The organism is Lactococcus protaetiae (assembly GCF_006965445.1).
GTDB classification, from domain to species: domain Bacteria; phylum Bacillota; class Bacilli; order Lactobacillales; family Streptococcaceae; genus Lactococcus; species Lactococcus protaetiae.
The window spans coordinates 2132402-2247744 of the sequence record NZ_CP041356.1; the positions used below are offsets into that span (position 1 = coordinate 2132402).

Annotated in this window: 118 protein-coding genes and 10 pseudogenes (2 of these 128 running past the window's edge); 13 read left to right on the top strand and 115 right to left on the bottom strand. The window is 37.6% G+C overall.

Features of this window, described 5'->3' with window-relative positions:
• The 39 genes from FLP15_RS10170 to FLP15_RS10345 all read right to left on the bottom strand — a co-directional run.
• Positions 1-148: the 5' end (the start) of a hypothetical protein gene (locus FLP15_RS10170; protein WP_142767022.1), read on the bottom strand. It extends 188 nt beyond the left edge of the window; only the first 148 of its 336 coding nucleotides appear in the window; the start codon lies at positions 146-148; its stop codon lies beyond the left edge, outside the window.
• On the bottom strand, positions 149-385 hold the full coding sequence (locus FLP15_RS10175; protein WP_142767023.1) for a hypothetical protein: 237 nt from the start codon (positions 383-385) through the stop codon (positions 149-151).
• Entirely contained in the window at positions 378-716 is a 339-nt protein-coding gene (locus FLP15_RS10180; RefSeq protein ID WP_142767498.1) for a hypothetical protein, read from the bottom strand. Before FLP15_RS10180 ends, FLP15_RS10175 begins: the two co-directional genes overlap by 8 nt.
• A gap of 7 nt (positions 717-723) precedes the next feature.
• Entirely contained in the window at positions 724-1548 is an 825-nt protein-coding gene (locus FLP15_RS10185) for a pyocin knob domain-containing protein (RefSeq protein ID WP_142767024.1), read from the bottom strand.
• Between the two features lie 3 nt (positions 1549-1551).
• Positions 1552-2004: a phage Gp19/Gp15/Gp42 family protein gene (locus FLP15_RS10190; protein ID WP_142767025.1), complete on the bottom strand. Its 453-nt coding sequence runs from the start codon at positions 2002-2004 to the stop codon at positions 1552-1554.
• 1 nt (position 2005) lies between these two features.
• Positions 2006-2305 carry a hypothetical protein gene (locus tag FLP15_RS10195; protein ID WP_142767026.1) on the bottom strand — a complete coding sequence of 100 codons (300 nt, stop codon included), beginning with the start codon at positions 2303-2305 and terminating at the stop codon, positions 2006-2008.
• 11 nt (positions 2306-2316) lie between these two features.
• Complete coding sequence (locus FLP15_RS10200; RefSeq protein WP_142767027.1) at positions 2317-3213, bottom strand: phage major capsid protein; 897 nt, start codon at positions 3211-3213, stop codon at positions 2317-2319.
• Positions 3214-3216: 3 nt separating this feature from the next.
• Positions 3217-3681 (bottom strand): capsid assembly scaffolding protein Gp46 family protein, encoded by a 465-nt coding sequence (locus FLP15_RS10205; RefSeq protein WP_142767028.1) that lies wholly within the window; start codon positions 3679-3681, stop codon positions 3217-3219.
• A gap of 72 nt (positions 3682-3753) precedes the next feature.
• Positions 3754-5163 (bottom strand): DEAD/DEAH box helicase family protein, encoded by a 1410-nt coding sequence (locus FLP15_RS10210; RefSeq protein ID WP_142767029.1) that lies wholly within the window; start codon positions 5161-5163, stop codon positions 3754-3756.
• Between the two features lie 50 nt (positions 5164-5213).
• Positions 5214-5720: a helix-turn-helix domain-containing protein gene (locus FLP15_RS13755; RefSeq protein ID WP_142767030.1), complete on the bottom strand. Its 507-nt coding sequence runs from the start codon at positions 5718-5720 to the stop codon at positions 5214-5216.
• Complete coding sequence (locus tag FLP15_RS10220; protein WP_142767031.1) at positions 5717-6481, bottom strand: hypothetical protein; 765 nt, start codon at positions 6479-6481, stop codon at positions 5717-5719. Before FLP15_RS10220 ends, FLP15_RS13755 begins: the two co-directional genes overlap by 4 nt.
• A 2-nt stretch (positions 6482-6483) precedes the next feature.
• A complete protein-coding gene (locus tag FLP15_RS10225; RefSeq protein WP_142767032.1) occupies positions 6484-7908 on the bottom strand; it encodes a phage portal protein in 1425 nt (474 codons plus the stop codon).
• A 146-nt stretch (positions 7909-8054) separates the two neighbouring features.
• On the bottom strand, positions 8055-8390 hold the full coding sequence (locus tag FLP15_RS10230) for an HNH endonuclease (protein WP_190288387.1): 336 nt from the start codon (positions 8388-8390) through the stop codon (positions 8055-8057).
• 119 nt (positions 8391-8509) lie between these two features.
• Positions 8510-8935 carry a transcriptional regulator gene (locus FLP15_RS10235; RefSeq protein WP_142767034.1) on the bottom strand — a complete coding sequence of 142 codons (426 nt, stop codon included), beginning with the start codon at positions 8933-8935 and terminating at the stop codon, positions 8510-8512.
• An 84-nt stretch (positions 8936-9019) separates the two neighbouring features.
• Positions 9020-9145, bottom strand: coding sequence for a hypothetical protein (locus tag FLP15_RS13635; RefSeq protein WP_280954070.1), 126 nt, complete (start codon positions 9143-9145; stop codon positions 9020-9022).
• Entirely contained in the window at positions 9135-9326 is a 192-nt protein-coding gene (locus FLP15_RS10240) for a hypothetical protein (RefSeq protein WP_142767035.1), read from the bottom strand. Before FLP15_RS10240 ends, FLP15_RS13635 begins: the two co-directional genes overlap by 11 nt.
• Positions 9313-9501 carry a hypothetical protein gene (locus FLP15_RS10245; RefSeq protein ID WP_142767036.1) on the bottom strand — a complete coding sequence of 63 codons (189 nt, stop codon included), beginning with the start codon at positions 9499-9501 and terminating at the stop codon, positions 9313-9315. Before FLP15_RS10245 ends, FLP15_RS10240 begins: the two co-directional genes overlap by 14 nt.
• Positions 9498-9680, bottom strand: coding sequence for a hypothetical protein (locus FLP15_RS10250; protein ID WP_142767037.1), 183 nt, complete (start codon positions 9678-9680; stop codon positions 9498-9500). Before FLP15_RS10250 ends, FLP15_RS10245 begins: the two co-directional genes overlap by 4 nt.
• Positions 9681-9702: 22 nt before the next feature.
• A complete protein-coding gene (locus FLP15_RS10255; protein ID WP_142767038.1) occupies positions 9703-10011 on the bottom strand; it encodes a hypothetical protein in 309 nt (102 codons plus the stop codon).
• A gap of 187 nt (positions 10012-10198) precedes the next feature.
• A complete protein-coding gene (locus FLP15_RS10260; protein WP_190288291.1) occupies positions 10199-10366 on the bottom strand; it encodes a hypothetical protein in 168 nt (55 codons plus the stop codon).
• Between the two features lie 139 nt (positions 10367-10505).
• Positions 10506-10841 carry a hypothetical protein gene (locus tag FLP15_RS12790; protein WP_190288292.1) on the bottom strand — a complete coding sequence of 112 codons (336 nt, stop codon included), beginning with the start codon at positions 10839-10841 and terminating at the stop codon, positions 10506-10508.
• Complete coding sequence (locus FLP15_RS10270; RefSeq protein WP_142767040.1) at positions 10834-11109, bottom strand: hypothetical protein; 276 nt, start codon at positions 11107-11109, stop codon at positions 10834-10836. Before FLP15_RS10270 ends, FLP15_RS12790 begins: the two co-directional genes overlap by 8 nt.
• Before the next feature lie 42 nt (positions 11110-11151).
• The gene (locus FLP15_RS10275) at positions 11152-11688 is read right to left on the bottom strand and encodes a hypothetical protein (protein ID WP_142767041.1); all 537 of its coding nucleotides are present in this window, start codon (positions 11686-11688) and stop codon (positions 11152-11154) included.
• Between the two features lie 5 nt (positions 11689-11693).
• On the bottom strand, positions 11694-12506 hold the full coding sequence (locus tag FLP15_RS10280) for a tyrosine-type recombinase/integrase (protein WP_142767042.1): 813 nt from the start codon (positions 12504-12506) through the stop codon (positions 11694-11696).
• A gap of 7 nt (positions 12507-12513) precedes the next feature.
• Entirely contained in the window at positions 12514-13158 is a 645-nt protein-coding gene (locus FLP15_RS10285; RefSeq protein WP_142767043.1) for an N-6 DNA methylase, read from the bottom strand.
• On the bottom strand, positions 13155-13550 hold the full coding sequence (locus tag FLP15_RS10290; RefSeq protein WP_142767044.1) for a hypothetical protein: 396 nt from the start codon (positions 13548-13550) through the stop codon (positions 13155-13157). The genes FLP15_RS10285 and FLP15_RS10290 overlap by 4 nt, the downstream gene beginning before the upstream one ends.
• Positions 13543-13821 carry a hypothetical protein gene (locus tag FLP15_RS10295; RefSeq protein ID WP_142767045.1) on the bottom strand — a complete coding sequence of 93 codons (279 nt, stop codon included), beginning with the start codon at positions 13819-13821 and terminating at the stop codon, positions 13543-13545. The genes FLP15_RS10290 and FLP15_RS10295 overlap by 8 nt, the downstream gene beginning before the upstream one ends.
• Positions 13796-14317, bottom strand: a complete 522-nt coding sequence (locus FLP15_RS10300) for a hypothetical protein (RefSeq protein WP_142767046.1) — start codon at positions 14315-14317, stop codon at positions 13796-13798. Before FLP15_RS10300 ends, FLP15_RS10295 begins: the two co-directional genes overlap by 26 nt.
• A gap of 95 nt (positions 14318-14412) precedes the next feature.
• Positions 14413-14511, bottom strand: coding sequence for a DUF3850 domain-containing protein (locus tag FLP15_RS13255; RefSeq protein ID WP_223804626.1), 99 nt, complete (start codon positions 14509-14511; stop codon positions 14413-14415).
• On the bottom strand, positions 14508-15014 hold the full coding sequence (locus tag FLP15_RS10310) for a DUF1642 domain-containing protein (protein WP_142767047.1): 507 nt from the start codon (positions 15012-15014) through the stop codon (positions 14508-14510). Before FLP15_RS10310 ends, FLP15_RS13255 begins: the two co-directional genes overlap by 4 nt.
• Before the next feature lie 14 nt (positions 15015-15028).
• Positions 15029-15265, bottom strand: coding sequence for a hypothetical protein (locus tag FLP15_RS10315; RefSeq protein ID WP_142767048.1), 237 nt, complete (start codon positions 15263-15265; stop codon positions 15029-15031).
• A gap of 75 nt (positions 15266-15340) precedes the next feature.
• Entirely contained in the window at positions 15341-15505 is a 165-nt protein-coding gene (locus tag FLP15_RS12795) for a hypothetical protein (RefSeq protein WP_190288293.1), read from the bottom strand.
• Positions 15502-16212, bottom strand: a complete 711-nt coding sequence (locus FLP15_RS10320) for an ATP-binding protein (RefSeq protein ID WP_223804768.1) — start codon at positions 16210-16212, stop codon at positions 15502-15504. Before FLP15_RS10320 ends, FLP15_RS12795 begins: the two co-directional genes overlap by 4 nt.
• Before the next feature lie 189 nt (positions 16213-16401).
• On the bottom strand, positions 16402-17124 hold the full coding sequence (locus FLP15_RS10325) for a DnaD domain protein (protein ID WP_142767049.1): 723 nt from the start codon (positions 17122-17124) through the stop codon (positions 16402-16404).
• 14 nt (positions 17125-17138) lie between these two features.
• The gene (locus FLP15_RS10330) at positions 17139-17960 is read right to left on the bottom strand and encodes a tyrosine-type recombinase/integrase (RefSeq protein WP_142767050.1); all 822 of its coding nucleotides are present in this window, start codon (positions 17958-17960) and stop codon (positions 17139-17141) included.
• A 29-nt stretch (positions 17961-17989) separates the two neighbouring features.
• Positions 17990-18253 carry a helix-turn-helix domain-containing protein gene (locus tag FLP15_RS10335; RefSeq protein WP_142767051.1) on the bottom strand — a complete coding sequence of 88 codons (264 nt, stop codon included), beginning with the start codon at positions 18251-18253 and terminating at the stop codon, positions 17990-17992.
• A 76-nt stretch (positions 18254-18329) separates the two neighbouring features.
• A complete protein-coding gene (locus FLP15_RS12800; RefSeq protein WP_190288294.1) occupies positions 18330-18473 on the bottom strand; it encodes a hypothetical protein in 144 nt (47 codons plus the stop codon).
• A 148-nt stretch (positions 18474-18621) separates the two neighbouring features.
• Positions 18622-18864 (bottom strand): hypothetical protein, encoded by a 243-nt coding sequence (locus FLP15_RS10340; protein ID WP_142767052.1) that lies wholly within the window; start codon positions 18862-18864, stop codon positions 18622-18624.
• A 13-nt stretch (positions 18865-18877) separates the two neighbouring features.
• Positions 18878-19177: a hypothetical protein gene (locus tag FLP15_RS10345; RefSeq protein ID WP_223804627.1), complete on the bottom strand. Its 300-nt coding sequence runs from the start codon at positions 19175-19177 to the stop codon at positions 18878-18880.
• 207 nt (positions 19178-19384) lie between these two features.
• Between FLP15_RS10345 and FLP15_RS10350 the strand changes: the two genes are divergently transcribed.
• The 5 genes from FLP15_RS10350 to FLP15_RS10370 all read left to right on the top strand — a co-directional run bounded on the left by FLP15_RS10350 (position 19385) and on the right by FLP15_RS10370 (position 22927).
• Positions 19385-19726: a helix-turn-helix domain-containing protein gene (locus FLP15_RS10350; RefSeq protein WP_142767054.1), complete on the top strand. Its 342-nt coding sequence runs from the start codon at positions 19385-19387 to the stop codon at positions 19724-19726.
• A gap of 3 nt (positions 19727-19729) precedes the next feature.
• Positions 19730-20179, top strand: coding sequence for a hypothetical protein (locus tag FLP15_RS10355; protein WP_142767055.1), 450 nt, complete (start codon positions 19730-19732; stop codon positions 20177-20179).
• Between the two features lie 12 nt (positions 20180-20191).
• Positions 20192-20395, top strand: coding sequence for a hypothetical protein (locus FLP15_RS10360; RefSeq protein WP_142767056.1), 204 nt, complete (start codon positions 20192-20194; stop codon positions 20393-20395).
• 18 nt (positions 20396-20413) lie between these two features.
• Positions 20414-21661, top strand: a complete 1248-nt coding sequence (locus FLP15_RS10365; RefSeq protein ID WP_142767057.1) for an SNIPE associated domain-containing protein — start codon at positions 20414-20416, stop codon at positions 21659-21661.
• Between the two features lie 120 nt (positions 21662-21781).
• On the top strand, positions 21782-22927 hold the full coding sequence (locus FLP15_RS10370) for a tyrosine-type recombinase/integrase (protein ID WP_142767058.1): 1146 nt from the start codon (positions 21782-21784) through the stop codon (positions 22925-22927).
• 80 nt (positions 22928-23007) lie between these two features.
• Here FLP15_RS10370 and gyrB read toward each other — a convergent pair.
• From gyrB to FLP15_RS10455, 17 genes and pseudogenes are all read right to left on the bottom strand, one after another.
• Positions 23008-24962: pseudogene (gyrB, locus tag FLP15_RS10375) on the bottom strand (DNA topoisomerase (ATP-hydrolyzing) subunit B).
• 326 nt (positions 24963-25288) lie between these two features.
• A complete protein-coding gene (locus tag FLP15_RS10380) occupies positions 25289-26020 on the bottom strand; it encodes a YwaF family protein (RefSeq protein WP_142767059.1) in 732 nt (243 codons plus the stop codon).
• 94 nt (positions 26021-26114) lie between these two features.
• A complete protein-coding gene (locus tag FLP15_RS10385; RefSeq protein WP_142767060.1) occupies positions 26115-26717 on the bottom strand; it encodes an HAD family hydrolase in 603 nt (200 codons plus the stop codon).
• A gap of 129 nt (positions 26718-26846) precedes the next feature.
• Positions 26847-27746: a DMT family transporter gene (locus FLP15_RS10390; RefSeq protein ID WP_142767061.1), complete on the bottom strand. Its 900-nt coding sequence runs from the start codon at positions 27744-27746 to the stop codon at positions 26847-26849.
• Positions 27747-28188: 442 nt separating this feature from the next.
• Entirely contained in the window at positions 28189-29679 is a 1491-nt protein-coding gene (gene abc-f / locus FLP15_RS10395) for a ribosomal protection-like ABC-F family protein (RefSeq protein ID WP_142767062.1), read from the bottom strand.
• Positions 29680-30077: 398 nt separating this feature from the next.
• Positions 30078-31148, bottom strand: a complete 1071-nt coding sequence (locus FLP15_RS10400) for a 2,3-butanediol dehydrogenase (protein ID WP_142767063.1) — start codon at positions 31146-31148, stop codon at positions 30078-30080.
• Between the two features lie 271 nt (positions 31149-31419).
• On the bottom strand, positions 31420-31758 hold the full coding sequence (locus tag FLP15_RS10405) for a flavodoxin family protein (RefSeq protein WP_223804628.1): 339 nt from the start codon (positions 31756-31758) through the stop codon (positions 31420-31422).
• A 60-nt stretch (positions 31759-31818) separates the two neighbouring features.
• Entirely contained in the window at positions 31819-33057 is a 1239-nt protein-coding gene (locus FLP15_RS10410) for an FtsW/RodA/SpoVE family cell cycle protein (RefSeq protein WP_142767064.1), read from the bottom strand.
• 547 nt (positions 33058-33604) lie between these two features.
• Positions 33605-34209, bottom strand: a pseudogene (locus FLP15_RS10415) (TVP38/TMEM64 family protein).
• A 19-nt stretch (positions 34210-34228) separates the two neighbouring features.
• Complete coding sequence (locus FLP15_RS10420; protein WP_142767065.1) at positions 34229-34669, bottom strand: S1 RNA-binding domain-containing protein; 441 nt, start codon at positions 34667-34669, stop codon at positions 34229-34231.
• Between the two features lies 1 nt (position 34670).
• Positions 34671-35269: pseudogene (locus FLP15_RS10425) on the bottom strand (peptidylprolyl isomerase); the annotation flags it as partial.
• 193 nt (positions 35270-35462) lie between these two features.
• Positions 35463-36268 (bottom strand): annotated as a pseudogene (locus FLP15_RS10430) (Cof-type HAD-IIB family hydrolase).
• 100 nt (positions 36269-36368) lie between these two features.
• A complete protein-coding gene (locus FLP15_RS10435; RefSeq protein WP_142767066.1) occupies positions 36369-36998 on the bottom strand; it encodes a LuxR C-terminal-related transcriptional regulator in 630 nt (209 codons plus the stop codon).
• Between the two features lie 531 nt (positions 36999-37529).
• Positions 37530-38524: pseudogene (locus tag FLP15_RS10440) on the bottom strand (sensor histidine kinase).
• Entirely contained in the window at positions 38521-39159 is a 639-nt protein-coding gene (gene liaF, locus FLP15_RS10445) for a cell wall-active antibiotics response protein LiaF (RefSeq protein ID WP_142767067.1), read from the bottom strand. Before liaF ends, FLP15_RS10440 begins: the two are co-directional and overlap by 4 nt.
• A gap of 228 nt (positions 39160-39387) precedes the next feature.
• Positions 39388-39720, bottom strand: coding sequence for a metal-sulfur cluster assembly factor (locus FLP15_RS10450; protein ID WP_142767068.1), 333 nt, complete (start codon positions 39718-39720; stop codon positions 39388-39390).
• A 472-nt stretch (positions 39721-40192) separates the two neighbouring features.
• The gene (locus tag FLP15_RS10455; RefSeq protein WP_142767069.1) at positions 40193-42598 is read right to left on the bottom strand and encodes a YhgE/Pip domain-containing protein; all 2406 of its coding nucleotides are present in this window, start codon (positions 42596-42598) and stop codon (positions 40193-40195) included.
• A gap of 211 nt (positions 42599-42809) precedes the next feature.
• Between FLP15_RS10455 and FLP15_RS10460 the strand changes: the two genes are divergently transcribed.
• Positions 42810-43346 (top strand): TetR/AcrR family transcriptional regulator, encoded by a 537-nt coding sequence (locus FLP15_RS10460; protein ID WP_120771936.1) that lies wholly within the window; start codon positions 42810-42812, stop codon positions 43344-43346.
• Between the two features lie 119 nt (positions 43347-43465).
• On the opposite strand, the gene FLP15_RS10465 is transcribed toward FLP15_RS10460, so the two are convergent.
• Complete coding sequence (locus tag FLP15_RS10465) at positions 43466-44473, bottom strand: alpha/beta hydrolase (RefSeq protein WP_142767070.1); 1008 nt, start codon at positions 44471-44473, stop codon at positions 43466-43468.
• Positions 44474-44576: 103 nt separating this feature from the next.
• Positions 44577-45056 carry a hypothetical protein gene (locus FLP15_RS10470; RefSeq protein ID WP_142767071.1) on the bottom strand — a complete coding sequence of 160 codons (480 nt, stop codon included), beginning with the start codon at positions 45054-45056 and terminating at the stop codon, positions 44577-44579.
• 209 nt (positions 45057-45265) lie between these two features.
• Between FLP15_RS10470 and FLP15_RS12805 the strand changes: the two genes are divergently transcribed.
• Both FLP15_RS12805 and FLP15_RS10475 read left to right on the top strand, forming a co-directional pair.
• The gene (locus tag FLP15_RS12805) at positions 45266-45421 is read left to right on the top strand and encodes a hypothetical protein (protein ID WP_190288295.1); all 156 of its coding nucleotides are present in this window, start codon (positions 45266-45268) and stop codon (positions 45419-45421) included.
• Between the two features lie 145 nt (positions 45422-45566).
• Positions 45567-46121 carry a TMEM175 family protein gene (locus tag FLP15_RS10475; protein ID WP_190288296.1) on the top strand — a complete coding sequence of 185 codons (555 nt, stop codon included), beginning with the start codon at positions 45567-45569 and terminating at the stop codon, positions 46119-46121.
• A gap of 77 nt (positions 46122-46198) precedes the next feature.
• Here the strand turns inward: FLP15_RS10475 and rplS are convergent, their stop codons facing one another.
• The 31 genes and pseudogenes from rplS to FLP15_RS13305 all read right to left on the bottom strand — a co-directional run bounded on the left by rplS (position 46199) and on the right by FLP15_RS13305 (position 80540).
• Positions 46199-46543 (bottom strand): 50S ribosomal protein L19, encoded by a 345-nt coding sequence (rplS, locus tag FLP15_RS10480; protein WP_120771938.1) that lies wholly within the window; start codon positions 46541-46543, stop codon positions 46199-46201.
• A 213-nt stretch (positions 46544-46756) separates the two neighbouring features.
• Positions 46757-47431 carry a GTP pyrophosphokinase gene (locus FLP15_RS10485; RefSeq protein WP_142767072.1) on the bottom strand — a complete coding sequence of 225 codons (675 nt, stop codon included), beginning with the start codon at positions 47429-47431 and terminating at the stop codon, positions 46757-46759.
• Positions 47432-47483: 52 nt separating this feature from the next.
• On the bottom strand, positions 47484-47873 hold the full coding sequence (locus tag FLP15_RS10490; RefSeq protein WP_142767073.1) for an ArsC/Spx/MgsR family protein: 390 nt from the start codon (positions 47871-47873) through the stop codon (positions 47484-47486).
• A gap of 447 nt (positions 47874-48320) precedes the next feature.
• Positions 48321-48983 carry an ABC transporter ATP-binding protein gene (locus FLP15_RS10495; protein WP_142767074.1) on the bottom strand — a complete coding sequence of 221 codons (663 nt, stop codon included), beginning with the start codon at positions 48981-48983 and terminating at the stop codon, positions 48321-48323.
• 433 nt (positions 48984-49416) lie between these two features.
• Positions 49417-50910, bottom strand: coding sequence for an ABC transporter permease (locus FLP15_RS10500; RefSeq protein WP_142767075.1), 1494 nt, complete (start codon positions 50908-50910; stop codon positions 49417-49419).
• A 167-nt stretch (positions 50911-51077) separates the two neighbouring features.
• The gene (locus FLP15_RS10505) at positions 51078-51395 is read right to left on the bottom strand and encodes a hypothetical protein (protein WP_142767076.1); all 318 of its coding nucleotides are present in this window, start codon (positions 51393-51395) and stop codon (positions 51078-51080) included.
• Positions 51396-51676: 281 nt separating this feature from the next.
• Complete coding sequence (gene mraY / locus FLP15_RS10510; RefSeq protein WP_142767077.1) at positions 51677-52669, bottom strand: phospho-N-acetylmuramoyl-pentapeptide-transferase; 993 nt, start codon at positions 52667-52669, stop codon at positions 51677-51679.
• A gap of 222 nt (positions 52670-52891) precedes the next feature.
• Positions 52892-55179: pseudogene (locus FLP15_RS13760) on the bottom strand (penicillin-binding transpeptidase domain-containing protein).
• Positions 55176-55556, bottom strand: a complete 381-nt coding sequence (gene ftsL2 / locus FLP15_RS10520) for a cell division protein FtsL (RefSeq protein WP_120771946.1) — start codon at positions 55554-55556, stop codon at positions 55176-55178. The pseudogene FLP15_RS13760 and the gene ftsL2 overlap by 4 nt, the downstream one beginning before the upstream one ends.
• Before the next feature lie 660 nt (positions 55557-56216).
• Positions 56217-57158 (bottom strand): 16S rRNA (cytosine(1402)-N(4))-methyltransferase RsmH, encoded by a 942-nt coding sequence (gene rsmH / locus FLP15_RS10525; protein WP_142767078.1) that lies wholly within the window; start codon positions 57156-57158, stop codon positions 56217-56219.
• 252 nt (positions 57159-57410) lie between these two features.
• Positions 57411-57563 carry a hypothetical protein gene (locus tag FLP15_RS12810; RefSeq protein ID WP_190288297.1) on the bottom strand — a complete coding sequence of 51 codons (153 nt, stop codon included), beginning with the start codon at positions 57561-57563 and terminating at the stop codon, positions 57411-57413.
• A 44-nt stretch (positions 57564-57607) separates the two neighbouring features.
• Complete coding sequence (locus FLP15_RS10530; protein WP_142767079.1) at positions 57608-58351, bottom strand: DUF805 domain-containing protein; 744 nt, start codon at positions 58349-58351, stop codon at positions 57608-57610.
• A 320-nt stretch (positions 58352-58671) separates the two neighbouring features.
• A complete protein-coding gene (locus FLP15_RS10535; protein ID WP_142767080.1) occupies positions 58672-59193 on the bottom strand; it encodes a DUF805 domain-containing protein in 522 nt (173 codons plus the stop codon).
• Between the two features lie 110 nt (positions 59194-59303).
• Positions 59304-60970: pseudogene (recN, locus tag FLP15_RS10540) on the bottom strand (DNA repair protein RecN).
• 280 nt (positions 60971-61250) lie between these two features.
• Positions 61251-61694 (bottom strand): arginine repressor, encoded by a 444-nt coding sequence (locus FLP15_RS10545; protein ID WP_142767081.1) that lies wholly within the window; start codon positions 61692-61694, stop codon positions 61251-61253.
• Positions 61691-62497 carry a TlyA family RNA methyltransferase gene (locus FLP15_RS10550; protein WP_142767082.1) on the bottom strand — a complete coding sequence of 269 codons (807 nt, stop codon included), beginning with the start codon at positions 62495-62497 and terminating at the stop codon, positions 61691-61693. The genes FLP15_RS10545 and FLP15_RS10550 overlap by 4 nt, the downstream gene beginning before the upstream one ends.
• Before the next feature lie 74 nt (positions 62498-62571).
• Positions 62572-63429 (bottom strand): polyprenyl synthetase family protein, encoded by an 858-nt coding sequence (locus FLP15_RS10555; RefSeq protein WP_142767083.1) that lies wholly within the window; start codon positions 63427-63429, stop codon positions 62572-62574.
• An 89-nt stretch (positions 63430-63518) separates the two neighbouring features.
• A complete protein-coding gene (locus FLP15_RS10560; RefSeq protein ID WP_142767084.1) occupies positions 63519-64751 on the bottom strand; it encodes an MFS transporter in 1233 nt (410 codons plus the stop codon).
• Between the two features lie 678 nt (positions 64752-65429).
• Entirely contained in the window at positions 65430-66281 is an 852-nt protein-coding gene (locus FLP15_RS10565) for an Rgg family transcriptional regulator (protein WP_142767085.1), read from the bottom strand.
• Between the two features lie 647 nt (positions 66282-66928).
• Positions 66929-67978 (bottom strand): glycerate kinase family protein, encoded by a 1050-nt coding sequence (locus FLP15_RS10570; protein ID WP_142767086.1) that lies wholly within the window; start codon positions 67976-67978, stop codon positions 66929-66931.
• A 264-nt stretch (positions 67979-68242) separates the two neighbouring features.
• The gene (locus tag FLP15_RS13270; RefSeq protein WP_223804631.1) at positions 68243-69739 is read right to left on the bottom strand and encodes a glycoside hydrolase family 38 C-terminal domain-containing protein; all 1497 of its coding nucleotides are present in this window, start codon (positions 69737-69739) and stop codon (positions 68243-68245) included.
• Positions 69736-70827 (bottom strand): glycoside hydrolase family 38 N-terminal domain-containing protein, encoded by a 1092-nt coding sequence (locus FLP15_RS13275; protein WP_142767088.1) that lies wholly within the window; start codon positions 70825-70827, stop codon positions 69736-69738. The genes FLP15_RS13270 and FLP15_RS13275 overlap by 4 nt, the downstream gene beginning before the upstream one ends.
• Positions 70828-71051: 224 nt before the next feature.
• On the bottom strand, positions 71052-72977 hold the full coding sequence (gene mngA, locus FLP15_RS10585; RefSeq protein WP_142767089.1) for a PTS 2-O-a-mannosyl-D-glycerate transporter subunit IIABC: 1926 nt from the start codon (positions 72975-72977) through the stop codon (positions 71052-71054).
• 305 nt (positions 72978-73282) lie between these two features.
• A complete protein-coding gene (locus tag FLP15_RS13280) occupies positions 73283-73720 on the bottom strand; it encodes an SIS domain-containing protein (RefSeq protein ID WP_223804632.1) in 438 nt (145 codons plus the stop codon).
• 11 nt (positions 73721-73731) lie between these two features.
• Positions 73732-74037 (bottom strand): MurR/RpiR family transcriptional regulator, encoded by a 306-nt coding sequence (locus FLP15_RS13285; RefSeq protein ID WP_223804633.1) that lies wholly within the window; start codon positions 74035-74037, stop codon positions 73732-73734.
• Positions 74030-75433: an alpha-amylase family glycosyl hydrolase gene (locus FLP15_RS10595; protein WP_223804634.1), complete on the bottom strand. Its 1404-nt coding sequence runs from the start codon at positions 75431-75433 to the stop codon at positions 74030-74032. The genes FLP15_RS13285 and FLP15_RS10595 overlap by 8 nt, the downstream gene beginning before the upstream one ends.
• Positions 75430-75645 (bottom strand): hypothetical protein, encoded by a 216-nt coding sequence (locus FLP15_RS13290; protein ID WP_223804635.1) that lies wholly within the window; start codon positions 75643-75645, stop codon positions 75430-75432. The genes FLP15_RS10595 and FLP15_RS13290 overlap by 4 nt, the downstream gene beginning before the upstream one ends.
• Complete coding sequence (locus tag FLP15_RS10600; RefSeq protein ID WP_142767090.1) at positions 75642-78167, bottom strand: glycoside hydrolase family 38 N-terminal domain-containing protein; 2526 nt, start codon at positions 78165-78167, stop codon at positions 75642-75644. Before FLP15_RS10600 ends, FLP15_RS13290 begins: the two co-directional genes overlap by 4 nt.
• A 293-nt stretch (positions 78168-78460) precedes the next feature.
• On the bottom strand, positions 78461-79183 hold the full coding sequence (locus FLP15_RS13295; RefSeq protein WP_223804636.1) for a hypothetical protein: 723 nt from the start codon (positions 79181-79183) through the stop codon (positions 78461-78463).
• A 26-nt stretch (positions 79184-79209) separates the two neighbouring features.
• Positions 79210-79554 carry a hypothetical protein gene (locus FLP15_RS13300; protein ID WP_223804637.1) on the bottom strand — a complete coding sequence of 115 codons (345 nt, stop codon included), beginning with the start codon at positions 79552-79554 and terminating at the stop codon, positions 79210-79212.
• Positions 79551-80540, bottom strand: coding sequence for a fructose PTS transporter subunit IIA (locus FLP15_RS13305; RefSeq protein WP_223804638.1), 990 nt, complete (start codon positions 80538-80540; stop codon positions 79551-79553). Before FLP15_RS13305 ends, FLP15_RS13300 begins: the two co-directional genes overlap by 4 nt.
• A gap of 284 nt (positions 80541-80824) precedes the next feature.
• Here FLP15_RS13305 and FLP15_RS10610 point away from each other — a divergent pair, with 284 nt between their 5' ends.
• Positions 80825-81583, top strand: coding sequence for a MurR/RpiR family transcriptional regulator (locus tag FLP15_RS10610; RefSeq protein WP_142767091.1), 759 nt, complete (start codon positions 80825-80827; stop codon positions 81581-81583).
• A gap of 36 nt (positions 81584-81619) precedes the next feature.
• On the opposite strand, the gene FLP15_RS10615 is transcribed toward FLP15_RS10610, so the two are convergent.
• The 5 genes from FLP15_RS10615 to FLP15_RS10635 form a co-directional block, all read right to left on the bottom strand.
• Positions 81620-81859: an exodeoxyribonuclease VII small subunit gene (locus FLP15_RS10615; protein WP_142767092.1), complete on the bottom strand. Its 240-nt coding sequence runs from the start codon at positions 81857-81859 to the stop codon at positions 81620-81622.
• A 494-nt stretch (positions 81860-82353) separates the two neighbouring features.
• Positions 82354-83607 carry an exodeoxyribonuclease VII large subunit gene (xseA, locus tag FLP15_RS10620; RefSeq protein WP_142767093.1) on the bottom strand — a complete coding sequence of 418 codons (1254 nt, stop codon included), beginning with the start codon at positions 83605-83607 and terminating at the stop codon, positions 82354-82356.
• On the bottom strand, positions 83600-83959 hold the full coding sequence (locus FLP15_RS10625; RefSeq protein ID WP_142767094.1) for a YrdB family protein: 360 nt from the start codon (positions 83957-83959) through the stop codon (positions 83600-83602). The genes xseA and FLP15_RS10625 overlap by 8 nt, the downstream gene beginning before the upstream one ends.
• Positions 83960-84022: 63 nt before the next feature.
• A complete protein-coding gene (locus FLP15_RS10630) occupies positions 84023-84205 on the bottom strand; it encodes a hypothetical protein (RefSeq protein WP_142767095.1) in 183 nt (60 codons plus the stop codon).
• Entirely contained in the window at positions 84202-85047 is an 846-nt protein-coding gene (locus tag FLP15_RS10635) for a bifunctional methylenetetrahydrofolate dehydrogenase/methenyltetrahydrofolate cyclohydrolase (RefSeq protein WP_142767096.1), read from the bottom strand. The genes FLP15_RS10630 and FLP15_RS10635 overlap by 4 nt, the downstream gene beginning before the upstream one ends.
• 605 nt (positions 85048-85652) lie before the next feature.
• On the opposite strand from FLP15_RS10635, the gene FLP15_RS10640 reads away from it, so the two are divergent.
• A complete protein-coding gene (locus tag FLP15_RS10640; protein ID WP_142767097.1) occupies positions 85653-87725 on the top strand; it encodes a copper-translocating P-type ATPase in 2073 nt (690 codons plus the stop codon).
• 87 nt (positions 87726-87812) lie between these two features.
• On the opposite strand, the gene FLP15_RS10645 is transcribed toward FLP15_RS10640, so the two are convergent.
• From FLP15_RS10645 to mnmA, 12 genes and pseudogenes are all read right to left on the bottom strand, one after another.
• Positions 87813-89120, bottom strand: a complete 1308-nt coding sequence (locus FLP15_RS10645) for a dihydrolipoyl dehydrogenase family protein (RefSeq protein ID WP_142767098.1) — start codon at positions 89118-89120, stop codon at positions 87813-87815.
• A 152-nt stretch (positions 89121-89272) separates the two neighbouring features.
• Complete coding sequence (locus FLP15_RS10650) at positions 89273-89701, bottom strand: Spx/MgsR family RNA polymerase-binding regulatory protein (protein WP_142767099.1); 429 nt, start codon at positions 89699-89701, stop codon at positions 89273-89275.
• A gap of 715 nt (positions 89702-90416) precedes the next feature.
• Positions 90417-91520, bottom strand: coding sequence for an alanine racemase (alr, locus tag FLP15_RS10655; protein WP_142767100.1), 1104 nt, complete (start codon positions 91518-91520; stop codon positions 90417-90419).
• 443 nt (positions 91521-91963) lie between these two features.
• Complete coding sequence (acpS, locus tag FLP15_RS10660) at positions 91964-92326, bottom strand: holo-ACP synthase (RefSeq protein ID WP_142767101.1); 363 nt, start codon at positions 92324-92326, stop codon at positions 91964-91966.
• A 78-nt stretch (positions 92327-92404) separates the two neighbouring features.
• A complete protein-coding gene (pepV, locus tag FLP15_RS10665; protein ID WP_142767102.1) occupies positions 92405-93811 on the bottom strand; it encodes a dipeptidase PepV in 1407 nt (468 codons plus the stop codon).
• Between the two features lie 402 nt (positions 93812-94213).
• Complete coding sequence (locus FLP15_RS10670) at positions 94214-94489, bottom strand: GNAT family N-acetyltransferase (RefSeq protein WP_142767103.1); 276 nt, start codon at positions 94487-94489, stop codon at positions 94214-94216.
• A gap of 1 nt (position 94490) precedes the next feature.
• Positions 94491-94760 (bottom strand): (4Fe-4S)-binding protein, encoded by a 270-nt coding sequence (locus tag FLP15_RS10675; RefSeq protein WP_142767104.1) that lies wholly within the window; start codon positions 94758-94760, stop codon positions 94491-94493.
• A gap of 70 nt (positions 94761-94830) precedes the next feature.
• Positions 94831-95916, bottom strand: coding sequence for an A/G-specific adenine glycosylase (mutY, locus tag FLP15_RS10680; RefSeq protein WP_142767105.1), 1086 nt, complete (start codon positions 95914-95916; stop codon positions 94831-94833).
• Between the two features lie 408 nt (positions 95917-96324).
• A pseudogene (uvrC, locus tag FLP15_RS10685) lies at positions 96325-98132 on the bottom strand (excinuclease ABC subunit UvrC).
• A gap of 86 nt (positions 98133-98218) precedes the next feature.
• Positions 98219-99445: a 30S ribosomal protein S1 gene (gene rpsA, locus FLP15_RS10690; RefSeq protein ID WP_142767106.1), complete on the bottom strand. Its 1227-nt coding sequence runs from the start codon at positions 99443-99445 to the stop codon at positions 98219-98221.
• A gap of 159 nt (positions 99446-99604) precedes the next feature.
• The gene (locus tag FLP15_RS10695; protein WP_142767107.1) at positions 99605-100153 is read right to left on the bottom strand and encodes a hypothetical protein; all 549 of its coding nucleotides are present in this window, start codon (positions 100151-100153) and stop codon (positions 99605-99607) included.
• Positions 100154-100360: 207 nt separating this feature from the next.
• Positions 100361-101482 carry a tRNA 2-thiouridine(34) synthase MnmA gene (gene mnmA / locus FLP15_RS10700; protein ID WP_142767108.1) on the bottom strand — a complete coding sequence of 374 codons (1122 nt, stop codon included), beginning with the start codon at positions 101480-101482 and terminating at the stop codon, positions 100361-100363.
• Positions 101483-101882: 400 nt separating this feature from the next.
• Between mnmA and FLP15_RS10705 the strand changes: the two genes are divergently transcribed.
• Positions 101883-102659, top strand: coding sequence for a DUF4931 domain-containing protein (locus FLP15_RS10705; RefSeq protein ID WP_142767109.1), 777 nt, complete (start codon positions 101883-101885; stop codon positions 102657-102659).
• A 142-nt stretch (positions 102660-102801) separates the two neighbouring features.
• Here the strand turns inward: FLP15_RS10705 and FLP15_RS13310 are convergent, their stop codons facing one another.
• Complete coding sequence (locus FLP15_RS13310) at positions 102802-103416, bottom strand: hypothetical protein (protein ID WP_223804639.1); 615 nt, start codon at positions 103414-103416, stop codon at positions 102802-102804.
• A gap of 85 nt (positions 103417-103501) precedes the next feature.
• Positions 103502-103666, bottom strand: a pseudogene (locus FLP15_RS13315) (peptidoglycan amidohydrolase family protein); the annotation flags it as partial.
• 605 nt (positions 103667-104271) lie between these two features.
• On the opposite strand from FLP15_RS13315, the pseudogene FLP15_RS10720 reads away from it, so the two are divergent.
• Positions 104272-106916: pseudogene (locus tag FLP15_RS10720) on the top strand (YfhO family protein).
• Positions 106913-107068: a hypothetical protein gene (locus tag FLP15_RS12820; RefSeq protein ID WP_190288298.1), complete on the top strand. Its 156-nt coding sequence runs from the start codon at positions 106913-106915 to the stop codon at positions 107066-107068. Before FLP15_RS10720 ends, FLP15_RS12820 begins: the two are co-directional and overlap by 4 nt.
• On the opposite strand, the gene FLP15_RS10725 is transcribed toward FLP15_RS12820, so the two are convergent.
• From FLP15_RS10725 to FLP15_RS10755, 7 genes are all read right to left on the bottom strand, one after another.
• Entirely contained in the window at positions 107065-109260 is a 2196-nt protein-coding gene (locus FLP15_RS10725; protein ID WP_142767110.1) for a heavy metal translocating P-type ATPase, read from the bottom strand. The genes FLP15_RS12820 and FLP15_RS10725 overlap by 4 nt on opposite strands.
• A gap of 331 nt (positions 109261-109591) precedes the next feature.
• Positions 109592-109795, bottom strand: a complete 204-nt coding sequence (locus tag FLP15_RS10730) for a heavy-metal-associated domain-containing protein (RefSeq protein WP_142767500.1) — start codon at positions 109793-109795, stop codon at positions 109592-109594.
• 79 nt (positions 109796-109874) lie between these two features.
• Complete coding sequence (locus FLP15_RS10735; RefSeq protein WP_142767111.1) at positions 109875-110330, bottom strand: CopY/TcrY family copper transport repressor; 456 nt, start codon at positions 110328-110330, stop codon at positions 109875-109877.
• 503 nt (positions 110331-110833) lie between these two features.
• Complete coding sequence (gene sdaAA, locus FLP15_RS10740; RefSeq protein ID WP_142767112.1) at positions 110834-111709, bottom strand: L-serine ammonia-lyase, iron-sulfur-dependent, subunit alpha; 876 nt, start codon at positions 111707-111709, stop codon at positions 110834-110836.
• A 56-nt stretch (positions 111710-111765) separates the two neighbouring features.
• Positions 111766-112437 (bottom strand): L-serine ammonia-lyase, iron-sulfur-dependent subunit beta, encoded by a 672-nt coding sequence (gene sdaAB, locus FLP15_RS10745; protein ID WP_142767113.1) that lies wholly within the window; start codon positions 112435-112437, stop codon positions 111766-111768.
• 238 nt (positions 112438-112675) lie between these two features.
• On the bottom strand, positions 112676-114718 hold the full coding sequence (locus FLP15_RS10750; protein ID WP_142767114.1) for an NAD(P)/FAD-dependent oxidoreductase: 2043 nt from the start codon (positions 114716-114718) through the stop codon (positions 112676-112678).
• Positions 114719-114884: 166 nt separating this feature from the next.
• Positions 114885-115343 carry the end of an NAD(P)/FAD-dependent oxidoreductase gene (locus FLP15_RS10755; protein ID WP_142767115.1) on the bottom strand. Its footprint extends 801 nt past the window's final position, so 459 of the gene's 1260 nt are visible here — the last part of the coding sequence; its start codon lies off the right edge, out of view; the stop codon is at positions 114885-114887.

Consider the following 115343-nt stretch of genomic DNA (forward strand, 5'->3'; position numbering starts at 1 on the left):
CGAACGTAGAAGACAAGAGATGATTGCTTTTGCTACTTCCTGTTTTTTCAAACAAAACATAACTTTTTGGCATATCTCCCGATTTCTCCAAAAAAGCTGATACCGATAAATGAGTATCAAGAAAATTTTTAATAATCATCTCAATCATCTACCGCACCGCCTTTAATATAGTGTTATTTTTCATGTTGTCACGTTTAGCTTCATAAGTTTCCGCAAATACCATTGCATTGGCACGATTTTTACCAACATGAATATCTTGACCATAGCCTGGTCCGCAACGCTGTTTCACTTGATCGGCTTTTTCTGTCAGTATTGCTTGCATTTCTGGTGATTTCATCATAGCAGCTACTCCACTACGATTAAGTTTAAATAGATTTTTAGCCATAATGTTCTACCGTTACTTTCTTATTCCAATCTAAAGGGATGAGGTCTTCAATCCCCTCAAGAGGTTCGCCAAAAGTTCGCCAAGTTTTACCAAAAAACTTAACTTCCTTATCTTCCCAATCATGCGTATCTCCCTTGGGAATGCCGAGGGTGTAAATTGCCTTTTTCCCTGTCAAGGTCAACTGATTGACAATATCGTCAGATGATGTTGGGGTAACTAAAACATTGTTTACCTCAATTTCCTTGTCCTCATAGATAGGACTTCCGAAACCATCTTTGCCAATTTCGATTTTATCTACAAGCACGACCGTGATTCCTTTAATCAGTGTCATCATTCCCCTAACTAAAAGATTTCCATGCTGTCCATGTTGAACCATTCAATGTGCGATATACTGGCTTTAATGTTGCACTTTCAGGATATACTACTTGCTTTTTTAATGAACCAACAAATGTATATTCCAACCAATAAGCAGTCCCCACAGGGAATGGTAAACTTCCTGTCAGATTGGTTACAGCACTAGAGATGTAATAGCTTTGTCCAATAGTATCTAAATTCAATGTCGTACTTGAATTAGTGTTACCCACCTGAATCGATAATGCATACTGTGCGAACAATCCACCTTGAACGCCTACATTTGTAAGTGGTATTGCTCCCCAAGCGCTCCACGTTGTTCCGTTAAAGCTTCTAATAGCAAGGTTACCGCCATACTGAATTTGTCTTACCTGTCCATTATCTCCTACGATTACTTGAACGAGGTTACCTGCATAGTAGTCATTTAACATTGTCCCCTGTGCCTGATACAATCCAGCTTTTTTATAGTCGTTCCAATCTCCTGTTGCTTGTTGTACTAACAAGCTAGTTGAACTGACAGCATTTTCAGTTTTTCCTAGCTTTCCTGCAATTGCTGACAGAAGCGCTTGAACAGTCGTCAAATTTTCTGGTGTAATACCAAAGTCTGTAACTTGATTTGACAAGTTCGTCATAATACTTTGCAAACTTTCCATATCTGTTGTAGTTGCATCAGCCTGTGACTGTAAATTTGAAAGAGCATTATTGATTGTTGTCAAGTCAACTTGTGGAGCATATTTTTGAACCAATGCAATCAAATCATTTTTAAACTTTTGCCCTGTTGGATCTGAAGTTTGCAAATTATACAGAGCCATGCTTTAACCTCCCAACAAATCATCAACATTAACAGTCGTTTTGGGGCTATCAATTTGATTAATATTTCCATAAAAATCAATCACCCCATATCTTTGTTTTTTCAACCCTAAGCGGCTCAATTCGGAGTTCTTGATGAACAAGCCTCCACCAGGGACTAGATAGGAACCAGAAAAAGAATAACCCAAAGCACTCTCTGTCCTTTGGGTCATTGGTTCTTGGTCAGTAGACGTCATCAACGTTCTAGCTACTATATCAACAGTGACGGATGTAACAACACTTGCAAAATAATCAGGATTGCTTGCAAGCATCTCATCTAAATTTTTGCCGACTTTGTCAGCTTCCATCCGCAAGGAATCAGAAACAACTACAAGCAGCTTTTTTGCTCTCTCCTGTTCCTCTGCTTTCAATTGTCGCCACAAGCTATTGACATCATCAAGTGTTGCGAAAGGTACCATATTACTCCTTTCCTTGCTCCATCATCAAATCATAAAGCACTTGTTTGTTTGCACGTTTATCATATTCAACACCGAAAGCATCAAGTTCTTGCATAATTTGTGCTTTAGTAATCCCGTCATAGGTTCCATCTAAGTTTGATTCTTCCTCAACTTGCTCTTGTTCAACTTTTTTGGAGTCTGCATCATTAGCTTGGACATCTACAACAGCTTCTTTAGATTCATTTTCAAGCACCCAATTTCCACCAGAGATTTTAAATTCTGTATCAATTGTTGCTTTTGTTAATGTGTTAAAATATCTCATTCACGTCCTCCTTATTCAGCAGCTTCTGTTACACGGGCAAATTTAGTAGCATCAAGAATTCCCCAACCAAGGTATAATTCAGCACGGATATAAACTTGGTTATAACCTTTTAAGTCAAGCCCTGAATTGTCAGGATCACCAAATTGAATAACTTCAAGTGGCACTTCTTTCGCATATCCCCATTTGAATCCATTTGCAAAATCTCCGACGATTGCGCGATCATTTTCTGTTGACATATCTGAGACCGTTTTATTAACATCTACTGGAAGTCCGTTGATAGTATCTGGTGTTGCTCCCCATTTCAGTTCAGGGAAAAGAGCATTTCCTTGTTGGTCTTTTTGTTTAGCAAGAGCCGAACGGAATGATGGGTTAATTGCGATACCAGTGACATCAGCATCAACTCCAGTTAAAACTTCTACTGCGCTTTCGATGGCGCCATTTGCATCTGCAATCCCTTTGGGAGCTTCGACTTTTTGAGTAACTTTAGAATCAAAGTTGTTCGACCCGATAACGGTTGATGCAGTCCCTTGACGTGGATTAACGCCATGAAATGCCATTAAATCAATACCGCGAGCAACCTTTTTTGCGAACCCATCGTTGAACGCTTGCAAAATATTGATTTTTTCTTCTTGAGATGCATACATAAATTCGTCTGAAATACGTGCACCGTATTCAACTTTGATTGGTACCATTGTTTGTGGCGCAAGAGACACTCCACCATGCGTTTTTTTGCCGCTTTCAGCAATTACATCAATTTCTGAATCCATAGTGAATGTGAATACTTTTTCACCATTAAATGGGATAGGATTTTGAGCTGATAAGCGTGCAATTGAGCTTTTTCCAGTCACTTTGTTAATAAGGTCTGTAACCAATGTTGGGTCAAATAATGTTCCTTTGTTTAATACCATTTTTTATTCTCCTTCTATTTGTAGTCCTTCGACTAATTTACGATAAGCTCCATCTTTTCCATCACCCAAATTTGGTTCAACATCTTTAAGTGGGGCTGGTGGAGTCTGTGGTTTAATGAATCCGCTGAAACGTTCAGCATCAGCTTTAAGTGATTCTTCATCATCGCCTGAAAGTCTGTCAGCCAAATCTAATGGCAAGCCAGCTTTAATAGCAATAGACTGTTTGAGTTGTGCTGTTTTGTAACCACTGATTTGTTTTTCATAATCAGCTTTTTCTTGTTCCCAAGACTTTGATTCTTCAATAGTTGCTTGATATGCAGTGTTATCTGCTTCAAGTGCAGCAATTTTAGTTTTGAGTTCATCATAATCAGCATAATTAGCTTCAATCGTTTCTTTTTGACGTGCTAATCTTGTTTCAATGATTTGGTTTAACTCTTCTTGCGTTTTTGGTAAATTATTTTCTGACATAGTCAAATCCTTTCTCCTGCTTGCCCGGCAGTTCGGTAATTTTTGGTACAAAAAAACGACTTAAAAAGTCGTCTAATACCGTATTTGTTGTTTTTTCTTCGGCTTGTTATTGCTACAAGCCCAATGCGCCAACAACGCACTGTCCATTAAACTGATATCCATATCATCAAACTGTGATTTATACCCAAATCCACCACTATTACCAATAGTTCGCTTGTCACAATTTGTGACTACAGTAGTAAGTGAAGGTTGTCCAGAATGGCAAAAGCTTTTTTGAAAAATCCCTTGTTCCCATCGAGAATTAGCGTTGATGATTTCTTTTACAGTTGGTAGTATCGGCTCTTTCAATTTGAAATCTTTCATTTCACTCGTTAAGATACTTTGACCACTTTGTCCATCAATGACAACTTTTTCAACATCCGCTTTTTTTAAGAAATTGATAATCCACTGGTTACCATTTCTTATGGACTGACAATCAATTGTTTCAACAAATATCTTTCCTGATAGTGTTTTAACTGCAATACTCATTGCAACATTTGCACCATCATTTCCATACTTAATACCAACAAAGAGCTTTCCTTTAATTACTGGCAAACGGTTAACCTTTAGTGCATTCCATTCTTGCTCTGAAATGACTGATTTCTGGTTATATTTTGGCCAGTAACCCAAACGTTGAACATTATGGTCCAACTTATCTTCACCAAGTTCGGCTTCAATTTTGCGTTCATTTAAGTGATAACCCATAGATGGATTAGAATTGTACCAAGCTTCAACATCGTGGATGTCCTTAATGTCTTCAACTGACCATTCTGCCCAGCCTGAATATTTTGCTTTTCCAGCTAAAGTATTCTCTCGATAATTTGTAAAAACAGTACCACTTGATACTGGTGTTGGAGGTGTTCCACACATTATAGTCATTGGATTATCACTGTCAGTGACAGTGTACTTCAATGCTGATTCTTGCTCAGTAGTATATTCTTGCGCTTCATCAATGACTAAAATGTCGAATCCTTCACCAAGACCACCACTTGAGGTCCTAGTCCTGAACTGGATAACTCCTCCAGACTCAATCAATTCCAATCTCTCTTGGCCTTTAGCTTTAATTGATTTGAAATCTTCTCCCTCAATATATCCACTATCTTCAAGATATTTTTTTAATTTCTCGTAAGATGAATGAGATGTACTGATTCGATGAGCTGTATGAAGGATACTTAATCCCTGTTCAAGTGACCATAATTCAAGGATATAGACAATTTCTGTTTTACCATTCCGCCGTGGGATTGAGTATCCAAATTTTTGGTGTGTCCATAAGCCATCTTCATCAATGGCCATAACCTCTTTCAAAAGGTTCTCCTGCCACGGATAACACTTATGTTTAGATTTTTCGTAAATCTCAATAGCTTCTTGATATTTTGTTTCAGTAAATGGAAGTATTACCGATTGAGTAGGATACTGATTGCCAAATCTTTTTTCAGCAGTCATGTTACCCCTCCTTCAATCTAAAAGCATGATAACCCTATCGCTGGGATGAGTTAATCAGAAATTATTTTATTAATCTCTTTGAATTTTTGTTCTATATCTTTTAATCGGTTATATTCAGAAATCGTTAAAGAAATAGAGTTATTACCATTTAAAAGTTCTGTTACGCTTTGCCCTCCCATTTCTGATATTATTCCAAGATTTTCCTTATTGGGTAAATTACGTCCTTTTTCCCAATTATTTACAGTCCCCTTGGATGTATTAAATAGCTTTCCGAATTGTTCCATTGTCAATCCGCTATCTAGGCGTATTGTTTTAATTTTTTGTCCTACTATTTGTGGAGAGTTTAGATTATCAACATGAGATGTTAATTCTTCAATAGTGATATTTGCAAATTCTGCAATAGCTTTAATTCTTTCAGGATTCGGTAGTGATTCCCCTTTTTCCCATTTTGAAGCATTACCTTTAGCAGCACCAAATAATGCTCCAAATTTTTCCAGCGTCATTCCCCTACTAAGTCGAATATTCTTGATTCTTTCCCCGATTATTTGATTCTTCATTTTCTCTCCTTTAGATTCAAATTTTTACGTTCAGCAATCTTTGCATCTTTATCTGGGTCAACCCAGTTCTTGGACCAAACATCCTGACGTTTTCTATCAATATCCCTAGGGTCATATTCTACTGTGCATCGGCAACGTTCATGACGATGATACACGTCACTTGGAACATTAGGATAGTCGTATGAACCTGCCAAACTTCTACACCAATCACATGCTTTACCTACTAACTTTCGCACGATTTTAGGTTTTAAACCTGCTTTTGCTTGAAAATCAATATTTTTCTTAAGCGTATCATCAACAACACTCTGGCTAAATGTTACTATTGGCTCTTTCAAAAGCCAAAGTATTTTTTCAAAATCATCTTCACTAGAAATGCGATTGACAATGCCATCAATTCTATCTTGATTTAATTCTGGAATTTGTGATTTTAATTTAAAGCCAGCCAATTGATTGAGTTCGCTTTGAACATCCGTTGAATAACCTGAAATTAAATCAAAATTTTTCTTCAATATGGAATTGAACAATCTATCTGCAATGTTGAAATACATTTTTCCGTCAGGTAAAACATCTACTGTTACATGAGTTCCCAAAACATCAGATAAAATTTGACCAACTTCGACACCAAATTCATTTGCTTGAATATAGGTTGCTTTTTTAGTTTTCAACAATTCCATTGATTGCTTTAACGTTTTACTATTTGCTGCTCTTTCATCAAAATCTTGATTTATTTTTACTAAAAGAGGTGGTAAAATATCTTCCATCTTTATACATCCGAATCATCTAGCATTTTAATTGCTTCTTCTTGATTAAATCCAAGTTTTTGAAGCATCAATGATGCGTTGTTTTTGGTAATTGTCCTTTTATTCCATTTTTCTAACAAGCTTGTTATTTCATAGGTTGATATTTTGCGTGTACTATTATTTTCATTATTAGATGCCTCAGGCTCAGATACGACAATTGGTGCACCACCAGTTATTCCTGTAATATCCCTAATAGTTAATCTATCTATAAATCCTGGTATAGCTTGATTAAGTTTAATAGCACCATCTCCAATCAAACTCAACATACTTGCATCAGCTTCAAACAATGGTTCCCATTTCGGTTTTGTTTTTCTGAACTGTTCTCGTAAATATGGAACATTATCACGCAAACACGCTGCAAGATAAGCAACATTCAAAAAACCAGCCCCCAAACTTCGTTGAGCTTTTCTACCAGCTAATCGTAAGTTTTCGTGACTTGCCTTAATCGCTTCAACTGATGACGGATTATCAGAAACAAATCCTAAATCATCAAGAGTTAATCCTGTTTCACCAGCAAAACCTGCGGCTGCAGTTCTAAGTTGTTCAGTAAATGGCGACATGCTTGGTTGAGTAAATTGTCCAAGAGTTGGTTTATCACCATCCTCATCTTTTGTGAATTGCAACATGCTTGATACAGTTGCTTTCCAAGTTTCCATCGGCTCCGCATCATCACTCAATCCAGTTACATATTTTTGAGGGAAGGAATAAAACTCGGCTGTTACATCGGCTCTTTCAAGCGTTCGTTTTGCATTGCTTTGCCAATACATTCCTGAACGTGTAATACGAGAACGTCCAAATGGGCGAACTGCATCAGGACGGTGAATGATTGGAACTAATAGAGGATGCCCTGTTGGATTAGCAAGAGAAATATTATTACGTGAATCACGATAATAATAATCTGTTCTATCAGGCAAGAAATGTGCTTCGAGAACAACACTATTGTTTTCATCTCGTTCTAAAACTGCATATCCCTCTGTCAGTAATCCAGTAATTGGGTCAATGATTCCTGTTGCATTGACCGCTTCAATAACTTGAAGTCGCACCGCATCATTTTCACCTTTCGAAATATAAGTAAAGCTACATGATGCAATAAGTGATGACAAAACAGCACTATCAAAAAATATATCAGGATTATTTTCCTCAAAAATTTCATTTACTGTAAAGTCATCATTTTCAAATTCTCGAAAAACAAGACGGTCTGCAAGACTGTCAACTCCCTTTGCGCACCATCCTAATATTGAACGATATTGTTGGCTTAATGCTTGTGGAATTGTAATCCCTTTGAATCTATCAACATGCTTCATTGCATATTGCTCATAGCGCATTTCTGCTCTTCGTTTATGAACAGACAGCTTAAATCTCAGATATCCAATACCTTTTTCAGTCAATTTTTTTGCTCCTTTCTATAGTCGCGTGAGAAAAAATGTACAGTGACGGCGTGAAGTACGAGCCGACCGAGGGCGGGGAGGTATGCCCCCTCATTCTCTCTCCTGTGCATTTTAAATCTTCTTTAATATTATTTATCGAAAAATAATTAAGAGACGTAAGAAGCCCAATCACGGCTCTGTGGCAAGTTACGATTTCCTAATACTTTCGGCTCTTCCTGCTTCACGTTGAACAACTTATCAGACTTCTGACGGTTGCAAGTCCAGTGAGCAAGCTGCAAGTTATCTATTGATGAAGGATGACCGCCTTTATTAATGGGGATGATGTGGTCAACAACCGCACTCAATGGGTCAGGTGCTTTCAAACTCTTATCAATTGGCTTACCACAAATGCCACAGGTGTTCTGTGTCTTGAGCAATATCTTTCTGTTTTTATCAAAGGCTACGCGGTGTGCGCCTTGTCTATCAGCTCTTAATGCCATGATACTCTCCTTATTGCATGACAAAAGCCAACAGAATATATCTGCTGGCTTATTTATTTTTTCTTGATGATACTATAATACTACATTTATCTTGTCCGTTTAAAGGGGCTAAACGGACAACATTACCAAAAGCCACCACAATCATCATCATACATTTCAAGAATGGCTCGCTTCTTCCTTCGGACTGTTCTATCACTCATGAAGCAAAGCTTACCAAGTTCTTCCTCTGTATAATAATTTGTATCAACCCATTGATAATGAAATAACATTTTAGATGCATCATCAAGTTTACTGATTAAATTATCAACCCTCTTTCTAAAGTTTTCAATATAAATAATCTGTTCATCCATCATCCACTTCTCTACAATATCGTGAGTTGGATTAGATATTTTACTTGAACGACCTCCTCCTACATTATCATCGTGATGCTTACTCATCATTAACTCTTGTTTACGAATTGCAATCGCCTTATCAACTTCTCTATAAAGATAAAGTTTTTTTGAGATTGTTTTCATATCTTGGACTGATAGGCTATATCTTCTACTCATAGTATCTTAACTCCTTATATTTTGGTATAATAGAATTAAGAAAAGTTGTTTTTAAAGCGCATTGCAGTGCGCTTTTTTTGCTGTTTAAAACCCCATCCAAACCCAACGAATCGCACGTAGCAGCAAGCCAGTAATAATTATTCCAAACCCAATGATAATTATTACTGATAGAATTTGAACAAGGATATCATTAACATTTTTATTTTTCATCTGTTACCTCCTTAATGAAAACAACTTTGAAAGCTGCGTTACTTCTAATAATCCAACCTGACTCACTTTCCAACTCCAAGATAATATCATCATAACTATTAGCTTTTATGATTACGCTAGGAGAAGCTTCTAGTCCAGATTCATAAGCAACGGTAGCGCCATATAATTTAAACTCTTTCATTGATCACCTCCTGATATCCTTCAATAAATGCTTTAACAACATTCGCATAACCTCTACCTACCGACCTTACATTTTCAGGAGTTAGCTGAAATTCATCAACTTTCCTGATACGTTTCTTGTGCTTGATTCGGGAATATCCGCAAGGAGCATTATTTACTGTTAATTCTTTTTTCATTTCTTAACCTCCTTGTAGTCTTGATACAACCCTTCAAATATTGCTGTAGCACATTGTAATGTAGCCAATCCTAGTTCAGCAGCAGAACCTTTGAAGTCTGTTCCGTCTTCATTCCATCCTGCAATTGAGTAAGGATACTCATTTTCTGGATGAAATATGATATGTATTTCTTTAATCATAAAATGCTTCGCCCTTCTATGATTACCATGAAATTTGAATATATGATTTATAGACATTTATACCTAAGAAATTTTTCCCATATATTTCTTTTAGTTCTATATCAAAACCAACACCGAGCTTTTCTTTTAAGAGGTCAATAGTACCTCTATTTTGTAGTCTAATTTTTAGATATTTATCTTCCGGCTCACTTATTTTGATTCTATAACCTGTATATCCTTGATTTGCTGCAGTTTTAATCTCTTTTTCTAAATCAATTTTTTTATACCATCTTTCAAACCATTTTTTATGAGATTCATTCTGAGATGATTTAATTTCATCAATTAATTCCATTCTTAACCTCTTTCTTTTATTAGTAAATATATAATATAATCGGAATTTAAAATAAATAGGCTCTAATCTTGATATTGTTCACTTTATAGCTATTTTTATATTTTTATTAAAATAAGCTATTTTTTACCTCAATCTATATGTTCATCAAGCCATTTATCAGCTTCTGTCATTTTTCAAATTCCTTTCTTTAAAACACATTCTCTGACTCATCCAGCTCCGAGCGGTCAATGTTTTCTTGTTCAATGTTTGAAAGTAATTTACTGAACCGCTTGGCTAATCTCCCCCAGAAAATCACAACACTGATTAATACTATTCCGCCAATTAAATTAATAATATTTGCGATTGTTTCCATCATTCCTCCACGCTTTCCGTATTGATTATTTCGGCAATCTGTTTTTCTAAAATCGGCTTTATAAGTTCCCAATGTTCGGCAGAGGCTTATTTGTCAGCGCAAACTGTTATTTCAAAGCCTAACATCTTGATGTAATATTGCTTCATTCCTCCACTACCTCGACAATTTCCACGCCCAGCGCTTTGCCTGCGAGGTAGGCAAAAACTAGCATAGGGTTATCTTTGAGCCATTGCGGTGTTCTATCTCCGTTAAGGTCTAAAGCTGACAAATATTTAATTGCTTCAAATTCATTTAAAAAGTGAAGTACTTTTATAAATTTGTCAATTTTTTCCGCAATGCTTTTGCGAATCGTGAGGCGAGGTTGGTTGGCAATTTTGTTTAATTGATTCAGTAAAAATCCAACTTTATCGCCATACAATAGGAATACATCAACTAATTTAACCGCATCTACTGCAATTTGTTGTGCTGTTTTACTCATCTCTCAACTCCTCAACTTCTTTTATTTTTTTAATCTGCCTTTTCATGTAAAGCTGAAGTTCCCCAAACACATTCTCTGACTCGTCCAGCTCCGAGCGGTCAATGTTTTCTTGTTCAATATTTGACAGTAATTTACTGAACCGCTTGGCTAATGTCCCCCAGAAAATCACAACACCGATTAATACTATTCCGCCAATTAAATTAATAATATTTGCGATTGTTTCCATCATTCCTCCACGCTTTCCGTGATGTAATATTGTTTCATTCAATCCCTCCCCACCAGTCATTGACCAGCGATATTAGTTTGTCGGTCATTCTCGTTCTTTCTTCATTGACTGCCAAAATACATCATTTAGATATTTTTGATATGCACTTTTCTTCGGTTTAAATTTATCAAGCTTTGTTTTAATTTTATGATGAATAACATAACTGTTTATTTGACGCAGTTCTAAACCCAAAATTTCTGCTATTTCTGACCTGAATTTTCCTTCTTTTGCAAGTTTCCTAATTTCTGAGTCATATTTTGTTAAGTATTTATTTTTTTTAGGCAATTTAAGCGTTCTAATTCTATCTGTGATTGCCTTTTCGGTTACTCCAAACCTACGTCCTAACTGAGCGTATGTATACCGAAGATAATTTTCAATAATATAGTCGTCTTCTTCCTTCGTCCATACTTTTTCAAAGTGTCTGATATCAAGCTCTTTTCTTAGCCTTACAGCTTTACAGACAATTGACTTTTTACTTCGCCCTAGAAACTCAGCCGCAGCATTCAAGTCAAAATTATCAACATCGTTGTAGTAAAGTTCTAAATAGATTTCTTCCTCTTCTGTCCATGCTTTACCAGCCATTTTCCCTACCAATCTATTGCCTTATTCATATGAGATTGTTGTTCTTTTTTTGAAATCCGAGTATAAATCTGAGTCGTAGCTAAGCTTGCGTGACCCAGTAAGTCGCTAACTAATGAAATATCTTTCGTTTTTTTCATCATATTTACTGCAAAAAAATGTCTAAAGCTATGAGGGTGCATTGCCTCCTCTCTGATATTGTACTTGTTGGCAAGATAATGCAAAGATGAAGCAACACCTCTTGACGTGATATGATTATTAGCATTATAAGGACTAGGGAAAAGCCACTCTGAATCAACATTTTTGAAATACTCCGCAGAATCCTTAACTAACTGCTCTGGAATATAAATTGTTCGCATTTTGCCTTTCGACCACATCACCGCTTCGCCATTCTTTAAATCATTTTTAGTAAATCGAATAAATTCGGAAACGCGAGCACCCGTTTTTGCTATAAATTGAATCCGCCAGTACATCTTTTCATTTTTATCTTCTACTAATTTTTGGCAAAGATAATCATATTCTTCACGAGTAATTACATTTTCAACTGATGTTGGTTGTTGAATCTTAAGCAGCTTTACCTTATTTCTGGGTTGATTGATTAAATCCATGAATAGATTCATCGGCTGCAACCGAATATTGACGGTTTTAGGAGCATACTCTTTCTTTAGCTCATTTTTCCAAATCATCATATTCTGTTTTGAAAAGTCTTTCCCGAAGCGATTTCTAAATTTTTTCAAACCTAATAAATATTGCTTACGAGTATTTTCTGCAAGTTCACGTTCTTCAAAATAATTTTCAAATAATTGTTCATATTTATCCAAATAAATTTCACCTCCATATCAGATGCATAGGTGTTTTCCAAATATCATATATTTCTTGCGATAAAGCATTACCAACATAACATTTAGCTCTAACTCCTAGCAGAGAAAGTTGAACATAGCACATTAACAAGACATTTTCATCTAAATCGCATGCTTCAACTTCTACATTTTTTTGATAATTAACCCCCAAGTCTTTCATCAATTGCAACTGAGCGAGAATCATGCTTCCTGCTCCACATGCATTTTCACCAATCCTGATTTTCCCTGACTTTTCTATTGTTTTTTCTAAAAAATCTTTATCAATCGCTAATTTGGCACTTGCGAGTGACAAAGAGTACGGCGTAAAGAATTGACCTTTATTAGAATTATGAGCATTTAACAAATGATACATTTTTCCTAAATGGTCATCAATTCCATTTTCATCAAATAAGTCAATCAATTCTGCAAAGCATTCGCTAAATACTTTCAACGTTCCTTCACCATATTTTTTAAATAGTTCTAAATATTTCTTTTCTCGCTCATCAAAATTTGTTAAATCTGCTTGATTTGATAAAGTGTAAGCCATGGAATGAATCCATGCAAAGAAAAGTTCATCGTAGCGATATTTACCATCTAGTTGCTTTATTTTTTTTACAATGAGTTCCACTGTCATCCCTCCACCTCCACGAAATCACGAGTTAGTGGGTTGAGGTAAGCATAAACAATATTCCTTCGATTACAGTTTTCAAACTCATCTGACAAATTATTAAACATGAAAGCTGTCAAAGGTTCATCTTCAATCAATCCATCTTCAATCACTTGAACTGTCGCTCCGACGTCACTGTATGGCCTGATATAATCATTGACAAATGATTCTTTCACAACATAGTCCAACTCCTCCGCAATGCTTTTCGGAATCGTGAGCGAGGACAGACTTAAAATTTTCATGAATGCTTTACGATTAACCTCGATTATTTCATTCTGTTGTTCAATGGTGTAGTAAGCCTTTGACTTAAAATTCAATGCTTCTGCAGCAATTTGTTTCGCTTTTTCTAATTCACTCATCGCCGCTCCCTTCAGCTTTCTCTATTTCGTATTTATGTACTATTCTTGCTTTTGTTCCAACTCCTTTTATGATTTCGACATTAATATGACTAGGTGTAGTTGTAGTTCTATAGCCTATTTCGTATGCCATGCAGAACCCCTCTAATTTACCCTTAGCATAATAAAATGAGTTCATTGAGTCAGAAATATTTTCCTTGAAGCTATATTCCGCTGCCAAAAAGTTCATATATAATATTTCAAAGTTCTCATTTCTCTGTTGTGAATTCATCATCCCCTCCAATCGCTGCGAGTGCTTCGCCTACTTCGTCAATAAAAGAACTTGTAACATCTCCACCAGCATATCCGTCATCTTCATCAGGGTCATAGCTTTTGTAGTTGGTGTATGCTTCTCTGATTTCTGTCAGTGCCTTTTCATATCTATCACAGCGTTCTTGCAGTTTTTCAACCTTATTTTCGGCAGTTAATTTTTCTCTGTGAACTTGCTGAAACTCTGAGACTGTGACTAACTGCATTTTGTTATCTCTGATTTGTTGAATTTCATCAGCGCTGTAAACTAACAAATAATCTTTCAAGTTGTCAGTGCTGACAGAGACGTCAGGAAGATTATCAATCTGTTCTTGAATAGTGACTGTTCCTAAATTAACCATGTCATCCAACGCTTCGCGATAACCGCGTTTGTAATCTTCATTTTTGCTGCTCTTATTCAAGAGAGATAAATAAAAATCTCTAAAGCTTCTTAAATTACTTGTTGCTAGTCCAAATAGCATTTCCTAATCCTCCGTTAAATCATACAACTCAATTCCAAGCACCACATAATCATCTGGTAAGCGGTCTGTGTGGAAGTAATCACAAAGGATTTCAATTATGCTGTACGGTCATTTTTACGAACGTTGAAATTCATTTTTCCTGATTTGACATCATCAAAATATTTGATGTCTAGTTTTAATTCGTGTGTTTTCATTCTTCCACCTCGATTTTCTCGTAGCTCCCAGTTTGCATGCTGTCGATTTCTTGCTTGGTAAAAGATGTTTTATACCCTTTTTGTTTTGCAAGAAACGAATTGTCTGGTTCTTGCCAATGCTCATAATATCCAGTGTTTGTATCTAATGCCAAGTAACTAGTTGTCAGCTTATTCTTCAAATAGAACAACTTCGGATTCTTTAGGGTGTAGTCATCAAGCCATGCACGAAGAATCAAGTTGATGTTTTTATCACTTCCTTGAAAGAAAAGCCACTCATTCACATCATCTGGCATGCTATCGTCATCTAGCAAAGCGAAAGCATTATTATTTTTTCCTTTTACACATTCAACCCACTCCGCCACAAACTGCGGAATCACTGGCAGAGGTTGCGGTGGTTGCCAGTCTTTGAAGTGCTCTTTTGTTTGTTCCATTTTTGTACCAAAAGCAGAATTTCCCAGTGCTTTAACTACTTTGTCAAATTCTTCTTCAAAAGTCTTAGTCATTTTTCATGTCCTCCTTACAAATTTTCATCTGATCCTATTTCCAAATCATAATCAAGTTGAAATGATGAAGGTGAAAAATCAAAATCTATCTCTGAATCGTGAATAAACCTTGTTTGTTGCTCCTCTGACATATTTTCAAAGATTCCCTCCATCGCTTTTAATCCTTCTTTCATCACTAAGGCAATTTCAAGGATTTCATTTTTCTTATTTTCATAGTTTGCTTTATCAATTTTAAGCGTACTTTGTCTCATATCTTCTCCTATTCAAGACAAGATAATTCTATTCACTTGCCTTTATCTAGCCTATGATATTATTTCTACCTCTCGTTAATATCTCGTGATTCCTGGCATATCAGCCATATCAGCTAATTTCATAATGATTTGTGTGCAAGAAAGTTGCTCAATCATTTGTTGTTTCAAAAACTGACTTAGTTTATAATTTTCTTGCTCGAAATCATTGATAATATCGTGTTTTGATTTATTGGTCATCATGATGCCTTTCGCTTGTCTGAGATTGCTTCAAATTTAATCACGCTATTTTTAGAGCCTTCCATAATTCGAGAAACAATTTTATCATCATACTTATTTTTCATTTCTTGTCCTGTGAAATTTGACGTGATAATTGTATTTCCTTCTCGTGCATTGTAAATATTGTAGATGATTCCTTGGACCCAGCTATTATCTTTTGAAAAAGTGCTTTCTGTTCCCAAATCATCAATTACCAATAAATCAACATTTCTCATCAGGGTACTCAAACGTTCTTCTTCTGTTTTTTTGTCTGAGTAATTCCAGCTGTTTTTTATTTCTCGAACTAGTTCGCTAATATTGACAAATAAACAAGAAAACTTTTTATCTTTCATTGCTTCATTGACTTCTTGTAAGATAGCCATTGCTAAGTGAGATTTTCCTCGTCCTGCACCACCGACAAAAACAGTATTAAATATCCCTCCTTGGATATATTCTCGTGCAATTCGTTGTGCCTCATTGAGTACACTCTGCTCAGGTGTTGTTTTGACTTTAAAAGTATCAAATCGTGCATACCAAAGCGACTTTTTACCAACCAAACTCTGAGATTTTAGCACTCTATATTTTCCATATTTACTCTTATTTAAGTAGTTCGCGTTAGCTGTTCGTTCTGCCAGTACCTCTTGTTTATGATGATAATTTCCTGCTTTTGTGCAATGCCTGCAGAAGCTCATACTTGTCACTTGGAGTCCTTCTTCTGTCAGTTCTCCATGAATTTGAGGGTCATAATCTATTGCAGGGGATGAGTATAGCGCATGAGTTCAATATTTGAATGTTCAGGACAAAACATCCCCGTGGGTATTTCTCGCCTGCGATAGAACCAAAGCATTGCATCTTCATTTTCTTTTCGCATCCTATTTCCTCTAAAATCCTAATTCCTCATCATATCCCTTATTTTTCTTCTCTATTTTTTTGTTTCTCAGTCCCTCATGATTTTTGAGGTCTGATAAACTTTTTATGTTGCCGTGTTCCCAATTTTTCAATATTCCATCGACATATTTAAGATTACGGTTTCCACTATCAACAGCAATACTCATTGCTTTAATCACCATTTCATAGCTATGGAGTTCTGACCAATCCGAAATACGTTCACGGATATAACCTGAAATTGTTCCAAAATTTGCTTCATAAAAACTCAAAATCTCTAATAATGATGATGACTTATTAATTGTGTTATTAAATGTGTTATTCTCCTTTACCTTTTCTTCCATACCCTCATTACCTTTTTGTAAAGGGGGTATGGAATTTTTTGTAAAGGGGGTATTTACATTTTTGTTTATAGGGCTTATATAAATGTTTCTTTGTTCCACTTCTTTGCTATTTTCCTTATAGGTTAATTTACTTTCGATATAACCTAATTCTTGAAGACTACTAATGGACACACTTATTGTCTTTATCGAAACTTTATATTTTTCTGCTAACTTACCATTGCTTATCCAAGCATAACCGTTAATATTGGCTAATGCTGCGATTTCTCCATAAATTAATCTAGCAAGAGGAGTAAGTCTGTTATCATGTAAAACTTGTGCATGAATAACGACATAATAATTCACTCCCTCGAAATCACTTTCTTTATCAATTGTCATTTTTTCACCTTGTATTAGATATTCTTTATTCGTCCAAATTGTTCGCTCAATTCATTTGAACTTAATTTTGTATAGATTGTTGTTGTAGAGATGTCTTCATGCCCTAGTAATTGTTGTAAAACAGTGGAATCTCCACCGTGATTGATAAAAGATTTGGCAAAATAATGCCTAATCGAATGTGGGTAGACTTTATCTTTATTGACTTTTGCCCTACCAGCAATATTTTTTAGATTCACTCGATAGGTTCGTTGATTTTTATAAAAAATAGCGGACTGGATGCCCTCTTGATTGACATAACTCTTTAACTGTTTTTTCAAAAACTGAGGAATTGTTACAATTCTCTGCTTTCCCTTATTTTCAATCACAATTACTTTTTTATTGAGGTCATCCGCCTTTATCGCACAAACTTCTGAGATGCGCATCCCTGTGTTTCCAATAATCAAGATAAACAGGCGCATTTCTTCTGTCTTGCTATTTTTAATCAGCCTTTTATATTCTGATTCAGTGATTGATTCACGATGTTCTTTTGTCTGACTTTTAAAAAGCTTTACTGATAATTTAGAATCAATATATCCCTCATTTTCCAGCCAATTCAAAAATATATTTATAATGATGAGTTTTTGATTAATTGTTTTAAGCTTATACCGCTGACTTGGCTTAAACTCGCATTCTTTCAGATAATGCTTGAATTGAATAATCGTTTCTTTATTCATAGATAGATGATTGCCAACAACAAAAGATTCAAATTGTCTAAGCGTATTCAAATAATTTTTAATCGTATTTTTACCTAGTTCATTTTCTTTGATTGACAATTCATATTCTTTGATTGGTAACATCTTCATCACCTCTATTCATAAGCTATTTTTTACTCAAATTCTTTGCTTTTATCTGTCTTTTCTAAAGTCCATACAGCACTTTGAAAAGGATAGCCAGATTCACTCTTCCCTGATTCTAATGTGGTGTGAAATTCATAGCCTACCTTTTTCAACTCACTGATTCGTGCAGGGGCTTCCCAAATTCCAAGAAAGTTTAACGCTTCCCATCTTGTCAATGAAGCATGAGAATCAAACCATCTAAGTATCCGTTCATGTTGCGTTTGTCGTTGTTTGTTATCAATAACATTGGTCATTTTGTCTCCAATCTGTTATAATCAGGATAGTAGCTTTCCAAATTACTACCCAGCCTCGTTTACTGACGGGGCTTTTTTATTTTGTCATGTAGCGAAGATAATCAGAAAGCTGATAAAATCTGCGTGTGAAGTTATCTTTGGAAACTTCCCAAAGCTCTTTAGTAAGCCACTTCGTGACGATTTCTCCGTTAGTCGTGGTATATTGTTCGCAAATGAGCATTATTCCCTCCTAATACAGCACTGCGTTCAGTCTCTTTGCTATACGTTTCAGTGCATTGATATTGTGTGTGATGAGTTCTTTGAACAGGTCGAACAGGATTTCACCTGTGTCGGGATTGACGATGTAAGTGTAGGGCATTGTGTGTCTCCTAATCAACATATTCAAACTTAGGTTTTTTAGCTACCCCTCTATATTTCTTCTGGTAACTATCCCAAGCAATAAAAGCCGGAATAAAAGTAATCCGTTTACCTGCATTTATCACAAAATGTGGGGCAATTTTTTCAAATTTTCGAATTTTGATTTGTATTGTTTCTTTTTTGACCCCAAGCTTATCTGCTAATTTTTCATCGTTGAACCAGTAATCAGAATCTATTTTTTTATAATCAACCACTGCTATTCCCTTTCTAAGCATCTAAGTCATAAATGAATGCTATATCAGCTAATATCACAAGTGCCGCTTTACCATTTTCTTTACCACTCATAATATTTGACATCCTACTTGCTGAAATTTTGGAATCAGATTTTTCAGAAGCAATTCCTGCAAGAAAAGTATTTGTATATCCTTTTCTATTTTTCAGCTCCTCTACAGCTTGTCTGTAACGTTCAAATTTTTCCTGTGTCATACCAGTCCTTTCGTTAAAAATATAATATTTATAAAGAAAGTATATATTTTTTGTTAGTTTATTCTTGACTTTAACTATCAAAAACTATACAATATAAGCATAGTTAAAGAGCCTATAAAACACTTTATAAACTTTGCTTGGTGGCTGTTCGTTTAGTATTTATTTAGGTTTTCTTTAATGTTTTTATATACTTTCTTTACAAGAACTATTATAACATTTTCTATACTCTTGTCAAGAAAAAACTAACAAAAAATATACTTTTTTGTTAAAAACTTTGAAAGGCTTAGCATGACTGTACTTGACAGAATAAAAATTTTGGCAAAAAAGCGTGATAAAACAATAAAAGAAATTGCTTTTGATATCGGTTTGAGCGAAAATTCTTTGTATAGATTCGACAAATCTATCCCAAACGGACAAACATTACAAAAATTAGCAGATTATTTTGGGGTCACAGTTGATTATCTGCTCGGACGTGAAGAAAAACCTTTTCCTTCTGAAACAGATTTATCCGAAATGATTGACCGCTCTAATCACTTTGACGGTAAGGAATATCCAGATGAAGTTAAGCAAGGGATGAAAGATGTTTTACGCGCTTATCTAATGGGGAGATTAGACAATAAGGAGAACTAACGTTTGGAAACATGGCAAGAAAAAGCTGCGCGAATTGGCGCGGAAGTCGTAATTTTTGACCCAGATAACTACCCTAACAGCGAGGACTTAGAAAATGTAGATGGATGGGCTGTTTATGATAAAGATTATGATGTAAAAGTTGCCTTTATAAATGCGCATCGTAGTACTGTGGTTCAAGGAAATATTGCATATCATGAATTAGAACATATTGAGCAAGGACACAGTCATTATCCTTTTAGCACAACTAAATTGATGTATGAAAGTTCTGCAAATGATAGTATGCTTGAAAAACGTGTAGATGACTATGTTTGCTCTTATGAAAGCATTGATGAAAATACTATTATCGATGTTAATAAATTCTTAGATTTATATGAGTTAGGTCACGAACTATATTATAAAGCTGAAAAAATAATAAAAGAAAAAATGCTAGAGCATATTCGCTTTAGCTATTAATAAGGGGTATTTATGAGATTTGGAATGAGAAAGCCCAGTGTTAAAAAGAGTATAAAATCCAGAACCACTGGCAAGATAAAACGAAAAGCCAAAAAAGCAGTTAATCCTGTCTATGGTAAAAAAGGTGTCGGTTTCGCCAAGTCACCAAGTAAATCTGTGAGAAACAAAGTTTATAAGAAAACAACTTTTTCTTTTTGGGATTTATTCAACAAATGATAACGATTAGGAGATTTTATGGGATTATTTAGTAAAAAGCCCAAGGATGAACAACTCATTTTAAGGCTTGAAAAACTTAATCAGCAAATTGATAGTAAAAAGCAAGAATTAGGTGAATTAGCGAAAAATATTAAGCTAATGGATAAACAAATTAGTTTAACTGAACAAATAGAAAATAAAAAAGCTGAGTTAGACAGTATAAATAAACAAATTTCTCTATCTAACGATGAGTTATCTATGCAGGAATTAGGATTTTTTAAACGTCAATATAAATTTAGCGATTCTACAAAATACAAAGATGCCTTAAATGACATACGTTTAAATGAGAAAAATCTTGTAAAGGCTGGTAGAGCTGGAATTGTTACAAGTCCTATGACACTTGATAATAGTCTTTCTAAAGGAAAAGCCATGCAGAATGCTCTCATTAGAGCAGCAATCAGGGGTTTCAACGGTGAAGCCGATGCTCTACTTACAAAAATTTCAGCTTCTAATGTTTCTCAAAAAATCTCCGCCCTCATTAAATCGTTTGAACAACTGAATAAGATGTATTCTAGAAATCTAATTAGAATTAGTTCAGAATATCTTGAATTGAAAAAACAAGAGTTACAGCTTGCTGCCGAATTTGAATTAAAAAAGCAAGAAGAAAAAGATATCTTGCGTGAGCAAAAAGAACGTGAACGAGAAGACAAAAAACTTCAAGCAGAAATTAAGAGACAACAAGCTAAGTATGATAAAGATATTACTCAATTTACAAATGCTATTGAAATAGCAGAAAATAGATTGAACAATGCTTCAGAATCAGAAATCAAAGAATTAAAAAAACAAATTGCTGAATATAAAAGAAAAATTGCATCTCTCAATGAGGATAAAGAAGAACTTGATACTAAGTTTTCTAATGCAAAAGCTGGCTATGTTTATGTCATCAGTAATGTTGGTTCTTTTGGAGAGGGAATTGTAAAAATAGGCGTTACTCGCCGATTAACACCTACTGACAGAGTAGATGAACTCGGTTCTGCTAGTGTTCCGTTTAAATTTTCTATTAATGCAATTATTTTTAATGATGATGCATTTGATTTAGAAACACGACTACATCAATACTTTGATAAATTCAGAGTTAATAAATTTAACAATCGTAAAGAATATTTTAAAGTCGATTTGAATAAAATCAAAGAATATTTAAGCAACGATAGTTCTCTTAATGTAGAATGGAACGAAACCCCTGAAAACTTTGAATACGAACAAACTTTACTAATTGAGAATAAATAAAAAAAATCCGCCCAAACTTTGGACGGCACGGGCGGATTAATTACAAATATTTAGTAAATGTCACGGAAAACGTGGTGTTTTACTGTACTCAATTTTAGCAAGAAATGGAGTAAAAATCAAATGTGGATAGAAAATTTACCAAATGGAAAATACAAATATATAGAGCGTTACAATGACCCTTACACCGATAAAAGTAAAAAGGCATCAATAACTTTAAATAAAAACACACCACAAGCTAAAAAACAAGCGTTAGCACTTCTTCAAGAAAAGATTGATAAACTTACCAACCAAGATGAAATAACCTCTAAAATAACGTTAGTTGAGTTGTATGATGAATGGTTTAGCCGCTATCAAAAAACAGTAAAGCAGAGAAGTGCAATTGCAACCAGAAAAGTAATAAAAAAAGTATTTAAAAATATTCCGCCAGATATGTTAGTTAGAAAGGCTGACAGACAATTATTTCTAAAGTTTTTAGATGAAATATATACTTTTGGGAACTTGTCTTATTCATACACAACTCAAATAAAAAATACTCTTGGTAATATGTTCAGCTATGCTGTAGAACGAAAATATCTAAGTAAAAATCCTATTACTCCTATAAAAATAAAGCGTAAAAAGGATGAAGAAGAAAATTACAAGCAAAAAATGGATGAAAAATATCTGGAAAAAGAAGAAATTTATCAAATTATTTCCTACCTTCAAGAGCGTAATCAAACAAGACTTCATGCCAGAATAATAGAGTTTTTGTGGTTGACTGGTCTAAGATATGGAGAACTTCAAGCTTTGCAATGGAAAGATTATGATGGAAAAAGTATAGATGTGAACGGTACTTTAGGAGTTTACAATAAAGCAGAAAATAAAACTAAAAAAATAAGTCCAAAAACAATCGCAAGCAATAGAATTGTAGACTTACCTCAGAGAGCAATTGATATCTTAGAAGAAACGCGAGTTTTAAATAAAATATCATTCAATAAAATATCTTCTACTGATTACCTTTTTCTTTCAAATCGGGGAATGCCTCTCAGCATCTCTGCATTCAATCGTGTATTAAAAAATATAGAAAAAGATTGTCATATTGATAAAACACTATCCAGTCATATTTTCAGACATTCTCACGTCTCTTTACTTGCAGAGTTAAATCTACCTCTTAAATCTATTATGGAGCGCGTAGGACATTCAAATGCAAATACAACGCTAAAAATATATAATCACGTAACTAAAAAAACGAGGGATGAGGTTATGGAAGCTCTGAATAACATAAAATAAATTGCCCCTTTCTTGCCCTTTTTATAAAAACAATAAATTAGATATAACAAAAACCCTTATATATCAAGGGTTTTTAAATTTTAAGCATCAATTGTTGAATATTGCGCATTTTCTTCTATAAATTCTCTGCGTGGCTCTACTCTATCCCCATCAACATATCGAAAATTTTATCTGCTTCTGCTGCATCTTCAACGGATACACGTGCCATTAAGCGACGTTCTGGATCCATTGTCGTTTCCCAAAGTTGATGATCATCCATTTCACCAAGCCCTTTATAACGTTGAACAGTCGGTTTTGTACGACCTTGCGCCCAACGTGCAAGTGCTTCTTGCAATTCTTTTTCTTGGTTTTCTCCGGGTTGGATATACTCTTTAGTTTCTGAGCCGACCTTAATTCCATAAATCGGTGGTTGAGCAATATAAACATAGCCTGCTTCAACAACTGGACGCATATAACGATAGAACAAAGTCAGTAAAAGAGTACGAATATGAGCACCATCCACGTCCGCATCAGTCATAATCACAAGCTTATGATAACGCGCTTTCGACAAGTCATAATCTGCACCAAAACCTGTTCCCATCGCTGTAAACAATGAACGAATCTCTTCGTTCGCTAGAATTTTGTCCATCGTTGCTTTTTCGACGTTCAAAATCTTCCCGCGAATCGGCAAAATGGCTTGAAACTCACGGTTACGTCCTGATTTTGCAGAACCTCCCGCTGAATCTCCTTCAACGATGAAAAGCTCTGTTTGCTCAGGATTGTTTGATGAACAATCTGCCAATTTACCTGGTAAGTTTGAAATTTCCAATCCTGATTTTTTACGTGTTACTTCACGTGCACGTCTCGCAGCAATACGGGCTTTACTTGCCAAAATTCCTTTTTCCACAATTTTCCGTGCAACTTGAGGATTTTCCAACATAAAAGTCGTTAGCGCTTCGGCGAATAGTTTGTTTACAATCCCCGTAACTTCAGAGTTACCAAGTTTTGTTTTGGTTTGTCCTTCAAATTGAGGATTGGGATGTTTAACAGAAATTACAGCCGTTAATCCTTCACGCACGTCATCTCCTGTGAGATTATCTTCGTTGTCTTTGAGGATTTTGTTTTGTTTGGCATAGTTATTAATCACCCGTGTCAATGCCGTCCTAAATCCCTGTTCGTGTGTTCCACCTTCATGGGTATTGATATTATTGGCAAATGACATCACCACTGAATGGTAGGTATCTGTATACTGCATTGCAACTTCAACTGAAATACCGTCCATTTCCCCCTCAGTGAAAATTGCAGGTTCAAAAATCACTGTTTTATTTTCATTAAGATATTCAACGTAAGACTGAATCCCGCCTTCATAGTGAAAAGTTGCTTTATTTTTTTCATTGCCTTCACGTTTATCAGTGATAGAGATACGCAGACCACGGTTCAAAAATGCTAATTCCCGTACACGAGTCAACAATTTTTCATAATCAAATTCTGTTGTTTCAGTAAAAATTTCTGGGTCTGGTACAAAATGGACAGTCGTTCCACGATGATCCGTTTCACCAATAATTTTTAAATCATCGGCAACAAGACCACGGCGATATTCTTGATAATATTTTTGTCCATCTTTGTGAACAGTCACATCAAGTGTGGTAGATAATGCATTAACAACACTAGAGCCGACACCATGCAGCCCTCCTGATACTTTATATCCGCCACCGCCAAATTTACCACCAGCGTGCAAGACTGTGAAAACTGTTTCAACGGCTGGACGTCCTGTTTTTTCCTGAATATCGACAGGGATACCCCGCCCGTCATCTACAACGGTCACTGAATTATCTGCTTCAATGAAAACCTCAATATGACTAGCAAAACCAGCAAGAGCCTCATCTATAGAATTATCCACAATTTCCCAAACCAAATGATGCAATCCTTCTTTCGAAGTAGAACCGATATACATCCCAGGACGCATCCTGACTGCTTCAAGTCCTTCTAATACTTGAATTTGGCTGGCATCGTAGGCATCAGCAAGCATTTCTAAATCTTTATTTTCTTCGTTCAAAGTTAACTCTCATTTCTATGAAAACTTGTTTCTATTATACCATAAAATGACATTTTTTGCGAGGTTCTGAGTAGCTCCAAATCGCTGTATCATGCTTTTTTCGCCTTGTATAAAAAAGCAAACTTTGATTGAAGTTTGCTTTTTAAATATTTATCAAAACAAGTGCGTGCTATCTCCGCCTTACGGCTACGCTGTCGATGCACCACGGGTATCCATTCGCTCTAAACTGCTAAAGCAGCAAGGCGAAATGGTTCGCTACGGTGCTACGTGCTTCGCACGCCGTTCTGTGAACGGTCTACGCAACTCTCACTGAATGAGTCTTGACTTCATTTATTAATTTTTTTTCGTCCATGAATAATCCATGGAAGGTACATTAGCAACCAAATCATAGCAACTAAAAGCACCATTCCCCAAATATAAAAAGATCCAAAGATGAGAGCGATTGGTTCTAATGGACTTCCTGCTACTGGCGTTTCAATGTAGAAAAAATTTTGATGCCATTGTTGATTAAGTATGGCCACAAGTGGAGTCATAATGAGTAGAAATACGATAACACGCCAAAGTTGACGCCATTGAGGTTGAAACTCTTTGGCAATCATCCGCATCAATACATAGCTAACGAGTAACGTATGTATGATAAAACTCTGCCAAACAAAAATATTTATGAAATGATTTGTTACCCAATCTGGTGTAAGTAATGCTGCAATCGCGCCAGGTAAAGTCAGACTATACATTAATTCACGACTTATTTTACTGCTACGAAATGCATCATAAGCGACAATAAAGATACCAATGCCACATAATTGAAACGGTAAATCTCCAAAAGTAAACTGTCCTGTGAGTGAAAGGGCAATATCTTTAGAAACTTCTAGCAGTAGAATACTACTTGCCAAGATAATCCGCAATTTATTGCGATTTATCAAACTAGCTCTAAAATAATAATGGCAAATAAAAAAACTTATCACTCCTAGAACACAAAGTGTGATTAGATGAGTAAGACTAAACAGACCAAATCCTGGGCCTTTTGCATTTGCATTTGAGACAAAAAATGAATTCATAACACTTTCTATACTAATCCTATTCAATCGCTCATCTTTCGATTAATAATCATAATTTATAAGTTGATATCGACGAAAGACGCAATTAGTGATATTAGTCCTGAATAATCTCGCGCAGAGATTGAATATGATGTGTCGCTTTATCTGAGGTTAACTTGGCATCAAAAAAAATAGTAGCAATTCCTGCAGCACACCCAGCCTCAATATCAAGTGCTCTGTCACCAATCATTACTGTTTCTAAAGGGTTGAGCTGATATTTTTTAATCAGATAATTAATGGAGTCTGGTGCTGGTTTTCTCTTGAAGCCGTTATCAGAGGTCACAACTTCTGTAAAATACTGTTCAATTTTTGCCGCTTTCAAGATGGACAGAACTTGATTATTACGATGTGAAATCATAAAATTTTGCTGACCAGATGCTGCAAGTAGCGCCAGAACATCTACAGCACCGTCAAAAAGAATTGGTTTTTCTAAAACCTCTGCTTCTAACTTTTTATAAGCTTCTAAAAAGCCTGGAATATCACTTGCAAATTTTTCAACGGCAAACGCTGTTGAAATTTTCAAAGCGTCGTAAGCTTCTGTGTGCAAAATGACACGTTCGGCAAGTTGCCAAAGTGTTGCTGCAAATGCATGACTGGAGCTTTCATAATTATCTAGCAAAGTTCCGCCTAAATCCCAGATATAATTTTTATAGTCCATGTTAGTATTATAACAAGATGTGTGCACGATTTGCAAGAAATGATAAAAACAAGAAAAGAGAAGAATTTTTCTTTTCATGCTTAACTATAAATCAAAAAAGAACCTGTCAGTATACTGACAGAATATTTCTTATGTTTGTTCTGATTTTGACAATAAAATAACCGAAATGATGACAATAATAATCGCTACAATTGACAAGGGTGTCAACTTTAAACCAAATAGCGGAATGCTGACAAAAACTGAGGTTAAGGGTTCTGTTGCCGTTGCAACCGAAACAACTAATGGTGAAATCAACTGATAAGCTCGTAAGAGCAAAAGAAAAGCCACTGCTGTCCCCACTATAGAAATCGTCAAAATATAGAAAATAGCAAGTGCATCAACGTGAAAATCAATACGCCAAACAGGATAAAAAATATTACTTCCAACACCTGCCAAAAACATTCCCCAGCCCGTCATATTTAATGCACCATATTTGTCCAGTAATGGTCTGGGTACGATTGAATAAATCACAACTGCAACGGCTGCCAACAAACCCGCTAAAAGTGCCATTGGACTGATAGATAAACGCCCAACATTCCCATTTGTAATCAACAAAAAAACACCTAACATTGCTAAGATGACAAAGATAACTGATTTAAACTTTGGAATTTGACGACGAAAGATAAGTAAATAGAGCATAATAAAAACAGGTGCTACATATTGTAAAATCGTTGCCGTTGCACTATTAGAAAGTTGTATCGCTACATAATAAAAATATTGTACCGAAAAAACACCACCAAAAACATATAAAAATAAAATTGGCATATTTTTCTTTGATTTCCAGACATCAAAAATCCGTTTACGACTCCTCAGCATTGACATCCCAAGCAAAATAATACCTGCCACTGTCAAACGAGTCGATGTAATCCAAAGCGGATTTCCATGATAATCTCGGAAAAATAATTGACCAAAAATTCCTGATATTCCCCACATACAGCCCGCAATCACTGCAAATAGAGTTCCTTTAAAAATACGTTTTTGAACATTCATTTTCTCATTATATCACAAGACATAAGCGACATCATGAACGAAAAAATGTAAATAAAACAAATAATATTCAACTTGAATATTAATGCTGTTCAACTTCTAAAACTACCGCTTAGAAGTTAAAGTTTACGTTTCACGCAAACCGCTTCTTACACATAAAACATTTGTCCGTTTGATTGCTATTTGGCATTGCCTCCATTCTTGTCACTTTAGTGACCCAGAGATAGAGAACAAATGTTCATCGGCGCCTCAGCGCCTTACTGCCAATGGACAGCGTAGCCATCTACTAAATTTGCTGACAAATTTAGTAGATGATCTAGTATAAAATAAAAAAGCTGGTAAATATCCAGCTTTTAGACACAAAATTTATGATTTACCTATAGATTTTAGCTGCTCTAAAACTCCTCTTGTAGTTTTAGGCTGGAGCAGCTCTCTAGGATGAAGCTCATTGCTTTTGTAACACTATCTCTTTATCAGCAACATGATTGATAAATGCTCGATCATGCTCAACAACAAGTAACGTTGGTTGAACATTTTTCAGCAAACTTTCAATTTGCTCATGGTTAAACACGTCGAGGTAGTTTAACGGCTCATCCCAAATATAAAGTTGCGCAGTTTGTGACAAAGCTCTTGCTAACTCGACTTTCTTTTGCTGCCCTTGACTCATTGTTTCGATTTTTTGAGAAAAAACATGTCGCTCCATCCCAAGCTTTTTGAGATTTGACAGAAAAAGTTCAATATCCAATTGATTTTGAACAGCGAATTCTCTCAAAAATCCTTCGTTTTGATAGTTCTGTCTGACATATGCCACTGAAATATTATGAGCCACAGTCAATAGCCCTTGTGTTTCTCCTTCAAATGTACCATTCAAATATTTGATTAAACTTGATTTACCAGCACCATTTTTGCCTGTAATCGCAATAATTTCTCCCTGATTTAACTCAAAATTTAATGGCTGAAACAGTTTTTTACCATCAAAACCCAGAGAAAAATTCTCCAACCTCAGAAGCACTTTATGATGCGATGGGACAAAATTCATAGAAAGTGACTCAATATGTTCAATATTTTTTAGCAACTTCTCCTTATCTGCTATTTCATCGTTCATCCGTTTTTCGAGATTTTTCGATTTTTGCATCATATTTGCTGCTTTTCGACCGATAAATCCTTTATCTACCCGTTTTGTCTCACTATCAAATCCTCTATTTTTCCGAGATTTTGTTGCTTCAAGATTTCTTGACCAGGTCTCCTTCTCACGTGCTGTTTGCTTTAAACGCGAAATATCTTTACGTAATTTGGCATCTTCTGCCAGCTCAAACTCATCGCGAAGTTTTTTCTCAGACTCATAGGTTGAAAATGTGCCTTGGTAAAGGCTGATTTGTTGCCGCTCAATCGCTAAAATATGGTCACAAACTTGATTCAAAAAGTCACGGTCGTGCGAAACAACAATGAACCCTGACTTCTTCTTCAGATAGTTTGCAACTGTTTCTCGACTTTTTATATCCAGATGATTCGTCGGCTCATCAATCAAAGCAAAATTTTGTTGTTCCAAAAAGAGCAATGCTAACAAACACTTTGTCTGCTCCCCACCAGATAGAGAATTAAATGGTCGCCATAAAACCTCCAAATCTACTTTCAAAAGCGTCAATTCGCGCTCCAATTCCCATTGTTCAAACTCTGTCAGTGCTGACAGAGCATAAAATGTGAGTTCATCCCTATCTGTCAGTTCCTGCGGAAAATAAACAAATGTTTTGTCAGTACTGACAGAGCTATCAGATTTGATTTCGCCTTGTAAAAGTTTCAAAAGTGTTGATTTGCCTCGTCCATTTCTTCCGACCAATCCCAATCGCCACTTATCATCTATATTAATTTGTGCATGATCAAAGATTAACTCTGCACCATAACCGAATGTTAAATTTCTTAATTCAATATTTGACATAAGACCTCCTATATTAAAAACTACTACTGCTTCATTTCTAACCCTCTTTTAGAAAGAGCTACGCAGTCAATGCTCAATACACTACTAAAATCATTCCGAGATTAGTCAGTATCAAGAGAGGAGACTCTCATTGTAAAAACAAAAAGAGCTTTTTCCTCATCGTGCAAATGCATCCACGACAGAAAAAAAGCTCAAAAATTGCGCTACAGCGCCTTTGATTGAACAGTCTTTTCCAAATCATGAATGCAAAAAATCGCTGACAGATTTCTGTCAGTACCCATTTTCTACTTTTCATGACTTAGATTTTCAATAGACCGTCCTCCGATATTTTTATAAAGCTAGTATATCATAAACAAAATAAAGCTGTCAAGATAAAAACTTGACAGCTCTATTACTTATTATAATCCTTTACCTGTTGGCGAAACAAGAATTTTTACCGCAGTTTCATTGTGATGAATCAAAGTATCAAATCCTTTATCAATCAAATCATCAAGACCAATCTTACCTGTGATGAATTGTTCAAGTTTAATTTTTCCTGTTGCTACAAGGTCAATTGTCTTAGGGTGAGTATTGTTATAAGCAATCGTTCCCAGCAAATTTGCTTCTTTGATGACCAACTGAGCCATATCAACACTCGCAGGTTTCCCCCAAATTGCAACAACTACGATTGTCCCGCCCATACGGATTGCATCAAGACAGGCATTAAATCCAGGTTGCACAGAGGTACATTCAAATGCAGCGTCAACACCAGCTGGATTGATTTCTCTAACTTTGGCAACAACATCATCTTCAATTGGATTGAAGAAATAATGAGCCACATCAGCTTCTTGGGCTTTTTGACGACGAAGTGAGCTAGGTTCGCTGATAATAACGGTATGACCTTGTGCCTTTGCCACTGCAGCAGTCAAGAGTCCAATCGGTCCAGCACCTACGACAAGAACCGTACTTCCTGTTTTAAGAGCGGCACGTTCAACGGCATGATAACCTACAGAAAGGGGTTCAATCAGAGCAGCTTGGTCAAGAGGAAGTTCTTCTGGAATTTTATGAACCCAGCGTTCATCAACAGCAATCTTTTCAGCAAGGCCACCGCCATTACCGCCCAGTCCAATAAAGTTTGAACCTTCAGATAGGTTATAGTGACCTTCATCACTTGTATCAGTACCTTCTGGTACAATATAAGGTTCTACAACAATATGATCACCAACTTTAACACTTGTAACACCTTCACCGACACTCGTTACCACACCAGACATCTCATGTCCAAGCGTCACGGGCGGAACTTCACCTGTCACAGGATTTGGATGTTCAGCTGAAGGGCAAAAGATTGGTCCATCCAAGAATTCATGAAGGTCTGTCCCACAAATTCCACACCAAGCTACATCTATACCAACTTGTCCAGCTTTTACTACTGGTTCTTCAATTTCTTCTACGCGGATATCTCCACGGTCATAGAAACGTGCTGCACGCATATTAGCGCCTCCTTTTTTTATAAAAGGTTGCTTGTCGCAATAGGCAATCAATCTTTAGTTCACGCCTATAATTTTACAATATATTAATGTTTTTTACAACTAAAGATATATAAGAAGCATTTTCGTAATAAAAAAACGCCAACATCGGCGTTTTCCTTTCAAAATTATTCTCCAACAACTTTGTCAACAAAACTTTTCACTTCATTGACTTGATTTTCTTTCAAGTCACCTCCAGCAGGAGCAAAAAGTGAGAAACCTTGATAGGCTAGCTTCAAAAGTAGAGATTCGCTGTTAACCTTAATCCCTTTTCCTTTGCAGCTGCCTCTATTTTTTTTATCGTAGCCCCTGAGAACTCTGCAGTACTGAAAGCAACAATCTCTTTTACTTTCGTTCCATCTAAACTCGCCAAAAATTCTTTTAATTCTTTTGTAGGTGAATTAAACAACACACCACCACCCACAAAGAGGACATCCACTTCCTCAGTAATAGGTTCATACGCATGAAGCGCTTTTACTCCAACTTTATCAGCGATAACCTCTGCTACAGCTTTTGTATTCCCACCACGTGATGCATATCTTACTGCATATTTCATAAAATTAAACCACTCCATTCCTGATATTTTACAGCTTAATTTTAGCATAATATTGCAAAATTGTGCAATATTTCAGCCTCACTTTTGACGCCGTTGTTTTCTACTTTGCAAACTTTCACGACCCTGCTTTCTAATATCTGCAAAATCAGGAAGTTGATTATACTTCATCGACAACACAAGACCCAGACCAATGATATTAGACATCAAAGCTGAACCCCCTTGAGAAATAAATGGCAAAGGAATCCCTGTCAACGGAACTACACCAATGGCCGCACCAATATTTTCAAAAACATGGAACAAAATCATCATGATAATCCCTGTTGAAATATAGGTATAAAACTGATTATTTGACTTAAATGTAACTTGAATCATACGATAAATCAAAATGAAATAGAGTAAAATAACAAAAGTCGCACCAATAAATCCAAAATCTTCAGCAATAACAGTGAAAATCATATCTGATTCACGAACAGGAACATTGACATTTGCCACACCAATCCCTTTTCCCCAAAGACCACCACTACCTACAGAAATTAGCGAGCGTGCTTGCTGTAAGCTAAAAGTTTGAGCATATTCGAAGGGATGAAGCCACGCAATGAAACGATTGACCTGATACTCAGCAAAACTTGTTTTCTCCAAGAATTTTTGCCCTTCTGGCAATGCAACAAGTGCTACTATACCACCCGCTACCGCTGCGACAAATAGAAAAGCTGGAACGATAATTTTCCATGATACACCTGCTACTAAAACGACACCAGCAAAAATCATGACAAATACAAGGAAAGTCCCAAAGTCATGTTGAAAAACAGATAAAACCGCGACTGGAAGTGTAGCAAGAAGTAATCGGCCAATCAACCGAAAATCATCTTTTAAAACTCTCACCTTTAGTTTGTTCTGAAAATTTACCACAATGCGTGCCAAAAACAAGATATACGAGAGCTTCATAAATTCTGATGGCTGAAAGAGATTCCTTCCCCCAATCGCCAGCCAGTTTTTAGCACCCGTATTGATAAAGGTCGCCTCATTGTAAAGAAAAATTGGTAAAACCATAAGCACAAGACCCAAAATATAAAAAAACGGAGTCAAATTCCAAAGAAATCGAGAATCCATATGCATTACAATTACTGCAACAAATATCCCGACAACAATCCATGTTCCTTGTTGAACAACCATTTGAGTCGCAGCGCCCGGATGATCATGGGTCACTGCAACATATAATGCATAGAGCCCAATCAATATCAGCATAAAAGCAGGTAGGATCAATCCATAATCAATCCTTGAATCAAATGAAAATTTATTTGTTTTCTTTTTTTTCAAATCTAGCTCCAGTCAGTTTTATAATATTGTTATCTTTATGATGAATTATCTATCATGAGAGGTTGAGTAAAGTTCTAATACTGTTTAACTTTTAAACCTACGGTTTATTTGCGCATAAAACATTTGTCCGTTTATTGCTATTTGGCGTTGCCTCTATTCTTGTCACTTTAGAGAGATAGAGGACAAATGTTCATCGGCGCTTTAGCAGCTTACAGCCAATGGACAGCGTAGCCATCTAATAATTTTATCAAAACAAGTGCGTGCTAATACTCCGACCTCTTAGGTCGGAGATAAAGCAGCACTAAGCTTTGAATTTCGTCCGACTAAATTCAGTGGTAAGTTGAAATTCCCACTGAATAAGTCTTGACTTCATTGTGTAAAATTAAAGGTGAACTAGTATAATCTCTCACAATAGATATCGTCATTTTATTTTTAGCATATAATTTGGTAGGTTATACAAATCCACTCTATTATACAATTTTTTTGAATAAATTTGGGTTTCTTTGAAAATTTTTCATAAAAAAATACTGAAAGTGGTTTCAGCATTTTATAAGAAGTGCTCTAAGAATCCACCACCAAAGATGAGAAGATATGAATAGAGCAAGATTGGAAGAGGTTTACAGAGAATCATCGTCCAAATCAAAAATCTCCAAGACATTTTTGTTTGACTTGCAATCAAAACGAGTGCGTCGTCTGGAGCAATTGGTGATAAAATCAGCAATGCAAAAATGATATTAAACTGTTTTTGACCTTTATTGAGCCAAGCCATATACTTGTCATAAGTCTTCTCTTTGACAAAAGTTTTTACGAGGGAAGCTCCATATTTTCGTCCAAAATAGAATAAAAGAAAGGAACCCGCCACAATACCTACATAGTTATAAACAAAACCCCATACTGGCCCAAATATCATCACTCCAGCGGCCATTGTAATTCCTCCAGGAATGATAGGAACAATCACTTGGATAACTTGCATACATAGGAAAATGATAGGTCCTAAATAGCGATGTGCAATGATAAGTTGTTGTAAAATTGCCTGATTTTGAAAAGCACCCAATCGCCAGAGATAGATCCCCCAACTATGGTTGCAACAAAGCCGAGTATGGTAATTGCATTAAAAACTCGTTTAGTATATTTTAATACATTATCATTCAAAGAAAATCCTCACTTTTGGCTAATTTTTATGTTCTTTTAGATAGGCCTCGTTTTCTTCAACCCACTTGGGAAGTTCTTTTTCTAGTGATTTGAAGCCGATTTTATCTCTCGGGTCAGTGAAATGTTTTTTTCTATAGAAGTGATGAATCTGTGGACTCTTTTCTAGACTGCGAATTGACAGGCTAATTTTTCCATTAAATTCATCAATATCTATAATTTGTGCTTTTAACTTTTGACCAATCTTAACAATGTCATGAATTGTCTTAACATAGCCTGATTGAATTTCGGAGATATGAATCAGCCCTTTTTGCTCTATTTTCTCACTGACAGAAATGCTAGAAGCACTGTCAGCACTGACAGAATTTCTGTCAGTAAAAAATTTTACAAAAGCACCATAATCTTGCATGCCTACTACTTCGACTTCAACAATATCTCCTATTTTAGGATGTGTAACTGTCATATTATTGCTCAATAATCTCGATTGTTTCGATAACAACATCATCTACTGGTTTATCTTGAACACCTGTAGGAACTGCTGAAATCGCATCTAGCACTTCAAAGCTTTCTTCTGTTGAAAGTTGCCCAAAGACAGTGTGACGTCCGTCAAGATGTGGCGTTCCTCCTTTGGTATAAAGCTCCGCAACTTCTTCTGGCCAACCTCCTTCAACCAGCGCTTCCTTTGGATAAGGCAAGTTTTTATTTTGTACGATGAAAAATTGACTACCATTCGTATTGGGACCTGCATTTGCCATTGACAAAGCACCACGTACATTGAAGGCGTCCATTGAGAATTCATCTTCAAACTTATCTCCGTAAATAGAGCTCCCACCCATTCCTGTTCCAGTTGGGTCACCCCTTGAATCATAAAATCTTTGATAATACGATGGAAAATAACACCGTCATAATAGCCTTGCTTGCTTAATTCAACGAAGTTTTTTACTGTCTTTGGTGCCAATTCGTCAAATAATTTCACAGTCATTTTCCCGTGATTCGTCTTGATAATTGCAGTTGTTCCTGTGTAATTTTCGAGTTCAAGTTGTGGATATGCCATTTTATTTTTACCTTTTATTTCTATATATTTTATCAAAGCAAATCATCAATTCTTACATTTTTGTAAGCTGTCAGTGTGCTGACAGAATAATTAGTAAGACTAATTATTCCTTCATTTGCCGCTTCAATGCTCACGTTAATCGCACTGAACTGACAGAAATTTCATTCGTTTCAGTCAAGTTTTGATGTCACTGACAAAAACATTAATCAATAATACTCAGTGTTCTCAGCGCCTTCAAAATTCCATCATTTTCGACAGAATCAGTAATAAAATCTGCTTTCTCAAGTATTTCTGGATGAGAAACTTTCATTGCTACTGACAGACCAGCAAAATCAAAAAGCTCACGGTCATTGAGTTCATCGCCAAAATTCATCATGTTTTCTGGAGCAAGATTAAGTAATTCAAGAACTTTCTGACAGCCGATAGCTTTAGAACCTTCCATTGGTACAATGTCTGAACTATTTGGATGCCACCGCACCATACGAATTTTATCGGCAAGCGTTTCTGGTAAAATGAGTTGGTCATCATGATCAGAAATCGTCAACATCTGATAGATATCATTTGTTTTATAATAATTTGCGTTTTCTTCAAGATCCGCATAGACTGGCCCAATTGCATTTCTAGCAATATCGTCCCATTTTGAAACACGTAAGCTGTCGCTCGCAACAAATGAGTATTCACTCTTTTCAGCTCTAAGCCAAGAAATGATTTCTTCAACTAATGTTGTTGGAAACACATTTTTGTAAATTACTTCTTGTGTCTGAGCATTTTCAACATAAGCACCATTAATTGCGACATAAAAATCGGGTTGCAACGCACGTACCTCTGGCACTACCCTAAAAGATTACGTCCTGTTGCAATTCCTGTCATGATACCTTTTGCTCGTAATTTTTCAAAAACTTCGTTAACTGACTCTGGCATGAAAGCTGAGTCTTTGACACGTAAAGTATCATCAATATCAAAGAAAATAATCTTAATTTCTTTAGCTTTTTTTAATAAATCTTCCATCAATTTTTCATTCTAATAATTATTTTGTTCTTCATAGATTATAGCACAAATTCAATCTTTTCTTGTGAATGACTAAACGTATGAAAAGCTCATTTTACTTTCAAACCAAATGATGCTGGATAGCATAAATCGTTGCCTGCGTTCTATCTGACACTTCTAACTTATTGAAAATATTAGAAACGTGTGTTTTCACTGTTTTCAAACTAATGAAAAGCTCATCAGCAATTTCTTGGTTGGACAGCCCTGTTGCAAGAACTTTTAACACCTCAAGTTCACGCTTTGACAACTCATCATAAAGTTCATGTTTACGATGTTTTTGTTGAGCAATTTTTTCTTTTACTGCATCAGAAAGTACATCTTCTCCCTTGGCAACTTTGCGAATACTTGATGCAATCTCGGCTGCCTGAGAAGTTTTTAAAATATATCCTTTAGCCCCTGCTGCAAGAGCTGGAAATACTTTTTCATCATCAATAAATGATGTCAAAATAAGAATTTTACGCTCCGGATTTCTTGCCAAAATCTTCTGCGTAGCGCCAATACCATCTAAACGATCCATGACCAAGTCCATCAAAATAACGTCTGGATTCAATGCTTCCGCCTTCAGAAAACCCGACTCTCCATCAGCTGCCTCTCCTACAACTTCAATGTCAGGTTGAATATTCATGAAGCTAGACAACCCAAGACGAACCATCTGGTGATCATCTACAATCAAAAGTTTAATTTTTTCCATAATTTTCCTTATAAAATGTGAGAACAACTCCCTGCAACATCTCTTCTTAATAAAAATTGAATACTTGTTTGTTTTTATCGGAGTAAGTGCGTGCTAAATCCAGTGGTGAGTTGCCCTTTTATCAGTCGCTTTAGCGACTAGAGAAAATGGACAAATGTTTTATGAAACTCCCACTGAATAAGTCTTGACTTTATCTCATCTTATTTTATCATTATTTCCTCAATTTTTGCATCTAGATTCACACTTACTCACTTTATCAAATCATTTTCCACAATACAAAACGTGATAGTAGTCGCTACAATTATAGATTTCTTGAGGTATTATAATAGTTCCACTTTATAATCCGGTAGGATTTTATCAAAGCAAGTGCGTGCCAATACTCCAACCTCTTAGGTCGGAGATAAAGCAGCACTAAGCTTTGAATTTCGTCCGACTAAATTCAGTGGCGAGTTGAAACTCCCACTGAATAAGTCTTGACTTCATACTACAGGTGTCCATTCGTTCTATCTCCGCTTTGCTCCGTTGTCGATTTTACAACGGACTAGCCATAGTTTTAGGTATTCTTACTTCTACCGTCGTTCCCGCATTTGGTGCCGAAATGACTTTGGCATCTCCACCAAGCAAAAGCGCTCTTTCTTTGATATTTGCTAAACCATAACTTGCTGTTTTATCGCTTCCAGTCGTGTCAAAACCAACGCCGTCATCGGAAATTTTTAAAATAATGTTTTCTTTATTCTCACGAAGGATGACCTCGATATTTTCAGCTTGTGAATGTCTGAGCGTATTCGATAAAATCTCCTGTGCCATTCGAAAAAGATTATCCTCAATATTTCTTGAAGCTTCAATTTCAGCCAGCTTCACATTGATATTTGCTGATATTTTCGCTTGTAATTCATCTGTCAGTGCTGACAGACCTTCTGATAGCAATTTTCCATCAAGTTCAACAGGACGGAGGTGTAAAAGAAGCGCCCGCATTTCATTTTGTGCAGAATGAAGCACTTTTAAGACCAGCTGAGTCTGTGTTTCAATTTGTTCTTTAGTCAAATTTTGTGTAGAACCTGCAACACTAGATAATATCATGGTCGCGGCAAAAAGTTCTTGACTCACGGAATCATGAAGCTCTCGAGAAATACGTTTGCGCTCTAACTCTATGATTTCCGCTTTATCTGCCGATTTTTGCTTAGATAACTCTTGAAGTTCCATTGACATTTTGATGATTTTTTCATGAATAACTTGTAATTCAGGCGCTTCTGGTTGTTGATTTTGTTCTAGGCGTTTGATATCGTTTTGAAAATTTTGTTGGATTTTCACATTTTCAAGATAGTTAAACAGGGTAAAAATCAGTGCAAGTAAACCTGCAACTGATACAAAAATCCATAATCCATAAAGATTTCCGCTAAAGTCCCCATCATTTCAGGCATTCCGCCAAGCGGCCTGCTACTGTTCATCAATGCAAAGAGAACCAAATACATGACGATGATGATACCAAAAACAGCTAGAAAGGTGGTGACAATTGATTTTTTCATCCTTGAATGACCTCAATATTTCCTGTTTCTACACGAATATTGATTTTAATTCGCTTTGTTACTTCTTCAATATTTTCACTAAAATAACGAATATTTCCTGCATTGATTTGAGAGGGTTCATCAAAAATTTTGACAACACCTGTATGAGTTGTCACATCAAGCATCACTGCAACATCTCTTGGTACAATTATTTTTGTATTTCCGGTTGTTTTTTTGATAGATAAGCTGTTACCGCTTGGTTTAAAATTGATGTCATCTAAATCAATCAAATCATTTCCGTTTGCTCGGCCAACAAAATCTTGTCCTTCATTCTCAAATCCTGATTGAAAAAAAGGACCATCATTGCTTTGATGACTTTCTCTAGGATTGTTTTTCAAGAAAATAATGCACATGATTGATGGGAAAATAATGGCTAACCAAAACCAGCCTGCGGTAAAAAGTATCATCGCAGAAATTGCCCAAAAGATAAGACTCAACTTTCTAAAAACACGCGCACGAGAACGACTTGCCAAAATCGTGAAAAGTATCGCACCTACAAGAACAACCCACATTCGTGGTGTTCGTGCCACATGGAAAAACAGTCCCATCAAAATCATTATTTCAATAATTATTACTGCTTTTATTTTTCTATTCATAGCTCTATTGTACCAAAAAAAGACTGAGTTTTTCTCAGTCTAAAGGCTTAAATTTCTTTTATATCTAATCTATTATAAAAAGACAACAGCCAGTTTAATCTCATTAATGTTTAAGATATCGTTTTGACAAAAAAATCAGAGAAACTCTTTAATGATTTTTCTCTGAATATCATTGTACTTTTTGAATCGATGATTGAATTGAAATTTTCTTGTTGTTTTCTTCGCCTCTTATCGAATACCCAAAGCAATACGTGCATAACGGCTCATTTTATCTACCGTCCAAGCTGGATACCAAACCAAATTGACTTTAATATCTGTGACCTCCTCAACATCTTTGAGGGCATCATGGATTTGTTCTGTTAGCAAATCTGCTAACGGACATCCCATTGTTGTCAATGTCATCTTGATTTCGGTTGCTCCATTGTCCTCAAAGCTGATTTCATAGACCAAACCTAAGTTAATGATATCAATACCAAGTTCTGGGTCAATCACATTTTCAAGTGCAGCAAGAATCTTATCCTTGATTTCGTTCACTTGCTCTTCTGTATATTTATCTGCCATATTTTTTCTCCTACAAAATGTGAGGACAACTGCTTCTAAAAACATAAAGATTAAGCACCAAAGCGCCAGCTCCTTATAAACAAAGCAACCAAACCCCATTTCAAATTGTCAAATTCTTTTTACAAGCTTTATTTTAACAAAAATTAACAAAAAAAACTAGAAAATTTTATCAAAGCAAAGATAGAGCGAATGGATAACGAAGTGAAACGGAGGTGTGACCTCATATCTTTGATGTTAAGCAGACTGTTGTAGCTTTATTTGCGTACAGGTCGCTTAGTTGTTACACCTAGAGGTTGTGCCCTAAATTCAGTGATGAGTTGCCCTTTTATCAGTCACTTCGCCTGCTAAGCAAACGGACAGCGTAGCGCAGCGAAGATAGTGACTAGAGAAAATACGAAACTCCCACTAAATGAGTCTTGACTTCATGATAAAAGTAAAAAATTTACTGACAGATTTCTGTCAGTAAATTTGATTAAGCAAATCGTGAAATCTTCTTAAAGAAACTAAGTGCACCTGTAAAGATAAAGATAATCACCCCAAAAAGCAAGACATAAGGAAGAATATTTCCACCTAGACCAATCGTTTCACGCAACATTCGTAATCCATAAGTCATTGGAAGCCATGGACTAATTACTTGGAAAATGTGTGGAGCCAACTGCAATGGATATGTTCCAGCACTCGTTGCCAACTGCAAGACAAGAAAGACAATCATGACAAACTCTCCAACCTTACCTAACCATGTCAAGAAGAAAGTATTAATTGCCATGAATGCAAAACTAATCAAAATCACTGACAGCAACATCCGTAAGTTATAGTTTGCTCGAAGTCCAAGTGCCACAACTGCACCATAAACGATAAGAGCTTGCAAGAGAGCAACTAAACCATTTGTTCCGATTTTGGCCCACATGAATTCACGACCAGATTTCCATTTTTCACCAGAGAAACTGTGACCGATAACAACGTTTGTTGCAAGCGCCCCTATGAAGAGGGCCACACAAATCATGTAAGGTGTCATTCCTTCGCCATTGACAGGAACATTATCATGGTCTGTATGCTTCGTCTTGAGTGGTGTTGCAATCTTGTCAGCATTCTTTTTATTACTATTTGTCACTGACAGCTTTTTATCAGCATCTGTCAGTGCTGACGAAAGTGTGCCTGCGCCATTATTTAGACTATCCAAACCTTTTGTCAGTGTTTGACTTCCGTCAGCAAGTTGACTTGAACCTGAAGCAATTTGTTTTGCTCCATCAGCAAGCTGACTTGAACCTGAGCTTAATGATTGGCTATTTCCTTGTAATTGCGTTAGTCCTGAAACCAACTGCAAGCTACCCGTTTGTAAGTCTTTTGACTTGTCAGCAAGTTGATGAGCACCATCATTTGCTTGATTGACACCCACTGCAAATTGATTAAATCCTGAAGTAAGCTGTTGTCCTCCCGCGGTTATCTCAATATTAAACCGTGCAGCTCCTGCTGCCAATTGATTTGCTCCCGGTAATATTTGACTACTCAAAGCAGTGTGAGCATTGTCTATTCCGGTTGATAACTGGTTAATGGTTTGAGACGCAGCTGGAAGGATTTGAGCAGCTCCATCTGCCAACATTTGAGTTTGAGTTTGTAAATTCTTCAATTGATTACCGACATCTGTCAAACTACCTGAAATTGACTGAGAATCAGCCTGTATTTCTGTTGAGTTGTTCGCAGAATTCTCTAATGCATCAAGCAAATCCGCCTGTTGTGCTGGTGTCAATTTTTTAAAAGTATCTGTTGCAGAAATTGCCGTGGTGGACGCCGTCACTTGGTCTTGAATTATTTTCGGCAAAACAGCCTGAACATTTTTTAAATCATTTTCCACTTGAGTCGTAACCGTTGAATCGGTACTCCCAGCTTGAATCTGTTGATTAAGAGCTGTCAAACCAGTTTCTAGCTTTGCAAAATTTGCCTTATCTTCATCAGACAAGCTTGTTGCTGCTGATAGTTTTGTCAGTCCATCAGCAAGTTGCTGACTAGCTAACTGCAGCTGACCAGCAGATTCTGAACTCTGTGAAATTTTTGTAATCCCAGCAGATAATTCTTTTGATTTATCCGCCAAAGTTTGAGTCCCTTCAGCCAACTGTTCAGCACCTGTAGAAAATTGTTTCGTGCCATCAGCAAGTTTTTTGCTGCCTAGAGCTGCTTGTTTTACACCATCAACATACTTATCAACACCAACATTTAATGTATTTGCTCCATCAGTAAAAGTCAAGCTTGATGACGCCAAGGTATCCAGATTTTTTGAAATCTCCGATGAACCGCTCAAAGCTGTTTGACTACCATCAGCGAGTTTTTTAGCACCATCCGAAGCATCATGCATCCCTGGTTTCATCTCAGCAATTTTATCAAAAATAGCCTCAGTATAATCCTTGGTCACTTTTTCTGAAACTTTTGCTTTCAATTGTGTCACAGCACTTTCACTCATTTTGGAAGAAATATAGTTATGACCACGTGACGTTTGATAATCCAATTGTACTACTTTTGGATTTTCTGACATCAAACTGGCTGCATTCTCTGAGAAATTTTTAGGGAAAGTAATGACCATGTAGTAATCCCCTTTTTTAATTCCATTTTTAGCATCAGCTTTTGATACAAAATGATAATCCAAATCTTTTGATTTCTTCATTTCAGAAATCACCTTATCACCAAGTTCTAATTTTTTACCCTCTAATTCAGACGCCTTGTCCAAATTTACAACTGCTACTGGCAAATCTTTTAAATTCCCATATGGATCCCACATTGACCCTAAGAAAATATAATTATAAATTGCCGGAACTAGCGACAATGCGATAATAACGATGATAAAAAATTTGTGCTTAAAGATAGCTTGCCATTCTTTTTTTAACATTTCCCTTCCCCCATTATGGACACCTCGTCCAAAAATTGTTATAATATGTATTATAAACTTTTTCGAAAAATTGACAAATGTTGAGCTTCGGTTTTTAGACAGCTTGTACATATTTGTCCAAATAAAACACTTACATTTAGATTGAGAATTATCTTCTCTAATTTTCAATAAGCAAATGATTGTTAAGTATTGAAACGGAGGTTCCAAAATAATGGCCCATGACACTCGAAAAGACCGTACCAGAATCCAACTTCGCGATGCAATGATTCAACTCTTGCATGAAAAATCTTTTGACCAAATTTCAACAACAGAGCTTGTAAAAATCGCAAAAGTAAGTCGGAGTAGTTTCTACACGCACTATCAAGATAAATACGACATGATTGAAGCTTATCAACGCCGTCTTTTTGAAACCATCCAATATGTTTTTGAGAAAAATAATGGGAATCTACACGCGACAATGCTTGAAACCTTTGAGTTTTTACAACGCAATCAAATCTACGCCGCACTTCTTTCTGAAAACGGAAGTAAAGAAATCCATCAATTTATGCTTCAAAAACTAAAAGATTTATTACAAAATTCAATTTTTCCTCAAGATTCTAAACGAAATAACTTAGGAAAGCTTGGTGAAATCTATGCGACAACTTATTATGCCAATGCTATTTTTGGAACGACACAGTCATGGCTACGACGAAACCAGAAAGAAACACCCACTCAAATTGCTGATTTACTCCAAGAATTAATCAACTAAAAGTTAGGCCTCAAGTTCCATTTAAAATTACAGATAAACCGCTTCTTATAAGAAACTTAATTCACTCTCATTTTTAGACATAGTGTTCAAAAAAAACTATTCTCAATGGAATAGTTTTTTTATTTATATTCATTAATAAACGCCACTGTTTGAGCATAACAATTCTTGGCTTCCTTCATTTCATAATCAAATTGATATTCATGAGTAATTTTTTTCTTATCATTAATATAGAATAACCCTTGTACAGGGACTTTCAACTGTTTCAATTTCTTTTCTAAAGCAATCCCTTGATTTTGGAAAGAATATGCATTTCCATCTGTAATATATGTCGGAGGAAAATCTTTAGTCACATGACGAACCAGACTCGCTTCAAATAACTTAGGATTTTCTTTCCAGTCCTTTGTTCCAATTTCTGACCAAGCTACCGTATCAACAAAAAACTTCATAAATTTACTCGTTGACTGCTCTTGAGCTGTCTGTTGTAAATCCACAGGACCACAATAAGAAATCGCGCCCTTGATTTCTGCAGTATTTAATATTTGATCAATTCCAATACTTTTTGCATAGTTCCTATTCGTTTGAGTTGTAACATATTGTAGTGCAATTTGTGCTCCAGCACTATCTCCACCAAATAATATTTGAGATAAATCTAACATTTTGAACTTTTTTTCTTCTAATGTTTTGATTAGCTCTCCCATTTGTACCAATTGATTAGGGTATTGTGAGTCTGGCGCTGTTTCATAATTCATAGAAATAACTGCTATTTTTGTATCTAACACAATTTTTGTCGCAAACTCTTTTATCCCTTCTTTATCTCCAGCAACAAAACCTCCTCCATGTGCCCAAACTAATACAGGAACAGGTTGATGCATGTCTTTAGGATAATAGATGTCAAACACATTATTTTTTAACTTTGATTGATAGGATTGGTCTGAAATAATCTCTACATTTTTTTTAGCTCTTTGATATCCTTTTTCATCTGTAATCAACACCTTAGAATCAAACGCTCTTTTAATCACAAGTGCTCCTGGTCTAGGAGAAACATGAAAAGCAATCAAAATCAATAGAAATAAGGCAATAATTCCTACTATAAGCCACAAAGTAATCTTTAAAATTCTTTTCTTCATATTCTTGAATTATAACAAAATTTTTTAAGATTTAGCGAATAAAAAGTTAACAACTTGAGTATCAAAATCCAAAAGATTATAAGAAATATTCTCTTACTTTAAATTATCCCAATTCATTTCTAATCTTGAATCTTCTTGCGAAATAGTACTTACCAGTTGTATCTTTTGCATAAATTTGCAGATTTTGATTTTTGAATCCTAATTTTTTTAATCCAATAAGACACTCATCTTTCATCACAAAATATGTTGCATCTTCTTGTGGCATTAATAATATCGGTAACTTTGCACTCTCCTGCTCCAAATCTCTTGATGAAAAAGCCATCGTTTTCTTTGCACTTTTACGCAAAAGTCTTTTTTTACAAATTCCAATTTCATAAATTTTGATTGGAACAACTCCCGTATTCACAACGTCAATACACCACAAAGAGATATTATCACCAGAGAACACCTCATAAGACGTCCAATAATCAATCTCAAGTTTCTTTCGATAATCTCTTCTTGCAAGATGAAGTGATACGATGACTACCGCTATCGTTCCAATTGCACTCAATGCTTCCCATATATTCCCTAAATCAATAATCATGAACGCTCCATCTATTTATTACTGTTTTCTAATTATATTATTATAATTTTATCATAAGAGATAATTACTTTCAAAATCATATTCTATATTAGACATTATGAGATAATTTTTTTGTTATTTTATGTGCAATGTGATATACTTGTGAATAGGAATTTCGTTGTAATCGTTATAGTCCCTTTCGTCAACATAAAGAGAAAGGAGAATGTATTATGACATTCATCAACAAAAACAAACTCTTCGAGTACACTGTAACTCTAGATACTTCACAAAATATCTTTAAAGCATATCTTGCTAGTGATTTAACTATTTATGGTGCTGGTGATACAATCGAAGAAGCTGTGCACAATTTAGAAGAAATAGTCTAAGGAGCAAAAGCAAATGGGCGAGTATCCCTCTCAGTAGAAAGCATCTACTTTTGATATATAAGTGGGTGCTTTTTTGTTGTCTAAAACTCTCCTTAAATGTATTTTAATTAAAACAAATTTTCAAATATCTGCTATAATACGACATATGAATAAAAGTAGAATCGAAGCTCTAACAGACGGTATTTTTGCTGTCGTAATGACATTGACTGTTCTTGAATTTAAAGTGCCAAAAGACGGAAACCTGTTTTCTCCTAGACTATTGCTAATGCTTCTTATCTACGTAACCACATTTGTTGCACTAGCATCAATCTGGAACTCTCACCACCATGTCATGACCTTCTTAAAAAATAATCGTATTGATGAACTGTTATTATGGGTAAACCATTGGCTTTTACTGGTCATTTGCTTGTTTCCTTTTGCAACTGTTGTCCATGCTGAACATCCTCATTCGCTCATTGATAGTATTGCATACGTTACAATATATCTAATTATTTGGATAAGCTTAATTATTTTCAGCGAAATTATCTACAGACAATATAACAGGAGTGAGACCCTCCGGCTGCGTAATCGTCAAAGAATCAAAATCTTCCTCGTATTTTTACTACCAGGAGCACTCATATCTCTTATCTGGTTGTATGCTTTACCTATCGTAACAATATTAATGGCTCTATCTTGGGGAAGGCATAGCGACTTTGAATAAAAAAGAACTTTCTGTCTCTTTTTTTATTATTTAAAATATCAAAAAAACCGCTCAATAGAGCGGTTATATTGTGTTTCCTAACGACGACGTTCAGCGATACGCGCTTTTTTACCTTGCAATGCACGAAGGTAGTAAAGTTTCGCACGACGTACTTTACCATGACGAATGACTTCGATTTTTTCAACACGTGGAGTGTGAAGTGGGAAGATACGTTCTACACCAACACCATTAGAAATCTTACGAACTGTATAAGTTTCGCTGATTCCTGAATTTTTACGAGCGATGACAACACCTTCGAACATTTGGATACGTTCGCGAGTTCCTTCAACGACTTTCGCGTGAACTCGTACAGTGTCACCAGGACGGAAATCAGGAATATCAGTGCGGAGTTGCGCAGCGTTGATAGATTCAATAAGGTTCATTTTTTTCTCCTCTTGCCCATCATTAAGTAACTTCTACCCAGCGGATGAACAGTTTTATTAGTATGTTCTAAGACATACCAAATCATTATAACAAATCTATTTAATATTATCAAGAACCTTCTAAGTTTTTATCAAAGTAAGTGCGTTATTTTTACCCTTTGGGCTATGGCTGCCTAACTTTATTGTTCAAATTCTAAAGTTTTAGATCACCAGCTAATAACCTATTCGCTCAATGTCAACTTCTGATTGGTTAATCATATCCACGACTTTATGGATAAGGTACATTCGTTCATCAAGCTCATTGATTTGTTTGGAACAATTTTGTAATTCATTACTTAATTTTTCAGGAATTTTTCCATCATATTTATAGCGTACTTTGTGTTCCAATGTTGCCCAGAAATCCATTGCTGAGGTACGTAATTGTACTTCGACCCGACAGGTTTTTTCACCAAAAAGTTTGCCAATATTAACTTCCAAAATCATGTGATAACTTCGATAACCACTTTCTTTCACATTTTTTAGGTAGTCTTTTTCACTAACCACTTTAAAATCTTCTTGGTTTTTGATGATTTCTACTATTTCGTATATATTTTTAGCATAAGCGCAGATAATACGTATACCAGCTACATCTGATAAAAATTCCTCTGCAGCTTCTGCTGTGATTGGTAAATTTTTCTTTTTTAATTTTCCTGCAATGCTTTCTGGTGATTTGATACGATATTTGATATGTTCAATCGGATTAACTGGCTCAAAGTTATTATAATAAGCTTCTAGGTTCGAGAGCTGAGTCCTGACAATATCTAATGCACACTCGTATCTTACCAGTTTTTTCTTAAGTTTTTCAAATTCTTCGACTTCAAAACGAGTCTTCAAATAGTCTTTATCCATACATTCATTATAACAAATTTTTTTATAGAACACTTCGCATAGTTGTAAGCGTTTAAGTATTTTCAAATTTTATGCGATTTTTTGTTAACTTTAACTCTTCTTTTCTATGATTTCTTGATAGAAATACCCTAATTTCTCCTGCATCATAGCCAATAAGAAGATGTTTCTCGTTGAATGCAATAGGTGCTTTCAGCATCTTAGGATTTTCTAGAATATAATCAATTAATTGATTCATTGTATAGATGTCAAAAGCTTGTTTGTGAACTTTTCTCACAGAAAATAAGTCTTCAAAACCATTATCTGTTAAACTTAAAATCTTAAGAAAATCCTCTCTGGTCAGTTGTAAAATGGGTTTTATATTGTATGAGATTTGATGATATTCCAACCACTCTATTGTGCGATAAAAACCATGATTTTTTGTGTTGTAATAAATATTAATCATGACTTTTCCTTAGTTTCTCGATTTTCACTTGTTTTTAAATTTCTTATACTAGATTCTTTTTTTCGTATTCTACGACTCGTACTTAGTTGATGCCAGAACATCTCGTTGATACATATAAATAGCACGAGCAAAATGATAAGGCAGACGATGATGGTAGTATGGTTCATGCTCGTTCTCCTTTAAATGTAAAATGTGGAAAAATTCAGCACTCTAGATATGGTTCAGAATACTGAATTTTATCAAAACAAGTGCGTACTATCTCCGCCCTTCGGACTAACGCTGTCGATGCCCGCTAAGGCGCTACGTGCTTCGCTCGCCGTTCTAACGGACAGCGTAGCAACGAAGATAGCGACTATAGAAAATGGACAAATGTTTTACGAAACCCCACTGAATAAGTCTTGACTTCATTTTGATTCCTAGGCACAGTTAGTTATCTGCTCTTATTTCTTATGCTGTCTTTTCAAATTTTCGATGTTTGAGTGTATAGACAATGTCTGAAGCTGCTGCAACATCATTTTCATGAGTAACAATAATCACGATTTTATTGTCTTCGTGTGCAATCTTCTTAAATAATGCTACGATTTGACCTGTTGTTTCTTCGTCAAGGTTTCCAGTTGGCTCATCAGCAATGATGACGTCATGATTGAGCACTAATGCCCTAGCAATTGCAACTCTTTGTTGCTGACCACCTGAAAGTTTACTGACAGGTTTGTAAATCAAATCCTCTGTCAGTCCAACTTTACCAAGTGCTTCAACAATCGAAGCTTTTTCGTTTTCAAACTTTACTGACGAAATCTTAACCGCTGTTTTGACATTTTCGTAAGCACTCATATAAGTCAATAAGTTGTAAGCTTGGAACACTGTACTGACAGTTTTTTTGCGATAACTTGTCAGTGTGTTTGCTTTTATCGGTTTATCATCAAAAGTCATTGTACCTGATTTTGGTGTATCTAGCCCTGCAAGCAAAGAGAGAAAGGTTGTCTTCCCAGAGCCTGATTGTCCAAGAATAGCATACATTGTGCCTTTCTCAAAAGTTTCAGTCACATCTTTAAACAGATACTCCTCTGGATTTGTATAATAGTAGGTCAGATTTTCAACTTTTAGTGTCATTTTTTTCTCCTGATTCTTTGTCAGTACTGACAGATTTTCTGTCAGTTACTTTTTGCCTTATGACATCAGTTGGGAAGATAATCCCAGCCGATGAAATCAGTCAAACAAGCTTTTTAACTTAGCAAGTGCGTGCTATCTCCGCCCTTTGGGCTACGTTGTCGATGCTCGCTACGGTGCCAAAGCACCTAGTCGCAATCGCAATTCCCCCACCTCTATGAGGTGGCGAGATAAGCTCTGCTTTCGTTCTACTGCCCTAGGGTCTTAGCGCTTTAGCGCTTGCGATTTGAGCTTGTTGCTTTAGCAACTTAGCGAAATCGACAGCGGAGCAAAGCGAGATAGACTTCAGGGACAGGGTGACCTCATATCTTTGATGTGAGGTTGTTGCCCTAACATTGGTGGAGGAGAAAGAATCCCCACCAATGAAGTAATCACTTCAATTGGTCAGCACTTGTTTTGGATTAAGCCGTAAAATACCAATACTTGCAAGTCCCACCGCAATCAGTGTAATCAAGATTGCTATTCCAACGAGAAGTAAGATTTCGCTAAATGATGTCTTGATGTTCAATTTTTCAAGCGCTTGAGCTTGTGCTCTAGATTGTCCAAAGCCAAAGGCTCCGCCTGCACGTTCAGCAAATCCTCCACCATTTCCTGATGGTCTTTGCATTTGTCCACTTCCATTATTTCCATTGCTACTAGGCATACCATTATTGGTTGTGGTTTGGGTAGTTTCTTGTTTTAGCAATTGTTGTCCGACCACATTTCCCACAACATTACCTGCTGCAGAAGCGATACCAACTGATACCACCATTACCATAAATAATTCAAAGAAAAATTGTCCAACAATCTTGAATTTTGATTCACCTAGGCTCATCAGAACACCGATTTCAAAACGACGTTCACGAACCATGAGCATGACAATGAGTGCAAGAATAATTGCACCCGCTACTGCAACGAGTAAGACAATATTTCTGGCAAAACCAGCAACATTATTTAGTGAAGATTTTACATTTTGGTAGGCTTGATCATTTTTGGAAACTTGGAAATTATCATCATTGACAAGTGCATTCGCCTTTTTAACAAAGCTGTCAGCATCTGCTGGATTTGTCATTGAATATGTTGCCGTTGAGATTTTACCTGTTGTTGCTTTCATTGCGTTTGCTACTGAAAGTGATGTATACATGGTATTCATGTATTCAATTGATTGTTCTGTTGAGCTACTTGTTGTTGTGAAAATACCGACAACAGTCATCTTGTAAGTTTTGCTATTGCTATCCTTCAAAGTAAAAGTTGAGCCAACTTTTAAATCGTTTTGACTAGCAAGCGTGGATTCAATAACAACATTATTTGTTCCTTCGTCAGAAGCTGTAATACCTCGTCCAGAAGTAATCTTATAGCTGTCAGTAAAGGAAGTCGAGGCTGACAGATTATTCGTACCAGAAATAGTAAAATCAGACTGATTACCAAACATTCCACCACCTTGGGCACCGCCAAAACCGCCACCTGTATTTGAATTATTAGATGTGCTTGAGTCAGACACTTTTGTAATGCCAGAATCAGCACTCGCAGATGCAGAATAAGAAAAACTGTAAGATTTCACACCTGATAAGTCAGCGATTTTTTGTGCCGTACTCTCTGAAATTGTTGGCATTTCAATCTTAAAATGCTGTCCTTGCGAGTCACTACTACTTGAATCGCTACTTGAACTATTTGAACTTTGAGCTGCTTTAATCACATTTTGCATATTAACTGACAAAGAAACCGTAGCCCCTGCTGCCTTTTTAGCATTTGCAATTGACGTTTTTGCTGCACTATTAATAATAAGACCCGAAAGTACGAAAATCAAAATTGCCGAAAATGCAATAATCAAAAGTACCGTCCGTCCAATTTTGGCTTTTGTAAAAAGCCATGCTCGTCTTATAAAATCCATATATTCCTCATTTCTAACTTTACAGTTCAAATCTTAAAAAATAGAATGAAACATCTATCAAAATAATTGTTTGCCAGTAAATTTTTAAACACATCAGTTAATTTTCAAAAATTAAGACAATAAAACCAATAATTAACTTAATATCCTTAAAAATTTCTGAAAAGCAATTAAACCGCCATTGCAGCTGTACTCGTGTCAACATTTGAAGTTGCCGTGTCGCCACTAGAATCCGATGCCCCATTTCCAGAAGTACCAGTTGTCGCACCAGTATTCGCATCAGAATTACTATCCGAATTTGAATTTCCACCAAAACCACCCGCTCGGCTACCAAAACGGTTTTGCATTTGCTGTTGGAAGTTTTTTTCTTGTGTAGCAGCGCCTTGACTCTTGCCAATAAAATAACCTGCTGTAGCACCGACCACCAATGTCAATAACGAAACCCAAATAATTGCTTTTCCTCTCAAGACCTTTACAATCTTATCCATCTGTCTTTCCTTTCATAAATATGTGAGTCAAATCGCATATAAACAGAGCGTGCAAACTTTAATTATTCTCTTATCTTCTATGCAAATATCCTAAAGCACTGTCACTCTAGGGTAGGAAAATTAACTCATTTTCTAACTTGATGAAAATATTATAAATTTCAAGACTTAATCACAGCCCAAATCAAACTTAAGCTTTACTGAAAGCACTTTATAATTTATAACAATTTGTATAAATAAAAGACCTATCAACTGATAGGTCTCATACTTAAACTTGTTATAAACTATTGAAAAATAAAGTAAATCCAAAGTGCAACTGCCGATAAAACCGCCGTAAATAACCAGAAAACAATATCAATTTTCCACTCAGACCAACCAGCAGATTTCCCAGAAAATCCACCCAATTCAAAGTGATGATGAATCGGTGTCATCCGAAAAATTCTTTTACCTCCTGTTTTCTTGAAATACGCGACTTGCAGCATAACAGACAAGGTCTCAATGACATATACCGCACCAATCAGAATCAATGTCCATTCTGCATGAAGTAAAATCGAAATAATCGCCAAAAATCCACCCAAAGCTAAACTTCCAACATCACCCATAAAAATCTTCGCTGGTTTGTGATTAAAGAAAAAGAACCCAATCAAACTGCCAACTACAGATAAAATAATCAACAAAATATCATATTGATGATGAACAAGCGCAATAATTGCATAAGCCGTTAATGAAATCGCCACAGTGATTGAAGCTAAGCCATCAATTCCATCCGTCAAATTTACAGCATTAGACCAACCAACTAACCAGATAATGATGAAGATTGAAAAGAAAATACCTAAATCCAATTTCCAACCTAAAATATTCAGCACATTTGTACTTGCCTCATGATTATAGATTAAAAATGAAACAATCCCAATGACAATCTGAGCCAACATTTTTTGCTTTGCAGTTAGTCCTTCATTGATTTGTTTGAATACTTTCAAGAAATCATCCAAGAATCCAATAACAGCGTACATTGCAAAAACCCACCAAGCAGTGATAAATGCCGAAGTAAAACGACCAAAAATCAATGCAACAATAAGTGAAACAAGCAATGAAACAACAACAAACACAAAACCGCCCATTGTAGGTGTCCCAGCCTTGCTAGCGTGTTGCTTCACATCTTCAAGCGTAGGCTGGCCACCTAGTTTTTTCTTATGGAAAAACATAATGAAGCGAGGAATTCCAATCATCGTTAAAATCATTGAAATCACTGCAGCCCCTATTCCATTCAATAACATCTTTTTCTCCTAATTTTAATTTAACTCTACCTAATAGCAATTCAAGTTCATTTTTAATCAGTTTTAATTTCAAACTTAAAATCGCCTGAATAGGCTAAGCAATCCTTTATAGCAAAGGAACACCTATCCTACAGGTTAACAAATCTTCTTAACGTTCGTAGTCTATTTTTGTAGAGTTACACTTGAGTTCTTATAAATTTTACACTCAAGTCTAATTAGTCACTAAGTTCCCATTTTTACGGTTAGTGACTGACCTTTCTTAGCACTTGTGACTGCTCCTATGCTCTGTGCCTGAACATGATTACCAGAACCTTCATATGTTACTTTCAAATCGTACCATTTTGCTAACTGATCTACCTCATCTTTGGACCAATCATACATATCTGGCATTGATTGATTCTTATCATCAGTCAGTAAGAGCACTCTAGTATTAGCAGAAACTTTTTCTCCAGCGGCAATTGATTGAGCTGTAATTTTTGTTCCAGAACCTACTATAACTGGGTCAAGTACCGTTCGACGTAAGCTATCTGATGTTTCTCCAGGGTCAGCTCCTTTGTAGTCAGAAAGTGTCACTTTACCTGCCTTATCTGTATTGTTAACAGTGTTTAACTCACTCTTTTTACTCTCTGCTTGAGTAAGAAGAGGATTAGCCACACGGGCAATATATTTCAAAGTCCACGGTTCAGATGGAATTTTAACATTCATATAGAAAATAAAATCAGGATTCTTCGGTGGATACATTACAACTGCAGAATAGAGATAGTCCTGTGAACCATCCATATACCCTCCTGTTGTTGATGCAATTTGTGCAGTACCTGTTTTAACAGCAGCAGGTTGACCATCTACCATAAATAGAGGTCCTGGAGGGATATTCTCATCTGGGTCTCCAGTAGTAGAATATGATGTTCCATAAACAGGGTCAGTATTTACATCCACCATCAAATCACGAACTTTAGTCACAGACGCATTAGAAACTGGATGACCAATGATTTCTTTTTCAGATTGTAAGGTAGTTTTTGTATTAGGATCATAAATCTTGTTCACAATATGTGGTTCAAGCATTGTACCATTACCTGCAATTGCCGTCCAACCTCTAATTAGCTGAATCGGAGTCACAGCAATCCCTTGCCCAAAAGCTGATTGAATTTGTGATACCAGATTGGCTGAAGGAAGAGAACCCGGCACTTCACCATCTAGACCTGCACGTGTTTTCAACCCAAACTTAAATTTATTAAGATAACTGTCCCACAAACTATTTCCCATATTCATTTCGATTCTACTCATCCCAATATTTGAAGACATTGCAAAACCTTGAGCATAGTTGACAATTTCAGGTAAAGTATAACTCTTATTTTCTGTTACATCCCAGTCATTAATCGTTGAATCATAAACCTGCAATTTACGCTGATAAGTTGCATTAAGATCAACTTTATTACTATCCAACGCTGATGCCATCAGGAATGTTTTCATGACAGAACCTGGTTCAAATGCCGACTGAGAGAGCAAACTATTCCAAGTAAAGTTTTTTTGCTTTTCAGCGGTGTTAATCGTCGTAGGAGTATAGGTGGGACGCTGACTCGTTGCTAAAATCTCTCCTGTATGAGCATCAACTAATGTCGCCTCAAGTGTTTGGGCACCTGTATCTTGTACCGCTGCATCCATCCTTGTTTCTAGCGTTTGTTGCAATGGGCTGATAAAGTTGTGTATACATCTTGTCCATTTTTTACAGGTTTGATCACCTTGGTTGTACCTGGAATTGGACGACCAAGAATATCTTTTTGATAGGTTTCAACACCGTTTTTACCACTTAAAATGCCATTAAAAGCTTTTTCTAAGCCCATATCTCCTTTAAGAGTCTGAGAAGTGGTAGAATCATCAGGACGTGCGATGCCGATAAACTGTGATGCAAAATTTCCTAAAGGATAAGAACGACTCCCTTGTTCTGAGAAGCCAATCCCGACAAGTTTTTCATCGTCTGCAGCCTTCCTCAAAGCTTGCATTTTTTGCAATGAAATGTTTGAGCCTTTGCTTCCAAACTGGACTTGTTTCAATTTGGAACGAAGCTGGCTATCAATTAGAGTACGGTCAATGCCTAAGTTTTTATTCAGAAAGTATTCAATTTTAGAAAATTCGGCGCTATCTGCATAAAGCTTATTGCCATTTGCATCCTTTTGTGACTTATCAAGGACAACAAAAATCGTATAAGTACTTGAATCTACCGCAATCGGAGTACCATTTCTATCATAAATCGTTCCACGTGTAGCTGGCACATTAATTGTACTCTCATAATTACTTGTTGCCATAACCTTTAGGTTAGTATCTCCCACATGATTGACTGTAATCAGCCAAACAAAGCGAAATATAAAAATCGTAAACAAAGCAATAGCTAGGAAAAAGAGGCTCTTACCTACATGTTTACGATTTCTTTCTGGCCCTAAATTAGTTCTTTTTGCATTTCTTGATATTTTTCTAAACGGAAAAGAGAATAATTTTTTAAAGAATTTTATCATTTTGTTGCTTTCAATTCATTGGAAGGATCTTGTTTCATTCCTGCTTTATTTGCAGTATCTATTACTCGATTTGGTGAAGCTAAATCTAATATTTGTTGATCATATTCAGAACTTTTTGTTGTTTGCTCAGAAATTTGAGATTTTATCGTCATCGTATTATCCTGAACTTCAAGTGTCTTTGTCTTTACATATAACAGTCCAACAGCCAACACCAAAGCGGCAACTACCATCGCCAAGTAGAATACCTTTTCAACACCACTAAATTTTTTAAACTTACTTGCTAGAACTTCTGGGGCAAGAGAATTTTTATCAATGAGATAACTATCTTTCTTCGCCGCAGTTTCTATATCAAAGTACTCTTTCGGCTGTGCTGCCATGTTTCTTCACCTACTTTATTTTATATCGTGCAATTAACTTAGCAAGTGCGTGCTATCTCCGCCCTTTGGGCTACGTTGTCGATGCTCGCTACGCCACTAAAGTGGCTATAGTCGCAATCGCAATTTCCCCACCTCTAGGTGACGGGATAAGCAACACTATCTCCGCTTAGCTACGCTGTCCATTCGCTCTATCTTCGTTTCACTGCGCTGTCGATTCTCGCTACGGCACGAACGTGCCTAGTCGAAGTCGCAACTCGCTACGTGCTTCGCACGCCGTTCTACGAACAGTCTCTGCAACTTCGTTGCAGAGACTGTTCGTTTGCTTAACTGCTAAAGCAGTAAGAGCAAACGGTAAAGCGATAAGGCGAAATGGCAAGCTCTGCTTTCGTTCTACTCCCCCAGAATCTTAGCATTTTAGCGCTTGCGATTTGAACTTGCCACTTTAGCGGTTTAGTGAAATCGACAGCGCAGCAAAGCGGAGATAGAGCGAATGGATAACGAAGCGAAGCGGAGGTGTGACCTCATATCTTTAACGTGAGGTTGTGACCTGACATTGGTGGGAGAGAAAGAATCCCCCACCAATGAAGTAATCACTTCAAACTTGATAAGCGATTACCAATCAGTTGTTGAGAAAGAACTCCTCAACAATAACAGCTCACTTTAATCTCGTTGTTTTTGTGCAACACGAAGCTTGGCACTATGTGCCCTATTGTTGAACTCAAGTTCGTCTTCAGTTGCAATTACTGGTTTACGATTAACCAGTTTGAGTTTAGCTTCCATTTCTTTGGGAAGCATAGGCAATCCTTTTGGAACATTTACCGTGCTATATTCTTTGAATATATTTTTCGTTAAACGATCTTCAAGTGAATGAAAAGTGATGACGGAAATCCGCCCTCCCACTTTCAACAAGTCTATTGCTTGTTCAATTGATTCTTCTGCTGCTCCAAGTTCATCATTGACTTCTATTCTGATGGCTTGAAAAATTCGCTTAGCAGGATGCCCTTTTTTCTTTAATTCTTTTTGAGGAAGTGCTGATTTAATCAAATCAGCGAGTTCTATTGTCGATTCAATAGATTTATTTTTTCTTGCTTGTTCAATCTTACGAGCAATTTGTTTAGAGAATTTATCTTCACCATAGCGAAAGAAAATTCTAACCAAATCTTCATAAGAATAATCGTTGACAACCTCATATGCTGAAAGTTGTTGCATTTGATTCATTCGCATATCTAAACGTGCCTCTTTTTTATAAGAAAAGCCACGCTTGCTATCATCAAACTGGGGACTGGAAACTCCTAAATCATATAAGATTCCGTCAATTTTTGTGATTCCTAGTTCAGCAAGTGCTGATTTTAAGTAACGAAAGTTACTCTTCACTAGTGTCACTTTATTGTCAACAAGCTGTATTTTAAGACGAATTCTCGCATTTTCGTGAGCAGTTTCGTCTTGGTCAAAAGCGTACAAATGACCTGTGGTAAGTTTACTCAGAAGATATTCACTATGCCCTGCACCACCTAAAGTAGCATCAACGTAAATTCCATCGGGCTTGACCTCAAGCATATCTACGGTTTCATGTAATAGGACTGTATCGTGCTTGAATTCCATAGTTTTTTGGCTAAACTGCCATTCCTCCTTGTATACTTACTGTTTATTATATCACTTTTTTGTTATTTTTGTAGTGGTTTACACAAATTGTAAATAAAATATTTGTTTTTTGAGCGCTGAATAGCTCGCAAACACTTGATATTACTAGGTTTTATCCTCTATGTTGTTTTTTCTGTCAATTGATTGACAGGCAGTGTAAACAAATCACATTATTACATTATACCAACAGCAACTAAAAATAGACTGAAGTCATCAGTCCATTTTTCTAAATATTAGCGTTTTTTCTTCTGTTGCTAATTCATCCGATTTCATCATTTCTACACTAAATAGAGCTACGATGAGAATCATTATCAGTAGGAATAATAGATAGTTGATAAGGTCATAGTGATTCACTCCATAACTCAAATCAATAATTTTCCACAGGATTACCTTAAAAATTACTATCGCGCCTATGCCCCCAGAAGAGTAGCAATTGCAAAATTTGTCAAACCAGCATCGCGCAAACGGCGAATATGTACTGTAAGTTGTGGGAAGAATAAGCCAATAACATAAATAACAAGGATGAATTCCATGACTTCTGTTCCTACAAATATTTGTCCAAAAATGAGCTGATCTAACGCTTTATTCATAACAAAAAATATGATAAACAAAATTCCGAAAATCGCAAAAACAAGTTGCGTCCACCAAAAACTTCTTCTGCTCGTACGCCCTGAAAAAGAGAAATAGCCTCGGAAATAATACTTTAAAGCACGTAATATTCCAATTTTTCCCTTATCATCCAGTACAACATTTTTTCTTTTTGGAGCTGTAAACTCGGTAATTTCTGCCGTATCTTTTGAATGAGGAAGAAGATTTAAGACCAATAATGCAAAGCTCCCTAGAATAGGGATAAAGTTAAGAAATATCAGGCCATAAGCAAGCCCTGCATCTCTTAATCTCCTGACCGTCATTGAGATAAAGGGAATCAAAGTTACCAGAAAATAAATCCATAATAGAAATAGGAAAAAATAAGAGAGCGCAGTCAAAACGTTAGGAAGGACGGGATGACCTATATGAGCGAAAATTTGATATCCTGCATAGAAAAATATCAAAAAAATAATTTGGACAAATGTGGCTAACCAGAAATCTTTCCTTGTTGTTCGCTCTCGAAAACTGCCGTATCCTCTCCAAAATTTTTTGTAAGCTTGAAGCACTTGAATTTCTCCTTTCTTGTAAAATATACTAGTTTCGCTTCAAAATGATATATGATTTTAGATTGATGCTATCTAAGAAATGGTTAACAACAACTATAATCAGTATATCTGCGTCATGATATACGTTTATTGATGACTGGTTCATTAGTTAACATTGAAATGAAGTACATTTTAGTAAGTTCAGTATAGAAACTTTATCAAAGCTTAGTGCATGCTAATACTCCGACCTCTTAGGTCGGAGATAAAGCAGCACTAAGCTTTGAATTTCGTCCGACTGAATTCAGTGGCAAGTTGAAACTCCCACTGAGTAAGTCTTGACTTTATTCATAAATTCTTGAATCATCTTCTTCATCTTCTTTATATTTTGTTGGAAAAATACATAGAATATACGTAATCAATGTGATGATATTAAATAATAAGCCCAAATTTCCCAAAAAACTATTGTGAATGAAAGAATTGATAACCACGATAAAAGCACTTAAACCAAAAATAATTGCAATCCACCAAGGCATTCCTGCATCACTTAGTCGTCTTGCAGTCAGGCTAATATTTGGAATAAGGACAAGCAAACCTACAATTGCAATAATAACACTGACTGCAAATAAACTGCCTGTGGGTTTTAATGATAAATCTAAAACTTTTTGTCTCATTTCATTTTGTGAAAGCGATGATGATTTCCCTAAAACTTCGCTCACTTGAGGAATCATTGTAAAAAATCGAATTCCGTTAAGGATGGCGAAGATAATGGCATTGACGAGAAAAACCCACCAATAGTCTGAACGGCTTGAGTAACTTTGGAAATCGACTGATTTCTTCCAATATTTAATATAAGCTTTAATCATAGGTTACCAGTACAAACTCAATTAATATTATTCATATTATTGAGTTTGTTTCCTTTCATTTTATAAGTTTCTTAGTTTACATGCACTGACGAGTTTCTGTCAGCAACCAATTATTTTGTCAGCAAGCGTTTTGCTTGCGCGAGCGCTTCTTCTGTCAAGTCATCGCCCGCAAGCATTTTAGCAATTTCATTGACACGTTCCTCAAACTTGAGTTTTCTTACTGTCGAAGTAGTTACATCATTTGTGGAGGCTTTTTCAATATAAAATTGAGTATCTGCAATAGCAACAACTTGTGGAAGGTGAGAAATCGCTAAAACCTGACCACTTTTCGCTATTTTATAAATTTTATTGGCAATTGCCTGAGCAACACGTCCCGATACACCTGTATCTACCTCATCAAATACAATTGATGTTTTGTTTTCACGTCTTGAAAAACTGGATTTAATCGCTAGCATCAATCTAGAAAGCTCACCACCTGATGCCGTTTTAGCTAGTGGTTTAAATCCTTCTCCTGGATTGGTTTGAATAAAAAATTCAATATGCTCATTACCAAGCGATGAAAACTTAGCTTTCTCAAAATTGACTCTAAAATCAGCTTTCTCCATATACAAATCAGCAAGTTCATGCTTGATATCTCGTTCAAGCTCTGTTGCTATCTTTTGCCGCTCTTGATTTAACACCTGGCTGGCTTCTATCAACTCATTTTGTGCTGATTTTACGGCCTGCTCTAGCCACTCTGAATCATGCTCAGAGCCTGTCAGTTCTGACAATTCTAACTGTACTTTTTCTAGATAATTGACGACATCGGTCAATTCTGGACCATACTTTTTACGCAAAGTGTTAAGCGTCATTATCCGGTCTTCGATTTGCAAAAGCTCTGACGGATTAAATTCAAGAGCATCCATAACACGGCGAATTTGACTCGCAACATCTTCAAGAATGTAATAACTTTCCGCTGTTTTGTCAGCAAGTTCTTGATATTCATTATCAAAATTGCTAATGCTATCAAGTTCTGTCATTGTTGTCCGAATATTGTTAAGACTAGAGTAATCTCCATCCTCATCATCCAAAGCTAGAGCGGCTGTGCTTAAAGCTTCCGCGATATTTTTAATATTATTTAACTTTTCTCGGCGTCCAGCGAGAGACTCATCGTCAATCAAATTTATCGCTGCTGCTTCGATTTCTTCTTCCTGAAATTGGAGGATTTCAATCCGCTTGGCAAATTCTTGCTCATTTTTTTGTCTGGTTGTCAATTGTTGACGAAGATTTTTAAATTGTTCAAATTTCTCTTGGTAACTATTTTTTATTTTTTCAAAATTTTCGTCCCCAAATTCATCAAGTAAATGCAGATGACTTTTAGGGTTCATTAATTCTTGACTGTCATGCTGACCATGAATATCAACAAGAAATTCACCAATCTCACGCAAAGTTGTCAGATTAACCATTTGTCCATTGATTCGACAAACTGAGCGACCATTAGCAAAAATTTCACGTCTAAGAATAATCTCATGGTGAACATCTTCAAAACCAAGCGCTGTCAGTGCTGACAGAAGTTCGGGGGCCTTCTCAAAGAAGAACAATCCTTCTATCTCAGCTTTCATCGCACCATGACGGACAAAATCTGTTGACGAACGTCCTCCAAGAGCAAACTCATTGCATCAATAATAATTGATTTCCCCGCTCCTGTTTCTCCCGTCAAAATCGTCATTCCATTTTCAAAAGAAAGGTGAATTTCTTCAATAATTGCAAAATTCTTGATTGAAATTTCTTGTAACATCTTACCTCCGAATCTTTGTTATAACTCAATTTCTGAACATTTTCCATTTAGCAGTAGAGGACGACTTTAAAAGCCAAATCATTTACTGACAGAACGTCTGTCAGTAAATCGGGAAAGTTGTCAGCGTACTGACAGCCTTTCTTTTGCAGATGAAAACTTCAAGTGTCCTAAACATTGCGATATTTGCAGGTGGATTATATCACATATTTCACACTTCTCTCTGTTGCTTGTCTATATCTCATCTGTTTTGCAAATCAATAAAAATGGCATTCCACTTTATTTAGACAATCAGTGATTCGTAGACCTTCTTAGCTTCATCATGTGTTTCAAAAATAACTAGAACACTATCATCATCTGTAGTTATTGAAAAAATTTCTGATTCGCATTCTTGTAATAAATATTTTTTCACAAGACTTGTCGTTCCAGGATTTGTACAAAGTGCAATCATGCTCTCATGAATTTTCACCTTAGTAATTGCATCAAAGGCAAGTGCTTTATGCAAACTTGACTGTAGAGCTTCATTATTTTTAGGCAAATCATAACGATAACCTCCAGTTTCAGCTGGAACTTTGATCAAAGCAAGAGATTTTATATCTCGTGAAATGGTTGCCTGAGTCACATCAATTTGATGCGCAAGCAGCCGTGATACAAGTTCTTCTTGCGTTTTAATTTCATTTTCTTTGATGAGATTTGCAATAAAGTTTAAACGTTCTTCTCTTTTCATAGTTTCTCGCTCTCTTCTTGTAAAACTGATTCAATATTGACTGTATTTGCAATTTCACCTTTTCCGTCTTTGGTCAAATGAACCAAAAATTCAATATTCCCTGCCCCACCCTTAATGGGCGAAAAAGTGAGATTTTGTACCGAAAATCCTAATTTTGTTGCTGTTTTTAATACTTTCTCAATCGTCATTTTGTGGACTTTAGGCTCTTTAATAATTCCATTTTTGCCCACCTGCTCACGACCTGCCTCAAACTGCGGTTTAATCAAAGCCACCACATTGCCACCCTCACGCAGAATGTCATAAAGTGGCGGTAAAATCAAGTCCAAGCTGATAAAGCTGACATCAATAGAGCTAAATTCTGGTTGCCCTGCCGTAAAATCCTCTAGCTGTGCATTGCGGAAATTAAACTGTTCCATGACAAACACACGTTCATCATTCCTGATTTTCCAAGCCAGTTGATTTGTTCCGACATCAAGGGCATAGACTCGTTTCGCTCCATTTTGCAGCATCACATCCGTAAAACCACCTGTGGAGCTGCCGATGTCAAGGCAAATCTGATCTGAAACAGACAATTCAAATTCACGCAAAGCTTTCTCAAGCTTCAAACCACCTCGACTGACATACTTTAACTTTTCGCCTTTGAGCCGTAACTCCGTCCCATCGTCAATCTTCTGACCTGGTTTGTCAAAGCGCTCCCCATTTTTACTATCTACAACGAGTCCCGCCATCACACCGCGTTTTGCCTGCTCTCGCGTTTCAAACAGCCCTTGATTTGTCGCTAGAACATCTACTCTTTCTTTCATTCTTGTCTTTCTTTATTATACGTATTTTATTTGAAAATGTAACCTTATAACTCTTTTTTCATGATAAATAAATTTTATTTCACTTCCAACTGATTAATGATTTTAAAAATATCGCTTCCATCAGTAACGCCAAGCTCTGTCAGCAACTTTTTAGCCACTGACAGCTTTTCTGTCAGTTGGTTTTTCGCGCCATCAAGCCCTAAAAGTGCGACATAAGTTGATTTTTCTTCAAGAATGTCTTTCCCTGGCGTTTTGCCGATTTCCTCAAAACTTGCGGTCACATCTAAAATATCATCACGAATTTGAAAAGCAAGTCCCAACGCCGCGCCAACTTCACGAAGTCGCTCAAGCTCTCCTTCTGATTTGTCAGCAATAATACCGCTCGCCACAAAGGGGAAGGTCAGCAGACGTCCTGTTTTCAGGCGATGAATTTGCTCAATTTGATCCAAACTCAGCGTTTCTCCCTCGCCGTCCATATCAAGCACTTGTCCTGCCACCATGCCAAAACTTCCAGAGGCAAAACTTAGCTCCTGCACCAGTTTAACGAGCTTTTCCGCAGGTAATTCAGCACTTGTCAAGACATAAAAAGGGTCAAAAAACAAGCTATCTCCTGCCAAAATCGCCGTTGCTTCATCAAATTTCTTGTGATTGGTGAGCTTTCCGCGCCGATAATCATCATTGTCCATCGCTGGCAAATCATCATGAATCAAAGAGCCCGTGTGAATCATCTCAAGACTTGCCGCCACAAGATAATGCGCCGAAGTCAGCTCAAGTCCAAAACCTTCAAGCAAGTCCAAAAATAGCAAGGGACGAATCCGCTTGCCGCCAGCCATCAATGAATAGACCGTCGCAGCCGACAAATGCGCAGGAATCTGCTTTTCCTGATAAAATGCTGTTAAAATATGCTCTAACTTCTCAATCTTCGTGTTCATTACTACTATTATAGCAAAAATCACGATTTTTAGTCGTGATTTTTTGAGTTTATCAGATAATTTACATTACTTTTTCATAGTTGAAAACATTACTCCACTTTTAGTTCTGTATCAACTTTAGGGGATATTGCTTTCCCAAAAGTAACCCCAACAATGATAATGACACATATATTATTAATAATAAGTATGGTATCTGCGCCAAAAGTTTGGGAAAGAAATCCAGTATAAAGTGTTCCAAGCGTGATTGCTAATTTCCCAAGAAATGAATTAAATCCAAAAAATCGGCTTTGATATTCCAAAACAACCTCGCTTTGATAAAGTGAAATAATTGGAACATTAATTAAAATCGTAACAAATCCTAAAACAACTTCTAGTACTAAAAATATCAGTAAAAAGAGAAGTTTATTTATACCTATCATTGTGATTGAAGCAACCCCAATAATAATCATAACGATACTATCTAGGATAAATAATCTTGGTAAAAATGGTTTTAGATTTGGTGTTTTCTTTAAAATTATAAGCCCTGAAAGCGCCACTCCAATCATAAATGCCACCTCAACCATTCCGAATAATTGATTTGAAATATGATATTTTTGAATTAATATTCCTGGATTGATAATATCGCCTCCAGAAGCGACAAAAAAATTAAGCGAAGCGCTAAGTAAAACCATATTTAAAACGATTCTATTTTGCTGAATAGGACGAATACCGTTTTTCATATTGACAAAAAAGCTCGTCTTACTTTTACTATTTTGTTTTCTTCTGGTATAGGATAGCTGTGTCATAAACCCACTAGAAATCAAATATAAAATTCCACCGAGAAGAACAATCATCTTAAATCCAAAGCATCCGTAAATGACCGTTCCCAGTATTGGCGCTCCAAAACCAGAAATATTATCAATCAAACTCTTCATGCCATTATACTTTTCAAGTTCTTCCCTAGAAACGATCTCCGTGAATAAAACTTTTGAAGCAAGTTCTGATGTATCAGCACTAATTGTAATTAATATTGCAAACATTCCCAACAAAAAAAGCGAAGGAAACTTAATGCTTATCAATAAAATAAATTGTCCTACAAAAAGAAAACTTGAAATTAAAAGAAAAAATGAAATAATCTTTTGTTTAGAAAATTTTTCAATCCATGTGCCGATAAAAGGAATGAACAACATTGATGGGAGCATAACGATTGCAAAAAATACACCCGAAAGTCGTAAAGAGCCATGAAGTTGAAGTATAAACAATGGGAGTACGATAGGATACATTGCTTGAGTAAATTCTGAGCAAACTCGTGAAGCAAAAAGAAATTTTATATTTCGTGTCATTTTGTTTTTTTCCCTTCTTTTTTAACTTAATCTCCAACCCTTTGGGCTACGTTGTCGATGCACCACAGGTATCCATTCGCTCTAAGCCGCTAAAGCAGCAAGGCGAAATGGTTCGCTACGGTGCTACGTGCTTCGAACGGTCTATGCAACTTCGTTGCTCCGCTGTCCATTTGCTTAACTGCTAAAGCAGTAAGAGCAAAAGGCAAAGCACCTAGTCGCAATCGCAATTCCTCCCTCTTAAAGGTGGTGGGATAAGCAGCACTATCTCCGCTTAGCTATGCTCTCCATTCGCTCTATCTCCGTTTCACTGCGCTGTCGATTCTCGCTACGGCACGAATGTGCCTAATCGAAGTCGCAACTCGCTAAAGCGATAAGGCGAAGTAGCAAGCTCTGCTTTTGTTCTACTGCCCTAGGGTCTTAGCGCTTTAGCGATTGCGATTTGAGCTTGTTGCTTTAGCAACTTAGCGAAATCGACAGCGGAGCAAAGCGAGATAGACTTCAGGGACAGGTGACCTCATATCTTTGATGTGAGGTTGTGCCCTAACATTGGTAGTGGAAAAAAATCCTCTACCAATGAAGTAATCACTTCAACAAAAAATCAACAGTCATAGATAGCTGTTGATAGTTTAGCATTTTGAGTTGAGTAAAAACTAAGTAATTCTCATATATGAAAAATGTTTATAAATCTTCTATTTCTTGATATAGGCTAGTCGCTTCTTTTGAATAACCATATTTTTCTAAATCTCTTGCGCAATCAAGCATGACTCCTTTCCCAGATGTATCTCCCTGTAAATAACGATACCAGCCCTCATGATAGCGAAGTGTAATCGCTTCATCAAAAAATTCAATCCCTATCCCTATCGTCTTAACACGATTTATATAAATCAATGCCTGACCAAGATTACGCCTACAAAGCCATGTATCTACCAAATTAAGCATTGTTCGAAGTACCATTTGCTGATTAAGATGAATATTTTTATAAAAACTTGACTTTTCAAAAATGGTATCTCCATAATACTTCAACATCCCATCATCTAAATAATGCTGACAGATGCTAAATAACCATAATTCGTACCTTCCCCACTGGCTAACGGCCTCAAGGTAATGTTCTAAAAATTGAATTTCTTCTTTGAAAGGGATTCCACCCGCTGTTTGAGCTAAGGCCACACTTGTTGCCATTTTATTTAACACATTTTCTTTTTTCTGTGGCTCATTTTTCTCTTTTTCACTCCAGTAATTTAACCACTTTTTGATTTTATTGAGATCATGTTCTCGGTGCGCTGCTCCGAGTTCTTTATGAAAAACGTAATCTTCTGACATTGTATAATTTTCATAGACATCAAAAAATTCATCTAAATATATCTTGGAATTCTTTAGAATGACAAAAAACTTATCTACAGTCAAGCTTGTTTCTCCACGCTCAAACTTAGACTGCTGACTAAAAGAAAACTCTCCTGCTGTTACATCTTTAAGTGTTAAATTTTTTGCTTCTCTCAACATTAAAAAGGTGGGGCCAACTTTTTTATCCATTTTTTCTCTCATTTTTCATATATTCGAATGAAGTTAAGACTTATTCAGTGGGAGTTTCGTAAAACATTTGTCCATTTTCTCTAGTCGCTAAAGCGACTGATAAAAAAAGAAACTCACCACTGAATTTAAGGTACAACCTCACATCTTCGATATGAGATCACACCCCCGCTTCGCTTCGTTATCCATTCGCTCTAAGCGACTACAGTCGCAAGGCGAAGTGGTCTTGTCCAAGAAGCCTAGGAGCTAAAAGCGCCAAGGTCCTGTGACAGTCGGACGAAATTCAAAAATCTCCATTCCAATCAGGTGCTTTGCCTTTTGCTCTTACTGCTTTAGCAGTTAAGCAAACGGACAGCGGAACGACGAAGTTGCGGAGACCGTTCGCAGAACGGCGTACGAAGCACGTAGCGCCGTAGCGAACCATTTAGCGAATGGATACCTGTGGTGCATCGACAGCGTAGTCGCAAGGCGGAGATAGCACGCACTTGCTTCGATAAATTATACACCTTTCTCAGTAAATTATCAGAAATTACGCTATATTGTTGTTATTTGGCGCTCAATATTAACGATTGACTCTAATAAATCTTGATACTTTCAAAAAGAATTAAATAAAAATCACAGCCAAAACTGTGATTTTTGAGTTTTCTCAATCATTTATAACGCGTTTTCATGACATTACTAGCAAGCGCTTGGATGTTTTTCAGCGTGCGCTCTTTTTCCATTGCTTCTGCTAAGCTCAATGCTGAGCGCTGAATGGAGTATGATGCGAGCAAGACCTCATTCATCTCACCCAAATCATCGCCCAGTGCGCCACAAAAGGCAAGGGTTGGAACATGATATTTTTCGGCAATTTTTGCCATGCCGTAGGGAACTTTGCCGTTCGCCGTCTGGAAATCCATGCGCCCTTCGCCTGTGATGACGAGGTCTGCGTTTTTCACTTCCTCTTCAATGCCGAGAAGAGCGGCGATTTTGGGAAATCCTGCTTCGATGATACCACCAAGCATTGCGATAGCGCCGCCAAGTCCGCCTGCAGCACCTGTGCCTGCAATTGTCTGCAGGTCAATGCCGTACTGCACTTTGACTTGCGCTGCGACTTTTTGTGCCTCTTGGTCTTGTTGCGCCAAAATTTCGGTTGTGCCACCTTTTTGCTTGCCAAAAAACTTAGCATAGCCTGCCTCGCCTGCGTAAACGTTGGTCACATCAGCAAGTCCAGTGATTTTCACATTTTTAAGCACAGGTAAATGCTCAAATGAACCACCTAGCCCTTGCAACAATCCCAGTCCACCGTCTGATGTGCCCGTACCGCCCAGACTGAGCATGATTTCAGTTGCTCCACGATTTTTCGCATCGATGAAAAGGGCAGCTAAACCGCGTGTAGTCGCCTGTTGAATGGTTTCAGCAGACGGTGTGATTTTGTCAATGCCGACGACTTCTGCGGCTTCGATGACCGCGAGCTGGTCTGCGAGCAAGTAGCTTGCTTCGATAGGACGCTCCAGCAAGTCCACTGTTTCAACGGCAATCAACTCTCCGCCAATTCCGTGTTGAAGTGCTGAAATCGTGCCTTCGCCACCGTCTGCAATTTCAAAAGTCGTGACATTGGCAGCTGGAAAAGCAGACAAAATGCCTGCTTTCACTGCGTCATTTAGCTCTGCGGAAGTCGCTGAGCCTTTAAAACTGTCGATTGCTACTACTATTTTCATTTTATTCTTTCTAGGTTCGGACTGCCACGAACTCAGCACGCTGTTCACAAAGTCGCTTTTAATACTGTTTAATTTCTAAATGTATCATTTAGAAATTAAAGTTTGCGTTCCACGCAAACCACTCCTTGCGCAAGCGCAAGGCAGTATATTTGTAGTTCATCTATTAAATCTGTTGCGCAGATTTAGAGGTGAACTAGTTTAACTTTCATTAAAAGTGAATAAACAACTTGGCTCACTGTGCCTGAGTTCGCAAGCGGGCAATCCTCACACCGAAATTCTCACTGTGATGACTTGATTGGGCTTGACTGTACCGTCAAATGTGCGGTCGCGGATGACTTCTTTGAGCGAATGAAGCACGTAGTGGTCAAAGCCTGCTAGTTCTAGTTTAACAGATTTTTGGCTTGGATTGTAAAATCTTGCCAAGATTTCGCCTGTGTTTTCAGATTTTTTGACCGTTGACAAGACCAAATCATGATTTTCTGCGCTAAACATCGAATAGCGACAAGGCGTGATTTGCTTGCTTTTATTGAGTTTCATCGCGTGGAAAGGCATTTGGTTATAACTTTCGACTTTGGCATGATAAATTTTTTCAGCTTGTGCAACCTCGACCGCCGAATTTGCAAAGGTCAGCGCCAAATCAAGCGTGAGCTTACCCAACATCTGTGAATCTGGCGTTGGTAATTTGATACCTGATGGTCGTCCTGGACGGCGGTGGAGTTCTTCCTTGCCCAGCACACCGACTGAGCGCAAGACCGTGATGGCAATCGTGTCAAACTGCTGACCGACAATTTCGTATTCTCTTGATGAATTTGTCAGCACTGCCACAGCGTGCTGGTCGTCCTCCAGCCCAACCAGTCCCAAGAATGGATAAATCGCGTCAGGTCGCTCGTCCCAGCCCTCAGCCTCCCAATAGGCCAACGCGTCATCGACCACAGGACGGCGAATCGTGCCAAATTGGTTGCTGGCAAAGCTCATGCTTGACGCAATCCCAGTCGGTATCAGCAGGCGCAGGCGGTGGTCTTTTGCAGTATTTTCTATGGTCAATTCAACTTTAATGATGGGCGAATGTTTTTCGACAAAGAGTTTCAAACTGACAGGAATTTTGACAATGCTGTCAGTACGCTGACGGCTTTCTGTCAGTTCTGACGGCACTTCAAATTCATAATCTGAGGTCAAGATAAATTCATTTTCATACTCTAAAATTTTGACACTAGCCTGAGCTTGAGCGATGGACGAAATCGGAATTTCGTCAGCCAGCGGTGAAAAATCGTATTCGTCGCCGTCATCTGCTGTATCGTCCAGACTGAAAACATTTTCGTAAGTGCGCTTTGACTTTCTGTCAGTGATGTTGACCGTGCCGTCAGCATTTCCTATCAGCTCAAAATAATCTGTCAGTAGCTTGTCAGTAGGCTGACCAGTCAGCTCAGGGCGCGTAGCTTCACTGACATAAAGTAGCTCGTAGCCCATGGCTGGCAGCTCGCGCATCAGCTCAATTTCGTATTGGAAAAAGGGTTCATAGTTGCCATAATGCACGATTTGACGGTCAATCAGCCCCGGGTCAAGCTCACTGACAGCACGCAAGGCATAACTGACAGGATTTCCGTCAACATCTATCAGCTCAAAGCCTCCCCAGCGTGTCGTGACAAGGGTTTTGACCAGTCTGTCCGTTGCGTAAGGCAAAAAATTGAAAATCCCCAGCTTGTCAAATCCTGCCTTGTCAGGCGTTGCTTCGACGATTTTGCGCTTGTAAAAGTCAATCAAGCGGTCGCAGCGCTCCTCAGCTTCTTGGTAGCGCGCCTTGATTTCACGGTGAACTTTGTCCGAGCAGCACGCCCCATGGAGTCGTGTGCATGATTTTTCAGAAGCAATTTCCAGATGACCTCAACCAAGCCATGCTCATATGAAAATCCAAGGTCAAATGCCATAGACATCAAGGGTTCAAGCACATTGGTCAGCTTGTTTTCAATGCGCGTATTCATCGCTTTCAGGTCTTGCCGCTGTGCGAAAATCGAGCGGTGCACGCGTGAATATTTGCCGTCAATAAATTCGCCATGCAAAGTATCCAGATTTTCATGTTTTTCGATTTCTTCAAAGACATTTTCATAGCGTGACAAGAAAAATTCACGGTCAGGGTAAATTTCATTAAGCTGCGCCAAAATCTCGAAAATATTTTGCTGAATCGGCATTTGGTCATGACCATTTGGCAATAATTCGGTCGCACCTGTTGCACCCTTATCCAGCACTTTGAAATACTTATCCAGTCGCTCTTTCAGGGCATCTGGCTCTGTTGGCAAATATTTCCCAATCGCATAACCCAGCGGAAAGAGCTGCACCAAGACACGCGAACCGTCGTCAGATTCCCAGTAAAACTCAGTCTTATCTGTGCCATGACGCTCCGAAACCCCGCGCCAAAAAATCGAATATTGAATGTCAAACTGATTTAAAATCATCGGCATTTGCGACGTCTGCCCGAAAGAATCAGGAATGTAGCCAATCGCCATCGGTTGCCCCAGCTCAATGCAGTCTTTGTAGCCGTAGAGGAGATTGCGCGTAATGGACTCAGCGCCTGTCGTCATCTCATCGGTTTGCGACACCCAAGGGCCGACAATTAGGCGCCCAGCCTGCACCAACTTCCGCACGCGCGCCTTATTTTCAGGCTTGACCTCAAAATAATCCTCTAAAACCGCCGTCTGACCGTCCAGCACATAGCTTGGATAATCAGGATTGGACTCCAGCATTTCCATGATTTCGTCCATATTATTAACCAGTAAAATCTGGCTTTCTTCCGTTGAGAAATACCACTCTCTGTCCCAATGCATATGTGGGACAACGTGAACACGTTTTTTCATAATAAGATGTGAGGCCGACTGTTCTGAAATGATGAAAATTAGGACTTAAATAGTCCAGTAGACTATTTAACCCAAAAGTAGAGCAGACAAGTGGTTCTGCGCTTGAAGCACTACTTCAAGGTTGCAAATAGAATTTGCAAAGCAAATTTCATTCGTAAAGGCAGGTTCCATTCTGTCTATTTTCACTCACTCCAAAGAAGCCGAACTCAATTCCTTTCTAATCTTTATGCAACTTTACGCAATTTCGCTTGACGCGTAACAATCAAAAGAATTGTAGAAACAGCTGCTCCAAGAATCGCTGCTCCAAACCAAACTAAATCAGCTGTCCAAATATTCGAACCTCCCTGAAGTAATGCCAAAGAGAAAATACCTGCTCCTGGAACATTTAACCCAATGTTAGCCGATGCAACGATACTTCCTGTTACCAAAGAACCTGCAATAAATGAACCTAACACCCGAATCGGATCTCCCATAGCAACAGGAATTGCACCTTCAGTAATTCCTGCAAAACCTAAAATCCAAGTTTGCGTTCCAATCTCACGCTCCTCTGGTGTCCAAATATCTTTTCTGATGAACATTGCCGCAGATAAACTGAAAGCAGAGACCATTTTAACAGAGGCAAAAATTGCATAAGGGATAAAGTTACCAGAAGCCATTGCCCCAATACAGAAAGCGTAAGCTGCTTTATTGACAGGACCACCGAGGTCAAAACTAACCATTGCCCCAATAATTGCGCCAAGCAAAAGTGCATTTGTTCCCTGCATTGATTTTAAAAAGTCAAGGAGTGCAGTATTAAGCCAAGCAACAGGTTGACCAATGATAAAAAGCATTAAAATCGCGGTAATTAAAGTACCTACCACAGGATAGACCCAAAAAGTTACAAAACCTTTAAAAATTCCTTTTGTTTTAATATGGCTCTTCATCCATTTCATCAAAAATCCTGCAACAAGACCTCCTAACATCCCACCAAGGAAGCCCGAATTAATGGCAGTTGCAGCAAGACCAGCCGCAAAACCAGGAGCAAGACCAGGCTTATCTGCGATAGAATAAGCCATATAAGCCGAAAGGATAGGTACCATCAAGACAGAAAGCATATTTCCGCCAAGCGTTTTAAGTGTAAATAACCAGAAGTTATTAACTGCTGGCGCAATTGGGGTCGCCATAAGATTTTGTAAATGGAAAATCTGTGTTGCCATCACAGCAAATGCCCCAATCATCCCGCCTGCAATGATAACAGGAATAATGTAAGAAATCCCTGTCAATACCGCGTCTTTAACTTCTGTCCAAAAATTCTTTTCTTGGATGTCATTGTTTTCAATCTCATCGTCATAAGATGGAGTATAGTTCTCAGCTTTTAAGAGTAGGTCACTGATGACCTTATCTGCGTTTTTTATAGGTTCTGCGACTTTGACATCAATTTTAGGTAGTTTTTTGAATCTTTCTAGTTCTTTGAGCGCCACATCATGAGCGAAGATAATCCCGACTGCATGGTTGATATCTTTTAGCGTGATACGGTCTTCGATCCCATTTGCTCCCTGCTTTTCAACTTTAGCAGTATAGCCAAGCTCTACCGCTTTCTTGGAAATTGCTTCGGCTGCCATATAGGTATGCGCAATACCTGCTGCACAAGCGGTAATACCAAGAATTAATCCCTTATTTTCTTCTGATGCTGAAACTATTTTTTCATCTGCTGTTGAGAGGATTTTTAGAAGTTCAGAAGGATTTGACGCTGTTTTGATTTTCTCTAAATAATTACTATCGCCCAGTCGAGTCGCGAGTTCTGCAAGCAAGTCTAGGTGTGTACTTCCTGCTTCTGTTTCTGGAATCGCAAGTACAAAAAGTATATCCACACGACTTTCTGTATTCAACGACGGGTACTCTGCTGCTATTAATGGTTTTTTTAATCTAATTACAGCAAAAGCTGCTTGCTTCACTGTAACTGACTTTCCATGAGGAATAGCCAGACCATTTTCAAAACCTGTCACTCCCATACTTTCACGGTCATATAGCGCCTGTTTAAAGTCTGCTGCTTTCTCAACCACACCTTGCTGCACAAACTTTTGAGCAATAAACTCAAAAATTTCTTCTTTTGTAGTGAAGGATTGATTGAGAAAAATCAAATGTTCAGATGTTGCCGCTGATAAATTCATGATAACCTCCAATAAGCTTGAGTCCAGAACTTAAAAACGATAAAAAGTGAAATTTATGCACAAAATATCAGCTCATATCGCTATTGCCCTAATCGTTACTCTTAGGTGTCCTTGCACTCAGTTTTAATTTATTTTTCTATAAATTTATCTTATCATGAGAAAAGCGCTTCCCAAAAATTCTGGGAAAAAAGAAAGGCTTTACACGAAAGCCTCTAAAATTGGTGTAATTTTACACGGGAATCTTGTTAATCAATTGGTGGTTTTATTATTTATATCGAAATTGAACTCATAAATTAAAGCAATTTTTATTTCAAAAAAGCCTGAAATAGACTATGCATCACAATCAATATTGGTGTTTTATCCGTGACATCGTAGTTATCAACGATTTCTTTTTCTGTATAACAAAAAAGTGAAATATCTGAAAGTCGTGCTAGTCGATTATCTGTCAAATTAGTCAAACTAATGATTGTATGCCCTAGTTTTTTCGCATGATTTGCTAAGTCAATCACAGAATCTGTTTCTCCTGATAGGCTGATAAAAAAGAAAATTTCTTGCTCCGCGTGTTCCATCCGATGTCTGAGTTTATTTGGGTAGGTATAAAACAAAAATTTATCATCTAAGGCGTAGAAATTATCCACACAAATTTTGGCGACAAGTCCTGTCTGACCCACTGCATAAAAATTGACCGCTTTAGCCTTTTTGAAAGCCGAGATTACCTTTGTTTCACGCGCCTTATCTATCAAATCAATATTTTTTAACAGAAGCGCTGCTTGGGGTTAGAAGGCAGTTTTTTATCTGTTATTTCATGTCTTAACTCAGCTTTTAACTCTGAAAAACCCTTATAGCCTAGTTTATGACAAAAACGCGTGATTGTATTTGGCACGGTATAAATCGTTTGAGCTAGATGAACAATTTTCATCTCAACAACTTCTTCTTTATGCTTGAGAATATAATCTACAAGGTCATCTTCAAGTTCTGTTAATTTATAATCAAAATTTATGGTACGGCTTTCAAAATTCATATCTCCCTTATTGTAACCTGTTTCACTAAAATTAGTCAAGGCTTATCCAAACATACTGATAAGGATTTAGCGTTCCTGAGAATACAGTTTGTGTGATAATATCAAGCCCTGAGAGCGAAAGTGTAACAATTTCATCACTGATATTGATGATTGAAACCAAGTTTTTTTTACCATATTCGCGCTTCAATGCAAAGACTCGTTCTCCAAAATCCAAAATCTCCTGATTGCCATAAGGGTTAAAAGCTCTTTCATTTTTCCTGACTTTGAGAAGTTGAGAGAGTTTTTCGTAAATTTGTTTTCGTTCAGGATTGTTTTCAAGTTCGGCATAAAGTTTGCTTTTGTCTAGTTTTTCACGGTTGATTCGCCTTGCTATTCCTGTTTCTTGGACGGCTTTTTGGTCATTTCTTGAGCCGAAAATGGAGTGATAATAAATGGCAGGAACACCGAGAAAACTCAGTAAAATCGCGTGTGCAGCGAGTAGCTTCTCGGCTGAGCCAAGTGCTGAGAGGTAGTTGATATTCAGCTCATAGGGCGACTGACTGCCGTCAGGATTGTTCTTGTAGCTGACTTTCCCGCCGTTTTTCAGCACTTCTTCTGCGATTTCATCTCGTTCCTTATTGCTCAAAATGTCCTCAACAGGGCGTAGCCCAATGCCGTCATGACTGGCGAGGAAGTTGAAATAAGTGGCGCTGTCTGACACAGGTTTTATCGTTTTTGCCCAGTTGGTCAGTGCTGACGAATTTCCTGAAATGAAACTGTGCAAAACCAGCGGTGGCAAGGGAAACTGATAGACCATGTTTGCCTCGTCCGTGCCCTTGCCAAAATAGCTGATGTTGTCAGCGTGCGGCACATTGGTCTCGGTGATGATTTGGACATTTGGTGCAAGTGTATCAAGGAGTGTGCGCCAGAGCTTGATAACTTCGTGGGTTTGCGGCAGGTGCATTGAGGTCGTGCCAGATTGTTTCCAGAGAAAGCCGATGGCGTCCAGTCGGATAGAACTTGCACCGCGCGCCACGTATTCGAGTAGGACTTCGGTCAGGCGTGCTAGCATTTTCGGGTCATGTGCATTGGTATCGACTTGGTCAGCGGAAAAAGTGGTCCAGACTTTTTTGCCGTCAATTTCTGTAAATAGTGGGCTGGTGCGTGGTCGCGTTGTTTTTGAGCTGTCAAAATTTTCGTCAAAGCTGATGAAAGCGTTTTTAAAATTTTCATCTTCTGTCAAAAATTTCTGAAACCATTTTGATGATTTTGACAGATGATTGCAGACAAAATCAAACATCAAACGGCGCTCCTGCGCCAGATTTTCCACATCAGACCAATCGCCAAAATCAGGATTAATCTGCAAATAATCGACCACCGAAAAGCCGTCGTCGCTCGTGTAGGGGAACATCGGCAGGATATGAATGTCAGTAAAATCAGGCAATTTCTCCGTCACAACATCACGCAAAACCGCCAGCGGCGCGCGCGTCCCTCTCGAAAACTATCGCCGTAAGTAATCAAATAAGTCGTCTGCTCACTTACTTTTTCAACATTTTTTTGCAGATTTGTTTTTGAAATCAGGTCGGCAAAAAGCGATTTTGCCACTGACAGATTGCTGTCAGTATAGATTTTTTCTAAATGTAAATTGATTTTTTCTTGTAAGTTCAAAGTTTTATCTCCAAATTCGCAAAGTCTTTGGCTGTCAGCACTGACCGCTTTTCTGTCAGCATTTCTGACAAGTCAACTTGTGGAAAATCAGGCAATTTGACCGTTTCGTCAGACGGATTGAAGACCCGCAGGACAAAATCGTCAGTTCCTTCTGCTTTTTTGAAAGCTGACACAAATAATTTTTCTGACAAAGTCAATAAATTCAAGCGGCCAGGCAGGTTTTTCATAGCTTCAGGCTGTGGTAATTCAAAGCGCTCCAAACGTTCTTCAAAGGAGTTCAAAGTTTGCAGTTGATAAGTCAGCTGACCGCTCGCAAAGGCTTCTGCCGCATGATATTGCTCCGCTACATCAAGCTTTTCTGCCCATTGATAAGCATAGTCAAAGCACAAATCGCCCAACAGCTGCGCATCTGGCGTTTCCACAACCTTGTTGTTAATTCCTGACGCGCGCCCAGGCCGCCAAGCCAGATCATCTCGTCCAAGCAAGCCCACCGAGCGAAACAGCGTCAAATTCAGGCTGTCAGCCGTCGCCTCATATTCTTTCAGCCCTTTCGTGTAAAGGCTGACCACGCCCGTCGCTTCGGGCACCACGACAAAGCGTTCCAGCGGATAAATCGCCTGCGGACTTTCGACAAAGCCCTCCTCGCGCCAAGTCGCCAGATGAGGATTGACATTTTGCCGTTTTTGCAAGCTAAATCCTTGATCGCCGTAGCTGATTCCCGCTTGATTTTCGCCGTAAAAGCGCACGCGCACCCGATGATTTTCTTGCTGATTCTTGATTTTGTGGGAAATTTTGATGCCTTTTGAGCCTTTTTCAAGTCTGATTTCCGTCAAAATTTCTTGTCCTGCAAGCTCGCAGGAAAGCAACATTGTGCTGGTCAGTGCTGACGATGTTGTTTTGACCAAGCTAAATTTTCCTGAGAAAGTCGGCAGGGCGCCGTCAGCTGGCGAGTAATCGTAAGAGTCGCCTGCGTCTATCGTGTCCTCAAAATCAAACCAATTTGACTTGACAGCACCGTCAGAAAGCCTTGTCAGCACTAGATTTCCCTTGTCAAAACTGACAGAATAGTCTGCGTTAGAAATTTCTGCTGACAGCTTTTCTGTCAGTACTGACGGAGCGCCATTTTCAAGCTCAAAAGTCCGATAACCGAAACCGTCAAATTTGACAGTTGCCAAAATTTCGCTTCGATAATAGCCAGGAATTTCGACCTCGCGCTCGCCGTCAACCGTGACTTTGACCTGTTTACCACCAGAAATGTAATCTTGGCGAATCAAAACCTGCTCAACATTTTTCAGTCGAAGCTTTTTTTCAGCTGTGAAAATCACAAATTTAACCGTTTTCGTGATTTCCTTTGGCAAGAGATTGAAAGCAATCACTGTATTGTCTCCAATGCCGCGCGCAATCTGCTTTTTCAGGATATTGATATAGCCGTCGGCGATACGTTCAATCTTCAACAGGCGATTTTTAATCGCCAAATTCGTCTCGTCAGAATTACAGCCACCGAGCGAATCATGGGCGTGCGCGTCAAATAATTCACGCAAGCAATCATTGATCCAACTTTGCGGATAAGCGCCGCCCAATTTTTCTGTCAGCACTGACAGCGGCTCCAGCTGCTGATAAATTTTTTCTTCCACGCGCGAATTCAGCATTTTCAAATCCACCCGCTGCGAGCGAATCGTGTTGTGAATCCGTGACTTTTGACTGGCTATCAATTCGCCAGAAATCTTGTCAGCTGCACTGTCAAATTTGACAGTTCTCATAAATTCCTCATAATTTGACAAAACAAACTCATAAGGCAAATCTTGCGCATTCAACTCCGCAACCACCTGCGGAAAATACGTGCGCACCAGCACTTGATCCCCACCAGCAGGCAGGAGCAAAGGTTTATTTTCTGGTGTCATCGCTGCCAACTTGTCCAAAATCGGCAACAAAGAATGCTTGACATACTCCTCATCGCTGGCAAGAAATTTTCCAGGTCCATAACCAAAATACAGATTATTCGCCTGAACCGTCTCTCCATTTGGCGCTGCCCAGATAAAATTCAAATCCTTCTCAACTTGCGCATTGTATAGGCCACGTTGCAGGACAGCGTCATTTAGCCCAAAACGCTTGAAAATACTTGGCAGATAAGCATTTTGTCCAAAAATATCAGGCAAATAGCCCACAGACATTGAGCCACCGAGCGCATCAGCGCCCATTTTCCCAAGCAATAAATTACGAATCACAGATTCCGTTTGATTGAGCAAAGTGTCACATTGCGTGTACCAAGGACCAATTTTCAACCGACCGCCTGCAATCAAACGCTCCGCCAATTCACGTTTTTCAGGATATTTGCTAAGAAAATCCTGCATCACGGAATATTGCCCATCAAAAACATAACTTGGAAATTCTTCATGTTCATTCAAAAAATCCAACAAAAAATTCATATTTTGTGACAAAATCACATTGGAATCTTCCTGTGAAAAGTACCACTCACGGTCCCAGTGGCTGTGGGGTACGACATATACTTTACGTTTTTTCATTTTTTTCTTTCTTTTTTTGGAAATTTACTAATAGTGGGTGCTCGCTGGACTATCTCCTTTATTTTCTAAGTGCTGTTTAGTCTCGCTATGCGAGCCGTTACAGTCCTAAGAAAATAATAGTCGAGGATTCCAGCTCCGCGAAGTATCTGCAAGTAAACTTGCTGATACTTCCGCTATTAGTAAATTTCCCTTATCAACCGCTATGCGGAAACTTGGCTTTGCCAAGATTTTTTAAACCCTATAACAAACACCAAAGAAAGGAGAATTTCTTCTCCTTTCCAGCGATTTCAAAGTTAATATTCAACCTTTTCGCCACGGGCTTCGCGTCGTTTAATCAGGGCAAAGCGGACAAAAATATTGAGAAATGCGACAAGGAGTACGCCAACAAGCAAGCCAAGTAAGTAGGCTGGAATATTTGTCACCAAAGGCCAGCCCCAAACGGCAGGCAATGGCAGCCATTGCACCGCACCGAGCGCGACCGCAGTGCAAGAGCCAGCAATCGCACCAATAATATTAATCGGCACCACAATCAAAGGATTACGCAGCATGAAAGGAATCCCACCCTCAGAAATCGCAATGAAACCAAGGATAAATGAAGTACCACCAGCGACACGCAAATCTTCAGGATAAACACGACGACGGACAACAAAGCGGTCAATAATCGTAGATAAACCAAGCCCAATCGGCGGAATGACAATCGCTAAAACACGCGCTGTCAAAGGAAAAGTCTTATCCGCAGCCAAGGCAATATTAATCGCACCAGCCGCTTTATTGACAGGTCCACCAAGGTCAAATGCCGTACAAGCCGCAATAATCGACGACAGAAGCAATTTGCCAGAGCCTGACATTGAGGTAATCCAGTCAGAAATCGCTGCGTTCATTCCACCAAAAACAGGTTGAACCAAAGCAAAATTTAACACAAAGATAATGAAAACAGAAATTCCAGGAATCAAGAACATCGGCTTAATCGCCTGCAAGTTTTTAGAAACCTTGACGTGTTCATTGAGCCATTTCACACAGAAACCAGCAACCAGACCTAAGATTAAAGCCCCAAGAAACCAGATGGAATCGCCCCTTTATTAAAGGCTGCCAGTGAAGCAATCGCAGCATTTGTGCCGTCCACACCAGTAGGCGCAGTCGTCGCAGGAATCCCGATCGATGCCCCCCAAATCGTGAATTGCAGACCACTAGAGAACAAACCGCCCGCAAAACCAGCAACCAAGCCTGTCCGCCCAGCAATCGAATAAGCCACGAACATTCCAAAAATAGGATAAATGAACTTGAGCAAGAGACTACCAAAAGCATAAAGATAGTTGGTGTAAAGGGTCAATCCGCTCGCCGCAGCCGCGCCACCAGGGAAGTAAGCAGCAGACCCCACCGCCGTCATTGGCAAATGCAAAATGTAAGCCCAAACCAAAGTCGCAACCCCATCATCAGCCCAGCAGCCACGAGCAAAGGAATCATGTAAGAAATCCCTGTCATGACTGATGTAGAGAGCGTTTTGAGGAAACTTTGCTTCTGCTCAGGTTCGTCAGTACTGACCGCATTCTCGTCAGCTGGTTGATAATTTTTCGCTTTTTCGAGTAGGTCATGGATGACCTTATCCGCATTTTTGATCGGTTCAGACACAGGCACATCAACCTTTGGCAATTTTGCAAAACGTTCCAGCTCTTGTAGCGCTACATCATGCGCAAAGATAACACCGATGGCTTTGTTGACATCAGTCGCGCTCAAGCGATCCTCAATGCCGTTAGCGCCTTGTTTTTCGACTTTAGCAGTGTAGCCAAGCTCTACCGCTTTCTTGCTGATGCTTTCTGCAGCCATATAAGTATGCGCAATTCCAGCCGCACAAGCGGTAATGCCCAAAATCAAGCCCTTATTTCCAGCTTGAACTGGTGCAATTTTTTCCTCTGTTGTTGCCAATAATTTTAAAATCTCAGCTGAATTGCTCGCTGATTTCACCTTCTTGAAATAATCCGCATCGCCAAGACGCGTCGCAAGCTCTGCCAAAATATCCAAATGCGTGCTACCTGCTTCGCTTTCTGGAATGGCTAGCACAAACAGCGTATCCACTCGATTATTAGGGGCAAGCGAAAGATATTCAGCACTCGCAAGAGGCTTCGCCAACCGAATCACAGCAAAAGTCGCCTTTTTGACTGTACTTGATTTACCATGTGGAATCGCAAGTCCATTTTCAAAGCCCGTCAAGCCTTCATTTTCACGGTCATAGAGCGCCTGCTTATAATCCGCCGCACTTGCAACGACCGCTTCTTCAGCAAATTTCTGAGCCACAAACTCAAAAATTTCTTCCTTCGTCGTAAAAGCTTGATTAACAAAAATCAACTTTTCCGATGTTGCATGAGATAAGTCCATGAGAACCTCCGATAAGATGTGAGTCTGGTCTAAAATACTGTGCTTTAAGCTTAAAATTCAAGAATAGCAGATATCAGATTTTCGTGAACTGCTTTAAAGTGATTAAAATTCGTGATTTTACGTGAAGCTTAAGCCCAATTTATTTTCTTACTTTAGTAAGACAAACTCAATTCATAAATTTTCTATGCTTTTATCTTATCATGAATGTAAACGTTCTTTTATCCAATTTCTGGATAATTGTCCAAAATAAGTAAACGCTTCATTTTTTGTGTTAAAATAATAATATGGGAATATTATTAAACAACTTTCAGAGTCAAATGAAGTATTTGACTGAAAGTGAACTGTCCGTCTTCGTTGAAATAGATAATCGACCAGAAATTCTAATTTCATCAAATTTAACAAAACTATCTGCTGAACTTTTATCATCTAATTCTACAATTATAAGACTTTGCCAAAAATTGGGGTTTACTGGATTCAGTGAATTTCGCTCGGAGATTAAAAAATTAATTGAACAAACAAGGTATAGCGCCCAACCCGATTTACTAAAACGCTACCAATTTTTCTTTAATGAGATTCTACCCAATATTAATCAAGATAAACTCGAATTTTTTGCTGAAAAAATTCACAAATCAAATAATATTTTCATTGTAGGACTTGGATTGACCAAACCTATTGCCGAATATATGTCAAAATACTTATATCAACTTGACCGAGCAGCGATTTATGTTTATGAAAGCCATATGCTTGATTTACTCCCCAATCTTCTTCAACGCTCTGATTTAGTGATTTTTATCTCTGAAAGTGGAGAAACAAAGAGTTTACTCTCATGTGCCTCAAAGGCAGCTCAAAGTGCGGCGACACTTCTTTCTATCACTAATTCCCAGCACAACCCCCTTAATCATACTACTCATATGAGCCTAACTTCACGCATGCCTGAAAATCATTATCATAACTACGATGTCACAAGTCGAGTCTTCCAGACCGCTATCATTGACCTTGTTTTAGATATCTATCTCAATAAATACCTAAAAACTCCCGAATAACGGGAGTTTTGGTTTTATGGCAGAAGCTGAATAGTATTAATAACTTTTTTGTTCTGGTGAGAACTCACTTTCACTATCATCTTTTCCAACAATTTTTACAAGTGTTTCTTCTGCTTCATTGAGTGTTTTTTTCAAGCTTTCAGATAACTTCATTCCTTTTTGAAATTCTGCAATCGCATCTTCCAAAGCGACATCACCCGACTCCAATTTTCGAACAATTGTTTCTAATTCTGCAAGGTTTTCTTCAAATTTTTTCTCTTCTTTTTTAGTTGGCAAGATAGCTCTCCTTATATACTAACTTTAAAATCTAAGTAACAACCGCAATTGACGTCTATTTTTATCAAAGCAAGTGCGTGCTAATCCCCTACCTCTTAGGTAGGGGATAAAGCAGCACTAAGCTTCGAATTTCGTCCGACTGCTCTAGGGCGTTAGTGCTTTAGCACTTAGGCTTCTGGGACAGGGTGACCTCATATCGAAGATGTGAGGTTGTGCCCTAAATTCAGTGGTGAGTTGCCCTTTTATCAGTCGCTTTAGCGACTAGAGAAAATGGACAAATGTTTTACGAAACTCCCACTGAATAAGTCTTGACTTCATTCATCGTCCTCCCATTTGCTCTCGAAAAATTTTCCCATTAAGCAAACAAACAGTAGAGCGAAGATAGAGGCTAGACAAAACAAACGGCGTGCGCCTGCGAGTGTAATATCTCAGAGATAATACACAGCCCGACTGTTCTGATATTGTTTTTAATCCAGATACACCCTAACAATTGACTATTGGATTTGCGCACTGACTGTGCCATCACTCAATCCAATTTCAATCTTATCACCTGTTTTCACATCTTTCACACTTTTGACAATTTTTCCTTCGTTGTCAGTAATGACAGAAAAACCACGCGCTTTTATTTTAGAAATGTCCAGTAGAAGTAAAGACTGATAAAGACGTTCTGTCAGGTTTTTCTTGTGTTCAATAATTTTTGTATAAGCTGGCACTAATTTTGTAGCTGACAGTTCATAGCGATGTTGACTCGTCGCTAATTTATTTTCTGTCAGTACTGACAAACGCTCTGTCAGACGATCTAGTTTCTGTAAATGACCATCGTAAAGCCTTTCCGGCTGTCTGAACACCACAGAATTTGACAATTTATCGACTTGCTCTCTTTTGAGATTAATCAGTGTTGACAGACGATTGGTCAGTCTATTTTGCTGTTCTGCTGTCCAGTTTAAAAGGTCAATTTTAGTATTTGGCGTAGCGAGTTCCGCTGCTGCCGTGGGAGTCGCAGCTCTACTATCCGCAGCAAAATCCGCCAAAGTCACATCCGTTTCATGCCCAACAGAAGAGATGATTGGAATACGTGATTCAAAAATAGCACGTACTACAATTTCTTCATTAAATCCCCAGAGGTCTTCAATGGAGCCACCACCCCGCCCAATAATCATCACATCGAAATCTGTACGTGAAGAAGCTCGTCTAATATTTGTTGCGATTTCCTCTGCTGAACCTTCACCTTGTACTTTTGTTGGATAAAGCACAATCTCACTCATTGGAAAACGGCGCTGGACAGTCGTAATAATATCGCGAATAACCGCGCCTGATGGACTTGTTACAACAGCTATTTTATGAGAAAATTGTGGCAAATTTTGTTTCCATTTTGAATCAAATAACCCTTCAAGCGTTAGTTTTTTCTTCAATTGTTCAAATTTAATCGCAAGTGCGCCTATGCCATCAGGTACTAAACTCTCGATATTAATAGAGTAGGAACCATTTGCAGGATAAATCGAAATTCGCCCCACAACAAGCACCTTCATGCCTTCTTCAAGCTTAAAGTCTAGTTTTCTAAATTGCCCTGCCCACATGGTCGCCTGAATGACCGCACCTTCATCTTTCAACGCAAAATACTGGTGATTCGGTCTTTGCCTAAAATTTGAAATCTCGCCTGTCAAGTAGACACGCTCCAAATATGGGTCGCGGTCGAATTTAGCTTTGAGATATTTTGTTAAAGTAGATACAGATAAATATTCAGTCAAGATAAAGCCCCTCAGGATAAAGTCTATCCGAAATCTTAGATAAAATGCTCACTGTGAGCACTATGATAATATAAACTATAGGTAAAACTCCAGCAGAAAAATAATAAAAGTATAAAAATGCTATACCAAAAATAGCTCCCCCAATTAAAAGTTTAACCACTAAACCAAGTTTGATTTTCGCTTTTGGAGCGACAAAAGTACCCCAGACCCCAAGCACGACAATCGGTACAAAGATACCTGTCAATAAATTAAGTGGAAAATTAAATTTCAATCCAAACCAGACAAATATAACTAAACTTACCATTTCGCACAAAAACCGAATAGCATTGATGATGTAAAATAAATTTTTCATATTACCTGATTTCAGAAAGTCAGCATTAGTATACTATTTTTTTCATTAGTTAACTTTGCTCGTTCACATAGTTGGTAAAGTCCAAACCACTGCTAGCCCAAACCAAATTACCAATAATACATAACCCGCAACATAAATTGCTTTATGAGCAAAATCGCTACTTGAAAAACGCTCTTTTGTGTAATACACCCAAGCAACAAGTACAGCTAAGGGGGCGATAAACCATAAAATTGTTTCTAATGTCATTTTAATTTTCTCTCTGCTGCTCTCAATGTCTGTTCCATTAGCATCGTAATCGTCATGGGTCCTACTCCACCAGGAACCGGTGTAATCAAGCTCACAATATCTTTGACTTGCTCAAAATCGACATCGCCATGTAATTTTCCATTCTCATCCCGATTCATTCCAACATCAATGACAACTGCGCCTTCTTTAACGTCATTCCTACCTATGAAACGATCTTGACCAATGGCAACTACTAGAATATCCGCTTGCCTTGTGAGTTCTGATAAGTTTTTTGTCCTAGAATGTGCGATTGTTACAGTCGCATCTGCCATCATAAGAAGTTGAGCCATAGGCTTTCCAACGATATTTGAACGTCCAACTACAACCGCTTGCTTACCAGATAACTCAACATGATACTCTCGAAACATCTCCATAATCCCAGCTGGAGTTGATGGAATCATCAAAGGATTTCCTGACCAAAGTCGCCCCATGTTCATTGGATGAAAACCATCTACATCCTTTTCAGGAGTAATCGCAAGTAGGACTTTTTCTTCTGAAATATGTGCAGGTAGAGGAAGTTGAACTAAAATACCGTGCCAAGTATTATCATTATTTAACGTTTCAATCAAATTTAATAATTCAATTTCTTCTATTTCCTCAGGCAACCGAAGCACACTGGACTTCATACCTATCGCTGTTGCTTGACGTTCTTTATTTCTTACATAGATTTGGCTTGCAGGATTTTCCCCAACTAAAATCACGATTAATCCTGGAATAATTCCAGAAGCTTTTAATTTTTCAACTCTAACTTTCAACTCTGCTTGCATTTTTGCAGCGAGCGCTTTTCCATCTATCAATTTCATATTATTCATTATATCATAAGCTGAGTTGCTTCTCCTTTATCCTTTTATAATATTTCTTACTTTAAATTTGATTGTTCGTAAATTTAATTGAGTCTATTTGATAAATGCTAAATAAAGTCAGGGCTTATTCAGTGGGAGTTTCGTAGAACATTTGTCCATTTTCTCTAGTCGTCGATATCTTCGCTGCGCTACGCTGTTCATTCGCTCTATCTCCGCTTTGCTACGCTGCCGATTTCACTAAGCCACTAAAGTGGCAAGTTCAAATCGCAAGAGACTAGATGAAACAACTAGCATATCCGTTGCTGCTTTAGCGTAAACGGCTATCCTATAAAGTCGCAAGGCGAAGTGGTCTTGTCCCTGAAGTCTAAGCGCTAGGGCAGTCGGACGAAATTCAAAGATTGCCATTCCGACTAGGTGCTTTGCCTTTTGCTCTTACTGCTTTAGCAGTTAAGCAAACGGACAGCCTAGCAAAGCGGAGATAGCACGCACTTGCTTTGATAAAATATAAAATCATATAGACTTGACTTTTATCATTTACAAGTGTAAACTTTAATTATAAATAAATCTTCGATCTAACGAGTTAATAGTGTAAAAGGAGGAATAAAATGTTAGAAAAACACCATTCACACTTGGAACATGAAGAGCATATATCCATGTCCAGTTCACACCAAGTTCAGCCTGAGCATCACGATATAATCCATATGAATCAGCCACATGACATGGATATGATGAATCATGGTGGACACATGATGCATATGGGAAATATGTCTTTAAAATTAAAAGTTGCAATTATCCTTATGATTCCACTACTCCTTATCTCTCCAATTGCTGGCTTTACAATCTTGAAATTCTCTGGAAGTGAGATAGTACAGCTCATTCTTGGGACGGCAATCTTTTCTTACTCTGGTACTCCTTTTTTCAGCGGTGCAAAAGGTGAGCTTAAAAGTCATAAGCCTGCTATGATGATGCTCATCACAATGGGTATCACTGTTGCTTACGCCTATTCCGTTTATGCTACAATCATCAGTCTAACCGGTGGAATGGCAATGAATTTTTGGTTTGAGCTTTCCACTTTGATTGTTATCATGCTCATTGGACATTTGATTGAGATGAAAGCAGTCATGGGAGCGGGTGATGCATTAAAAGACCTTGCTAGCCTTATTCCCAAAAAAGCCCATCTAAAAAGCGGAAAAGATATAGATATTTCTGAGCTACAAGTCGGCGATACACTTTTAGTCAAAGAAAATGAGAAAATCCCTGCTGATGGTTTGATTTTAGATTCTGCAAATGTTGATGAATCAATGATTACGGGTGAAAGTCGTGCAGTAAATAAAAAGCCTAATGACCCTATCTATGGTGGTTCACTCAATCAAAATATCCCATTTGAAATGACTGTCACAACAATCGGAAAAGATAGCTTCCTCAATCAAGTTGCTGAACTTGTAAAAAATGCCCAATCGCAAAAATCTAATCTTGAAAATATGGCAGACAAAGTAGCTGGTTATCTTTTCTATGCTGCCTTGAGTGTTGGGATTATTTCATTTGTTTTTTGGGCGATGACTTCTAGTTTCAGTTTTGCTTTGCTTCTTGCAGTTTCCGTCTTTGTTATTGCTTGTCCCCATGCTCTCGGACTTGCAGTTCCACTTGTAGTATCGCGTTTGACAAGTATTTCTGCCAAAAATGGTTTATTAATTCAAAATCGTACTTCCCTTGAACAAATCAGTAGTATTAAATATGCATTGATGGATAAAACAGGAACTTTGACTGATGGTCAGTTCAGAGTAAGAAAGATTGTTGATTTTACTGGAAATACAGATATTTTACAACTAATGGCTACTTTAGAACAAAGTTCCACTCATCCGATTGCCTTATCTATCGTGAAATCTGCTAAAGATTTGCCACTGCTTCCGGCTGAAAATGTTCAAAATATACCTGGAGTTGGTCTATCCGGACAAATTTTGAGTAAAAGTTATGAGATTGTCAATCTTAAATACCTGCGTAAACAACAGCTTAAGTTTGATGACACACGCGTCATTGAATCTCTAAATCTTGGTTTAACCCTTTCTTTCTTGATTGACGAAGAAAAAAATGTCCTCGGTTTTATCGCTTTAGGAGATTCACCTAAAAATGATGCTAAAGCTTTTATTGCAGGGCTTCTTGCGCAGGGGATTATACCCGTGATGCTGACTGGTGATAATCAAGCTACTGCTGAAAAAGTTGCCAGAAACCTAAATATTCCAGAATTTCGTGCCGAATTAAATCCCGAAGATAAAGCAAACTTAGTGAAAGAATATCAAAAGAAAGGCGGTGTCCTTTTCATTGGTGACGGTGTCAATGATTCTCCTGCTCTTGCTACTGCAGACATTGGTTTTGCAATTGGAGCTGGAACCTCTGTCGCAATTGCTACAGCCGATGTTGTGCTCGTCAACTCTAATCCTAGTGATGTTTTAGATATGATTAATATTTCTAAGAAAATGCTCAGAAAAATGAAACAAAATCTTTGGTTTGGAGCTGGCTACAATATCATAGCTATTCCAATTGCTGCCGGGATTATCTACCCATTTACGGGACTCTACATTGATCCTTTGATTGCAGCCGTATTGATGTCTGCTTCGACCGTCATCGTTTCTATCAATGCTATGGGTTTAAAATATGATAAAAAAACGACTGACAGATGATAAAATTTTCTGTCAGTACACTTATGAATCAAAAAAAACTCTGTCAGTATACTGACAGAATTTTTTATTACTAATAAAACGGTATTTTCAATAGAAATAACCTAAATCACTAGCAACAGTTGGATAAGCTGATATCATTTTATCAAATTCTAACAAATTAATTTTCTGTTGAATCAAAATCATCAATAAATTAATGACCTCGTCAGCAACTGAACTTACTGTCACAGCCCCAACAATTTCGTTCGCATCATTGACAGCCACTTTCATTTTCGCCACAGGGTCATTTATTCGTTTATAAGTGTACCATGATGACAAATCAAACGACTTCAACTTAATACCTTCGCCTTCTAATTGCCCAACTTGCGCAAGTTTAGTAGCACCAAAAATAACTGCTGGAATCACAGGATAGTCGATAGGCTGTCTGTCAGTACTGACCAAATTTTCTCCAAGATAACGCCCTTCAAAATCCGAAACAGGAGTAAAATGGCCTTGCTTTTTTGAAATGACATCGCCAAGTGCATAGATTTGTGGGTGACTTGTTTGTAGATATTCATCAACAAATACTCCCGATTGATCCGCCCCAACACCTACTGCTTCAAGATTAAGTAAATCAACATTTGCTACCCGTCCCACTCCAGCAATGACAAGGTCTGTCAGTAACTGATGACCATTTTTGTCAGTAATGACAAAGCCGTCAATACTTTTCTCAACTTTGCTGATGTTGATATTTTCTTTAAAAACAATTCCTTCAGCCTTGAGTTGATTGAGAAAAACTTCTCCGATTTCTTTGTCAAAATGACCGATTTCCAAATCCCCTGATGCAATAACAGTCACTTCCGCTCCTGTCGCGTGAGCAATTTGGGCAAGTTCTAGAGAAACTGACCCTGCACCAATAAATGTTACTTTTCGAGGCATTTCCTCAAGTGCCAGAAAATCATTGCTTGTTTTCAGAAATTCCTTACCAACAATATCTAATTGACGAGGTCGAGTTCCTGTCGCGATAATATAATTTCTAGCTTTATAAACTTTATCTGCCACTTGTATTTCGCCAGTAGTGGTGAAACTTGCCGTGCCATAGAGCGTAGTAATCCCTGATTTTTGCAAACCAGCGAGCGTTTTTTCTTCAAGTGGGTCTGTAATTGCAAGTTTTCTCCCTCGAATGCCTTTCCAATCTAAGCTCAACTCCCCTGTAATACCTTGATTTTTTAGATTTTCAACCCGAGCTTTTGCTTCAACAACCGCCATCATCACTTTTGTAGGGTCACATCCATAATTGGGGCAAGTTCCACCCCATTTATCATTTTCAATGATTGCAACTTTCCTTTTACCATTGTTAAGAGAATAAGCCAATCCAAGTCCACCAGGCCCAGCTCCAATAATAATATAATCAAACATCCTTTCGCTCCTCCATTTTCAATTTTATTCTTTTATTAACAAATTAACATCTCTTGCTCATTTTACTTTTTTTATGCTTATTTTAAAAATATTCTGCTTGCAGTAATATTTATTCTCAAATAAAAAAACAGCGGTGTTGCCCGCTGAATTTTCTATCCTTCATTTTTTAATTGTTCTAACTCATATTCACGGACTCTTTCTGTCGCCACTTTAATTTCTACCTGTCTGATTTCTCTTGGTAAGAATTTTCTAATCTCATCTTCATTATAACCAACTTGAAGTCTTTTATCATCAACAATCAATGGACGGCGCAACAATGTGCGATTTTCATCCATAACCTCAATTAAATCATTAAGCATAATATTTTCAAAATCAATATTCAGGCGATGGTAAGCTCTACTTCTCTTAGAAATAATGTCCTCCGTTCCCCCTTCTGTTAGAGATAGAATCTCCAGAAAATCCTCTTTGCTAATTGTATCTGTTAATAAATTTACTTCCTGATACTCCATGCGATGACTTTCTAGCCATTCTTTTGCTTTTTTACATGAACTACATGCTACTACAGTATAAATTTTTATCATAAGAACTACCTCATTTACTTTTCATTATTTTCTCATTCGTTCTTAATTATATTCTAACATAAATATAAGATTTGTAAATACTTTTATTAGATAAAAATTAGCATTTAATCTAAAAATAATCTATAAGAAAAAAGACTGAAACTATTCAGTCTTTTTAACTTAGCAAGTGCGTGCTATCTCCACCCTTTGGGCTACGCTGTCCATTTGCTCTATCTCCGTTTCACTGCGCTGTCGATTCTCGCTACGGCACGAACGTGCCTAGTCGAAGTCGCAAATCGCTACGTGCTCTGCACGCCGTTCTACGAACGGTCTACGCAACTTCGTTGCTCCGCTGTCCGTTTGATTGCCATTTGGCGTTGGCACTTTAGTGCCTTACAGCCAATGGTCATGCGAAGCTAACTGCTAAAGCAGTAAGAGCAAAAGGCAAAGCGATAAGGCGAAGTAGCAAGCTCTGCTTTTGTTCTACTGCCCTACGACCTTAGCGCTTTAGCGATTGCGATTTGAGCTTGTTGCTTTAGCAACTTAGCGAAATCGACAGCGGAGCAAAGCGAGATAGACTTCAGGGACAGGGTGACCTCATATCTTTGATGTGAGGTTGTGCCCTAACATTGGTGGGGGAAAAAAATCCCCCACCAATGAAATAATCACTTCAATTTATTTTTGCACATAAAACTTTTAAATATTAGTCAACCAATAATGTAACGAGCCCTCTCTATTACTTATATACCCGATGAATGCGATCAGAGAGTAAGCATAAGACTTCATAATTAATTGTTTTCCGCCATGCAGCAATGTCTTGTGCTGTGATTTCATTATCACCATCACGTCCAATCAGCGTAACAGGAGTCCCAATAGAATAACTCTTATCCAATTTAATCATCATTTGATCCATTGAAACTCGACCTACTATCTCACAGAATTTACCATCAACTAAGACATGGAATCCTTGCATATCACGTGTCCAACCATCAGCGTAACCTATCGACACTGTACCAATCCAAGTATTTTCAGTTGCACGGTAGGTTGCACCATAACCTAAAGTATCACCAGCATGAATCTCTTTGATATGTGTGAGTTCAGATTTCAAAGAAAAAGCAGCTTCCAACTCAAACGGAAGTTCTAAAGTTGTACCACTCGGGTTTAGTCCATACATCGAAACACCTAAACGCTCAATATCTTGTACCTGATTTGTATGCCACAACGCTGAGGCTGTATTAGTCGAATGAACATAATGAGGGCGTCTTGATAGATTTGAAACAATCTTATCAAATTTCATTTTTTGTTCATTAAATTTTGTATCGTCTGCTTCGTCTGCTGTTGCAAAATGCGTAAACACCCCATCAAATTGAATATGATATTTATCCGCCAACGCTATCATATCATTCGCTTCTTTAGCATCTCGAACACCAATTCTACCCATTCCTGAGTCAACCGCAATATGAAGTTTTAGAGTCGAAAAATCAGCTTTTTCTTTCACAATTAATTGTAGCCACTCTAGGCTCGGAGCAGTCAGAGTAATATTCAAGCTCGCTGCAATATCAACATTATCTGGAACAATACCTGACAACACCAAAATTGGCTTAGTGATTAAATGATTCCGAAGCTCAATTGCTTCATCTAAATTTGAAACACAAAAACCATCAACTAAATCATGAATTGCTTGTGAAACAGGAATTGAACCGTGACCATAGGCATTAGCTTTAACTACTCCCCATATTTCTGGATGAGTCCCTATATGTTTCCGAAACTTTTTGATATTATTTTGAATCGCCGCTAAGTCAATCACTGCTGGTGTATGACGATGTGGTGAAGATTTCATAAAATTACCTACTTTCACGCTGTCACATCTATACTAAATTTACCGTAGCTAACTAAACTATTGTGGAAAATGCCAATGATTCATGGTTCCTCACACCTATCCTGATACAAAAAATGTACCAGAACACGCTATACTCGGTGCATCGTTCTACGAATGGTCTATGTTCGTTACACACCACAGGTATCCATTCGCTCTAAAGCTGCTAAAGCCATAAGAGAAAAAGGCGCGCTAATTCAGAACGACTAATAAAATGGACAGGTCCATTTTAAAATTATCTAGTATAAAAAATCTTAACTTTTTAGTAAATTGTTATTATTTTACAACTGCTTTTTGAGCATCATATTATAAAAGTAATCTTCTATAGACTTACTAATTCCTTCGTCTTGTTGCTCTAGCACATATTCTTCCAAAGAATATAAGTGAAAGTGACGATTTTCGCCACTTTACTCATTTTTTTCTAAAACTACAAAAGCAACAGCCTCTAGACTACTGTGAGAAATGGATAAATGAACTTCTCCACTAAAAGGATGTTTGGAAAAATAAGGTTTCCCAAGTTCATCATTTTGAATCTCCAAATCATGCATTCCGAGTTGTTTGCTAATTCCTGTACCGTATGCTTTTGAGTAGGCCTCTTTAGCTGCCCACCTTCCTGCAAGAAACTCTGTCTTACGATTTGTGGAATTAAAACTTTTAAATTTCTCTAATTCTGATGCTGTCAAAACTTGTTCTACAAAACGCTCTGAATGTTCTAGGGCTTTCTGAATTCTGGTTAACTCGACATTATCTACGCCATTCCCAAAAATCATATCAATACCCCTTCTTACAACAATTTATTTCTAATCTATCGAATCTATTCAGAGACTCTACTTTTTCGCAAATTTGACTCATTTAGCTAATTCGTAGATAGCCTCAGCATAAATTGCGGCAGCCTTGAAGATGTTTTCTACTGGTTTAAATTCATTGGCTTGGTGCATTGTATCCTGTTCTCCTTCAAACATTGCGCCATATGCAACACCACGTTCAAGGAGTCGTCCAAATGTTCCTCCACCGATAATTGTTTCGTACCCTTTAAGTCCTGTATGTTTTTCATAAACATCAATCAAAGTTGATACAAGTGGGTCTGACATTGGAACATAGTGAGGTGTGTGCAAATGTTTAGACAACTCAACTTCTACGACACCATCAAGTTTTTGCAGAATTTCTTGCATACGTTCTGGACTATTGCCCTGTGGGAAGCGGAAGTTCAAAGCAATTTTTCCTTCTGTTGCTTCGTCAAATGACCAAACGCCAGCATTCATTGATGTGTTACCCATAAGGTCATCAACATAAGCAATGCCAAGTTTTTCACCTTCATGGTCTTCAAGTAATTTTTCACTACCTACTTTGATAAATGCTGCAGCACCGTCAGCAAAGTCAAATTGGTTCAAGAATAATGTAAGGTAGGTTGCACCATTAACCCCTTTTTCTGGCATCGCACCGTGAGCGGACTTCCCATAGATTGTAATGGTTGCTTTTCCATCCTCTTCATTCAAATCAAAGCGAAGGTTTTTATCTGCATGTTCAGCAACAAATTTTTCAAGAGCTGCTTGAAGATTTTTTGCTCCCGAAATAACTGCTGTTGCAGATTCTGGTACCATATTTTCAGCAAGTCCTGCCTTAAAGCTGTGAAGAACAACTGAACCTGCATTTTTTCCTGCAAAATGAAGATATTCTGTGATATTTCCCTTTTCACCGTTGATGATTGGAAATTCTGCATCTGGTGAGAAGCCAAAATCAGGCAATGGTAATTCACAGTGTTCAAAGTAATAATCCATATCTGCCCAACCTGTTTCTTCATTGGTTCCGACAATAAAACGGATTTTTTTGGATAATGAAACATTCAGCTCTTTTAAAATATTAAGCGCATAATAGCAAGCAACCGTTGGTCCTTTGTCATCTGAAGCGCCACGCGCATAAAGATTTCCCTCACGAATTTCTGGTTCAAAGGGGTCTGAATCCCAGCCAGAACCTGCGGGAACAACGTCTAAGTGACCAATGATGCCGAGAGTTTCATCCCCCTCACCGTATTCAAAATGTCCTACATAGTTGTCATAGTTTTTTGTTTTATAACCATCGCGCTCAGCGATTTCAAGAAAAGCATCAAGCGCTTTACGTGGTCCAGGACCAAATGGATTTTCCGCATCTGCATGTTCCATATCCATTGCAGAATTAATGCGCAAAAGGCTAAATAAATCTGCCATCAATGCATCTTTACGTTTTTCAACTTCAGCTGTAAAATCAATCGTTGTCATATTTTCTCCTTGGAATTAATATATTTTAAATTATACCAAAAAATCAGACTTTCGTCTGACTTTCTTGTATCTTGTTTAACTAACAACACTGTTACCAATAAAGTCAAGACTTATTCAGTGGGAGTTTCATAAAACATTTGTCCATTTTCTCTAGTCGCTATCTTCGTTGCGATACGCTGTCCGTTTGATTGCCATTTAGCGTTGGCACTATTCTTTTAACTTTAGGAGGACAAAAGTTCATCGGCACTTTAGCGCCTTACAGCCAATGCCTTTTGCTCTTGCTGCTTTAGCAACTAAACTGGCAAGACGAAATGTAAGAGCAAAAGTCAATGCGACTGATAAAAGGGCAACTCACCACTGAATTTAGCCGCACTTACTTCGATAAAGTTAGACTATCTTAGCTTAAAGTTCAAACTGGCGAACATCAGAATATTCAGGCTTACTATCAAACTCTTTTAAGGCAAATGGGCATAACGGATAGAGTTTTCTTCCCTCACGTCGTGCCTTTTCAACCCCTTTTTCCACAAGCTTTCCAGCTAAACCTTGTCCTCTGTAATCAGAATCAACTAAAGTATGGTTCACAATGAAATAAGAATCACGATCTAACCAAGTCATTTCTCCGATTTCTTTTGTTCCATCCAATAGAACAAATCGATGTTTTTCCTCTTTAAATTCCATCTTAGTCATCCTTTCTGATAAATTTTAGTGCACCACTTGGGCAGGTGTTTATAATTTCTGCATTACGCTGAGCTGTTTCATTATCCGCAATAATCCAAGGTCTTCGTCCTACCTCATAGACATCCGCCGAGCCTCTGACACAGAATCCTGCATGCTGACAGACTGACTGATTATAAAAAATATCAATATCTTCTCCTGAATATTTTTTATATCCTCCTGCAATCAATTCTTCCTCTGTTACTTTTTGGTTCTTCAAAAGAGTTCCATCCATAGATTACACCTCCTTCTTCACATTTTAGACTAATTTGGTGAACTTTGCAATGCACATTTATCAACAAAAGTTATTTCCCCAAAATCTCAAACATTTTGATCTGCGGTCCAGCAAGAGGAATTGCTGACAAATCTGTCAGCCACATTTTATCTGCTGACAGAAAATTTTCTGCGACTTCAAATTTTTCTTCAGGTACTGCTTTCATTATTGCAATATGCCATTTCTGATGAGAAAAAATATGCGTAAAATTTCCGATATATTCTGTTTTGGAAATCGTTTCTGGTAAGTCTGGAAGTTTACTGACAGCTCCATCAGTAATGACTTGCCCAAATTCATTTTCTGTCAGTACTGACAAAGGAAATGTCCACATATCAGCAAGCAGACCCGTCGCAGGGCGCTTTTCTAAATAATACTCTCCTAAAGAATTTTGCAATGCAACGGCTACAAAGTACAAATCTTTTTGCTTCAGCTTTTTTGTTTTCACTGGAAAATTTAAAGGAGTGCCGTGTGCATAGGCTTCACAATAAATTCTAATCGGGCACACTTCACATTTCGCAACTTTAGGCGTGCAAACTTTTGAGCCCAAATCCATCAACGCTTGATTAAAATCACCTGGTCTGTCAGCACTGATTAATTTTCGTAAATGCTGATCAAAAATTTTCCGCGAACCACTTTTAGAAATATCATCTGTCAGCTCAAAAAGACGACTTGTTACTCGCATCAAATTACCATCAATTGCAGGTTCTGCCAAGCTAAACGAAATAGAAGCAATCGCAGCTGCTGTGTATGGTCCAACGCCTTTCAATGACAGAATATCTGTCAGTACTGATGGAAATATTCCCTCAAGCTCTGTCATAATCTGCTGTGCTGCCAGCTTTAGATTTCTCGCCCTTGAATAATATCCTAAGCCCTCCCAGAGCTTCAATAACTCTGCATCATCAGCTACTGCAAGAGTGGCTACATCTGGATATTTTTTCATAAAACGTTCATAATAAGGCATCACAGTTTCTACTTGTGTTTGTTGTGACATTATCTCAGAAATCCAGATATTATAAGGATTTGTCGTTTCTCGCCAAGGTAATGGCTTTTTATTTTCATCATACCAAGCTAACAAATTCTCATTAAACTTTTTTATATTTTTTTCTGACAGATTCATAAAGTTAATTATAACAAATCTTTTAATAAAAAATCAGCTTTCCAAGCTGATTTTCATTTTCGTCTTGCCAACTTTGCTGGATTGCGATTTGAACTTCGACTTTATAGGATAGCCGTTGGCGCTTCAGCGCTTACGGATATGCTAGTTGTTTCACCTAGTCGGTTGCCACTGCGACTAGGTGCTTTGCCTTTTGCTCTTGCAAGCTTTGCTTGCTAAGCAAACGGACAGCGGAGCAACGAAGTTGCGTAGACCGTTCGCAGAACGGTGTGCGAAGCACGTAGCATCGTAGCGAACCATTTCGCCTTGCTGCTTTAGCTGTGTTTAGAGCGAATGGATACCCGTGGTGCATCGACAGCGTAACCCGAAAGGGTGGAGAATAGCACATAATTACTTCAATAAATCTTGACTTCATTGGTTGCTAATAGGAGTTTCAGTATCTTTCATGCTATTTGCCAAAGTGCTCTTTACTCGCTCTGCAACTTCATAAGGTACGCCAGCTTCTGCTACTTCCTGTACTGTTGCTTCTTCAATTGCCTTTAAATTTTTAAAATTCATTAACAATTTCTGTTTACGTTTTGGACCAAGTCCTGCAATTCCGTCTAATCTACTAGAAAAAGTATTTTTACCACGGAGTTGTCTATGAAAAGTTATCGCAAAGCGGTGAACTTCATCTTGAATTCGAGTCAAAAGGAAAAACTCCTGCGATTGTCGAGATAAAGGAACTACCATAAGTGGATCTCCAAAAAGCAATTCACTTGTTTGGTGCTTGTCATTTTTCTGCATCCCAGCAACAGGAATTTGCTCCAAGCCCAACTCTCGTAAAACTTGTTTAGCAATATTAACTTGACCGCTCCCTCCATCCATCGCAATTAAATCAGGAAGTTCTGTTCCTTCACGCAAAGCACGACTATATCTACGTGTCATCACTTCTCGCATAGAAGCATAGTCGTCTGCACCGACCACTGTTTTAATCTTATACTTTCGATAATCCTTCTTAGAGGGCTTTCCATCAATAAATACCACCATTGCGGAAACAGGCGAAGTCCCATAATATTGGAATTATCAAAACTTTCGATTCTTCTAGGCTTCGGAATACCAAGAATTTTTCCTAGATTTTCTACCGCACCAGTTGTTTTCAAAATATCACGCTCAGCAACATCAAATTTCAATTGTAATTGTGTTTGTGCATTTTTTGTGGCCATATTGACCAGCTGTTTCTTCTCGCCCCGACTTGGCTGGATAATTTTTGCAGCAACTACTGCCTCAACTGATTCCTTATCAATATTTTTAGGAATAAAAACTTCTTTTGGTAGCATATGGTTATTTTCTTGGTAAAACTGACCAATATAAGTTAGAAAATCTTCTTCGGCATCATTGTAATATGGAAACATATTAACATCGCGCTGAATGAGTTTACCCTGTCTGACAAAAAAGACTTGCACACACATCCACCCTTTATCTACATAGTAGCCAAAGACATCGCGGTCTTTAAGGTCATGATTCATCACACGTTGCTTCGTTCTCAATGTTCCAATTGACTTGATAACATCTCGATATTCAGCGGCTTGCTCAAACTCCATTTTACCCGATGCAGTGAGCATTTTCTCTTCAAGTTCATTTATAATTTTCTTGTCATCGCCCGTCAAAAATTCTTTGACTTCCTGTGTCATATCCTTATACACTTGTGGATTCACATGATTTACTACAGGACAAAGACATTGATGAATATGAAAATAAAAACATACTTTTTTCTCATTTAATCCGCATTTTCGAAATGGAAAAATTCTGTCTAGCAAACGTTTAACTTCATTTGCCGCCTTAACATCCGGATAAGGTCCAAAATAAGTTGCACCATCCTTCTGCACTCGTCGTACAACAATTAACCGAGGATATTTTTCATTAGTGATTTTCAAAAAAGGATAGTACTTGTCATCCTTAAGCATAATATTATACTTAGGTTTATAACGTTGTATAAGATTGATTTCAAGCACTAGTGATTCAATATTGGAGCCAACTACAATCCACTCTAAATCTTCAATCTCAGAAACTAATAATTCTGTCTTTGTATTATGTGAGCCATGAAAATACGACCGTACTCTATTTTTAAGATTTTTAGCCTTACCAACATAAATGACCGTTCCATTTTTATCTTTATGTAAATAACAACCTGGACTATCAGGCAATAGTTCCAATTTTGCTTTTATCGTTTGATTCATAGAATCTATTATATCAAATTTGTCCAGTTTAGCGATACAAAAAAAGACGCTCTCGCGTCTTCTTGAGGATATTTTTAAACTTTTTATTACAAATCGTTAATATCGAAGTCTTCGCCGAGGAAGTCAGCAAGTGAGAAGCCTTCTTGTGTTTCTGGCAATTCATATGAAGGTTTAGCCGCTTTACGTGGTGCGCGTGGTTTGCGTTCACGTTTTTCACCGTCATTGTCGTTATTACGAGCTGGACGAGCTGGTGCTTCTTCAAGTGCTTTGATAGAAAGTGAGATACGTTCTTCTTCAGGTTTCACGTCAAGAACTTTTACGTTCACAACTTGACCAACTTTAAGAACGTCTTTTGGATTTTCAACGCGTTCCCAAGAAATTTGTGAAACGTGAACAAGTCCTTCAACACCTGGATAAAGTTCAACGAATGCACCGAAATCAGTCAAGCGTTTAACAGTACCTTCAACAGTTGAACCAACTGGAGCTTTTTCTTCAACTTGTTCCCATGGTCCAGGTTGAGTAGCTTTAAGTGAAAGTGAAAGACGACCAGCTTCTGGATCAAGTTTCAAAATTTTAACGTTAACAACATCACCAGGTTTAACTGCATCTGATGGGCGTTTGATACGGCTATGGCTCAATTCAGAAACGTGAACCAATCCATCAATACCACCAAGGTCAACAAAGGCACCAAAGTTAGTTACGCGTGAAACGGTACCTTCAACGATATCACCTTCTTGAAGTTGTGCAAAAGCTTCTTTACGAGCTTCGATTGCTTCAGCTTCAACTACAGCACGACGGCTAAGGATGAAACGGTTTTCTGAAGCGTTAACTTCGATGATTTTAGCTTCAATTTCTTCGCCGACAAATTTCTTAGTGTCTTTTACAAAGTAAGTGTCAATCATAGATGCAGGGATAAATCCACGTACACCGTTATAATCTACTGAAAGTCCGCCTTTAACGTCTTTAGTAACTTTAACTGTTACAATTTCGCCTTCTTTGCCTTCCAATTGAGTCCAAGCTTTACGAGCTTCAAGACGTTTCAATGAAAGGAGATATACGTTTGCACCCTCTGCTTCTTTACCAACGATTTGTTTAATTACGAGTAAGTCAAGAACATCACCAGGTTTAACGAATGTATTGATATCAGCATCGCGGTCGTTAGTGATTTCGCGAAGTGTAAGGACACCTTCGACACCAGTTCCTACGATAGCAACAGTTGCTTGCCCGTTTTCAACTGTAAGGATTTCGCCCTTAACGACGTCGCGTACTTTAACGTCTCCAACGCTGTTTAATAGTGTTTCAAATTCGTTCATTTGTAAAAAAAATTCCTCCAACAATTTGGCTGGCACACAGCCTTATGAAGTATTATAACATAAAAAATCGCATAGGGAAAGCATTTTCCTTATTTTATTGTAAATTTTATTATAATAAGTATATTATGATTTTTCTCCTATTGAAAATAGGGCAAAAATCTACAATTCTTTGCGATAACATACGTTATCTTTTAATTCTTCTTCGCTTAATATTGTTTGCGAAAATAATAGTCTATCTCTGGTTTGGTCACTTGGATCATGTGAACCAGAATAGTCAATCTCACCTGTCTTGGTTCTCACTGGAATAACCACTCCCTTGGGATAAAAATAGAGCTGAGCAGTGTTGCGATGGGAGTTTTCAGATTGCGTTTTCAAATAAGGGATATCTTCCACCGTTCGACCACCAAAACTTAAGAAATATCGCCTTTCTTTTACAAGAAGTATTCCCCCATCTACCGTCAATCCAGAGAGCGTTTTTTTCGCATCATTTTTCCAAACCCCTTGTAAAGCTGAATAATTACCATTTTCTAATTGTTTGTATTCTAATTCTCGAATCTCATCATCTGTGTAATCAACTCTATGGATGAGAGGATTATGAGAAGAACTTTCTACTTTTTTGGTTTGTTTATTATTTACAACAACTCCTAAAACGCTCGGAATCATCACTATTAGTCCTATCATTAAAATGATTTTTACTATTATTTTCATTATTTACTTTCCTTTAACATTAGAAATAAATTATAAAATAATTATAACATCATCATTTTTGATTTCCTAATAAAATCTTTTAGAGTTTTTATCAAAACAAGTGCTATCTCCGCTTAGCGAGGATGGTAAGCCTTGAATTTAGTCTCGACTTCATTAAAGCGTCAAAAAATCCGAAGCCTTTAGAACTTCGGATTTTATTCTTTTGATTTATTGGTATTGCATTACTTTACTGTCTTTGTAGGCAAAATCAATCATAGCCCCACCGAGACACTCTGCTCCATCGTAAAATACAACGGCTTGACCAGGAGTGATTGCGCGTACTGGTCCATCAAATTCAACAGTAACTTTATCACCGTTAACGTGAATAGTCACACCTGTATCTGCTTGGCGATAGCGGAATTTTGCTGTGCAGTGAATATCAAATTTTTCTGGCATTTCATGTGTGAAACTGAGGTTACTTGCTTCTAAACTTGTTGAATAAAGGTGTTCGTGATGAAAGCCTTGTCCAACATAGAGAGTATTTGTTGAGAGATCTTTTCCGACAACAAACCATGGGTCAGAAGTTAATTGGCCGTGTTGTCCACCAATCCCCAAGCCACCACGTTGCCCAATAGTATAATACATCAAGCCTGCGTGCGTTCCCATTTCAACACCGTCAAGTGTCATCATTTTTCCGCTTGTCGCTGGGAGGTAATTGGTCAAAAATTCTTTGAAGTTTTTTTCACCAATAAAGCAAATCCCTGTGGAGTCTTTCTTTTTAGCTGTTGCAAGTCCTGCTTTTTCTGCTATTTTGCGAACTTCAGGCTTTTCTAAATGTCCCAAGGGAAACATTGTTTTTTTAAGTTGTTCTTGTGAAAGTTGACTTAAAAAATAGGTTTGGTCTTTATTATTATCCGCTCCTCTGAGCATATGAACCGTGCCGTCTTCGTCTGTGTGAACTTGCGCGTAGTGCCCCGTCGCTACATAATCGGCGCCAAGGTCCATCGCATAATCAAGGAAAGCTTTAAACTTGATTTCTTTGTTGCACATGACATCTGGATTTGGCGTGCGCCCTGCACGATATTCGGCAAGGAAATATTCGAAAACACGGTCCCAATATTCTTTTTCAAAATTGACAGAATAGTAGGGAATTCCGATTTGGTCGGCCACTGCTGCTACATCTTTGTAGTCCTCTGTTGCCGTACAAACACCATTCTCATCGGTATCGTCCCAATTTTTCATGAAGACTCCGATGACATCATAGCCTTGTTCTTTGAGAAGCAGTGCTGTGACTGAGCTGTCCACGCCGCCTGACATTCCGACGACGACACGAGTTTTACTGTTATCCATTAAATTTCACCATCTCTTTCTATTTTGATTTTACAAAATATCAGTTGAAGGCTGACTTTTGTGGTAACTTTCAGTTGAAGGCTGAAGTTAATAGGTAACTGATTAATTATAATTGATTTTAGGAAAATTGTAAATATGTTCACTTCAAAAATTATTCTTTAAGTGAGTGGATAGGGAACGTCAATCTGTTCAAAGTCTAGCCATTGAAGTGATTACTTCATTGGTGGGTTCCCACCAATGTTAAATAGAACGAAAGCAGAGCTTGCTACTTCGACTAGGCACGTTCGTGCCGTAGCGAGGATGGACAGCGTAGCCCAAAAGGGCGAAGATAGCACACACTTGCTAAGTTAAACCAATTGACTCTACGCTCCTTTGAGTTAGGGTATGGTATAATAATTTTATGATTGAACATACTGAAAATCCTTTAATTTTTAATACTGCTATTGGCGCCAAAAAGCGGGTTGAGACAATTTTACCTCCGACAAATTATTGCCCTTTTTGCGACGTAGAGCAGCTTACTGATATTTTACGAATAGATCACAACAAAATTTGGTTGAAAAATAAATTTCCGACGATTGAGAAGGCTTTGATGACTGTGATTATCGAATCTGATAAACATTTAGGAGATGTTTCGACTTACTCTTTAAGTGAAAATCGGGAAGTTTTTCGTTTCGCTTTTGAGTGTTGGGATGAAATGATTAAATCTGGCGATTTCCGCTCTGTATTGATGTTCAAGAATTTTGGTCCACATTCTGGTGGGACTTTGCGGCATCCGCATTTACAGGTGGTTGGATTGCATGAGTTAGATGGCTATGAACAAATCTCTCCTGAACATTTTGAAGGGATTGAGATAAAGAAAAATGGGTTGGCTGTGACCTTGTCTACTCGTCCTGTCATGGGCTTTGTTGAGTTTAATGTCATCATTTCAGAACTTGAGAATGTTGAAAAACTTGCGGATAGCGTGCATGAAATCACAAGTTATTTGATGACGGACTATATGGATGGTCGATGTGATTCTTATAATCTATTTTTCCATCATTTTAACGGAAAGTATATTTGTAAAATCGTTCCTCGCTTTATTACTTCTCCCTATTTTATCGGTTATAAGATTGCTCAGGTCAATAAATTAGAAAAACTTGAAGAAATCGCTGATGAAATTAAAATAAGATTGAAATAGGAGATTGACAGTTCTGTCAGTAACTGACAGGATTTTTTACTGGCTTAATTGATTATTGACTTACAAGTGATGTGAATATTTCTTATCAATCATAAAAAAAATACTGACAGAAATCTGTCAGTATTTTTTCAATTTTATCCCTCTATTCTATCGTAATTTTAGAAATAATCTGAGCTGCTTTTTCATCAAAAGTAGTTGGAATTTCTAACGTCTGAGTGGTAGCAAGTAATTTTTTCGATTCACTCTTAACCCACGCAGCGTCATTCAAATACCGCGGGTCTTGATAGTGATTGGGATTTTTGTAAAAGTTAATAGAGCCGTCATGGTTGGAGCTGTAAGTGACAATTGTCGTGCCGGCCATCGTACCATCGGAGCTATAAGATAGAGTGACCGTAGTTTCAGGTTGAGTAATCGAGCCAGGATAGGAAAAGACAGCATGGTTTGATCCATTTTTAATGACAGTAATCGAAACTGGCTGGAAACTCTGATGATAATAAGCAAGCAAAGTCTCCGTGACTCTTGCATACTCAATTTGAGAAGTAGAATATCCAGCAAAAAGTGTTAAGCCACTAGAAGTTGTCTCGTTTTGTTGGTTGGTACTTTCTGGTACTTTAGTTTTTGTTTGAGATGAGCTTTTTTGTTGGCTACTTTGAGCTGATGCAGAGTTTTTCTCTTCTGAATGGTTGGAGTTTTTTGTACACGATATAAGTGAGAATACGGCTATTGTTGTCAATATTGTTAGGAGTAATTTTTTCATGTTTTTATTTTATCATAATAATATGAGAAGCATTCAGCAAAATAAAGGGTTCTGGATACTTTTTCACTTTAGCAAATATTGAAACCTAAAATGGATTTTCCTCTGAAATTCCAAGTTGGAGTCGGTCAAGTGGTTCGCCAAACATACCTGCCCAACCATCAAAGCCAGCTATAGATGTACCATCATCACAACAAACGTTTAGCCAACCAGTTCTGGCTGTAGTTTGAGAGCGGTAATAGCTTTGAGAGTAATGAGATGGAATGAAGTCAAGACTTATTCAGTGGGAGTTTCGACTCACCACTAAATTTAAGGTACAACCTCACATCTTCGATATGAGGTCACCTTGTCCAAGAAGTCTAGGCGCTAAAAGCGCCAACGCCCTATGGCAGTCGGACGAAATTCGAAGCTTGCCATTCCGACTAGGTGCTTTGCCTTTTGCTCTTGCTGCTTTAGCAGCTAAGCAAACGGACAGCGTAGCAACGAAGTTGCGTAGACCGTTCGCAGAACGGCGTGCGAAGCACGTAGCACCTTAGCGAGGATGGACAGCTGCTTCATCCCCTACCTAAGACAGGATAGCCGTTGTTGTTTTAGCAACTTATGGATATGCTAGTTGTTATACCTAGGTAGGGGTGTTAGCACACACTTGCTTTGATAAAATGTAATATCAATTCCCTAAACTTGTTTTAGGGTTTCATGAAAGACCATTCAACATATGTTATACCTATACCATCAGAATCCTCCTAATTTCCATAATGTTATGCAAATCAAAATATCATAGCAACTAATATATCATCATTCTCTCGTAAAAGATGGCTTCTTAAGCATTGATAAAAATGATTTTGGTATAATATAAACATGAAGTTTATCAAAAATAATAAATGGGCACTGCTTGCAAGTTTCGTTCTTCCAATTCTACTAATGGCAGCAACACTTGCTATGACTGGAATTTACTGGGGCAGTGGAAGGTCTATTTTGGCTGGAGATGCTTATCATCAGTATGTCGCCATTCATTCTCTTTATCGAAATATTCTACATTCTGGTGGTACGCAAGGATTTTTATATACCTTCACGAGCGGGCTAGGATTAAATCTTTATGCTTTTTCCGCCTATTATATGGGGAGTTTTTTCATGCCCCTCACATTTTTCTTTAATGTTCATAATATGCCAGATGCTTTATATCTGATTACCCTTTTAAAATTTGGTTTTATTGGTTTATCAGCTTTTGTCAGTTTCAAAAATATGTATAAAAAGCTGTCAGTAATAATAGTAGTTGCTGTCAGCACTTCCTTTGCGCTGATGAGTTTTTTAACTTCACAACTTGAAATTATCATGTGGCTAGATGTTTTCATCTTGCTCCTCTAGTCATTTGGGGATTACATCGAATGATGGATACTGGTCATCGGTGGTTATATTTTGTCACACTTCTCATTTTATTCATTCAAAATTATTATTTTGGATTTATGGTTGCGCTCTTCCTTGTTCTTTATTTCTCGGCTCGCAACCTAGCAAAATGGTCTTGGAAAAAGACCTTTGATTTTGTGATTACATCGGGATTAGCAGGCTTTTCTAGCCTTATCATGTTACTGCCAATGTATCTTGATTTAAAGGCAAATAATTCTGACGCCCTATCAGTGCTGGCAGGAACTTTCACAGATAATTCTCATCCATTAGACATTTTTGCTAAGAACTTTGTTGGTTCTTATGATACGACTCAATTTTCTGCTGTACCAATGATTTATGTTGGTATGATGCCATTTGCGCTTGCTATTCTCTTCTTTTTTACGCGTTCAGTACAGTTTAAAACAAAGCTGGCTTATCTTGGGATTATTGTATTCCTTATTGCCTCTTTTTACTTACAAGTTTTAGATTTATTTTGGCAAGGAATGCACTCTCCCAATATGTTTTTGCACAGATATGCATTTTTGTTCAGTCTGATTATTGTACTGATGGCTTTAGAAAGCCTTGTCAGATGGCATGAATTTAAAACTTGGCACGTTATTTTACTGACAACTTTTCTGTCAGTAGGCTTTCTTGCCACAGTTATGTTTGGCAACTATAAATACCTTGAATCTAGCCCTGTCCTTTTGACTTTTCTCTTTGGATTAGCTTATTTTATCTTATCTATGAGTTCCATTAGAAATTGGATTCCTTCTCATCTGTTTGTTATTATTCTCTCAATTTTTATGATTATCGAAAGTGGTATTAACAGTTTATATCAGATTCAAGGTGTTCAAAAAGAATGGAATTTTGCTAGTCGCGAATACTACAACACTCAGGTCAAACTCCTCAATCCGATTGCTAAAGAAATCCAGAATCTGACCGGAACAACATTCGCCAGAGCAGATAACACAACACCAGATACCGCCAATGATGGCATGAAGTATGGATTTAATGCCATCTCACAATTTTCATCAGTGAGAAATAGCAATTCTAGTAGAGTCATGCGGGAACTCGGTTTTCACACTGATGATACTTTTTTAAACCTGCGCTACCCTGGTAACACGCTCTTAATGGATTCTCTGTTTGGTGTTACTTATAACATCAATCAATTTCAGCCCGATAAATATGGATTTTCTCTTGTTTCTACTGACAAAAACTTGTCAGCACTTACAAAGAATCGCTTGGCACAAAGCCTTGGAATTTTCGTTCCAGGCGGTTTCAAAGATGCCCAACTTTCAACTTCTGATCAAACATCAGACATTATAAAAAATCAAACCAACTTTCTGTCAGCACTGACAAAAACAAAATCATCTATTTTTAAAGAATTTTACACGACAAGTGAGCATACAGATGATAAAATCACAGGATATAGTAACTCAGTCACCCTGACGCGCAAGAAAACATCGACTGCAACAGATGTCTCGGTCACTTATGGCATTACTGCACCCGCTCATAGTCAAATTTATCTGTCTGTTCCAAATATCAGCTATATCAGTGATTCCGCAACAAATACGATGATTAACATCAGCTCAAGTAGCCAAGGTGTAACACACTCTTTGGCAAATTATTACGTTGGCACAAATGATACTGGTCGCTTTTTCAATTTAGGTGCTTTCTCAAATTCTACTCCACTCAAAGTGACACTTTCATTCCCAGAAAATTCGCAAGTCAGCTTTGATACGACGTCATTTTGGAGCTTAAATACACAACTCTACACAAGCGAAATGAATAAATTAAAAGCACATAGCCCACAAGTACAACTCATTAAAAATGGTGCAAAATTAGCTTATTCTGAAAAAGAAGCTGGTGACATTTTCCTTACCCTTCCTTATGATAAGGGTTGGACTGCTCAACTCGACGGTAAAACAATCAGCATTACCAGAGCGCAAAATGGCTTCAGTAAAATCCATGTTCCCGCTGGAACCCATAGCTTAACTTTACGCTTTTTCCCACAAGGCTTGAAAGTAGGTATTATTTGCTTTATCAGCGGAATTTTGTTATTTATAACTTATGACCGTATCGCTAAGAAAAACAGAAAATCAGGAGGTTCAAAAAGATGAAAACTAAATCACTTATTCCAGCCGTACTCGGTATCTGCGTTGTTCTCGCTATCCCTATAAGTTACTCATTAAAAACCAAGTCTATTGAAGTCAAATTCAATAAAGGTGGGTTATTGAATCCAGAATTATACAATAAGAAAAGTGTTGATTAATCAACACTTTTTATTTTTACTTTAGTCAGTAACAATGAATTCAAAATCACAGAAACAGAGGATAAGCTCATCGCGGCAGCCGCAAGCATTGGATTTAATAAACCCAAAGCCGCCAGTGGAATTCCAATGATATTATAGACAAAAGCCCAAAAATAATTTTGCTTAATCTTCATCATCGTTCTTTTTGCTACTTCAAAAAATGATAACAATTTGTGAAGCTGACCACCAATAACTGTCACATCTCCTGCTTCCATCGCAATGTCAGATCCTGTAGCCATCGCCATCCCAATAGTTGCCGAAGACAGCGCAATCGCATCATTGATTCCATCACCAACCATCATAGATTGTGGTGTTTTTTGCACAATTTCTGCTTTTTGCTCTGGTGACAATCCTGCACTCACTTCATCAAGTTTTACAATTTCTTGAATTTTATGAGCTGACACCTCATTATCCCCTGTCAGCATCACAGTTTTTAATCCTTGCTTGCGAAGTCTATCAATGACAGCTACACTCTCTGTTTTTACAGTAGAGGCAAATGTTGCAACAGCAAGCAGCTGCGTTTCATTCGCTAGATAAATCACTGTATCATCCGTTTCAAAAGGAATCGTTAAATTCAAATCATTCATTAACTTGTCATTACCTGCAAAATATTTTTGACCAGCAATTTCTGCTGACAAACCTCGTCCAGCGATTTCTGTCAGCGCTGACAACTCATACAATTCTCCATCAAATTGAATGGATTGCGCTAACGGATGATTAGAATGTGCTTCAAGACTTGCAAGGATTTTGAAAGCATCATTACCACTCAAATCGTAAGAAGTTTCACTGACGAAAGTTTTTAAATTTCTGTCAGTACTGACAAAACTTCCGTCAGTAGCTGATGACACTTTAAAATCGGTTAATTCAAAATCTCCAGTCGTAATTGTACCCGTTTTATCAAAAAACACTGTTCCAATCATTCCTGCAAGCTCCAAAGCATTTGTATTTTTTATCAATAAACCATTCTTAGCCGCCAAGCCCGTTCCGGAAATAATCGCTGTTGGAGTCGCTAACCCCAAAGCACATGGACACGCAATCACCAAAACCGCTACCGAATGCATAATCGCTGTCAACAACACGCCACCTATCAACCAAGTTGCGATAAAAGCCATCAGAGCAATTCCAAGTACGATTGGCACAAAAATTCCCGAAATTTTATCCGCCAATTTTTGAATATTTGGTTTAGAACCTTGTGCCTCGCTCATCATCTCTACCATTCTAGAGATTGTCGAATCATTCAAATCATGCACAACAACAGCTTTAATCTCACCATCCAGATTAATTGCACCTTCAAAAAGCACATCATCATCTGCTTTCACAACAGGCAACGACTCTCCCGTCAAATGACTTTCATCAAAAGAAGCTTTCCCCGACAAAATCATTGCATCCAGTGGCACTTTCTCACCTGGAAGTATTTTGATAACATTACCAGTTTTGACCTGTTCAATTTCAAGGTCTCCATCCATTGTATGCACAAGTTTTGAACGCGTAGACATCAGCCCAGTGATAGCAGAACTTGTTTTTTCTTTAGCATTTTGCTCAAGGAGTTTTCCCATCACCACTAAAGTAATAATTACCATCGAAGACTCAAAGTTCAATGCATTTTCCTGTCCCATAAACACAGCCAAAATCAAACTTGAAAAATAAGCAACAGATGTTCCTAGCGCAACCAAAACATCCATATTTGCTGACTTATTTCGTAGCGCATGATAAGCACCAATATAAAAGCGACTTCCCACAATAAATTGCACAGGTGTAGCCAAAATAAATTGTAACACCGGATTGTGCAAAAACATGACCCAAACCAAGTCATGAAGTCCAAATATTGAAGCAAACATGGCAATCACCAGTGGCAAAGTCAAAACGACTGCTCCCCAGAAAGAATAACGCAGATTTCTCGCTTTTCTAGCCACCTCTTGAGCAATTTTTTCTTGATGCGCTTTATCATTTACAATCGCCCCATACCCAGCTTTTTCAACTAAAGCAATGATTTCTGCATCAGACATTGATTCATCAGCAACCACTTTTGCTTTCTCTGTTGCCAAATTTACTGTTGCCTCAGTAACTTTCTCTGAAGCATTCAGCGCCTTTGAAACCGTGTTAACACAATTTGCACAAGTCATTCCTGTAATAACGAAACTCTGACTTCTCATCTCATAAACCTGAATTCACAACACTTTACATTAGTGAACCCAATTCCTTTCTTCAAAAATTCTTCTCATAGAGCCTAACCAGTATCAGAAAAACTAATTAATATTTAACTTCGCATACGCTTGCTTTCGTTATAACCATAGTTTACACTTGTAAACAAACATTGTCAAGCACAAACTCACCGCTTTTTCAAATGCTCAAAAAACACAAGCCCTAACTTTATCCAAATACAAAAATCACCTCTGTCAAAGTGACAAAAGTGATACTCTATTATTAATTTACTTCAGATTAGTCGACAAAATCAGTTGACTTTTCAACCCTTAAAAATGAAAATTATAAATTTACTTTATAACCTGCCTCAGCCACTGCAGCGCTCATCGCTTCAAGGGTTGCAGGAATATCAAATTTCACCAAAGCCTCATTCTTCTTTAAAGAAACCTTTGCTTTTGCCACTCCCTCAACTGACTCTAACGCCTTAGTCACGTGCATCACGCAATGTTCACAAGTCATACCTTCAATTTTTAATGTTTCTTTCATCGCCATAATTTACTTCTCTCTTCTAATTATTAACTGATTGTCTTAGCTTTCCAAACACTCATTGATAATCCTACAATTATCATACAGCAATTTGTTCATGTTCGTGTCTACAAGCACAAGTTCCCGTTGTTTCCAAGCAGTTACAGTGCTTAATATCTACAACCTCTTTAGCCTCAAGTGCTGCTTTCAGCAACTCAACATCTTGTGCAGTTAATGTTGACTTTTCAACCATATCTTTTAACACATTCACATGCTTTGTAGCACAAACTTTTTCCAAAAGCCCATCTGCCATAAGATTGATTGCTGTGCATTCTTCCATCAAAGGTCTATAAACAAACTTGCGACCTTCTTTCTCGGTACTCAACATTTCTTTTTTTACTAAGCGACCAAGCAAAGTTTTTACCGTTGCAATAGACCAATCTAGATCTTGCGGAATTTGTCTATAAATCTCATCGACCCTTGCTTCCTCCAAAGACCAAATCACACGCATCACAATCAATTCTGCATTGGATACATTAAATTCTACGTCATTCATTTTGGCTCTCCTTTCCTGCAAAAGCTGAGTTCAACTCTATTATTTTATATTCTACTAAATTTCTTTACCTTTGATAAAAATTCAAAAATAATGAATCACTTGATGTTAAGTCTATCATTTTAGAGTCAATTTATATAAAATATAGCCCCAAATCAACAGTGAATCAAAAACTTTAATAACCATACTATCCTAGCTTCAGTCACTAATAATATAATCCTATAGGATATTTAAAGCAGAACTAGTATAAAAATTGAACTCAATTCTATTTTCATTTTTATAGTACAAGTTTACAATTGTAAACAAAAAAAGTCAAGTAATATCGCTCATTATCAATAAAATCAATATCACCTATTCATTCCAGCAACAACTCGACATCCACTATGCTCACTCAAAACTAGTGTGAGTAGATTTCAAAGTAGGACCAATATGCATATCGAATTTGATTCCTCTAACTCATATAACAAAAAATTTCCTATTAGTTAAACCAATCTATCCAAAACTGATTAATTCTTATCTTCCCCAAAAATTTCTTCCATGATTCGTCTTCCTGTTGGAGTTTGGGCTAAGCCTCCTTCCGCGGTCTCACGAAAAGCAGCTGGTAAAGTGCGTCCCACATTATACATCGTATTAACAACCTCATCCACTGGAATCACTGTTTTTACACCTGCTAAGGCCATATCAGCAGAAATCATAGCCTGAGAAGCACCCATCGCATTTCGATGCACACATGGTATCTCAACCAAACCAGCGACAGGGTCACAAATCAACCCTAGCATATTTTGCAATACCAAAGCAACAGCAAAGCCAGCCTGTTCAGCAGTCCCACCAGCAGCTAAAACTAAGGCAGCCGATGCCATCGCTGAAGCTGAACCCACCTCAGCTTGACATCCACCCTCAGCTCCAGAAATAGTCGCATTATTTGCAATAGCCAATCCAAATGCACCTGCTGCAAATAAAAACTCAATCTGATTTTCGTGTGTCAAAGAAAGTTTAGCCGTTGCAGCTGTTAGCACTCCAGGCAAACAACCTGCCGAACCTGCAGTTGGAGTCGCGCAAATTAACCCCATTTGTGCATTTACCTCATTTACCGCCACAGCATCTCTTGCCGCACCCAAGATAATATCACCTGACAAAGCTTTTCCCGAAAGGATGTATTCATTCATTAATTTTGCATCTCCCCCAGTCAAACCTGTTAAAGACTTTTCTCCAAGCAAACCTTTATCAACAGAATTAAGCATTGTCTCCAAATTTCGTTCCATCAGGTCCCAAATCTGTTTGCGCTCTCTTCCCGTTTGCTCCATCTCTATGGCAATCATTAATTCTGTTACAGATGAGTATTTTTTAGAGTCCTCAATCAATTCTGCAATATTTTTAAACATCTCTATTTTTCCTTATCATTTACGCTATCTTCAATCACAAGCAACATCACAAACTACTAGTTAAAAAAGTTCACGGCATGAAGACGTGGAATAGACTTCATTTCTTCAATTACCTCTTCCACATTTGGCGTATCTACTTCAAGAATCATAATGGCTTTTTCACCTCTTGCTTCTCGCGTGACATTCATTTGAGCAATATTTATTCCGTGTTCAGAGAGAACACTTGATACTTTAGCAATCATCCCAGGTACATCTTCATGAATGACGACAAATGTAGGAACTCCTGCAGAAATTGCAATATCGAAGCCATTCAATTCTGTCACTTGGATCATCCCACCACCAATAGAAATCCCTGTTACTGTCATTGTTCGCTCACCTTTTTTAGCAATCAAACGAGCCGTATTAGGATGTTCTGCTCTATCTTCTGGATGAGGAACATAACTTACCTCCATCCCCTGTTCATAAGCAATCTGTGGCGCTTGAGGTAATCGCTCGTCGTCAGTGTCCATTCCCAAAACCCCAGCAACTAACGCAACATCTGTCCCATGTCCCCGATAGGTTTTAGCAAATGATTCATAGAGATGAATTTCTAATTTTTCGGGAAGCTCACCAAAAATGGAGCGCACAATCTTACCTATACGCGCTGCTCCTGCTGTATGTGAGCTGGAAGGTCCAATCATTACAGGTCCAATAATATCAAAAACACTTTTATATCTAAAATTATCCACTTCATTCACCGTTTTCTGAATTTTTATCAAATCAAGTGCTTGCTAACACTCCCACCTCTTTAGGCGGGAGATGAAGCAGCACTAACTTTGAATTTCGTCCGACTAAATTCAGCGAGAGTCAAAACTCTCACTGAATAAGTCTTGGCTTTATCTCCAAATATCATACCATAAATTTGAGTGATTTTCAGTCGTAGAAAAAACGACTCCGAGGAGCCGTTTAAATCTAAAGATTACAAGATTAACGTCCTTTGTAAATAGAACGTGATTTACCATACCATAACTGTCCAAGCCATTTTTGAAGCCATGGTTGAATCCATCTATCAAGACCAAATGCACGACCTGAACCATTCATCAGGGCAATCGCAACTGGAATATACCAAAGTGATACCCAAGTTAACATACCAGTTGTTGCAAACATCAAAGTCAAACCAGCTGTTGCTGCAGAAGCAATAAATGTGAAAGCACCTGCAATGATAGCTAAGGCAAGAAGCAACTCAACAATCGACATGATCCGTTGCAGCCAAAGCGCTACTTCGTAATTTGGTACGAAGACTTTCATGATAGGTTGCATCCAGTGAGGCACACCTGCTGTTGTTGTTTTTGGCATTGTACCGTATTCGTAAGTCAAGCCCCAAACATGTTTAACACCATTTGCATCTGTTGTAGTACGGAAAATACTATCCCAGAACCCAACATGTTGTGCTGCTGCATGAGTAGCTCCACTACCACCAGCTGCTGTAGTTGCTCCGGCCGCTGCATCTGCTACTGCTTTAGTTGTTGAGCTGGCAGCAGAACTTGTAGCTCCAGCTGCTGCATCTGCTGCTTTTGCAACAGGCTTTTCAAGCCAACCACCGTTTGATTTCAAGAATGTGGAAATTTTTACAGTATTTCCCATCCATGATTGTTCAGAATTACCGAATACTTTTGGTACAGCATCAAGCAACCAAATCAAACCGTAGAACAAACGAAGTGGAAGTGACCAAAGGACATTACCACGACGTGAAGCGTGACCACGCATAAAGTTACGGTTATCTTCTGTACGGAAAACCTCATTCAAAGCATAACGCCAGAAATAGTGAGCAGAACGAAGTTGCAATGTATAGATGAAATAAACGATGTTTTTCATCAACATTGCCCAAAAGCCTGTCAAACGAGCATTCCCAATTTTAGCAACACCCCAAGCTGAACCAACAGAAACCATTGTTCCTTGATACTTGCTTGTATGTTTTTGTTTGCTTGTACCATTGATATCAGCAATAATATTTTTAGCTGCTGTACCTGCTGTTTGTTCTGCAGCTTCAACAATTTGTGGTGTAGGACGACCTGTATCTGGTTCAATATATCCTGACACGTCACCAGCAACGAAAATGCCTTGTCCTTCAAAACCAACTGCCTCCATGAATTCATTGGCTTGAAGACGGTGACCGCGTTCTGTTTCATTTAGATTTGTTTTAGCTGCTGTATTACCTTGAACACCCGTTGTCCAAATCAAAGTATGTGTTGGAATTTCTTTAGCGACTTTTTCTTCGTCACGTCCACCAACATTGACTTTGATATGGTCTTCTGCAACTTCAACAATGCCGTGATTTGTCAGTACGTGGACGTTTTTCTTTTCAAGGTAAGCATGAGCTTTATCGGCTTGTTTGCGGTCCAAAGTATTAAGAATAGTTGGCATCATTTCAACAACGTTGATTGTGATTTCTTCTTCAGGAATCTTCCAATCTGTTGAAACTTTTTTACGCCAGTCAATCAATTCGCCAGCCATTTCAATCCCAGTGAAGCCAGAACCTGCGACAGAAATAGTCAAGAGCGCACGACGTTTTTCATCATCAACTTCGGTAGAGCCATATTGTACAACTGTTTCCAATTGACGTTTAATTTTCATCGCATCTTCAAGTGACCAAAGTGTGAAGCCATGTTCTTTGACTCCTGGTACACCAAAGTCATTTGGTTCTCCACCGAGGGCAACGATGACGTAGTCATATTCGTAGCTACCATGTTTTGTGATGACTTTTTTGTTTTCTTTGTCAAGGCTGACAACAGAATCTGTTACAATGCTAACATTCTTGCGTTTTCCTAAAAGTTTTTGGAAATCGTATTGAACTGTTGTAAAAGGCACACGCCCTGCCGCAACTTCATGAAGCTGTGTCATCGTAGTGTGATAGCTATGCTTGTCAATCAAAGTGATGTTTGCAGTTGCCTTAAGCTTTTTAGAAAGCTCACGTGTTGCATGAACCCCAGCAACCCCACCACCGATGACTACGATTTTTTTCTTAGTCATTTTAAAATCAGTCTCCTAATAGTGATATAATAATAATGTCAGAAACTATTATATCCTTTTTATAACAATTTGTAAACTATTACACAAGAAAAATCTTCTAATAAATCTAATTAGAAGATTTTTTATTTTTATTCGTATTTACCTGATTTTTTGTGAGTTTAAAAGATTAAACTGTTCCTTTATGGAAGAGCTGGTCATTGATGTATTTAAAGAAATAGTGACCTGAATGAATTTCAAAAGTATAAACGAGGTAAACCATGTGTTTCATAAATGTCGCAGAGAAACCACTTAATTTTGATTTCCCAACTGTTCCGACAGCGTAATTTGAACCGATTGATACTAAGGTTCCTCGATAATTTCCTTCAAATCTCGCTTTCTCTCCGCCTTTGATCGCTGCAATAATATTTTTTGCTGCTGTACTTCCTGTTTGCTCTGCTGCTTCTGCAATCTGCGGTGTTGGTCGTCCATTTTCTGGAACGATGTATCCTGATACATCTCCTGCCACATAAATTCCATGATTTTCATCGCCTATGGCTTCCATAAACTCGTTGGCTTGAAGTCGATGTCCACGTTCTGTTTCAGCTAATTTACAACCTTCTGCTTCCGTATTTCCTTGAACACCTGT

Excerpts from the sequence above, each read along its gene's own strand:
- FLP15_RS10175 (WP_142767023.1), bottom strand. The coding sequence starts at position 385 with ATGGCTAAAAATCTATTTAAACTTAATCGTAGTGGAGTAGCTGCTATG.
- FLP15_RS10180 (WP_142767498.1), bottom strand. The coding sequence starts at position 716 with ATGACACTGATTAAAGGAATCACGGTCGTGCTTGTAGATAAAATCGAA.
- FLP15_RS10185 (WP_142767024.1), bottom strand. The coding sequence starts at position 1,548 with ATGGCTCTGTATAATTTGCAAACTTCAGATCCAACAGGGCAAAAGTTT.
- FLP15_RS10190 (WP_142767025.1), bottom strand. The coding sequence starts at position 2,004 with ATGGTACCTTTCGCAACACTTGATGATGTCAATAGCTTGTGGCGACAA.
- FLP15_RS10195 (WP_142767026.1), bottom strand. The coding sequence starts at position 2,305 with ATGAGATATTTTAACACATTAACAAAAGCAACAATTGATACAGAATTT.
- FLP15_RS10200 (WP_142767027.1), bottom strand. The coding sequence starts at position 3,213 with ATGGTATTAAACAAAGGAACATTATTTGACCCAACATTGGTTACAGAC.
- FLP15_RS10205 (WP_142767028.1), bottom strand. The coding sequence starts at position 3,681 with ATGTCAGAAAATAATTTACCAAAAACGCAAGAAGAGTTAAACCAAATC.
- FLP15_RS10210 (WP_142767029.1), bottom strand. The coding sequence starts at position 5,163 with ATGACTGCTGAAAAAAGATTTGGCAATCAGTATCCTACTCAATCGGTA.
- FLP15_RS13755 (WP_142767030.1), bottom strand. The coding sequence starts at position 5,720 with ATGAAGAATCAAATAATCGGGGAAAGAATCAAGAATATTCGACTTAGT.
- FLP15_RS10220 (WP_142767031.1), bottom strand. The coding sequence starts at position 6,481 with ATGGAAGATATTTTACCACCTCTTTTAGTAAAAATAAATCAAGATTTT.
- FLP15_RS10235 (WP_142767034.1), bottom strand. The coding sequence starts at position 8,935 with ATGAGTAGAAGATATAGCCTATCAGTCCAAGATATGAAAACAATCTCA.
- FLP15_RS13635 (WP_280954070.1), bottom strand. The coding sequence starts at position 9,145 with ATGAAAAATAAAAATGTTAATGATATCCTTGTTCAAATTCTATCAGTA.
- FLP15_RS10240 (WP_142767035.1), bottom strand. The coding sequence starts at position 9,326 with ATGAAAGAGTTTAAATTATATGGCGCTACCGTTGCTTATGAATCTGGA.
- FLP15_RS10245 (WP_142767036.1), bottom strand. The coding sequence starts at position 9,501 with ATGAAAAAAGAATTAACAGTAAATAATGCTCCTTGCGGATATTCCCGA.
- FLP15_RS10250 (WP_142767037.1), bottom strand. The coding sequence starts at position 9,680 with ATGATTAAAGAAATACATATCATATTTCATCCAGAAAATGAGTATCCT.
- FLP15_RS10255 (WP_142767038.1), bottom strand. The coding sequence starts at position 10,011 with ATGGAATTAATTGATGAAATTAAATCATCTCAGAATGAATCTCATAAA.
- FLP15_RS10260 (WP_190288291.1), bottom strand. The coding sequence starts at position 10,366 with ATGATGGAAACAATCGCAAATATTATTAATTTAATTGGCGGAATAGTA.
- FLP15_RS12790 (WP_190288292.1), bottom strand. The coding sequence starts at position 10,841 with ATGAGTAAAACAGCACAACAAATTGCAGTAGATGCGGTTAAATTAGTT.
- FLP15_RS10275 (WP_142767041.1), bottom strand. The coding sequence starts at position 11,688 with ATGGCTGGTAAAGCATGGACAGAAGAGGAAGAAATCTATTTAGAACTT.
- FLP15_RS10285 (WP_142767043.1), bottom strand. The coding sequence starts at position 13,158 with ATGACAGTGGAACTCATTGTAAAAAAAATAAAGCAACTAGATGGTAAA.
- FLP15_RS10290 (WP_142767044.1), bottom strand. The coding sequence starts at position 13,550 with ATGAGTGAATTAGAAAAAGCGAAACAAATTGCTGCAGAAGCATTGAAT.
- FLP15_RS10295 (WP_142767045.1), bottom strand. The coding sequence starts at position 13,821 with ATGATGAATTCACAACAGAGAAATGAGAACTTTGAAATATTATATATG.
- FLP15_RS10300 (WP_142767046.1), bottom strand. The coding sequence starts at position 14,317 with ATGCTATTTGGACTAGCAACAAGTAATTTAAGAAGCTTTAGAGATTTT.
- FLP15_RS13255 (WP_223804626.1), bottom strand. The coding sequence starts at position 14,511 with ATGAAAACACACGAATTAAAACTAGACATCAAATATTTTGATGATGTC.
- FLP15_RS10310 (WP_142767047.1), bottom strand. The coding sequence starts at position 15,014 with ATGACTAAGACTTTTGAAGAAGAATTTGACAAAGTAGTTAAAGCACTG.
- FLP15_RS10315 (WP_142767048.1), bottom strand. The coding sequence starts at position 15,265 with ATGAGACAAAGTACGCTTAAAATTGATAAAGCAAACTATGAAAATAAG.
- FLP15_RS12795 (WP_190288293.1), bottom strand. The coding sequence starts at position 15,505 with ATGATGACCAATAAATCAAAACACGATATTATCAATGATTTCGAGCAA.
- FLP15_RS10320 (WP_223804768.1), bottom strand. The coding sequence starts at position 16,212 with ATGAGCTTCTGCAGGCATTGCACAAAAGCAGGAAATTATCATCATAAA.
- FLP15_RS10325 (WP_142767049.1), bottom strand. The coding sequence starts at position 17,124 with ATGACAATTGATAAAGAAAGTGATTTCGAGGGAGTGAATTATTATGTC.
- FLP15_RS10330 (WP_142767050.1), bottom strand. The coding sequence starts at position 17,960 with ATGTTACCAATCAAAGAATATGAATTGTCAATCAAAGAAAATGAACTA.
- FLP15_RS10335 (WP_142767051.1), bottom strand. The coding sequence starts at position 18,253 with ATGACCAATGTTATTGATAACAAACAACGACAAACGCAACATGAACGG.
- FLP15_RS12800 (WP_190288294.1), bottom strand. The coding sequence starts at position 18,473 with ATGCTCATTTGCGAACAATATACCACGACTAACGGAGAAATCGTCACG.
- FLP15_RS10350 (WP_142767054.1), top strand. The coding sequence starts at position 19,385 with ATGACTGTACTTGACAGAATAAAAATTTTGGCAAAAAAGCGTGATAAA.
- FLP15_RS10360 (WP_142767056.1), top strand. The coding sequence starts at position 20,192 with ATGAGATTTGGAATGAGAAAGCCCAGTGTTAAAAAGAGTATAAAATCC.
- FLP15_RS10365 (WP_142767057.1), top strand. The coding sequence starts at position 20,414 with ATGGGATTATTTAGTAAAAAGCCCAAGGATGAACAACTCATTTTAAGG.
- FLP15_RS10370 (WP_142767058.1), top strand. The coding sequence starts at position 21,782 with ATGTGGATAGAAAATTTACCAAATGGAAAATACAAATATATAGAGCGT.
- FLP15_RS10380 (WP_142767059.1), bottom strand. The coding sequence starts at position 26,020 with ATGAATTCATTTTTTGTCTCAAATGCAAATGCAAAAGGCCCAGGATTT.
- FLP15_RS10385 (WP_142767060.1), bottom strand. The coding sequence starts at position 26,717 with ATGGACTATAAAAATTATATCTGGGATTTAGGCGGAACTTTGCTAGAT.
- FLP15_RS10390 (WP_142767061.1), bottom strand. The coding sequence starts at position 27,746 with ATGAATGTTCAAAAACGTATTTTTAAAGGAACTCTATTTGCAGTGATT.
- abc-f (WP_142767062.1), bottom strand. The coding sequence starts at position 29,679 with ATGTCAAATATTGAATTAAGAAATTTAACATTCGGTTATGGTGCAGAG.
- FLP15_RS10400 (WP_142767063.1), bottom strand. The coding sequence starts at position 31,148 with ATGCGTGCAGCACGTTTCTATGACCGTGGAGATATCCGCGTAGAAGAA.
- FLP15_RS10405 (WP_223804628.1), bottom strand. The coding sequence starts at position 31,758 with ATGGAGTGGTTTAATTTTATGAAATATGCAGTAAGATATGCATCACGT.
- FLP15_RS10420 (WP_142767065.1), bottom strand. The coding sequence starts at position 34,669 with ATGACAGTTACACATCCTAAAATAGGAGATATTGTTGAAGTCGAAGTA.
- FLP15_RS10435 (WP_142767066.1), bottom strand. The coding sequence starts at position 36,998 with ATGGAAAAAATTAAACTTTTGATTGTAGATGATCACCAGATGGTTCGT.
- liaF (WP_142767067.1), bottom strand. The coding sequence starts at position 39,159 with ATGAATAGAAAAATAAAAGCAGTAATAATTATTGAAATAATGATTTTG.
- FLP15_RS10450 (WP_142767068.1), bottom strand. The coding sequence starts at position 39,720 with ATGGCAGATAAATATACAGAAGAGCAAGTGAACGAAATCAAGGATAAG.
- FLP15_RS10455 (WP_142767069.1), bottom strand. The coding sequence starts at position 42,598 with ATGTTAAAAAAAGAATGGCAAGCTATCTTTAAGCACAAATTTTTTATC.
- FLP15_RS10460 (WP_120771936.1), top strand. The coding sequence starts at position 42,810 with ATGGCCCATGACACTCGAAAAGACCGTACCAGAATCCAACTTCGCGAT.
- FLP15_RS10465 (WP_142767070.1), bottom strand. The coding sequence starts at position 44,473 with ATGAAGAAAAGAATTTTAAAGATTACTTTGTGGCTTATAGTAGGAATT.
- FLP15_RS10470 (WP_142767071.1), bottom strand. The coding sequence starts at position 45,056 with ATGATTATTGATTTAGGGAATATATGGGAAGCATTGAGTGCAATTGGA.
- FLP15_RS12805 (WP_190288295.1), top strand. The coding sequence starts at position 45,266 with ATGACATTCATCAACAAAAACAAACTCTTCGAGTACACTGTAACTCTA.
- FLP15_RS10475 (WP_190288296.1), top strand. The coding sequence starts at position 45,567 with ATGAATAAAAGTAGAATCGAAGCTCTAACAGACGGTATTTTTGCTGTC.
- rplS (WP_120771938.1), bottom strand. The coding sequence starts at position 46,543 with ATGAACCTTATTGAATCTATCAACGCTGCGCAACTCCGCACTGATATT.
- FLP15_RS10485 (WP_142767072.1), bottom strand. The coding sequence starts at position 47,431 with ATGGATAAAGACTATTTGAAGACTCGTTTTGAAGTCGAAGAATTTGAA.
- FLP15_RS10490 (WP_142767073.1), bottom strand. The coding sequence starts at position 47,873 with ATGATTAATATTTATTACAACACAAAAAATCATGGTTTTTATCGCACA.
- FLP15_RS10495 (WP_142767074.1), bottom strand. The coding sequence starts at position 48,983 with ATGACACTAAAAGTTGAAAATCTGACCTACTATTATACAAATCCAGAG.
- FLP15_RS10500 (WP_142767075.1), bottom strand. The coding sequence starts at position 50,910 with ATGGATTTTATAAGACGAGCATGGCTTTTTACAAAAGCCAAAATTGGA.
- FLP15_RS10505 (WP_142767076.1), bottom strand. The coding sequence starts at position 51,395 with ATGGATAAGATTGTAAAGGTCTTGAGAGGAAAAGCAATTATTTGGGTT.
- mraY (WP_142767077.1), bottom strand. The coding sequence starts at position 52,669 with ATGTTATTGAATGGAATAGGGGCTGCAGTGATTTCAATGATTTTAACG.
- ftsL2 (WP_120771946.1), bottom strand. The coding sequence starts at position 55,556 with ATGGCAGCACAGCCGAAAGAGTACTTTGATATAGAAACTGCGGCGAAG.
- rsmH (WP_142767078.1), bottom strand. The coding sequence starts at position 57,158 with ATGGAATTCAAGCACGATACAGTCCTATTACATGAAACCGTAGATATG.
- FLP15_RS10535 (WP_142767080.1), bottom strand. The coding sequence starts at position 59,193 with ATGATTAAAGCTTATATTAAATATTGGAAGAAATCAGTCGATTTCCAA.
- FLP15_RS10545 (WP_142767081.1), bottom strand. The coding sequence starts at position 61,694 with ATGAAAAGAGAAGAACGTTTAAACTTTATTGCAAATCTCATCAAAGAA.
- FLP15_RS10550 (WP_142767082.1), bottom strand. The coding sequence starts at position 62,497 with ATGAAAGAAAGAGTAGATGTTCTAGCGACAAATCAAGGGCTGTTTGAA.
- FLP15_RS10555 (WP_142767083.1), bottom strand. The coding sequence starts at position 63,429 with ATGAACACGAAGATTGAGAAGTTAGAGCATATTTTAACAGCATTTTAT.
- FLP15_RS10560 (WP_142767084.1), bottom strand. The coding sequence starts at position 64,751 with ATGACACGAAATATAAAATTTCTTTTTGCTTCACGAGTTTGCTCAGAA.
- FLP15_RS10565 (WP_142767085.1), bottom strand. The coding sequence starts at position 66,281 with ATGGATAAAAAAGTTGGCCCCACCTTTTTAATGTTGAGAGAAGCAAAA.
- FLP15_RS10570 (WP_142767086.1), bottom strand. The coding sequence starts at position 67,978 with ATGAAAATAGTAGTAGCAATCGACAGTTTTAAAGGCTCAGCGACTTCC.
- FLP15_RS13275 (WP_142767088.1), bottom strand. The coding sequence starts at position 70,827 with ATGAAAAAACGTGTTCACGTTGTCCCACATATGCATTGGGACAGAGAG.
- mngA (WP_142767089.1), bottom strand. The coding sequence starts at position 72,977 with ATGAATTTATCAGCGGCAACATCTGAACATTTGATTTTTCTCAATCAA.
- FLP15_RS10600 (WP_142767090.1), bottom strand. The coding sequence starts at position 78,167 with ATGAAAAAACGTAAAGTATATGTCGTACCCCACAGCCACTGGGACCGT.
- FLP15_RS13300 (WP_223804637.1), bottom strand. The coding sequence starts at position 79,554 with ATGACGGCGGTGGGGTCTGCTGCTTACTTCCCTGGTGGCGCGGCTGCG.
- FLP15_RS13305 (WP_223804638.1), bottom strand. The coding sequence starts at position 80,540 with ATGGACTTATCTCATGCAACATCGGAAAAGTTGATTTTTGTTAATCAA.
- FLP15_RS10610 (WP_142767091.1), top strand. The coding sequence starts at position 80,825 with ATGGGAATATTATTAAACAACTTTCAGAGTCAAATGAAGTATTTGACT.
- FLP15_RS10625 (WP_142767094.1), bottom strand. The coding sequence starts at position 83,959 with ATGAAAAATTTATTTTACATCATCAATGCTATTCGGTTTTTGTGCGAA.
- FLP15_RS10630 (WP_142767095.1), bottom strand. The coding sequence starts at position 84,205 with ATGACATTAGAAACAATTTTATGGTTTATCGCCCCCTTAGCTGTACTT.
- FLP15_RS10635 (WP_142767096.1), bottom strand. The coding sequence starts at position 85,047 with ATGAAATTGATAGATGGAAAAGCGCTCGCTGCAAAAATGCAAGCAGAG.
- FLP15_RS10640 (WP_142767097.1), top strand. The coding sequence starts at position 85,653 with ATGTTAGAAAAACACCATTCACACTTGGAACATGAAGAGCATATATCC.
- FLP15_RS10645 (WP_142767098.1), bottom strand. The coding sequence starts at position 89,120 with ATGTTTGATTATATTATTATTGGAGCTGGGCCTGGTGGACTTGGATTG.
- FLP15_RS10650 (WP_142767099.1), bottom strand. The coding sequence starts at position 89,701 with ATGATAAAAATTTATACTGTAGTAGCATGTAGTTCATGTAAAAAAGCA.
- alr (WP_142767100.1), bottom strand. The coding sequence starts at position 91,520 with ATGAAATCTTCACCACATCGTCATACACCAGCAGTGATTGACTTAGCG.
- acpS (WP_142767101.1), bottom strand. The coding sequence starts at position 92,326 with ATGATTTTTGGGAATGGCGTAGATAATGTCGAGTTAACCAGAATTCAG.
- pepV (WP_142767102.1), bottom strand. The coding sequence starts at position 93,811 with ATGACAACGATTGATTTTACAGCTGAAGTTGAAAAACGTAAAGATGCA.
- FLP15_RS10670 (WP_142767103.1), bottom strand. The coding sequence starts at position 94,489 with ATGGAATTTAAAGAGGAAAAACATCGATTTGTTCTATTGGATGGAACA.
- FLP15_RS10675 (WP_142767104.1), bottom strand. The coding sequence starts at position 94,760 with ATGGATGGAACTCTTTTGAAGAACCAAAAAGTAACAGAGGAAGAATTG.
- mutY (WP_142767105.1), bottom strand. The coding sequence starts at position 95,916 with ATGAATCTGTCAGAAAAAAATATAAAAAAGTTTAATGAGAATTTGTTA.
- rpsA (WP_142767106.1), bottom strand. The coding sequence starts at position 99,445 with ATGAACGAATTTGAAACACTATTAAACAGCGTTGGAGACGTTAAAGTA.
- FLP15_RS10695 (WP_142767107.1), bottom strand. The coding sequence starts at position 100,153 with ATGAAAATAATAGTAAAAATCATTTTAATGATAGGACTAATAGTGATG.
- mnmA (WP_142767108.1), bottom strand. The coding sequence starts at position 101,482 with ATGGATAACAGTAAAACTCGTGTCGTCGTCGGAATGTCAGGCGGCGTG.
- FLP15_RS10705 (WP_142767109.1), top strand. The coding sequence starts at position 101,883 with ATGATTGAACATACTGAAAATCCTTTAATTTTTAATACTGCTATTGGC.
- FLP15_RS13310 (WP_223804639.1), bottom strand. The coding sequence starts at position 103,416 with ATGAAAAAATTACTCCTAACAATATTGACAACAATAGCCGTATTCTCA.
- FLP15_RS12820 (WP_190288298.1), top strand. The coding sequence starts at position 106,913 with ATGAAAACTAAATCACTTATTCCAGCCGTACTCGGTATCTGCGTTGTT.
- FLP15_RS10725 (WP_142767110.1), bottom strand. The coding sequence starts at position 109,260 with ATGAGAAGTCAGAGTTTCGTTATTACAGGAATGACTTGTGCAAATTGT.
- FLP15_RS10730 (WP_142767500.1), bottom strand. The coding sequence starts at position 109,795 with ATGAAAGAAACATTAAAAATTGAAGGTATGACTTGTGAACATTGCGTG.
- FLP15_RS10735 (WP_142767111.1), bottom strand. The coding sequence starts at position 110,330 with ATGAATGACGTAGAATTTAATGTATCCAATGCAGAATTGATTGTGATG.
- sdaAA (WP_142767112.1), bottom strand. The coding sequence starts at position 111,709 with ATGTTTAAAAATATTGCAGAATTGATTGAGGACTCTAAAAAATACTCA.
- FLP15_RS10750 (WP_142767114.1), bottom strand. The coding sequence starts at position 114,718 with ATGACTAAGAAAAAAATCGTAGTCATCGGTGGTGGGGTTGCTGGGGTT.